Below are 115,343 nucleotides of genomic sequence, written 5' to 3' on the forward strand. Positions count from 1 at the left end.
AACCGTCGGTCAGGGCAAGGGTCAGACAGCCGGGTGACCGCTCCTACATCCTCACTGTCAGGGCAGTACGCGGACGGCCAGCGTGCAGGTGTCGTCCTCCGGGCTGGGCCGGTGCAGCGCCTCGCGCAGCCGTGGCAGGGTCCGCTCCCCGGGCTCGCGGGAGAGGTCCGACAGCGTCCGCATCACCGGGCCGAGCAGGTCCACCGCGTCGCCGACCCGCCGTTCCACCAGCCCGTCGGTGTAGAACAGCAGCAGGTCGTCGCCGCGCAGCCGCGCGACGACGGCGGGATAGGCCGCGGCGGTGTCGGCGCCCAGCAGCATTCCCGCGGGCCGGTCTAGCTCGGCGGTCGTCCCCGCGCGGGCCAGCAGCGGGGCCATGTGGCCCGCGCGGGCCCAGCACAGCGAGCGGGTCGCCGGCTCGTAGACGGCGATCACCGCGGTCGCGGTGATCGCGAGCTGCGCGCAGAGCCGGTTCATGTGCCCGAGCAGCTCTCCCGGGTCCCGGATGCCGATCGACAGCCACGCGACCAGGGCGAAGCGCAGGTGCGCCATGCCGCTGGCCGCCTCCAGGCCGTGCCCGGCGACGTCACCGACCGCGAGGACGACCAGGCCGTCCGGCATCGTCTGCGCGTGGTACCAGTCGCCGCCGACCTGCACCGCGCTCTCCGCTGGCAGGTACCCGACCAGCACCTCGAGGCCGGTCAGCCGGAAGGGCTCGCGGGGCACCGGCTGGATCAGGTTCTGCAACTGCCCGGCGAGGCGGTGCTCCGCCAGCGCGGTCATCTCCCGGGTGTGCAGCTGGTCGCTGAGCCGTTCGATGGCGGTACGCGAGTCCACCCGCGCGGTCACGTCCTGCACCACGGCGTAGATCTTCACCGGGGCGCCGTCGGAGTCCCGGGCGACCTCGGAGAGGATGCGCAGGTACTTCACCGAGGGGCCGGTCCGGAACCGCACCGTGACGTCCGAGGTCGCCCCGCTGTCCAGGGTCTGCCAGGCGGCCTCCCGCAACCCGTGGTCCTCAGCGACGATGGCCGCGGACTGCTCGGCCCGGGACAGCGGCCCCAGCGCCGGGTCGCGGTCGAAGATCCGGTACATGCCGGGCGACCACTCGCTGCGGCCGGTGATCAGGTCGTACTCGGCCCAGCCGAGGCTGCCCAGCAGCTCGGTGCGCTCCAGCCGCCGCTGGTGCTCGTCCAGCCGCTGCCACCACACCAGCAGGCCGCCGAGCACCCGGTGCACGCTGATGTCGAACAGCGCGTCGGCCACCACGCCGGCCTGCTTGCCCTCGTAGCGGAAGTCCGGCAACCGGATCGGCGCACCGGTGCCGAGCACCTGGTGGTACGCCTGCCACAGCGGGCCGCCGACCATGCTGGGATAGAGGACGCTGAGCAGCCCGCCCACCCGGCCGGTCCCCCGCCCGTAGACGTCGCGGCCCTGGTCGCTGGTGGCGGCGACGCGGAAGTCCACGACGTCACCGTCCTGCATGACGGGCAGCAGCCAGGTGCACCCGGCCGGGATCTCCGCCAGCACCTGCCGCACCGCCGACACGACGAGGTCGTCCGTCTCGGCATGCGCGGCCCGCATGCCCTCGTCTGCCATGCGAGCAGCCTAACGATCCCTCGTCGCGGGCAGCAGTGCCCGACGGTCCCGCGGACCACGACATCCCGGCATGCATCCCCGTCAACCCGCCACCCCTTGTTGCCAATCTTTTGCAACAAGGGGCGAAGAACCCTCGACTCCGACCGACCCGGTAACTATCGTCTCGGGCATGACTCCTTACGTTATTGAGGCCGAGGCGTGGCAGGAGAGCTGGGACCGGCAGCAGGAGGCGTACCTGCCGGACCGGGAACACCGCTTCGCCGCGCTGCTCGACGCCGCCGACGCCGTGACCGGTGACGGGCCGCTGCGACTGCTGGACCTGGCCGGCGGCACCGGCTCGATCAGCCTGCGCGCCCTGGCCCGGCGCCCCGGGGCGCAGGTCACCCTGGTCGACCTGGACCCGGTCCTGCTCACCCTCGCCGAGGCGTCCCTGTCCGGCCGGGCCACCATCGTCGCCACCGACCTCAACCGCCCCGAGTGGACCGCCGCACTTCCCCACCGCGAGTACGACGCGGTGCTCACCGCGACCGCCCTGCACTGGCTCGACGGCCCCCGCCTCGCCGAGCTGTACCGCGAGATCCACGACTGTCTGCGACCCGGCGGGGTGTTCGTCAACGCCGACCACATGCCCGACGACGCCCTGCCGGCCCTCACCGCGCAATTGACCGCGCGCGCCCGGCAGCGACGTACGGCCCGGCACGCCGCCGGCGCCGCCGCGTCCTGGGCCGGCTGGTGGGAGCAGGCCGCCGCCGATCCGACCCTCGGACCCCTGGTGGAGAAGCGGCGGCAGGTCTACCCCACCGGCCACAGTCCCGAGTGGACCCCGGCGACGCAGTGGCACCTGGACGGGCTGCGCGCCGCCGGCTTCCGCGAGGCCGGGGTGCTCTGGCGCAACGGGGCCGACGCCGCCGTGGCCGCCATCGCCTGAGCGGGCCCGGGAGACCGCCGGGGTGCGCGGCCTACCGCTTTCGGGCGGGCTCCGACGCACCTCCGGCGGCCCGGCTCTTCCGGGCGGCGTAGGCGCGCTTCATCTTGATGTGGTTGCCGCAGCCCGCCATGGAGCACCACCGGCGGGCCTGGTTGCGGGAGGCGTCGTAGAACGCCCAGCGACACGTGTCCCGGGCGCACACCTTGAGCCGGGTCCAGGTCTGCTCCTCCGCGCAGCTCCGAACGGCGTCGAGCAGCCGGGCCAGCGCCTCGTCGAGGGGGGCGTCGCGGGTCGCGGCGAGCCGGTGGCCGTCGTCGGCGAAGCTCAGCCGGACGGGAAACTCCGCCAGGACCCGGTTGAGGCCCTCCCGCGCGTCCGGGTCGACGGGGTGGCCGGCGTGGCCCTCGAGCACCGCGCGCAGACCTTCCCGGACCGTCGTCGCCACCCGCAGATCCGTCGCCGTCAGCCGCGCGTCCGCCGGCACGAGCCGCCGCTCGACGAGCCAGTCGCGGAGCCGGTCGGGCGTGCTCAGCGACTCCTCGTCGATCTGCGGCTCGAAGGTGTTGACGAAGTCCCGCACGAGCCGGACGGCGGGAGGCACGGCTGCGTCGTCGCTCACGGGGACCTCCTGAAGTTCACACCAGCGTACTTCCTTGACAGGTGTGACTGGTTCTGCGAGGGTGCGAAGTACACCACCGAAACCCGTTGGCCGGTGTAGGAGGCGTCGTGGTCGCCACGCTCAAGGACGTCGCGGAGTTCGCCGGGGTGTCGGTGAAGTCGGTCTCGAACGTCGTCAACGGCTACCCGTACGTCAGCGACGAGCTGCGCCGCCGCGTCCAGGCGGCCGTCGACGAACTCGGCTACCGCCCGAACCTGGCCGCGCGGAACCTGCGCGCCGGTCGCACCGGCCTGCTCGCGCTCGTCGTACCCGGGTTCGACGTCCCGCGTTTCGACGAGCTGGCCCGTGAGGTCGTGGCCAGCGCCGAGCGCCGGGGCTACCGCGTCGTCATCGAGCACAGCCGCCGCGTCGCGGCGGGCGACGCCCGCCCGGTGCCGGTGGACGGCGTCCTGCTGGCCGCCGACGTCGCCCCACCCGGGCTGATCGACGGGCAGTCGACGGGTCCGCCTCTGGTCCTGCTCGGCGGGGCTCCCGGCGGGCGCTGCGACCGCGTCGCCATCGACCACGCCCGGGCCGCGGAGGACGCGTCCGCGCACCTGCTGCACACCGGGCGGCGGCGCATCGCGGCGATCGGCGTCCGCCCGCGGCGCTCCCCCGCCGCTGCCCAGCGGTACACCATCGGCTACCGGCGCGCCCTGCGCCGGGCGGGGCTGGCACCGCCGTCCGGCTACCTCCAACCCGCGCTGCCCCACCGGCGCGCGGAGGGCTACCAGGCCGCCCGCACCCTGCTGGCGCACGAGCAACGGCCGGACGCCCTGCTCTGCTACTCGGACCTGTTGGCGATCGGGGCCCTGCGCGCCGCCGTCGACGCCGGGCTGCGCGTGCCGCAGGACGTCGCGGTCATCGGCATCGGCGACAGCGAGGAGGGCCGCTACGCCCGGCCCACCCTGAGCACGGTCTCCGCCGACACCGCCTTCATCGCCCGCGAGGCGGTGGACCGGATCATCTCCCGGATCGCCCGGCGGGACGCCGGGCCCGCGAGGGTGGTCGCGCCGCACACCGTGGTGCCCCGGGAGAGCACCGCGCCCGCCGGCTGAACCTCCGGCCACCCGCCGCGGTGCGTGGCCGGCTCAGCGAGCGGCGGGAGTGGAACCGATGGTCACCACCCGCGCCCACCCGGGCGGCGAGGTCGGCACGTAGTCGGGGTCGTCCTCGTCCCACGAGCCGACCCGGGGAAAGAGCCCCACCACCGTCCGGCACGGCGGCCGCGAGGCGGGCCAGGGCGTCTGCCCGTCGGTCAGCACCACGACGACGTCCGGTCGGGGCCGGGCCCGCAGCGCCCGGGTGAAGCCCGTCCGCAGGTCGGTTCCGCCGCCGCCGAGCAGCGGGATGTCCTCGGCCCGGCACAGCGGATGCACGACCCGGGCCGCCGCGTCGCACGGCAGCACGCTGACGAGGTCGCGACGCCCGCCCACGGCCCGCGAGATCGCGGCGACCTCCAGCAGCGCGCTGCCCAGCTCGGCGTCGCTGACCGAGCCGGACGTGTCGATCACCACGCAGACCCGAGGGGGCGTACGGCGCAGGCTCGGCAGGACGGCACCGGGCACCGCGGCGGAGCGCCGCGACGGCCGCCCGTAGGTGTAATTCTCCCCCACCCCGGGTGCGGAGGCCGCCGAGCGCACCGCCGCGCCCAGCAGCTCCCGCCACGGCTGCGGTGGGTGGAAGGCCTCCTGCGCCCACCGTCGCCAACCCGCCGGCGTGCTTCCCGGTCGGGCGGTGATGCCCTCGGCCACCCGGAACCGCACCGCGTCCTGTTCCTGCGCGCTGAGCCCGTGCGCGCCGTCCGGCCCCAGGTCCCACGCCCGCTCCAGCCCGTCGGCGCCGCTGCCGCAGTCCAACCAGGCCAACGCCTGGGTACGGGGACCGAGCCGGAACTGGCGCAGGTAGTCCTCCATCAGCTCCCCCTCGCGCAGCCCCAGGTGCCCCGGCTCGACGGCGCCCTCGGGCCGGGCCAGCCCGTCACCGAACACGTCGTCGTTGATCTCGAGGTCCGCGGCGATGTTCATCCGCAGCCGTTCGCCCGGCCCGGTCAGGCCCCGCTCCCGCGCCACCCGGTCGCTGCGCCCGTGGTGGTCGCGCAGCAGGTGCGAGACCTCGTGGACCCACACCCCGGCGAGCTCCTCCACCGGGGTGCGGTCCACGAAGGCCGGTGCGGCGTAGCAGCGCCAGTGCGCGTCCACGGCCATCGTCGGCACCCGCCTCGACGCCACCACGTGCAGGGCGAACAACGCCGTGGCCAGGTAGGGCCGGACCCGGGCGGCGTGCAGCCGGGCGGCGAAGAGCTTGTCGAGGTCCAGCGCCCCGGTGCGGCCGGCGCTCACCGGCCGGTCCCCGCGGCGGCGGCCACCCGCGCCGCCGCCTCGTCGGCGCGCCGGGACAGCGACACCGCGCCGGCGAGCCGCTCGATCGACGCCGGGACGTCCCAGTCCTCCTCGCGCAGGGCGGCGAGGGTGGACGCGGGGACGACCACCAGGTCCGGAGCGCCGGTGTCCAGGGCCCGCACCAGCACTGCCCACGCGGCGTCCCAGCGGGAACGCTCCGGGCGCCGACGGACCGCCTCCACCACGGCGTCCAGCACGGCCTGGCGCAGATCACCCCGCTCGGGCAGCACCGCGGTCGCCGGGTCGGCCAGCAGCACCTCCGGGTCCGGCAGGTCCATCCGGTCCATGCAGGCCAGCAGCTCCAGCCCCGGGCCGTCCCCCACCGCGCCGCGAACCAGCATCGACAGCACGTCCCGCGAGGTGTCGGCCGCGGTCGCGAAGGCGATCAGGCGCAGGGTCATCTCCCAGCTGCGGGGCGACGGCCAGGGTCCGCCCCGGCGGCCCTCGGTGCTGGGCAGCCGGTGTACGAGCGCCGGGCGGGCGGACAGCAGCCCGCACACCGCGCGGCGGGCGAGGCCGACGGCCGCCGACAGCCGCTCCGGGTCCAGCCGGGGCAGGGCGGCCCGGGGCCAGGTCCCACCCAGGCCGCGCACGACGACCTCGTGGTCGTGGGTCCACTGGAGATGGACGAAGCGGTTGGCCAGGGGCGGGCTCAGCTCCCAGCCGTCCGCGGCCGAGGAGCGCGGATTGGCGGCGGCCACGATCCGGACCCCGGGCGGCAGTCGCAGGGCGCCGATCCGCCGTTCGAGCACCAGCCGGAGCAGGGCGGCCTGCACCGCCGGCGGCGCGGTGGACAGCTCGTCGAGGAAGAGCAGTCCCCGGCCGGCCCGGACCAGGCGGACCGCCCAGTCCGGCGGGGCCATCGGTACGCCCTGTACGGCGGGGTCGTCCCCGACGACCGGCAACCCGGAGAAGTCGGACGGCTCGTGGACGCTGGCGATCACCGTGGTCAGCGGCAGGTCCAGCGCCTCGGCGAGCTGGGTCAGGGCGGCCGTCTTGCCGATGCCCGGCTCACCCCACAGCAGTACGGGCAGGTCGGCGGCGACGGCCAGGGTCAGGGCTTCCAACTGCGGGTCGGGGCGCGGTTCGGTGGTGGTGTCGCCCAGCAGGGCGAGCAGTTCGGCGGCGACGTCGAGCGCCGGGGTGTGGGCGGGTGCGACGGAGGTACCGGTCGACAGGGGCATGCGTGATCACCTTTCGGAGGTTCGGCGGGAAGCGGGTGGGGGCGCTGTTCAGCGCGGAAGGGCGTGGCGTGGGCGCGAGCGACGGTCACGGGTACGGCGACGGTCCGAGGCGGCGGGGCCGGGGCCGCGTCCGGCCAGTCCCGCCCGGAACAGTCCGTACGTGACCCGTCGCTGCGCGGCCGTCTCCAGCTCCTCGCGCAGCGCACCGGCCCGCAGCAGCGCGTCGGGGCCGAGCAGGCCCTCGACGGTGGCCAGCGCCCCGGCCGTGTCGCCGTGGTCCAGGCGGGCCCGGACGTCGTCGAGGCACTCCGGCCGGCGGTGCGCCTCGTCGATCGCCCGCAGGCAGGGCAGCGGGGTACCGCTCAACGCGACCAGCAGCTCCTCGCGGCGGATCTCGGCCGGGTCGTGGTCCAGCGCGGCGAGCACCCCGTCGACCAGGCCGATCCGGTGCCGGGCACCCCGGCACTGCACCAGGCGCGGCTGCCCTCGCCCGTCTGGCACCGGTGCCGGCCCGGCCGCCCGGTCCCCGGTCACCAGCGCCGACGCCACCAGCGGGTGCAGCCGGTCGACGTCGATCAGCCCGTCGCGGAGCAGTTCCAGGTCGGGTGGCACCCAGGTCGCGGCGTCCGGCAGCACCGGCAGCGCGGCGGCACGGCCCCGGCCGGCTGCCGATTCGACCCGCAGGCCCGCACCGCCCGCCAGCCCGTGCAGGACCAGCCGGCGGCGGCCCCCGAGTCGGACGGTGACGGCACCGTCGGTCCGCCCCTCGGCGCGGAGCAGGATCGCGGCCTCGGCCGCCCACCTGTCCACCGCGCAGCCGAGCTCCCGCGGCACTGCGCCCAACGGGTCGGTCGCGGGGCCGGCGTCGGCGGGCTGGCGGTCCGCCCCCGACCGGATCCTCAGCTCACCCGCCCGGCCCGCGTCCCACAGGTGGCGGTGCAGGTCGAGCCGGAATCGGCGGTCGGGATGGGGGTGCGGATGGCGGCGGTCCCCCGATCCGGGCCACAGCGCGAGGCCGAACCGTTGACCCGCATCGGCCCAGGCCGGCGGGGTGCGGGCCACCAGGTGCACGGCGGCGCCGGCCACCTCGTACCGGGCCAGCGCGACGGTCAGGCCGGGGCGCAGCAGCCCGTCCGGGGCGATCCTCGGCAGGTGCCAGCGCAACAGGTCGGGCGCCAGCTGCCGGAGGTCGGACCGGACCCGTGCCGCGAGTTCCCGGCCGTGGGTACGGGCCAGGGACCGCAGGTCGAGGTCGACGTCGACGCCCGCGGCCGCACACGCGCCGGCCCAGTCCCCGGCGCGGCGACGAGCGGTCGCAGACTCGATCATGGAGGGCGGCACGGCGAACTCGCGCACGCGACGCCAGAGGGAAAGACGGGATTCCGCGTTCGCGGCTCGGGAGCGCATCAGCACTCACCTTGCGCGGACGGGACCCCCAATCTGCCACGAGAGGTCATCATCGCCGCGGAGCCTACCGCTGTGCCCACCAGGATCGCGAGGGATTTCACCGGCCCGGACCGGGTGGGAGTGGACGGCCGGGGGTCCGACGGGCGACGCCGCCCGCATACGGCCGACTTTTATTGCGCTGTAATATTGACGGCCCCTGATCGAATTGGGAAGGATTCCTTACGGGACGAGGGCGGTCCGGACCGGGAGGGTACGGGCGCCCGACTCCCGTAGGGAGGCACCCACATGAGTCCATGTTGGCGCAGCCGCGCCGCACTCGCCGGCACCGTCGTCCTGGCCGCATCGCTGCTGCCGGCCTCGTCCGCGTCGGCCACGACCACCCGGACCGTCACCGTCGCCGCGGACCGGTCGGTCCACACCGTCGCGGAGGGCGGTCGGGCACGGATCACCGTCTCGGTGACGACGTCCGACGGGCAGCCGTTGGCCGCCCCGACGACCGTCCGCTACACCACCGGCAGCGGCACCGCCACCGCCGACGCCGACTACACCCCCGTCGCCGGCACGCTGACCTTCCCGGCCGGCAGCCCGTCCGGCACCGCGCGACAGGTCGACCTCACCGTCCACACCGACCCGACGGCCGAGACGGCGGAGACCGTCCCGCTGAACCTCTCCACCACCTCCACCGTCACCGGAAAACCGCTGGTGGTCATCGACGCGCACGGCCTGCCGTACCTCGACCGGAGGTTGCCGGTCGACCGGCGCGTCGCCGACCTCCTCGGCCGGATGACGGTCGAGGAGAAGATCGGCCAGATGACCCAGGCCGAGCGGGCCGCGGTCGCCGCCGACCCCACGTTGGTCGCGCAGTGGCGGCTCGGTTCCGTGCTCTCCGGTGGGGGCTCGACGCCCGCCACCAACACGCCGGCCGCCTGGGTCGACATGGTCAACGAGTTCCAGGCCCAGGCGCTGAGCACCCGACTGCAGATCCCGATGATCTACGGCATCGACGCCGTGCACGGGCACGGCAACGTGTACGGGGCCACGATCTTCCCGCACAACGTCGGCCTCGGGGCCACCCGCGACCCTGCCCTGGTGGAACGGATCGGGCACGCCACCGCGACCGAGGTGCGGGCCACGGGCATCCCGTGGAACTTCGCCCCGTGCGTGTGCGTCTCCCGCGACGAGCGGTGGGGGCGCAGTTACGAGAGCTTCGGCGAGGACCCCGCGCTGGTCATCCCGATGGCACGGATCATCGACGGCCTGCAGGGGCGCCGCGCCGGCCAGCTCGACGACGCCGACCGGGTCCTGGCCACCGCCAAGCACTACGCGGGCGACGGCGACACCGACTACGACGAGGCCGTCGCGGCCGCCAACGAGGGCAAGCCGTGGTGGGAGCAGCGGTACCCCATCGACCAGGGCGTGACGGTGACCGACCGGGCCCACTTCGCCCGGATCGACCTCTCGCCCTACCTCCCCGCCCTGCGGCGACACGACGTCGGCAGCGTGATGCCCTCCTTCTCCAGCGTGGACTGGACCGAGGACGGCCTGGGCAACCCGACCAAGATGCACGCCAGCCGCGAGCTGATCACCGATCTCCTGAAGGGCCGGCTGGGCTTCGACGGGTTCCTGATCTCAGACTGGGAGGGCATCCACCAGATCCCCGACCCGGCCGAGCCGACCAACACCGGCCTGACCGCGTACAAGGTGCGGGTCGGCGTGAACGCCGGCACCGACATGTTCATGGAACCGAACAGCGCCCCGCAGTTCGAGGAGCTGCTCCTGGCCGAGGTGACCGCCGGGCGGGTCAGCCCGGCCCGCCTCGACGACGCGGTACGGCGCATCCTGCGCAAGAAGTTCGAGCTCGGGCTCTTCGAGCAGCCGTACGCCTCGGCGGCGAACGTCGACCAGGTCGGTAGCGCCGCGCACCGGGCGACCGCCCGGGACGCGGTGGCGAAGTCGCAGGTGCTGCTGAAGAACGCCGGGCGGGCGCTGCCGCTGCGCCGCGACGCCAACCTGTACGTCGCCGGCCGCAACGCCGACGACATCGGCAACCAGGCCGGCGGCTGGACGATCACCTGGCAGGGCCAGTCGGGCGACCTGATCCCCGGCACCACCATCCTGGAGGGCATCCGGCAGGTGGCGCCGCAGGCGCGGGTCACCTACAGCGCGGACGCCTCGGCGCCCACGGCGGGCGCCGACGTCGGCGTGGTCGTGGTCGGGGAGACGCCGTACGCCGAGGGGTACGGCGACGTCGGCGGCCCGGAGTGCGGCTGGTGCTCGACGCCCCAGCAGGAGGAGAAGTCACTGCGCCTCCAGCCCGCCGACCAGGCGGTGATCGACAAGGTCTGCGCCGAGATCGAGACCTGCGTCGTCCTGGTGGTCTCCGGACGGCCGCAGATCGTGACGGACCAGCTCGGCCGGATCGACGCGCTGGTGGCGTCGTGGCTGCCGGGCAGCGAGGGCGCCGGCGTCGCCGATGTCCTGTTCGGCCGGCGGCCCTTCACCGGCCGCCTCCCGGTGACCTGGCCGCGCAGCGAGGCGCAGGTGCCGATCAACGTCGGTGACCGGGACTACCGACCGCTGTACCCGTTCGGCTGGGGACTGCGGACCGACCACGGCCGGTCCGCGCTGTCAGCCGTGGCCGACGAACAGCCGGAGCTGCGTACGGCGCTGGCCCCGGGCAACTGGGACGCCGACGGCTCGCTGCGGAACGCCCCCGAGGTGCTGCGGCCGCTCGGCCGGCAGCTCGCCGCGGGTGGGGGCTCCGCCGCGCGCAACGACGCGATCCTCGCGGTGGCCCGTGAGGCCGCCCAGTCCGCGGTCGTCCGGGGAAGCGCCCCGCCGGACTGGGCCGCCCTGCTCGCCGAGGCCGAGCGCGCCCAGCTCACCGACGATCCGGTCCGGGCGTTCACGCTGTTCCTCCGCGTCGCCACCTGACCCGGCCGACCGCGCCGGTGACCCGCCCGGCCGGGCCCCGGGTGCCGCCCCACGCGGCACCCGGGGCCCGCGTCGGCTTCCGCCGCCACTGTCGCCGTCGCCGGCCGCGCCGGTGACGGCGGTCCGGCCCTGTTCAGGTCCCGCAGCTCAGGGACCCGGATCGCCGGGGTCGCCCGCCGCGCCGTGGGTACGACGAGCCTTGCGCCCGGCCTCGTACGCGGCCCGGGCGGTGCGCGCCTGCGCGGTGGTGGAGACCTCGGCGACCGGCACGTCCCACCAGGCCCCGCCGTCCGGGCCCGCCTCGAACGGGTCGGTCTCGACGTGCACGACCGTGGTGCGTTCCGCCGCCCGGGCGGTCGCCAGCGCGGCCCGCAACTGCGCCGTGGTGGTCACCCGGATCAGGTCCGCGCCGAGGCTCGCCGCGTTGGCGCCCAGGTCGACCGGGAGCCGGCCGCCGGTCCGGTCGCGGTAGGCGGTGCCGAGCCGCTGCGCGCCGACGCTCTCGGAGAGCCGGCCGATCGAGGCGAAACCCTGGTTGTCCACCAGCACGACGACCAGCTTCACCCCTTCGGCCACCGCGGTGGCCAGCTCGGTCGGCAGCATGAGGTAGGAGCCGTCGCCGACCAGGACGAAGACCTCGCGGTCCGGGGCGGCCAGCTTGACCCCGATCCCGCCGGGGATCTCATAGCCCATGCACGAGTAGCCGTACTCGACGTGGTAGCTCTTCGGGTCGGCGCTGCGCCACAGCCGGTGCAGGTCGCCGGGCATGGACCCGGCGGCGCAGACCACCACGTCGCGCGGCCCGGCGGCGTCGTTGACGGCGCCGATCACGGCGGTCTGCGTGGGCCGGGCGTCGGGGTCGGCGTGCCGGGCCCGGTTGGCCACGGCCGTCCAGCGCTGGGTCAGCTCCGCCACCGACGCCCGGTACGCCGGCGCGGTGCCCCAGCCCGCGCAGGCCGCGTCGAGCGCCGCCAGGCTCTCCCGGGCGTCCCCGACGACCTGCAGGCCGGAGAGCTTCGCGGCGTCGAAGCCGGTGACGTTGAGGTTGACGAACCGGGCGTCCGCGCCGAAGAGGGTGCCGGAGGCGGTGGTGAAGTCGCTGTAGCGGGTGCCCACCCCGATCACCAGGTCGGCGCCGGCGGCGATCTCGTTGGCGGCGGTGGTGCCGGTGACCCCGACGGCGCCGAGCGCGAGCGGGTGGCCGTGCGGCAGGGCGCCGGTGCCGGCCTGCGTCTCGGCGACCGGCACCCCGTGTTCCTCGGCGAAGCGGCGCAGCGCGTCGCACGCCCCGCTGTAGATCACCCCGCCGCCGGCCACCACCAGCGGCCGCCGCGCCGCCGTGACGGCCCGGGCGGCCCGGGCGACGGCCGAGGAGTCCGGGCGGGGCCGGGGCACGTGCCAGGTTCGTTCGGTGAACAGCTCCGCCGGCCAGTCGTACGCCTCGGCCTGCACGTCCTGCGGCAGGGCGAGGGTGACCGCGCCGGTCTCCGCCGGGTCGGTCAGCACCCGCATCGCGGCCAGCAGCGCCGCCGGCAACTGCTCCGGGCGGTTGATCCGGTCCCAGTAGCGGGAGACCGGCCGCAGCGCGTCGGTGACGCTGACGTCGTACGAGCGGGGGTCCTCCAGCTCCTGGAGCACCGGGTTGGCCACCCGGGTGGCGAAGATGTCGCCGGGGAGCAGCAGCACCGGCAGCCGGTTGACGGTGGCGCCGGCCGCGCCGGTGACCAGGTTCGTCGCGCCCGGGCCGATCGAGGTGGTGCAGGCCAGGGTGCTGAGCCGGTCGGTCATCCGGGCGTACGCGGCGGCGGTGTGCACCATGCCCTGCTCGGTGCGGCACAGGTGGTACGGCAGCTCCGCGCCGGCCGGCCCGGCCAGGGCCTCCCCGATCCCGGCGACGTTGCCGTGGCCGAAGATGCCGAAGCACGCCGGGATCAGCCGCCGCCGCACCCCGTCGCGTTCCGACCACTGCCGGGCCAGGAAGGTCACCAGCGCCTGCGCCACCGTCAGTCGGGGCATCACGCCTCCCGCGTCGTCGGGCCGGTCAGCGGCAGCCGCGGGTCGACCGGCTGCTCCGCCCAGCTCCCCCGGATCCAGTGGTGCCGGGGATCGTCCACACAGGCCATCGTCCGCTTCGGGGCGGGACCGGCCAGCACGTTGAGGTAGTAGAGGTGGTAGCCGGGCGCGGCCATCGACGGGCCGTGGTAGCCGTACGGGACGAGCACCACGTCGCCGCCGCGCACCTCGGCGAGCACGTCGATCGGCCGTCGGGCGGTGCCGTAGACGCGCTGGTAGCCGACCGGGCCGCCGGCGTCTCCGGGCGCCCCACCGGCCACCTCGAAGTAGTAGATCTCCTCCAGCTCCGCCTCGACCCGCCCGCCGTCGTGGGTCCGGTCCTCCTCGTGCTTGTGCGGCGGGTAGGACGACCAGTTGCCGCCGGGGGTGAGCACCTCGACGGCGACCAGCCGGTCGCAGTCGAAGGCCTCCGGGGCGCAGAAGTTGTTGACCTGGCGGCTGGCCGGTCCCGCACCGCGCAGCTCGACCGGCACGTCCCGGGCGGCGGCGTAGCGGGGTGAGAGCCGGCGGGTGGCGCGGGCCGACGGCAGGGCGAAGCGGCCCTCGCCCCGCACCGTCACCGTGGCGTCGCGGGGCAGGTAGGCGAAGTCGGTGACCGCGGCGAAGACCGACGGACGGCCGGTCAGGGTGAGCCGTACCCCGTCGCAGTGCACGGTCGCGGCGCCGGCCAGCGGCAGGACCAGCATCTCCTCGTCGCCGGTGTCGAAGGTGACCGCGCCGCCGGCGGGCAGGGTGAGCACCCGCAGGCCGGCGTAGCGCCAGCCGGCCCGCTCGGGGGTGACCTCCAGCGCCCAGGGTGCCCGGGCGGTCGTACCCCAGGGCAGGTGCGCCTCGGGGGCGCTCACGCCCCCTGCCCGGCGGGCAGCAGCGACCCGGCCAGGTCCACGGCGGCGGCCACGTCGTCGTCCGGTGGGTAGAGCAGCGCCCGGCCGACCACCAGGCCGCGCACGCCGGGCAGCCGCAGCGCCCGGGCCCACCGCGCGTACACCGCGTCCGGTGCCTCCACCGGGTCGCCGCCGAGCAGCAGGACCGGCAGCGTGGTCGCGGCGACGACCCGCTCCATCTCGTCGATCGCCGGCAGCTTCAACCAGGTGTACGCGGAGGTGGCGCCGAGCGCCTGGCCGACGCTGACGCCCTTGATGACGGCTTCGGGGCGCAGGTCGGCGTGCACCCGGCCGTCGGTGCGGGCCACCCAGAGCGGCTCGACGAGGGCGACCGTCCGGTGGGCCGCCAGCGCGGTGACCGCCCGGGCGCAGGCCTGCAGGGTGGGGGCGGTGGCCGGGTCGTCCGGGTCGATGCGGCAGAGCATCTTGCCGCCGTCGTAGCGCATCGCGGCGATGCTGTCGGCGTCGTACGCGGTGAACCGGTCGTCGAGTTCGAAGGTGGCGCCGGAGAGGCCGCCGCGGTTCATCGAGCCGATGGCCAGGCGGTCCTCCAGGGCGCCGAGCAGCAGCAGGTCCTCCAGGATGTCCGGGGTGCCGAGCACCCCGTCGACGCCGGGCCGGGACAGCGCCAGGCGCAGCCGGTCGAGCAGGTCGACGCGTCCGGCCATGGCCATCGGCCGGTCCCGGACGCCGAGGGCACCGCGGGCGGGGTGGTCGGCGGCGATGATGAACAGCGGTCGCCCGTGGTCGGGCCAGGGTCGGCGGGTCCGCTGTGCGGCGGCCTCGGCGATCGCCTGTGGCCGGTGGGCCCGGGTGAGGGTCAGCGCGTCGTACTCGGTGCTCACCGGTCTTCTCCTCCCACGGCGGCGGTCGACGACGCCGGTTCCGACTGGGCGGCTCGGGCCAGCGCCTCGGTCTCGGCGTGATCGGGCATGGCGGCGGAACAGGCCAGGCGGGAGGCGACGATGGCGCCGGCGGCGTTGGCGAAGCGCAGCGTCCGCTCCAGCGGCCAGTCGCGCAGCAGCCCCAGACAGAGCGCGCCGCCGAACGCGTCGCCGGCGCCGAGCCCGTTCACCACCGTCACCGGCACCGGCGGCACCCGGACGGTCTCGGTGCGGGTCCGGGCCAGTACCCCGGCCGGGCCGAGCTTCACCACCGCCAGCTCGGGCCCACGGTCGAGCAGCAGCCCGGCGGCTCGTTCGGGGTCGCGGGTGCCGACGGCGATCTCCACCTCGTCGAGGTTGCCGACGGTGACGGTGACCTGCGGCAGCGCCTCGGCGACCGCGGCGGTGGCCGCCGCCGGGTCGGCCCAGAACATCGGCCGGTAGTCCAGGTCGAGCACGGTGTGCGGGCGCCCGGCGCGGACGGCCAGCGCGGCGGCGTGGGCGTCCCGGCTCGGCTGCTGGCACAGGCCGGTGCCGGTGAGCCAGAAGACCCGGGCCGCGGCGATCGCGTCGGCGTCGAGCTCCTCGGGGCGGATCTGCAGGTCGGGGGCGGTCGGCGTGCGGTAGAACCAGAGCGGGAAGTCGTCCGGCGGGAAGATCTCGCAGAAGGTCACCGGGGTGGGCAGATTGTCGACCGGGTGGACCTGACTGTCGTCGACGCCGAAGTCGCGCAGCGCCCGGTGGACGTACGCGCCGAACGCGTCGGCGCCGGTGCGGGTGATCACGCCCGCGCGCAGCCCCTGCCGGCTCGCGGCGACGGCCACGTTGGTGGGACTGCCGCCGAGGAACTTGCCGAACGTCTCGACGTCGGCCAGCGGCGTGCCGATCTGCAACGGATAGATGTCCACCCCGACCCGGCCGATGGTGAGCACATCGAGCATGCGGCGTCCTCCCCCGCCGGCGACGCCGTGCCCGCCGGCCTGTCCCTGATTGGTAACAGCGTTCTACGAGTTGTGTCAATGTGTTGTCATGACATCCGCCCTCTGCGGTCGGTGACCGCTTCGGTACAGTGACGGCCATCATCGTGCCCCGAGATCCCGCGCGTGCCCAGCGAGGAGGTGCCGTGACCCGCCCCGAGATCGCGGTCGACCGGAGCAGCCCGGTCCCGCTCTACTTCCAGGTCGCGGAGCAGTTCGCCGCGGCGATCCAGCGCGGCGACCTGGCGCCCGGCGACCGCCTCGACAGCGAGTTGCAGCTCGCCGACCGGCTCGGGCTGTCCCGCCCGACCGTGCGACAGGCGATCCAGCACCTGGTCGACAAGGGACTGATCGTGCGCCGTCGCGGGGTGGGCACCCAGGTGGTGCGGGGCGAGGTCCGCCGGGCGGTGGAGCTGACCAGCCTCCACGACGACCTGCTCCGCGCCGGCCAGGCGCCCTCCACCTCGGTGCTGGAACTGGCCACCGTGCCCTGCCCGCCCGAGGTCGCCACGGCGCTCGGCGTACCGGCCGGCGGCGAGGTGCAGCACCTGCGCCGGCTGCGGTTCTCCGACGGCGAACCCCTCGCGGTGATGGAGAACTGGCTCCCGCCCGACCTGGTGCGGCTGAGCATGGACGCGCTGCAGGCCAAGGGCCTGTACGCGATCCTGCGCGCCGCCGGCATGCGCATCCGCGGCGCCCAGCAGCGGATCGGCGCGCGGGCAGCGACCGCCGCCGAGGCGCAGATGCTCGGCGAGCGGCGGGGCGCGCCGCTGCTGACCATGACCCGCACCGCGTACGACGACCAGGGCCGGTACGTGGAGCACGGCGCGCACATCTACCGGGCCAGCCGTTACTCGCTCGAGGTGACCGTCGCCGAGCGGTGACGGTGGATGTTTCGCGCTCATTTCAGTGACAGGTATTTACGTCGTCAAGCTGTCATGACATTGTGGCCGCAAACACCGCCGGCGGCGGACGTGCGGCCGGCGGGCGACCCGCGAGTCTCTTCGAAGTCTCCTTGCGAAGGGAAGCAGCCCATGACATCCAAGCCGAGACACGCAGCGGGCGTGCTCGCCGCGTTCACCGCAATCGCCCTCGCCGTCACGGCCTGTGGCGACTCGTCCGAGCCCGCCGGCAAGGACGCCAAGAACATCACCCTCACCATCTCCGCCAACTCCATCGTGGGCGGCAAGAACTCCGCCGGTGCGGAGTGGATCGAGAAGTGGGTCATCCCCCGGTTCGTCGAGGCGCAGAAGGCCAAGGGCGTCACCGCCAAGGTGACGTTCGTGCCCAGCGGCGTCGACGACGAGCAGTACAAGACCAAGCTGGCCCTGGACCTGCGCTCCAAGGGCGGCGCCGACGTCGTCGCCGTGGACGGCATCTGGGTGGGCGAGTTCGTCCAGGCTGGCTACCTCAGGCCACTGTCCGAGGTGGCCGGTGACCAGGCCGACTCCTGGGAGGGCTGGTCGCAGATCCCGGAGACCGTGCAGGGCCTCGGCAGCTTCGAGGAGAAGCGCTACGGGATCCCGCTCGGCACCGACGGTCGGGTCCTCTACTACAACAAGAAGCTCTTCGCCCAGGCCGGCCTGCCCGCCGACTGGCAGCCGAAGAGCTGGCAGGAGATCCTCGACGCCGGCGCCAAGCTCAAGGCGCTGCCCGGGGTGACCCCGATCCAGATCAACGCCGGCACCGCGATGGGCGAGGCGACCTCCATGCAGGGCGCGCTGCCGCTGCTGGCCGGCGCGGGCGGGGAGATCTACAAGGACGGCAAGTGGGCCGGAGCCAGCCAGCCGGTCAAGGACGTGCTCGACTTCTACACCAAGGTCTACGGCGGCGGCCTGGGCGACCCCAAGCTGCAACAGGAGGCGAAGGGGCGCGACAAGTCCTTCGCGGAGTTCGCCGCCGGCAAGATCGGCATCCTGGCCGAGGGCGACTACTTCTGGCGCAGCGTCATCAACCCGAGCACCGGCATCGCCAAGATGGCCGACCGGAACACCACCGTCGGGTTCGCGATGATCCCCGCCAAGCAGCCCGGCGCCGGCATCCGCGGGCAGGACTTCGTCAGCATGTCCGGCGGCGGGGTGCGGGTGCTCAACCCGAACTCCAAGTTCCCGTCCCAGGCCTGGGAGCTGCTCTCCTTCATGCACTCGGCGGAGGCGGTCAAGGCCGAACTCGCCGGCGAGGCACGGATCACCGCGCGGATGGACGTCAACAAGGAGGTCCTCGCGGGCGACCCGATGCTGAGCTTCGTCACCGAGAAGGTCCTGCCGGTCACCGCGTACCGGCCGCCGCTGGCGGTGTACCCGCAGGTGTCCGTGGCCCTGCAGGAGGCGACCGCCGCCGCCGCGTCGGGCCAGAGCGCCGACGAGGCGGCCGGCGCGTACCAGAAGAAGGTCGAAGGGATCGTCGGTGGCCCGGGTAACGTCACCTCCTGACCAGGTGGTGGAGGGGAGGCGCCCGGAGACGGGCGCCTCCCCGGCCCCCGACGCCGCCGGCCTGGGCCGGGCCCGGGCCACCGGGTTCCTGGTGCCCAGCATGGTGCTGATCCTGCTCTTCCTGGTGGTGCCGGCCGCCTGGACGATCTACCTGGGCGTCACCAACTACCGGCTGACCGGCCTGGCCGCCGCCAACCCGGAGATCGTCGGCCTGGACAACTACACCCGCGCCCTGGGCGACGAGCGGTTCACCAACTCGCTGCTGCTGACCCTGCAGTTCGTGCTCGGCTCGGCGGTCATCGGCCAGGCCGGGCTCGGGTTCGCCATCGCCTTCGCGCTGCGCGACCGCCACGGCCCGCTGCGCCGGGTCGTCGAGGCGTTCGTCCTGCTCTCCTGGATCCTGCCCAGCTCGGTGGTGGCCTTCCTCTGGATCGCCCTGCTCGACCGCGACGGCGGCACCCTGAACACGCTGCTCGGCATCCCGGGCACCGCCTGGCTGCTCGACCACCCGATGTTGTCGATCATCATCTTCAACACCTGGCGCGGCACGGCGTTCTCGATGATGCTCTACGCCGCCGCCCTGGAGAACGTGCCCCGCTCCCACCTGGAGACCGCCCGGCTGGCCGGCGCGTCCACCTGGCAGCAGCTGCGCGACGTGGTCTTCCCCCGCATCCGCGGGCACGTGCTGACCAACCTGCTGCTGATCAGCCTCTGGACGTTCAACGACTTCGCGCCGTTCCTCATCACCGCCGGCGGCCCGGAGCAACGCTCGGAGATCCTGCCGGTCTACGTCTACAAGGTGGCGCTCTCCGGCGGCGAGCTGGGCTTCGGCGCCGCGATCTCGTTCATCATGCTGCTGATCAACCTGGTCATCGCGCTGATCTACCTGCGCATGCTGGGCCGGCGGAAGGAGGCGGCGTGAGCAGCGCGACCACCACGGCACCGGCGCCCCCGCGCGACCCGGCGCACGACGCGGGGACCAGCGCGGTACGCCACCTGCTCGCCCGGACCGGGCGCTACGTCTTCCTCTGCACCGTCCTCGCGTTCTTCGCGCTGCCGCTGCTCTGGCTGGCGACCGCCCCGTTCGACGACACCCCGACCATCACCGCGTCGCTGCCGCAGTTCACGCTCGACAACTTCCGCACCCTGCTGAACAACCCGTACGCGCTGACCTCACTGCTCAACTCCGTGTACCTGGCCGGCGGCACCGCGGCGCTGGTGGTGACGTTCGGGGCGCTGGCCGCGTACGCGCTGAGCCGGGTCCGGGTGCCCGGCCGCGATGCGCTGCTCTACGGGCTGCTGCTGCTCTCGTCGATCGTGACCGGCACGGCCACCATGGTGCCGCTGTTCGAGCTGGCGTTCCGGCTCAACCTGATCGACTCCCGGCTCGGGGTGATCCTGATCCTCACCGGCGGGCTGCTGCCCGCGGCGATCTTCATCCTCAAGGACTTCATGGACGCCACCCCGACGTCCTACGAGGAGTCCGCGCGGGTCTTCGGCGCCAGCCCGCTGCAGATCATGCGGCACATCGTGGTGCCGGTGGTCCGGCCCGGCCTGGCCACCGTCGGGGTGTGGGCGGTCGCCAACGTCTGGGGCAACTTCCTGGTGCCGTTCCTGCTGCTGCGCGGGCCGGAGAAGGCCCCCGCCGCCGTGATCATGTACACCCTCTACACCGAGGGCGGCCAGGCCGACCTGCGGCTGCTCTCCACGTTCTCGCTGCTCTACTCGCTGCCGGTGGCGCTCATGTTCGTCTTCGTCAGCAGCCGGTACGGATTCCGCTTCCACGGAGGGATCAAGCGCTGATGTCCGCCATCACCATGCGCGACCTGACCAAGGTCTACCCCAACGGGGTGCGGGCCCTGGACGCCCTCGACCTGGAGATCGCCGACGGCGAGTTCTTCGCGCTGCTCGGCCCCTCCGGCTGCGGCAAGACCACCCTGCTGCGCACCATCGCCGGGCTGGAGGTGGCCTCCGGCGGCAGCGTACGCATCGGCGAGCGCACCGTCACCGACCTGCCGCCCGGAAAGCGGGACGTGGCGATGGTGTTCCAGGACTACGCGCTCTTCCCGCACATGACCGTGCAGGAGAACATCGCGTACCCGCTGCGGATCAAGAAGGTGGACCGCCGGGGCCGGGCGGAGAAGGCGGCGGAGACCGCCGACGAGCTGGGCCTGTCCGCGCTGCTGCAACGCCGCCCGGGACAGCTCTCCGGCGGTCAGCAGCAGCGGGTCGCGCTGGCCCGGGCGATGGCCTGCCACCCGCAGGTCTTCCTCCTCGACGAGCCGCTGTCCAACCTCGACGCCCGGCTGCGGCTGGAGGCGCGCACCTTCCTCAAGCGGCTGCAACGCGAACTCGGCGTCACCACCGTCTTCGTCACCCACGACCAGGCCGAGGCGCTCGCCCTCGCCGACCGGATCGCCGTGATGGAGGGCGGCCGGATCCGGCAGGTCGGCACGCCGACCGAGGTGTTCCGCCGCCCCGCCAACACCTTCGTCGCCGGGTTCATCGGCTCCACCCCGATGAACCTGGTCGACGCCGAGGTGCACGACGGCGAACTGGCCGTCGCCGGGGCGCGGCTGCCGGTGCCGGAGGACGTCCGGGACCGGGTCGACGCCGGCGAGAAGCTCGTCTACGGGGTACGCCCCGAGTACCTGGACTACTCGGCCGAGCCGGTGCCGGGGGCGCTGAGCGGACAGGTGGTCGTGGTGGAGAACCTGGGCAGCTTCTCGCTGGTCTCCCTCGACGTGGCCGGCGGAGGCGCCGCCGCGGTCTCGGGAACCAGCGTCCAGGTCGTCGTGCCGGAGGGGCGCGAACCCGAACCCGGCGACACCGGCTGGGTGGTGCCCCGGCCCGGCCGGTCGCTGCTCTACCGGGACGGCGAGCTGGTCAGCGGCGCGGCGGCGGCCGTGCCCGCGGCGCGTACCGGCGCGGAGCGGTGAGGCATGGCGGTGCACCGGGGCAGGTGGACGCTGGCGGACCGCGCCGAGAACGTGCTGCGGACCCTGCCGGTCACCGTGCCGCCGGGCACCGCCGCGCTCACCGTACGACTCGACTACCCCCGGCAGGCCGGGGTGCTCGACCTCGGCTGCGTCGGGCCGGCCGGTTTCCGGGGCTGGTCGGGCGGCGCCCGCGACGGCTACACGGTGGCCGCCGACTGGGCCACCCCCGGCTACCTGCCGGGCGAGCTGGAACCCGGTGAGTGGCAGGTCCTGCTCCGCCTGCACCGGATTCCGCCCGAGGGCCTCGACTACGAGGTCACCGCCAGCACCAGCACCACCGGTCCGGACGCCCCGACGCCGTCGCCGGCGCCACCGCGTCCAGACCGTCCGCCGCGCCGCGCATTGCCCGAGGTGGACGGCCGGCGCTGGATCGCCGGGGACCTGCACGCGCACACCGTGCACAGCGACGGCGCGTCCACCATCGACGAACTGGCCGCCCTGGCCGCCGCCCGGGGCCTGGACTTCCTCGCCGTCACCGACCACAACACCGTCAGCCACCACCCGTGGCTGCCGGCCGCCTCGGCCCGGTACGGCCTCACCCTGCTGCCCGGGCAGGAGGTGACCACCGACCGGGGACACGCCAACGTGTTCGGCCCGGTCGGCTGGGTCGACTTCCGGCAGCCACCCGACGAATGGCTGGCCACCGCGGAGCGGGCCGGCGGCGTGATGTCGGTCAACCACCCCCTCGGCGGTGACTGCGCGTGGCGGCAGCCGCTGACCAGGCGTACCCGGCTGGCCGAGGTGTGGCACTCCGGCTGGTGGGACCGGACCTGGGGTGCCCCACTGGCCTGGGCGCGGGCCTGGCGGCCGGACGTGGTGCCGGTCGGCGGCAGCGACTTCCACCGCCCCGGCGACGACGCACCCCCCGGCTCCCCCACCACCTGGCTGCTGGTCGACGCCGACCGTGATCCGACGGACGCCGTGCTCGACGCGCTGCGGGCCGGGCGTACCGCCGTCTCCGCCGGTCCCGACGCGCCGCTGCTGCTCCGCCTCGGCGACGAGCTGCTCGCCGTCGACGCCGACGGCCTGCTGCTCGGCGGTCCCGACGGCAGCCACCGCGTCGTCCACGGCGACCGGTGCCTCCTGCCGGCCGGCGACGGCCTGCACGTCCTGGAGTCCCACCGCATGGAGGTGATCGCACTGTGCAGCTGAGCGGACGCACCCGGGTGGCCGGCGCACCGGTCAACCACGGCATCTACCGGCACGACGACAGACTCCTCGGCCCGGACGACCTGCTGGCGGCCCTGTCCCGCGACGGGTACGACGGGGTCGACTCCGGGCCGATCGGCTACCTCGGCACCGGCGAGGCGCTGGCCGGCCGGCTCGCGGCGACCGGCATCGGGCTCGCCGGTGGCTGGGTCGACCTGCGCTACACCGACCCCGACGGCTTCGGCGCGGACCTGGTCCAGCTCGACGCGGCGCTCGACGCGTTCACCGCCGTACCGGTCGACGACCCCCGGTTCGCGCCCCGGCCCACCCTGGCCTGCCCCGGCAATCCCGGCCGGATGGCCCGGCCCGGCACCCCGCCCGACCTGACCTCGGCGCTGCCGGCCACCGGCTGGCCGGAGTTCGCGGCCCGGGTGCAGCAGGCCGCCGACCGCTGCCGGGACCGGGGCCTGGAACCGGTGTTCCACTACCACCTCGGCACCGACGTGGAGACCGAGGCCGAGGCCGACCGGCTGCTCGAACTGACCGACATCGCGGTCTGCCTGGACACCGGGCACCTGCTGCTGGCCGGCGGCGACCCGGTCGCGGCGGTCCGCCGGTGGGCCGGCCGGATCGGGCAGGTGCACCTGAAGGACGCCGACCTGGCCGTCCACGAGCGGGTCCGGGCGGCCGGCGGCGGCCTCGCCGACGTGGTCGCCGCCGGCGGCTTCTGCACCCTGGGCACCGGTGACGTCGACTTCGCCGGGGTGCTGGCGAACCTCGACGCGATCGGCTACACCGGCTGGCTGGTGATCGAACAGGACGCGCCGGCAGACGGGCGGGACCTCGACCGGACGCTGGCCGACCAGCACGCCAACCGGCGCTGGCTCGAGGAGGCGCTGCGATGACCGAACCCGGCAAGCGGATCCGGATCGCGGTCGCCGGGCTGGGCGTCATCGCCCGCACGGTGCACCTGCCGCTGCTGCAACGCCGCGCGGACCTGTTCGAGATCGTCGCGCTCGGCGACCTCTCCCCCACCCGGGTCGCCGAGCTGGGCGGCCGGTACGGCGTCGAGCCGGGCCGCCGGTACACCGACGCCGCCGCGATGCTGACCGACGGCGGGTACGACGCGCTGCTGCTGGCGACCTCCGGCTCGCACGGTGACCTGGCCGCGTCGGCGCTGCGCGCGGGCGTGCCGGTGCTCTGCGAGAAGCCGCTGGCCTACACCCTCGCGGAGGCGGACCGCCTCACCGAGCTGAGCGGCGGCGCCCCGGCGCTGATGGTCGGCTACATGAAGCAGTACGACCCGGCGGTGGCCGAGGCCGCCCGCCTGCTCGACGAGTGGGGCGGGGCCGAGCGGGTCCACGCGGTGGAGGTGACCGTGCTGCACGCCGGCGGCGACGGGCAGCTCGCCTTCGCCAACCTGCCGCCCGCCCCCACCGACGTGCCGGCCGGGGAGGTGGCCCGGCTGCGCGCCGCCGACGCCGCGCTGCTCGACGCCGCGGTCGGCGCCGACGCCGCCGCGCGCACCCTCTACCAGATCCTGATCAACAGCATCTCCCACGACCTGTCGCTGCTGCGGCTCTTCACCGGGGCACCGGCCACCGTGGAACACGTGGCGACCTGGCCGCTGACGCCCGACGGGCCGGCGGAGCCGTCGGTGGAGATCAGCGGGCGGCTGCCGGGCGGCGCCCGTTACGGCATCCGCTGGCTCAACCTGCCCGACTACCCGGCCTACCGGGAGACGGTGACCCTGCACCACGCCCGGGGCTCGCTGGAACTGGTCTTCCCGTCGCCGTACCTGCTCAACGCGCCCACCACGCTGACCCTGGTGGAGTCGCACGGGGGCGGCGAGCGGCGGGCGGCGTACCGGTCGGTGACCGAGGCGTTCGAGCAGGAACTGGTCGCCTTCCACGCGATGGTCACCGGGGGCGCGCCACCGCTGACCGGGATCGCCGAGGGCGCGACCGACGTACGGACCAGCCAACAGGTGGTACGCCGCTTCGGTGAGCTGACCGGAACGGCGATCGGCGGAGAGGCGGCGGACTCATGACACGACCGACCGACATCATCGTGGTGCCGCACACCCACTGGGACCGGGAGTGGTACGAGCCGTTCCAGCGGTTCCGGCTGCGGCTGGTGGCGCTGCTCGACGACGTGTTCGACCGGATGGAACGCGACGAGCGGCAGCGGTTCACCCTCGACGGGCAGCTCGCCGCGGTGGACGACTACCTGGAGGTCCGACCGGAACGGCGCGAACAGGTGATCGCCCTGGTGCGCGCCGGACGGCTGGCGGTCGGGCCGTGGCAGATCCTGCTCGACGAGTTCCTCTGCTCCGGGGAGAACATCATCCGCAACCTGGAACGCGGGCTGACCCGCAGCGCCGAGCTGGGCGGCGCCATGCCGGTCGGCTACCTGCCCGACATGTTCGGCCACATCGCCCAGATGCCGCAGCTCCTGGCCGGGGCCGGGCTGTCCCACGCCTGCGTGTTCCGCGGCGTACCCGATCGGGTCCGCACCCACGCGTTCGCCTGGCAGGCGCCGGACGGCACCACCGTGCGCACCGAGTACCTGCCCGGCGGGTACGGCAACGCGGCCGGGCTGCTGGACGGCGCCGCGCTGGTCACCCGACGCGCCGCCGACCTGGCCGTCCGGCTCGGCGGCTGGCGCCCCGAGGGCGCCACCACCCCGGTCCTCGCCATGTACGGCACCGACCACGCGGCCCCGGCCCCGGACGCCCCCGACCTGCTGGCCGCCGCCGACGTCGACGGCACCCGGCTGCGGCTCGGCACCCTCGCCGAGTACTTCGCCACCCAACCCACCACGGTGGACGGGCTGCCCACCGTACGCGGGGAGCTGCGCTCGCACGCCCGGGCGAACATCCTGCCCGGCGTGATCTCCGTACGGGCCCACCTGAAGCAGGCGATGGGTCGCGCCGAGCGCCGGGTCGAGCGGTACGCCGAACCCCTCGCCGCGCTCTGGCACGACCCGTCGGTGCAGCGCTTCCTGGACATGGCGTGGACCCGGCTGATCGACGCGAGCTGCCACGACTCGGTGACCGGGTGCGGCTGCGACGAGACCGCCGAGCAGGTGGCCGCGCGGCTGGCCGAGGCCGACCAGCTCGGCCGGGCGGTGTGCGACCTGGTGGGTGCCCGGCTGGCCGCCGCCGTGCCGCGCGACGGGTACCTGGTGTTCAACCCCAGCCCGACCGCCCGGACCGCGCTGGTGCGCCTCGACGTCGAGGCGCCCGACGGCGCGGCGGTCGGGTTGGCCGGCGCGGACGGCGGGACGCGGGCCGCGCAGGTCCTCGACCGGGCCCGGACGCTGCTCGCCGACGACCTGGTGCCGGCCGCCGACCTGCCCGCCGTGCTCACCCGGGTACACGGCCGGGAGCTGTACGGCCAGGAGGTCACCCGGTGGTCGGTGTCGCCGGCCGACGCCACCCTCACCTTCGAGGTGGCCCGGCACGGCGACCCCGCCTTCGACGTGGAGGACGTCAAGCTGGCGCTGGCCGACGCCGGCCGGCCGGACCACTGGCGGGTCCGCATCGTCGCCGCGCCCCGGCTGAGCGTCGCCGCGCTGGTCGACGTCCCCGCGCTCGGCCACACCGCGATCCGCCCGGTGCCGCTGCCGGCGAGCGAGGCGCCCGGCCCCGACGCGGCCGCTCCAGCGCCGGCCGGCGGGGTAGCTCCGGTGCCGGCCGGCCCGGCCGCGCTGCCCGGACCGGTCAGCGTCGCGGACCGGAGCCTGGACAACGGGCTGCTCCGCGTCGACGTCGCCGAGGACGGCACGCTGCGGCTCACCACCCCGGACGGCGTGGCGGTGGACGGGGTGGGCCGGATCGTCGACGGCGGCGACGTGGGCGACAGCTACAACTACGCCCCGCCGGCCGCCGACGAGCTGATCGAGAAGCCTCGCGCGGTACAGACGGTGGTGCGGCACACCGGCCCGCTGGTCGCCGTCGTCGACGTGCTGCGCGAGTACCGCTGGCCGGTGGCGGCCGACGTGGATGCCGGCTGTCGCGTGGTGGACTGGGAGCCGGTGGTGGTCACCACCCGGGTCGAGCTGCGCGCCGGCGAGCGGTTCGCCCGGCTCCGCGTCGCGTTCGACAACCGCTGCGACGACCACCGGGTCCGGCTGCACCTGCCGCTGCCGTCCCCGGCCCGCGCGTCGTACGCCGAGGGTCAGTTCGCGGTGGTGGAGCGCGGCCTGACCGCGGAGGGCGGCGGCGGTGAGGTGCCGCTGCCGACCTTCCCGGCGTCCGGGTTCGTGGCCGCCGGCGGGCCGGACGGGTCGCTGGCGGTGCTGCTGACCCAGCCCACCGAGTACGAGCTGACCGACGCCGGGCGCGAGCTGGCGGTGACGGTGCTGCGGTCGATCGGGATGCTGTCGCGCAACCGGCACGCCCTGCGCGACGAGCCGGCCGGCCCGCAGCTGCCCACCCCGATGGCCCAGTGCCGGGGCGAGCGGACCGTCGAGCTGGCGGTGCTGCCGTTCCGGGGCGAGTGGCACGCGGCGGGGGTGACCGAGGCGGCCGAGGAGTACCGGCACGAGCTGCTGGCCTTCGCCGGCACGGGGCAACTGTCCACCGCGCTGCCGGCCCCGGCCACCGGACTGTCCGTGGCCGGCCCGGGGGTGGCGCTCACCAGCGTCCGGGACCGGCAGGGTCGGGTCGAGGTCCGGGTGGTGGCCGAGATTCCCACCGACACCAGCGCGGTGATCGGGGCGGGGCGGGCTGTCCGGGGGGCCTGGCGGGCCGACCTGCTCGGCCGGCCGGGTGACCGGCTGGCCGTCGGCGCGGACGGGCTGGTCCGGCTGCCGTTGCGCGCCTGGGAGATCGCCACGGTGCAGCTCGACCTGGCCTGAGCGACGACGGGACGGGTGCCCCGGGCGGGGCACCCGTCACCGCTCGCTGCGCCGCGTCACGACCCGGCGGGCGACGGCCAGCAGGTACTCCTTGCGGTCGGTGGGGTTGTGGTCCGAGCGGGGGCGGGTGGGCGGCTCGCCGCGCACCGGGCGGTGGTGGTCGAAGGTGGACTCGAAGATTCCCTCACCGCGGGTCAGCTCCGGCAGCCGCCGCTCCACCGCGTGCACCCGCCGCGCCGGAACGTCGCCCTCGATCACGTACGACGAGCCGTGCGCCAGCGTCGTGTGCGGCACGGCGTCCAGCCTGGCCAGCGCGGGCAGGACGACGCTGAGCACGTCGCCCGGCGTCTCCAGCCGGAACCGGTGCATCGGCTCCTCCACCCGGGTGCCGGCGCGTCTCAGCGCCTCCATGAGCACCAGCGGGGTGAGGTTGCGGAAGTCCCCGGCCGTGCTGGACATGCTCTTGTCGAAGGTGCCGTGCGAGTGGCTCTGCCGGGCCCAGTACCCGGCGTGGGTCATCGTGACCTCGCAGTCGAGGACCTGCCAGCCGTGCGGTCCCTGGCGCAGCGTCTCGCGGACCGTCTCCTCGACGGCGGTGAAGAAGGCCGGTGGCATCGAGCCGAGTTCGACGCCGAGCCGGAAGCGGAACCCGCTGCCGGTCGGCCTGGGCGCCACCCGCAGACCCACGGTGGCCAGGAACGGGTTGGGCGCCACGCCGATCAGCTCGACCGCCGCCCCGGTGCCGATCAGCCGTTCCACGAAGACCGTCGTCGTCTCCCGGAAGCCGACCGCCACGCCGTACTCCTCGGCGAGGGTCGCCTGGATGACCTCCTTCTGTACCTCGCCGTAGAGCGAGACGGTGATCTCCCGCCGGATCGGGTCCACCCGGACGTCGATCAGCGGGTCCTGCTCGGCGAGCTCGCCGAGCGCGGTGTGCAGGGCGGCCCGGTCCGCCTCCCGCTCGGGCACCACGACGGTTTCCAGGCTGGGCAGGGCGAAGTGCCGGCTGCCGGTGGGCCGCGCCGCGCCGACCGGGTCGCCGATCCGGACCTCCCCGAGCCCGCGGAGCAGGGCGATCCGGCCGGCGGTGACCGCGTCGGCGCGGACGGTTCCGCCCCGGTCGAAGACCTCGATCCCGGTGACCGTGGCGACCCGCCCCGCGCCGACGGGCAGCCGGTCGCGCACCCGTACGGTGCCGGCGAAGAGCCGGACATAGGCGATCCGCTCGCCGGAGGTGCCCCGCGCCACCTTGAAGACGGTGCCGGCGGCCGGGCCGTCGGCGCCGTCCTCGGCCACCGGCAACAGCTCGGTCAGGCCGGCGATCAGCGGTGCCACGCCCGCGCCGGTGATGGCGGAGCCGGCGAAGACCGGATGGACCAGCGCCTGGCGGGTCTGCCCGGCGAGCGCCTGGCGCAGCCGCCGCCCGGTCAGCCGCCGCTCGTCCTCGACGTACTCGGCCAGCAGCGCGTCGTCGCGGGCGGTGAGCAGGTCGAGCAGCCGTCGGGTGAAGCCGGGGTCGGTGTCGGGGTGGGGCACGCAGCGGGCCGCCGCCGTGCCGGCCGCGTGCACGACGCCGGTCGCCAGCACCGCGGGGGTCAGCCGGGCGGCGATGTCGCGCAGCACCCGTTCGGGGTCGGCGCCGGCCCGGTCGACCTTGTTGACGAAGATCAGGGTCGGCAGGCGCAGCCGCTGGAGCGTCCGCATCAGCACCCGGGTCTGCGCCTGCACGCCCTCGACGGCGGAGACCACGAGCACCGCGCCGTCGAGCAGGCCGAGGACCCGTTCCACCTCGGCGATGAAGTCCGGGTGGCCGGGCGTGTCGATGAGGTTGACCGTGACGCCGTCGACGACGAAGGAGACCACCGCGGAGCGGATGGTGATGCCGCGTTGCCGCTCCAGGGCCATCGAATCGGTGCGGGTGGTGCCGTCGTCCACGCTGCCCAGGTCGTCGACGACGCCGACGGCGTGCAGCAGGCGTTCGGTCAGGCTGGTCTTGCCGGCGTCAACATGCGCGAGGATGCCGATGTTCAAGGTCTTCACGAAGCGTCATGTCCTTCGTGTGAATGATCATTCACAGGCGGTTGGACATGAACGCAGCGCGCATCGTCAGGCCTCTCCGGTCGGTTGCGGTGACCCACCCAGTCGACCAGCGCCTCCGCCGGCGGGCAACCGAATAAAAGGGGTCATGTCAGGCGCTGCCGCGGCGAGCCAAATCTCTCCTTTCGGAGCTAAAGGTGCGCATCGCTCCTCGGCGCGTGTCCTGCCTCGACGGCCGTGGTTGTACTCGATGTGACGCCACAATCACGCAACACCATGACGGATCGGGCAACGGCGCCCCGATGGCGGCTCACCTGGGCGCGACGCGAGAACGCGCGCCGCCGGCGCGCGTTCGACAGCGGCAACGCCGCCTGGCAGCGGGACAACGACCACCTGCTGCGGCTGCGGATCGAGGCCGCCGGCTTCCACGGGTACGCGCAGCCGCGCGACACCCTGCCGGTGGAGCTGGGCGACGACGAGGTCGTCTACCGGGTGCTGCCGGCGGCGGAACTGGTCGAGGCCGGGGCGCGGCACATCGCCGGACTGCCCATGCCGGAGCTGACCGTCACGCCCCCCGATCTCCAGCCGTCCGATCGCGGGCTGCCGACCGGCCTGCGGGTCGTCGACGCGGGCATGGCCGTGGTGACCAACCACCGGGTCGCCTTCTCCGGGCACCTTGGCCGGCGCGAGTGGACGTACGAAGACCTGGTGGGCCCGGCCCACCACCCCGACGTCACCCTCACCCTGCTCCACACCGCCGACGGAGGTCCACTCGCCGGGCTGCGCGTGCCGGCCAGCGCCACGGTGAACTTCCGCTTCTACCTGACCCTCGCGGTCGCCACCGCCACCGGGCAACGTGCCGCCATCGCCGCGCAGGTGGACGCCCTGCTGGCCGGCCACCAGGACAGGCGGCCGACGCCACCGGCACCGGCCGACCCGGAGCAGGCCCCGCTGACCGCGTTGCGCCACGATCGGGTGGCGGTCGCCGCCGCCGTCGTCGGGGTGGCGCTCGCGACGCTGACCGCCGGGGCGTCCTCGACCGAGCAGGTCGGCCCGCCGTACCGGGCGACCCTGGGCGGCGGGAGCGGCACGGCCACCACCGACGCGCCGACCATCGTGGACGGCGCCGACCCGAGCACCCCCGCCACACCCGCAGCCCCGGACAGCGGCACGGCCACCTTGCCGACCGGCCCGGCGTCGACCGCGCCCACGGGCGGCGGCACGCCCCCGGCGGACGAACGGACGTCGCGCCGGCCCAGGACGATCGTGGCCGCCGCGGCACCGGCGGACCCGGCTCCGAGTCGGGCCGCCCGTTCCGGCCCGACCACCGGACCGGCCCCGGCCACGACGCCGCCCCCGACCACCGCGCCCAGCCCGAGCACCGTGCCCAGCCCGACCACCGTGGCACCGACGCCGGAGTCCCCCACCCTCAGCCTCTGCCTGGAGCCGCTGCGGCTGCCACTGGCCGAGCGACTGCTCTGTCCCCCGACCAGTCGCTGAGGAGGCGGTCACCGCACCCGCATCGCCCGCCGGAACCGAGGGGCCGCAACGCCGGCCGTGATCACCCGCCTCGCACCGGCGATCGCGGAGGCTTACAGTGTGCGAATGTGGGAGTCGTTCGCCGCGCCGGTGGTGGGCCTGCTGGCCGCCCTGGCCGCGGCTCCGTCGTCGTCGCCGTCACCTCCTGTGGACGCCGCGCCGGTGCTGGCGTCGACACCGTTCGGTGCGCTGCCCGGACAGCAGGTGACCCACACCGTCACGCTCTCCGGCAGCGGCACCCTCACCACGACGCGGGTCACCTTCACCACGACGGTCGACCTCGACGGTGTCACCGCCCGGGCCGAGCCGGGCCGGTGTGCGGCGTCCCCGCGTACCGTCGTCTGTGACCTCGGTGACCTGCGCCTGAGCCCCACCGCGGCGTCGCCGCGGATCACCATCTCCGGGCGGGTCCGCCCGGGTGCGCCGCCGGGCACGGTGGTCCGCAACCGGGTCGACGTCACCTCGCTGGAGTCCACCGCGACGGGTGCCCGGACCGCCAGCAACGCGTACCTGCTCCCGGGATCGCCGGCCGCGCCCACCGCTGCGCCGCCGGCGTCGCCGGCCATGGCGGGCGAGGTCCCGCCGCCCGGCCGCTCGCCGCGGCTGCCGGCCGTCGCGGCGGTCGGGGCGGCCATCGCGGCGGCGGTCGTGGCGGCTGCGCTGCTGATGCGTCGGCGGCTGCGGCGACGGCACAACTCACCGCCGCCCGATCGGCTGTAACGACCAGGCACCGCGATCCGATGTAGCAGAGGGACAACGGGCTCGGCGGCGGGAGTACGGCATGGAGCAACGGTGGCGGCGAACCATCCTGGCGACCGGTGCCGGGGCGGCCACGCTGATGACGGCGACCTTCTGCCTGACCGTCCCGACGGCGACCGCCGCCCCACCGAGCGCGGCGCAGGGACCGGTGCCCCTGCCGACCCTGCCGAGCCCGTCGCTGTCGCTGCCGCCGATCGAACCGCCGAAGGTGACGCTGCCACCTCTCCCACCACCCCCGGTCAGGCCGCCGACCCGCCCGTCGGCCACCCCGTCGACCGGACAGCCGCCGCCCGCCACCACCCCGCCGACCGGCGGCAAGCCACTACCGGGCGGCGCACCGGCGGAGCCGGGCGACGACGGGTCGATGGTGCAGCCCGGATCGGCCCCCGCGCTGATCACCGGCGACCCCGGCGCCGACCTCTATCCGCAGCCGCCGGTGGACGCCGCCGTCACGCCACCGGCCCGCCAGGTCGCCGCGCTCAACGACGTCCAGCACCGAATCCAGTACCTGGAAAACATCCTCGCCCGCACCCGCGACGACCTCGCCCGAGTGCACCGCGCACCGGACCCCGTACTGCACCTGCTGACCACCCTGACCGCCGGCGGGGACGCGGACACGGCAGCGCCCTTCGCCGTGGCGGACTCCGCCGACGTCGTGGACACCCCCACCGGCCGCGCGGTCGCCCTCTCCGGCGCGATCACCTCCGGCCAGGCCGAACTGGTCCGCCGCCGGCAAGAGGAGGCGCGGCTGCGGCAGGAGATCGACCGTCGGGTACGCGCCCTACGCGCCGTGCCCGCCGTGGCGGCACCGGCCCGCACCGACGCCACGGCCGATCGGGCCCGGCTGCGCCATCCGCTGTCGGGCCGGCTGACCAGCCGGTTCGGCACCCGGTTCGACCCGTACTACAAGGTGTGGCAGCTGCACGCCGGGGTGGACCTCGCCGCCCCGACGGGCACCCCGATCCTCGCCGCCGCCGACGGCCGCGTCTCCCGTGCCGGCTGGTCCGGCGGCTACGGCAGATACACCTGCATCGACCACGGCCGGGCGGACGGCCAGCGACTGTCCACCTGCTACGCCCACCAGTCCAGGCTGCTGGTGGCGCCCGGTCAGCGGGTCCGCGCCGGCCAGGTGATCGGACTGGTCGGATCGACCGGCGCATCCACCGGTCCCCACCTGCACTTCGAGGTACGCCTCGGCGGCCGCCCGGTCGACCCACTGCCCTGGATCTGAACCGCACCGCGCGGGTCGGCGCGGAAAACCCGTTCGCCGGTACCGGGTCCGGCTCCTACCATCGGCGGTCATGAACGACATGAGCTGGGCGGACGGCGTGACCCGGGTGGCCGTCCTCACCGGCGCGGGCATCTCGACCGACTCCGGCATCCCCGACTACCGGGGCCCGTCCGGGGTGTGGACCCGCGACCCGGCCCTGGTCGAGGCGTTCACCCGCGACTCGTTCCGGTCCGACCCGGCGGTGCGGACGAGGTTCTGGCGCACCTACCTCGGCCACGCCGCGTGGCGGGCCGAGCCCAACGCGGCGCACCGGGCGCTCGCCGAGCTGGAGCGGGCCGGGGTGGCGGTCCGCATCCTCACCCAGAACGTCGACGGGCTGCACCAGAAGGCCGGGTCCAGCCCGCGCAAGGTGCTGGAAATGCACGGCACCATGCACGAGGTGCGCTGCACCGGTTGCGGCGCGCGTACCCCCAGCGACGCGACCCTGGCCCGGGTGGCGGCCGGCGACGCGGACCCCCGGTGCCTCGACTGCGGCGGCATCCTCCAGCTGGCCGTGGTGCTCTTCGGGCAGCACCTGGACGCGGACACGGTCAGCCACGCCGAGCGGATCGCCGCGCACAGCCAACTCATGCTGGCGGTCGGCACTTCGCTGCAGGTCGAGCCGGTTGCCTCGCTCTGCGCGGTGGCGGTGAACGCGGGCAACCGCCTGGTGATCGTCAACCGCGACCCGACCCCGTACGACGACCTCGCCGTCGAGGTGATCCGCGAACCGATCGGCACGGCACTGCCCCGGATCTGCGCGGCGCTCGCCACGCGGGCCGCCTCCGCCGTGCGTTGAAGTCACCGTAGCCGGCCGGTGGTGGCGACAGGCACACCGGCCGGTCAGTGGCCGCGGTAGAGGGCCTCGACGTCGGCGGCGTAGCGGGCCAGGACCGCCTCGCGTTTGATCTTCAGGGTGGGGGTGAGTTCTCCGTCGGCCTCGGTGAAGTCCCGCGGCAGGATGCGGAACGTCTTGACCTGCTCGGCCTTGGACACCGTCCGGTTCGCGTGGTCGACCGCGGTCTGGATCTCCGCGCGCAGCTCGGCGTCGTCGCGTAGCTCCGCCACCTCCGCGTCCGGGTGGCCGTGGCCGACCCGCCACCGCTGCCACGCGTGGGGGTCGATGGTGACCAGCGCGGCCACGTAGGGGCGGTCGTCGCCGACGAGCATGCACTGGCTCACCAGCCCGTGCGCGCGGATCTGCTCCTCGGTCGGCGCGGGGGCGATGTTCTTCCCCGCCGCCGTCACGATGATCTCCTTGGCGCGGCCGGTGATGCGCAGGTAGCCGTCGTCGTCGAGGCTGCCCAGGTCACCGGTGCGCAGCCAGCCGTCGTCGGTGAAGGTCGCCCGGGTGGCGTCGGGGTTGTTCCAGTAGCCGGGGAACACCATCTCCCCGCGGACGTGGATCTCGCCGTCGTCGGCGATGCGGACCTGGGCGCCCGGCAGCGGACGGCCGACGGTGCCGATGCGCATCGCCGAGGGCAGGTTCGCGGTCACCGCCGGGGACGTCTCGGTCAGCCCGTACCCCTCCAGGGCGGTGATGCCGGCGCCGCGGAAGAAGTGCCCCAGCCGGTGCTCCAGCGGCGCGCCGCCGACGATCGCCAACCGGCACCGCCCGCCGAGGGCGGCGCGCAGCGTCCGGTACACCAGCAGGTCGCACCCGGCGCGCGCCAGCCGCAGCAGCACTCCCGGGCCGCGCGGGGTGTCCATGGCCCGGCTGTACCGCACGGCGACGGCGTCCGCGATGGCGAACGCCCGCCCGAGGTGCCGGTCGTCGGCGCGCTGCCGGGCCCGGGCGTACATCTTCTCCAACACCCGCGGCACCGCGAGGATGAAGGTCGGGCGGTACTTCCGCAGCTGCCGCAACACGCCGGCGACGTCGGCGTTGTGCACCATCGTCGTGCGGGTGTGCACCACACCCACCTGGATCAGTCGGGCGAACGCGTGCGCCAGCGGCAGGAACAGCAGCGTCGACGCGCCCGGGTGCAACAGCTCCGTCAGCACCCCGGTCGCGCTGCGCACGTCGATCTGGATGTTGCGGTGGGTCAGCGTGCAGCCCTTCGGCCGGCCCGTGGTGCCGCTGGTGTACACGATCGTGGCGATGTCGTCGCCCGACACGGCCCGCCGCCGCGCCTCGACCTGGCCGTCGTCGACGGTGCGGCCCTGCCCCGCCAGGGCGATCAGACCCCCGGCGTCGATCTGCCAGGTCTGGCGCAGCGCCGGTAGGTCGCCGCGCAGGCCGGCGAGCATCGCGTCGTGTTCGGCGGTCTCCACCACGCATCCCACCGCGTCCGCGTCCGCCAGCATCCACCCCAACTGCTCGGCGCTGGAGGTCTCGTAGGCGGGGACCGTGACCGCGCCGATCGACCAGAGCGCGTAGTCGACGAGGGTCCACTCGTAGCGGGTGCGGCTCACCAACGCCACCCGGTCGCCGTGCCCGATGCCGGCGGCGATGAACCCCCGCGCGAGGGTGAGCACGTCGTCGCGGAACTGCTCGCAGGTCACCGGCAGCGCTCCGCCGTGCACCGACCGGGGAGCCGGCCACGACCGGGGGGCCGGCTCCGGACGGACGAACTGCACCAGGTCAGGGGACTCTCGCGCGTTGTCCCAGACCATCTCGGCCAGGCCCGGCACCGGCGTGCCGGTATGCGCCGCCTCGACCGTCACGTCCTGCACGACCGCTCCTCCGCTCGCCGCACCGCCGCCCAGCGGGGCACCTGGTCATCATGACCAGACCAGCGGCTCACGCGGCCCGGAACGGGAGAACTCGCGGCAGCGGACCGGGCGACGCTCAAGATTCGGCGGACCGGCCGCAGGGTACCGGGTACGGGTGTCTCCCACCGGTTACAACGACAACGCTGCCGCCGTACCCCGGCCGGCAGCCACCCCGGCGGCCCCGAAGCGGCGGCGCCGGCGCGTCCTGATCGTCCTGGCCGTGCTGGCGCTGCTCGCCGGCACCGGGCTCACCGCCGGGACGTACTACGTCGACAGCGTGCCCACGCCCACCGACCTGGAGCTGCCGGAGTCGACCACGGTCTACTTCTCCGACGGTCGCACCCCGATGGCGAAGCTGGGCGCGGAGAACCGGACGATCGTGCCGTACGAGGAGATGAACGACGCCGCCAAGCAGGCGATCGTGGCGACCGAGGACCGCACGTTCTGGAGCAACGAGGGCATCGACTTCACCGGCGTGCTGCGCGCCGCTTGGTCGAACGTCACCGGCGGCCAGCGCCAGGGTGCCTCCACGATCACCCAGCAGTACGCCCGGGTGGCCGCCGACCTCAAGGGCGTCTCCTACTCCCGCAAACTGCGCGAGGCGGTCATCGCCTGGAAGCTCGACGACAAGTACAGCAAGGAGGAGATCCTCGGCTTCTACCTGAACACCGTGCCGTTCGGGCGGGGCTCCTACGGCATCGAGGCGGCCGCCCAGGCGTACTTCGGCAAGTCGGTACGCCGCGACGCGCCGGCGGCGAAACAGCTGACCACGGCGGAGGCGATGGTGCTCTGTGCCATGGTGAAGCAGCCGGAGGCCGACCCGGACGACCCCGAGGGCCAGCCCGGCTACGATCCGGCGCGCAGCCCGCTGGCCCGGCAGAACTCGATCGACCGGTGGAACTACATCCGCGACGGCATGGTGGAGCTGGGCTACCTGTCGGCGGACGAGGCGGCCAACCTGGCGTACCCGGACTCGGTGAAGCCGATCGACCCGGCCGCCGGCCGGTCCGGCCTCGACCGGCCGACCGGCCTGGTGGTCAACCACGTGCTCAGCGAGCTGCGGCAGACCGAACCGTTCAAGGGCAAGCCCGCCGACTACATCCGCAACGGTGGTTTCAAGATCGTCACCACGATCGACAAGCGGGTCCAGGACGCCGCCGAGGCGGCCGCCGACATCCGGCGCGACACCGCGCCGGAGGCGGTGCGGGGGCAGCCGAAGAACTGGCAGGCCGCGCTGGTGGCGGTGGAACCGGGCACCGGCCGGGTGCTCGGTTACCACGGCGGCAGCGACGGCGCCGGCGCCGACTACGCGGGGTGGTACTACGACGAGACCGGCACCGCGCGCGGCTTCGGCCAGCACCCGCCGGGGTCGTCGTTCAAGGTGTACGACCTGGCCACGGCGGTCCAGGAGAAGATCTCGGTGAAGCAGCGGTTCCACTCCCCCGAGACCAAGGAGTTCCCCGCTTCCGGCCGGACGAAGGGCAGCCCCGCCGGGCCGATCCGCAACGCCGAACGGGCACCCTGCCAGCCGGACTGCGCGCTGTGGGAGGCCACCGTCGCGTCGCTCAACGTCACCTACTTCGCGCTCACCGAGCAGCTCGGCACGGCCAAGGTGATCGACCTGGCCACCCGGGCCGGGGTCGACTCGATGTGGGCCAACGAGAAGGGCAACCCGCAGCCGAAGCGGATCGAGCTGCGCGGACACTCCGGCCAGGAGCTGGCGCGGCACTTCTCCACCGAGGTGGGCATCGGCCAGTACGGCATCACCGTGCAGGACCACGCCAACGGGATGGCGACCTTCGCGGCCGGCGGGAAGCGGGCCGACGCGCACTTCGTCCGCTCGGTCACCAAGGGCGACGAGAAGGTCCTCGACGAACAGCTGGTGCAGACCGACATCGGGCTCGACCAGGAGGCGGTCAACCAGCTCAACTGGACGCTGAGCCGGGTGAAGGCGGCCAAGCTGGACAACGGCTGGGACTCCGCCGGCAAGACCGGCACCTGGCAGGCCGGGCAGAGCACCACCCAGAACGTGCACACCTGGATGGTCGGCTACACCGGCGCGCTGGCCGCCGCGGTCTGGCTCGGCACCGTCGACGGCAAGCCGCTGAAGACCTCCGACGGCAGCTACGAGGTCTACGGATCCACCGGCCCGGGGCCGATCTGGCGGCAGTTCATGGAGCAGGCCACGGCCGCACTCAAGCTCGACCCGGACAAGTACCGGTTCCAGGAGCCGACGTTCCCGCAGGAGGAACCGCCGCCGCCCACCGCCGCGGCGACGCCGAAGCCGACCACGGCCCAGCCGACGCCGACCGTGACCCGGCCGACCGTCACCGCCAGCCCGACCCGGCAGGCGACGCCGACACCGACGCCGACCCGCTCCCCCAAGCCCAGTCCGTCGCGGACCCCGAAGCCGTCGCGGAGCGCGGAGCCCTCCCTCACCCCGCCACCCCGGTGACCGCCCCCGGGCTTGCGGAGGGTGAAGCCGTCGATGCGCGCGGGAGACGGCGCGGCTACGGATAGGGTCGGGGTTCTATGCGCACGAAGCAGGAGCTGACCGAAGCCATCCGGCGGGACCGGAAGGCCGCGCTGGTCATCAACGTCGGCTCCCGCCGGGGCCGGGAACAGTGCGAACTTGCCCGGGCCCGGCTGATCGACGCCGGCTTCGACCTGCTCGGCACCTACCCGGTCGACCGGCCCGGGCAGCTCGAAAAGAGCGTCGCCACGGCGGCCGACCTGGCACCGGACGTCCTGGTCGTGGGCGGCGGCGACGGTACGCTCAGCACCGCCGCGCGGCTGCTCGCCCACCGCGACATCGCGCTCGGCCTGCTGCCGCTCGGCACCACCAACAACTTCGCCCGCACCCTGAGCGTCCCGCTGGACCTGGACGACGCCGTCGCGGTGCTCACCCAGGGCAAGGTCATCGACGTCGACCTCGGGATCGCCGGCGGGAGGCGGTTCACCAACCAGCTCGGCGTCGGCCTCTCCACCGACATCATGCTCCGCACGCCGCCCCGCCTGAAGCGGGTCTCCGGCCGGCTCGCGTACCCGCTGACCGCCCTGGCGCTGCTGGGCGGGCACCGGCCGCTGCGCGCCACCGTCCGCGCGGGCGACACGAAGTACGAGTTCGTCACCCACCAGCTCTACGTGGCCAACGGCGGCTTCCACGCCGGGCGGCCGATCGCCGCCGACGCCGACGCCGACGACCGGCTGCTGGTCGCGTACCCGGTCGGCGGGGCGACCCGCCGGGACCTGGTCCGCGCCACCCTCCGCAACGCCGCTACCGGGCATCGGCGGACGTTGCACGACGAGCCTTTCATCGCGGTGGACGAGCTGTGGCTGGAGACGGACCGGCCGGCGCGGATCGAGGTGGACGGGGAGCTGTGCGGGACGACGCCGATCCGGGTCGCGGTCGATCCGAACGCACTGCGGGTGATGGCGCCGGTGGACAGCCTGGACCGCTGACGCCGGGCTCAGGCCCACTCGCCGGAGAAGAGCGGAGCCACCGGGCGCTCCCGGCGACTGATCCGCAGATCCCCGAAGATGGTGCTCCGTTCCGCTCGTTCGACCTCCGCGTCCAGGTCGATGTGCAGTTCCTCGGACGCGTCGTGGGCGGCGCCGATGAGCACGAGTTCAGTCCCGGCGTGATCGAGGAAGCCGGGCGGGTCGAGCGGGGCGAAGCGGCGACCGTGGAACTTCTCCTGCAGCGCCGCGGGCAGCGTGACCTTGCGGGATCCGCGGAGGCCGACCCCGGGCGGGGAGGGCGCCTGCGGGTTCTTCACCGTGACGACGTAGCTCGGCTCCGGCTCGATGCTGAGCTCGTGCTGTGCCTCGCCGAGGCGCAGCGGAAGCTCGAGTTCGTACGCGAGGTGGGTGTGGTCGTCGTGCCGGGCGATCACGTACGCGCCCTCCGCCACGGGCCGGGCCGGCGGCTGGTTCCGCCGGTCGCGGGTCCTCGTCCGGTACGTGCGCGCCTGCAGGGCCTCGTGCAGCTGCTCGGGCCGGTCCACCACCGCGTCGACGAAGGCCCAGAAGCGGTCGTGCTCGTCGATGTCGGGCAGGCGTTTACGCCCCACCACCAGCAGCCGCAGATGCCGCCCCCGCCACGGGTGCATCACCACCAGCAGCCGCTGCACCTCGTCGAGGGAGTCGACGTGCTCCTCCTCGATCCGGGGACGGTAGAGGAAGTAGATGTCGCCGTCCTCGAGCAGCTCCGCCATCCGCCCCGGGTACCCGAAACCACCGGCGAGGAACGGGCGAGCCGGCCCGGGCAGTTGGATCTCCGCGAACCCGCCCTCGCCGTGTCCGGGCTAACCCCCGGCCATCGCGCCGAGGATGATGAACGGTTCCTCGCCGGCGATGACCCGCTCCGGCAGTGGTGCGTCCGGCGAGTCGTTGGAGAGGTCCTCCTCGCAGGCGTAGAAGCGGACGAACGCGCGGCGCTTGCCGCTGTGGCGGTCGCGGATGGTGCCGAGCAGCATGGGGTATCGCGCCTCGAGGGTGTCCAACACCAGGCGCTGGGTGACCCGGCCGGCACCCGGGACCTCGAGACGCACCTCGCCGGTGACGTGAGCCAGGTTCTTCAGGTGGGCCGGGAGGACGACCCGGATCACGGCAGCACCTGGGCTTCCACGGAGAGCACGGCCGGCAGGTCCCGGACGATCGGCGACCAGCTGCCGCCTCCGTCCGCCGAGTGGTAGACCTGACCGCCGGTGGTGCCGAAGTAGATCCCGCACGGGTCGAGCGTGTCGACCGCCATCGCGTCGCGGTACACGTTGACATAGCAGTCGGACTGGGGCAGTCCCCTGGTCAACGGCTCCCAGTCGTTGCCACCGGTGCGGCTGCGGTAGACGCGCAGCTTGCCCTCCGGCGGGAAGTGCTCGGAGTCGCTCTTGATCGGCACGACGTAGATCGTCTCCGGCTCGTGCGCGTGCACCGCGATCGGGAACCCGAAGTCCGACGGCAGGTTTCCGCTGACCTCGCGCCAGTTCGCGCCTGCGTCGTCGCTGCGCATGACGTCCCAGTGCTTCTGCATGAACAGGGTGTCCGGCCGGGTCGGGTGCTGGGTGATGTGGTGCACGCAGTGGCCGACCTCGGCGTCCTCGTCGGGGATCTCCCCGGAACGCAGACCCTTGTTGATCGGCAGCCAACTGGCGCCGGCGTCGTCGCTGCGGAACGCGCCCGCCGCCGAGATCGCGACGTAGATCCGGTCCTTGTTCGCCGGGTCCAGGATGATCGTGTGCAGACACATGCCGCCGGCACCGGGCTGCCATGTCGGCCCGGTCGGGTGCGTACGGAGGGCGGTGAGCTCCTTCCACTTCAGACCGCCGTCGGTGGAGACGTAGAGGGCGGCATCCTCCGCACCGGCGTACACGGTGTCGGGGTCGTCGCGGGACGGCTCCAGGTGCCAGATGCGCTTGAACTCCCACGGGCGCGGGGTGCCGTCGTACCACAGGTGCTCACCGACCTCACCGGAGTAGGCAAAGTCGTTGCCGACCGTGTTCCAGGTCCTGCCGCCGTCGTCGGAGCGCTGGATCAGCTGCCCGAACCAGCCGCCGGACTGGGACGCGTAGAGCCGGTTCGGGTCGACCGGAGACCCGTTCAGGTGGTAGATCTCCCAGCCGCCGAAATGAGGTCCGTCGACCGTCCAGTCGCCGCGCCTGCCGTCCGACGTCAACGTGAACGCGCCCTTGCGCGTGCCCACCAGCACCCGTACACCGCTCATGTCCTCATCCTTCCCACTGCGTCTCCTTGGGTAGACCGTCCACCGAGCCGAAAATCGTCGGTCTGGCGTCAGTCGTACTCCCCGGCTACGACGAATCGACGTCTCCGGCCTGTCGGAGGGGCGGGCTAGCGTCGCGCACATGACTGGCCCTGGGGACGTCCCACCCGAGATCCTCCACCGGCTCCGGCCCGTCTGCCGCGGGCTGCCGGAGACCTACGAGGAGCCGGCGTGGGTGGGCACGCGCTGGCGGATCCGCAAACGCACGTTCGCCCACGTGCTCACGGTCGACCCCGACCACCAGGCGGCCTACGCCCGAGCTGCCGCGACCGACCAGCCGATCTGCGTGCTGACGTTCCGGTCGCCCGGCGACGAGATCGCCGGGCTGATCGCCGGCGGCCCCCCGTTCTTCAAGCCGGGCTGGGGCGCCGACGTCGTCGGCATGGTGCTCGACGACCGGGTCGACTGGGACGAGGTCGCCGAACTGCTCACGGAAAGCTACTGCGTCCTGGCGCCGAAGCGGCTGGCCGCCCTGGTCGACCGGCCGATCGATCTCGAGTAGCCGAACTGCGGGCGTCCGACGCCCACGAGTCGCCGGCATCATCGATCACCGCCGTAGGCTCACCGCGTCACGCCACGCCGTCGACAACGATGCTGGGCCTCACGCTAGCCTTCGGCGTAGACGAGGTCCATGGTGTCGGCGCGTCCCGACCAGCGGAGTTCGAGGTGCCAGCAACCGGCCCGCGGCAGGTCGATGATCGACGGGCCGGGACCGCCGGCGACCTCCCGGGTCACCCGCGTGTCGGTTCCGTCCAGCGTCGCGGTGATCGCCAGGGTGGCAGCAGACGCCGGGTCGGACGACGTCGCCGCAGGCGCGGCGACCCAGAGGATCTTGTTGGTGGGCCCCTCGCCCCGGCCCAGCGCCAGCGGGTGCCCGAACAGCACCGCGACGATCTCGCCCTTCGCGCCGACGACGTGCGGGATCCGGGCCTCCCCACTGAACCCGGCGTCCGCCCAGTCCGGCAGGACACCCGTCTCGACCCGTGAGCCGCAGCCCGACGCGGCGCTCGCCGGAGGATTCGCCGGGGCCGTGGTGGCCGGAGCGCCGACCGGCGTGGCTGACCGCCCCGTGGTCGTGCATGCCGCCAGCAGGACCGCCGACCCCAGCAACACCCTGCCCCATGAACCCATCTCGCACCCTCCGGACAAACGTCGTACCCGCTGGCCCCGTTCGTGCCTCCCACCATTCAGGACACCGCTCGGGCCCTCGGGGTTCCCCACCCGATCTGCCGGCTCGACCGTCACCACGACAGCGACCGCCGTCCCTCGCTCAATCCAGTGAGTTGGCGATCTCGATCGCCTCGCCCTTGGTCAGGTCGCCTTCGAGCCGGTAGCTCACGCCGGCCTCCTCCCAGATCAGGGTCGAGGCGGCGAGCCGCGCGCTCTCCACACGGACAGTGCCCGCACGATCCACGTAGGCCAGCGCGTGTGGGCCGCCGATCCAGACCGCGAAGCCAGCGTCGAGCTGGACCCATTCCACTCCTGGCCCGGCGGCCTGCTTCTGGAAGACCGGGTCGAGGCGACCGTCGAAGGCATCGACGCGCAACGCGCCCCCGCGGTAGAGCAGGGTGACCACCCGGTAGGAGCCGGTGCCGTCGACGTCGGCGACCAGCACCTGCTCGGGCGGACCCAGCTTCGTCGGCGGGCGGATCGGGAAGCGGAGCTTCCCCTGCGCCTCGTGGAGGGAGGCGGGCCGCTGCGACGGCAGCGGCGACGGACTGCCGGTGGGCGAGATCGGCGCCGACGACGTGCCGATGATGATTCCGGAGAAGCGCAGCAGCCCCGCCACGGCGTCGGCGAGAGCGGCCCGCCCCGGCGGCAGCACCGCGACGAGCAGGGCGACGAGCGCCACGGCGAGGTAGTAGCGCCACCGGCGGCGCCTTCGCGCGGGCGCGGCCAGTCGGGCGCGTACGCGGTCGGCCACGTCGGGCGCGGCGGGTGTGTCCAGCCACTCGGTGAGGCCACGCAACTCCCGTTCGAGTTCATCCATGGCGCACCTCCTCGCGGTCGAGCAGGGCGCGGAGCTTCGCCAGCGCTCGGGACGTCCGCGACTTCACCGTGCCTCGAGGCCAGCCCAGCATCGTCACCGTCTCCTCCTCGCTGAGGTCGAGGAGGAACCGGCACACGATCACCTCACGGTCCTTCACCGGCAGCAGCCGCAGGGCCCGCACCAGCGTGGCCCGGCGCTCGGCGGCGAGGACGCCGCCCACCGCGCCGTCCTCGGCGATCTGCGACTCCGGGTTCGCCGCCGCGGCCCGCAGGACGAGTCCGTCCCGCCGGCTGCGTGAGCGGTGCATGTTGCGGGTCTCGTTGGCGACGATCGCGAGAAGCCATGCGCGAAAGGACGACTCTCCCCGATAGCGGGACAGCTTGCGGTATGCCTTCACGAACGCCTCCTGGATGACGTCCTCCGCGTCCGAACCCGCGCCGAGCAGGACCGCCGTCCGGTAGGCGGACGCGGTGTGCCGGGCGACCAGGAGGTCGTACGCCCCCAGGTCACCTGCCCGAGCGCCGGTGACGAGCTCGTCGTCGTCCAGTGGAACCTCCAGTTGGATCACCCTCATGACACCGCCCGCACCGGATGGGTTCCAGAGACGGGGGTGGAACCTCGGCGGGTGTGGCGGTGCGATGGGCGTACTGCATCGACCTGCCACATCCGTTCGGTGAGGCGGCCGCGATCGGCCACGCCATGACGATCAGCCCCGACGGCGGTCGGCTCTTCGTCGCCGACGTCACGTCGGGCACCATCGCCGAGATCGACACCGAGGAGCTGAGCGTACGCCGGACAGACACGCAGCCCAGGGGTGTCGGGACCGCACACGCCGCCGCCGACAGCGACCGCCTCTTCATCGGCGCCGGCACGCTGGTACGGACGATGGATCTCACGGGCCCCGGCCGCGCGGCTGACTGGTGGGTCGGCGAACCCGTTTGCGGCCTCGTGCTGAGCCGCGACGGCAGACGCCTCTACGTGGGCCAGAACGATGGCGTGAGCTGGCACGATCCCTGCACGGGCACCGCACTGGGCCGCGTCACTGTCCCCCGCTTCGCCGGCGTGCGCGGTCTGGCCGGACCCGCCTGACCGTGAGGATGTAGTGGGCTCGCGGTGCGAGGAGCCGGGATCCACGCATCTGCCGGAGGCGCGGGCGGCGGTGACCTCGCCGGTTGTCAGCCGGCGCGGTTCAAGGCACGCCTGTTGGTGCGCGCACGCCCGTGCTCGGGGACGCGGTAACCGTCGTCGCCGAGCATCCGGCGCGCCGCGTCGAGTCCGGTCAGCGCCGCCCCGTAGGCGGTCACCTCCCGCTGGAAGTGCTCGACCTTGGCGTACCAGAACTTCAGCTCCGGGTTCATCCCCTTCGCGTTGAGGTAGTTGACGATGTCTTCCTCGGGGGTGATGCCGTGGCGGGCGTAGCAGCGATCGAAGCGGGCCTTCGTCCGCTCGTACTTCTCGCTCATCGCGGTCAGGCTGGCTTCGGCCTCCAGCAGCCTGGCCTGCAGGTACTCCACGTAACCGCGAGGCACCGACAGGCCGGTGCGCGCCGGCCGGGGCACGGACACAGCGGGCATGGCGATCACCCGACCCGGCGGACGACACGTCCGCGCCACATGCGGGAACCGGCCGGCGCGAACGGCCGCCAGCTCCGGGCGCCGGGGCTGGGCAGCCGCCCGGCCGGCGCCTGCGATCGACGAACGGATCCATTCTGGAACGACATGGTGGGCCGCCCTCCTTGAAACGCGATGATGGGGTCGTCTCGCACCGCCGACGGGTCAGGCGGCAGCTCAGCGGCATCGCCGAGGGCCGGGGTACCAACCGGCACGAATCGACGCGGGAAACCGCTCGGGGCAGGCCGCCCCTGACACGCTGCAATGCGTGACGTCCTTTTACCCGCACTCACGGCTGACTATGCATACCCGTCACTTGATGTAGCAGTCGACGACACTGCGGCGTACACACCTTGCCGCCAAGGATTGAATGCTGGTTCAATCCTTGCGTGGCCTACCGGAGCACCGACCGCGTGAGGGCTCGGCTGACCGCTTCCCGGGAACGGATCATCGCCGCAGCCCTGGGAATCATGGCCGAGCACGGGTATGCCGGCTGCTCCGTCGCCGCCGTCGCCGAGCGGGCCGGCCTGGCGACGGGCAGCGTCTACCGCCACTTCCCGACCAAGGCCGACCTGTTCGCCGAGGTGTTCCGCACGGCCTCGCAGCGTGAGGTCGACGCGGTCGCGCGCGCCGCGGCGCTGGAGGCCACCGCCGCCGAGCAGATGTCCGCCGTGGTGCAGACGTTCGCCGGGCGCGCGCTGCAGTCCCCGCGGTTGGCGTACGCCCTGCTCGCCGAGCCGGTCGATCCGGCGGTCGACGCCCAGCGGCTCGTCTTCCGTCGGGCGTACGCCGAACTGATCGCCGGCCACGTCGCGGCCGGTGTGGCGAACGGTGAACTGCCCCCACAGAACCCCGACCTGACCGCGACCGCGCTGGTCGGCGCCCTGGCCGAAGCCATGGTCGGTCCGCTGGCGGCCGGGGTCGCCGGCCCGGACACCATCCCCGCCCTGATCGCCTTCATCCACCGCGCGCTGGGAGTATCGCCGTGACGACGCACGAGGTCTTCAACCAGGTCCCACCGCTGGCCGGCTACGATGCAGCGGACGACCCGGCACTGCTCGACGGGCTCGAGCGGGAGGGCGCCGGCTGGGCCGCCGCCGAGCTGCACGAGCTCGGCCGGCTGGGCGGCAGCGAGCAGGCCATCGAGTACGGGCGGCTGGCCAACGAGCATCCGCCGACCCTGCGCACCCACGACCGCTACGGCCATCGGATCGACGAGGTCGAGTTCCACCCCGCCTGGCACGAGCTGATGCGCACCGCGGTCACGCACGGCCTGCACGCCGCGCCGTGGGCGGACGACCGACCGGGCGCACACGTGGCCCGGGCCGCCAAGTTCTACGCGTGGCGCCCCGACGCCGGCCACGGCTGCCCGATCTCGATGACCTACGCGGCCGTGCCGGCGCTGCGGCACAACCCGGAGCTGGCCGCGCAGTACGAGCGGCTGCTTACCGCCACGACGTACGACTTCGGGCTGCGCTCGCCGCTGACGAAGCGAGGGCTGCTGGCGGGCATGTCGATGACGGAGAAGCAGGGCGGCTCAGACGTCCGCGCCAACACCACCACCGCCCGCCCGGCGCCGGACGGCACCTACCGGCTCGTCGGGCACAAGTGGTTCACCTCCGCACCGATGTGCGATGTCTTCCTCACCCTCGCCCAGGCGCCGGGCGGGCTCACCTGCTTCCTGGTCCCACGCGTCCTTCCCGACGGCACCCGCAACCCGATGCGCCTGATGCGCCTGAAGGACAAGCTCGGCAACCGATCCAACGCCTCGTCCGAGGTCGAATACGAGCACGCGGTCGCCTGGCGCGTCGGCGACGAGGGGCGTGGCGTCCGCACGATCATCGACATGGTCAATCTGACCCGCCTCGACTGCGTCATCGGCGCGGCGGCCGGGATGCGCCAGGGGGTGATCACCGCCGCCCATCACGTCACCCACCGGCAGGCCTTCGGCCGGTACCTCGTCGACCAGCCGCTGATGCGCAACGTGCTGGCGGACCTCGCGGTCGAGTCCGAGGCCGCCACCATTCTCATGATGCGCCTCGCCGGAGCGACCGACCGATCCGCGCGCGGCGACGCCGGCGAGACCGCGTTCAAGCGGCTCGCCCTCGCGGTCGGCAAGTACTGGGTCTGCAAGCGCTGGCCGGCACACGCCGCCGAGGCCCTCGAGTGCCTGGGCGGCAACGGCTACGTCGAGGAGTCGGGCATGCCGCGGCTGTTCCGCGAGTCGCCGCTGAACTCGATCTGGGAGGGCTCCGGCAACGTCGCCGCACTGGACGTACTGCGCGCTCTCGTCAAGGAACAGCAGGTCATGGAGGCGTTCCAGGCCGAGGTGAGCGCCGCGGCCGGCACCGACGCACGGCTCGACGCCGCAGTCCGCCAGGTGCAGGCCGACCTGTCCTGCCGCGACGACCTCGAACTGCGGGCCCGGCGCGTCGTCGAGCGGCTCGCCCTGGTGCTGCAGGGCTCGCTGCTGGTGCGGCACGGTCACCCCGCCGTCGCCGACGCCTTCTGCGCGTCCCGGCTCGGCGGCGATCACGGCCAGGCGTACGGCACCCTGCCGACCGGCGTCGACTTCGCCGCGATCATCTCCCGCGCCACCCCGAAGGTGAGCTGACCGGAAGTGCGCCGGTGGCCGGCACCGTCCAGACCGGTGTCGGCCGTACCAGACGCGGTAAGGTGCGGCTGGTCAGCCGGACGTCCGCCGCCGGCCCTCGGGACCCGGCGTCAGGTCGCCGGTCGAACGATGGCAAGGAACAGGGCCAGGGCGACGGCCTGGATGCCGGCCACGGTGACGATCACCGCGGTGATCGAGTAGTCGTAGAGGGCGCCGGTGAGCAGCCCGCCGACCAGCGTCGCCGCGCCCAACCCGGCGGCGAAGATGCCGTACGCCGTGCCCCGCCGCGCGGCGGGGACGATGTCGGCGATGGTCGCCCGCATGGTGGATTCCTGGATGCCGAGCACCGCGCCCCAGGCCAGGACCCCGGCGATCACGATCGCCGGGGTCGTGGTGAAGGCAGCCAGCGGGATCAGGGCGGTCAGCACGGGCACCGCGGCCAGTACCCGGACGCCGGCCCGGTCGTACAGCCATCCGGAGGCCAGCGCGGCGAGCGCGTCGACGCCCATCGCGGCGGCGTACACGACCGGGATCACCGCCAGCGGTACGACGTGCCGCGTGGCGAGGTGGAAGCTGAGCACCCCGAAGGTGGCGAAGCCGGCCGTGGTCACCGCCGTGAACGCCAGATAGGTCCAGAACACGCGGGGCAGCCGGCCGCCCGGCGCAGCGGGCGCCGCGCCGGGTCGAGGGCCCGGTTCGAAGCGACGCGGGTCGGGCACGCCGGCGCGTAGCCACAGCAGCAGGAGCATCGCCGCCACGGCGGGTACGGCCAGGGCGAGGAACGCGGGCCGGTAGTTGTGGGCGGTCGCGGCCAGTACGGCGGCGACCAGCAGCGGCCCCGCCACGCCGCCGGCCTGGTCGAGCGCCTCATGGACGGCGAAGCCCTTGCCGCGGCCGACTGCCGCAGCGGCGTGCGAGAGCATGACGTCCCTCGCCGGGCCGCGGATCGCCTTGCCTGCGCGCTCCGCGACGAACAGCGCCGCAGCCAGCCACAGCGCGGTGGCCAGCCCGAGAGCGGGCACGGCGACCATGGTCACGGCATAGCCGACCAGGAGGAGCGGCCAGTAGGCGCGGGTCCGGTCCGCGAGGGGGCCGGTGGCCAGCCGCCCGGCCAGGGCGGTCGCCTCGCCGGCGCCGGTGACCAGCCCGACGACGGTCGCGGACGCGCCGAAGGTGGCCAGATAGGGGCCGATGACCGACCGGGCGCCCTCGTACACCACGTCCGACAGCAGGCTGACCACGCCGAAGGCGGTCACGAACCGCCACGGCGTCCACCTGATGGTGAGCGCGGTGACTCTCACCCGTGCAGTCTGGCGGACCGGCAAGCCGGCCGGGCGTGGATCGGCCCAGCGGCCCCAGTCTGCCGACGAGCTGCTCAGCTGTTCTGTGGGAAGCCGAGGTTCACGCCGCCGTGGGACGGATCGAGCCACCTGCTGGTGACCACCTTGGCCCTGGTGAAGAAGTGCACGCCGTGCGGCCCGTACGCGTGCGAGTCACCGAACAGTGAGTCCTTCCAACCCCCGAACGAGTAGTACGAGACCGGAACCGGGATCGCCACATTGACGCCGACCATGCCGACCTCGATCTCATGCTGGTACCGCCGCGCGGCGCCGCCGTCGTTGGTGAAGATGGCGGTGCCGTTCCCGTACGGGTTGGCGTTCACCACTTCGACCGCCGCGTCGTAGCTGGGGACCCGTACCACCGAAAGCACCGGACCGAAGATCTCGTCCGTGTAGATGGACATGTCCACGTCGACGTGGTCGAAGAGGGTCGGCCCCAGCCAGAAGCCGGCGTCGTCACCGTCGATCGCATGACCGCGTCCGTCGACCACCAGCTTCGCGCCCGCGGTCCGGCCGGCGTCGAGATACGACCGCACCCGGTCGCGGTGCGCCCCGGTGACCAACGGTCCCATCTCGCAGCCCGGGCGGCGACCGTCGCCGACATGCAGTCCGGCGATCCGCTCGCTGATCTTGCCGACCAGCTCATCGCCGACCGGATCCACCGCCACGACGACGGAGATCGCCATGCAGCGCTCACCGGCCGAGCCGAAACCGGCCGAGACGGCGGCGTCCGCGGCGAGGTCGAGGTCGGCGTCGGGCAGCACGACCATGTGGTTCTTCGCGCCGCCGAGCGCCTGCACCCGCTTGCCGTTGCGCGTACCGGTCTCGTAGACGTACCGGGCGATCGGCGTCGACCCGACGAACGAGACCGCCTTGATCTCCGGATGCTCGAGGATCCGGTCGACCGCCTCCTTGTCGCCGTGCACGACGTTGAACACGCCATCCGGCAGCCCGGCCTCGGCGAAGAGCTCCGCCAGGAAATTCGCCGCGGAGGGGTCCTTCTCGCTCGGCTTCAGCACCACGGTGTTGCCGCAGGCGACGGCGTTGGGCACGAACCACAGCGGCACCATCGCCGGGAAGTTGAACGGGGAGATCACCCCGACCACGCCGAGCGGCTGCTGGATCGAGTACACGTCCACCTGGGTCGAGGCGTTCTCGCTGAACCCGCCCTTGAGCAACTGCGGGATGCCGCAGGCGAACTCCACCGCCTCCAGCGCACGCTGTATCTCGCCCGCCGCGTCGGAGAGCACCTTCCCGTGCTCGGCGGTGATGATCTCGGCGAGGTCGGACTTCCGGGCGTTGAGCAGTTCGCGGAACGAGAACATCACGTTCGCCCGTTGGGCGAGGGAGGCGTTGCGCCACCGGGAGAAGGCTTCGCGGGCGGCGTTGACCGCCTCGTCGACGTCCGAGGCGCTGGCGAAATCGACCTGCCCGCCGACCTGACCCGTCGCAGGGTCGTACACGTCACCCATGCGCTGGGCGATGCCGGTCCATGCCTTGCCGCCGATCCGGTGCGTGATCCTCATGCCGACACCGCCTCAACTGCCTCGGCGAGGATGCCCAGCGCCTCGTCGGCCTCGTCCTCGGTGAGCGTCATCGGCGGCGCCAGCCGGATCACGTTGCCGTGCAGGCCGCCCTTGCCGACCAGCAGTCCGCGACTGCGCGTCTCCTCCAACAGGGCGGTCGCGGCCGCGGGGTGGGGTTCGCCGGCCGGGCCGACGAGCTCGAGGGCGAGCATCAGGCCCTTGCCGCGTACGTCGCCGACCACCGGATGCGTCGCGGCGACCGAGCGAAGGCCATGGAGCAGGCGGTTTCCCAGCTTCGCGGCGTTCGCCTGCAGGTCGTGGTCGATCAGGTAGTTGAGGGTGGCGAGGGCCCCCGCGGTGGAGATCGGGTTGCCACCGAAGGTGGAGATCGAATTGGCCTGCAGGCAGTCCATGAGTTCCGCGCGCGCGACGACACCGCCGATCGCCAGACCGTTGCCGAGTCCCTTGGCGAAGGTCATCGCGTCCGGCACGACGTCGTGCGCCTGGATGCCCCAGAAGTGCTCGCCGGTACGGCCCCAACCGGTCTGGACCTCGTCGGAGAGGAGCAGGATGCCGTACTCGTCGAGCACCTTCCTGAACTCGCGGAACAGGCCGTCGGGCGGGGAGGCGAAGCCGCCCACGCCCTGGATCGGCTCGACGATCATGCACGCCACGTCGCCGGCGGTCGCGGTCTCGATCACCTCGCGCAGGTCGGCGACGCACGCCTTGACGTAATCGGCGTCCGACAGGTCCTTGAAGGGGCTGCGGTACCGGTAGCCACCGTGCACCCAGCTCACCCTGATCGGGCTGAGCTCACTGGCCGACCAGCCGCGGATGCCGGTGATCGCGACGGTGGCGAACGCCCGCCCGTGGTACGAGTTGCGCAGCGCGAGCACCTGCCCGCTGCGCCGGTACTGCGTGGCGAGCATCAACGCGGTCTCATTGGCCTCCGTACCCGAGTTCGTGAAGAACACCTTCGCGTCCGGGATCCCGGACAGCTGCGCGATCTTCTCGGCGAGCTCGACCTGCGACTCGATCAGGTACAGCGTCGAGGAGTGCAGCACGCCGGTGTCGATCTGCGAGCGGACCGCGTCGCTGATCTCGGCCACGTCGTAGCCGACCGAGTTGGTGAGGATGCCGCCGAAGAAGTCGAGGTACGTGCGGCCCTCGCGATCGGTCACCCGGCGACCGTGCGCGCCGGCGATCTCGATCGGCTCCTCGTAGTAGAGGGCCAGCCACTTCGGCAGCACGGACCGGTGTCGATGCAGCAACTCCCGATGCGCCATCGCGTCCTCCGTATCTCGTACCTCAGCCGAGTGTCCCGAGACTCCAGGGTTCGCCGCCACCGACAACCTGTACGGGTCGGCATCGATGGCGCTACGTTGTGTGCATCCGTCGCAGGGGAGGCGGCATGTACCCGACGGTCGCAGAAGCGGTGGCGCTGCCCGTGATCCGGCGCGGTCGGCCACTCGTCGTCGCGGGGTCCGCCGGCATGCAGCGGCCCGTCCGCTGGGTCCATGCGGCGGAGGTCGCCGACATCGCTCATCTGCTGCGCGGCGGCGAGCTCGTGCTGACCACCGGCATCGCGCTGCCGGACGAGGACACGGCACTGACGGCGTACGTGGACGACCTGGCCGCGGTCGGCGCGGCGGGGCTCGTGGTGGAGCTGGTCCGGCGCTGGAGCGACCACGTGCCCGACGCGCTGGTGGCGGCTGCGGACCGACACGGGCTGCCGTTGATCACGCTGGCGCGGGAGACCCAGTTCGTGTCCGTCACGGAGGCGGTCGTGGCGTTGATCGTGGACGCGCAGCTCGCCGAACTGCGGGCGGCTGAGCAGGTGCACGAGACGTTCACCACGCTCACGGTCGCCGGGGCGGAGCCGGCCGAGGTGTTGCGCGAGGTCGCGAGGATCTCCGGGCTGCCGGTCGTCCTGGAGACGCTGGGGCACGACGTGCTCGCGTACGACGCGGCTGGGCAGGACCCGATTGAGCTGCTGACCGACTGGGGGCAGCGATCCCGGTCCGTGGCGGTGTCCCAACGGACCGCCTACGACGAGGAAGCCGGCTGGCTGATCACCGCGGTCGGCGCGCAGGGCGCCGACTGGGGCCGGCTGGTGCTGCTCTCGCCGGCCCCTCCCCCGCACCGTCACGTGGTGGTCGCGGAGCGGGCCGCGTCGGCACTGGCGGTGCACCGGCTCGTGGCGCGGGATCGGGAGAGCCTGGAGCGGCAGACGCACCGGATGCTGCTCGCGCAACTGCTCGGCCAGGCCCTGCCCCCTGCTGATCTGACGACCCGGGCGGCCGCGTTGGGCGTTGCGCTGGAGCGGCGGAAGCTGGTCGGGGTGGCGATCCGCCCGGGAAGCATCACCCCGCGCGCACCCGCACTGGCCACGCAGGAGGTGTTGCGCGACCTCGCGGAGGCCACCGCGTTGGCCGCGCGGCGGGTGAGCGTGCCGGCGTTGGTGGGCGTCGTGGACGACACCAGTGTGCGCGCGTTGTTGTCGTTGCCGGCGCAGGCGGAGGTCGACGCGATCCTGCGGCGGTTGGCCAGGGAAGTGCACCGCTCGGCGGCCGGTGCCGTGGTGGTGGCCGTCGGCACGACGGTGTCGCAGGTGTCCGATGTGCGGCGCAGTCTCGGTGAGGCCGCGCACGTCGCCGGTGCCGCCCTCCGCTCCCGCGGCGCCCAGCTCTACCACCGGCTGGACGACGTGCGACTGCGCGGCCTGCTGCACCTGCTGCGCGAGGACGAGCGCGTCCGGGCCTTCGCTCACCGGGAGCTCGGACCCCTGTTGGCGCGCGATGACAGCCAGGGCAGCCGGCTGCTGGAGCTGCTGCGCTGCTTCTGCGAGCAGGGCGGGAACAAGTCGGCGGCGGCCGCCGGGGCGCACCTGTCACGTACGGCCTACTACCAGCAGCTGTCGCGGATCGCGCAGGTGCTCGGGGTGTCGCTGGAGGACCCGGAGTCGATGTTGTCGTTGTACGTGGCGCTGCTGGTGCACGAACTCGACGAGGCGTGACGGGTCAAGGGTCCGGCAGGAGGCCGAATCCATCCACCGCGGCGATTGACACCTCCGTGCGGGCGTGCCCGTGGACAGAGTGTGCCCCGATCATGGCAAGCGTGGACACTTTGCCGCTGCCCGTGGCGGGTCCGGGACACCCACCATTCCGATAACGATCGTGCTGATCCGCCCACACCCGCAACACGCGCCGGTTGGACGGCCGCTGTTGCGGCAGCGTGACAGGGAGGTGACCGATGGCCGTTGAACCCCTGCCCCCCGCCGAGACCGCCGCGGCCGAGCCGGGCACACAGATCACCCATCCGGATGGCCGAGTCGAGCTGCGTGACTTCTCGACGATCGCCGGCAGCCGCTACTTCAACGACGAACTCGCCCCGGTCCCCATCGAGAAGCGCACCTGGAACACGTACAACTTCGCGGCGCTGTGGATCGGCATGGCGCACAACATCCCCACCTATCTGCTCGCCGCCGGGCTCATCCAGCTCGGCATGAACTGGGTGCAGGCATTCCTCACGATCACGCTGGGCAATCTGCTCGTCCTGATCCCGATGCTGTTGAACAGCCACGCGGGCACGAAGTACGGGATCCCCTTCCCGGTCTTCGCCCGCGCGTTCTACGGAGTCCGCGGCGCGAACCTCCCGGCCCTGCTCCGCGCCTTCATCGCCTGCGGCTGGTTCGGCATCCAGACCTGGATCGGTGGCGAGGCGATCTACGCGATCGCCGGCAAGCTGCTGGGCACCTGGTGGGTCGACGCGGCGACGGTGATGGACTACCCGTGGACGCTGTGGGCCTCGTTCTTCCTGTTCTGGGCGATCGAGATGGCGATCATCTGGCGGGGCATGGACACCCTGCGGCGCTTCGAGAACTGGGCCGCACCGTTCGTCATCGTGGTCGCCGTCGCCCTGCTGATCTGGGTGCTGGTCGAAGCGGGCGGGCTCGGCCCGATCCTGTCCGAGCCGTCGAAGCTGGGCTGGGGCGCCGACTTCTGGAAGCTGTTCGCGCCGTCACTGATGGGGATGATCGCCTTCTGGGCGACGCTGTCGCTGAACATCCCCGACTTCACCCGGTTCGGCGGCAGTCAGCGGCAGCAGGCGTACGGCCAGATCCTCGGCCTGCCGACCACGATGTCGTTCTTCGCCATCCTGTCGATCATGATCACCTCGGGCACGGCCGTCATCTACGGTGAGGCGATCTGGGACCCCATCCAGCTCGCGGCCAAGTTCGAGAACCCGTTGGTCGTCGCGCTCGGCCTGTTCACCGTCGTGGTCGCCACGCTGTCGGTGAACGTCGCGGCGAACACCGTCAGCCCGGCGTACGACTTCTCCAACGCCGCGCCCCGACTGGTGAGCTTCCGGACCGGGGGCCTGATCACCGGCGTGCTCGGCATCCTGATCCAGCCGTGGCGCCTCGTGCAGGACCCCAACATCTACATCTTCGTCTGGCTCGGGTTCTACGGCGGCCTGCTCGGCGCGGTCGCCGGCGTACTCATCGCCGGGTACTGGATCCGCTACCGCACCAGCCTCCAACTGCCGGCCCTCTACCGCCCCGAGGGCAGGTACTGGTTCTCCGGCGGGTGGAACTGGGCCGCCATCGTCGCCACCGTCGTCGGCGCGGTCCTCGCGGTGGGTGGCGCCTACTCCGCACCCGGCAAGGGGCCGTTCCCGTCCGACGGGCTCATCCCGTTCCTCAAGCCGCTCTACGACTACAGCTGGGTGGTCGGTCTGATCGCCGGGTTCCTCGTCTACCTGGCGCTGTCGATGCCGCGCACCGCGCACGCGAAGGAGGAGAAATGAGCAACATCATCCGAGCCGGGCTGGTGCAGCAGAAGTGGACCGGCGACAAGGAGTCGATGATCGCAGGAGCGGTCGAGGCCATCCGCAGCGCCGCCTCGCAGGGCGCACAGGTGGTCTGCCTGCAGGAGTTGTTCTACGGCCCGTACTTCTGCCAGATCCAGGACGCGGACTACTACTCGTACACGGAGGCCATCCCGGACGGGCCGACGACCGCGCTGATGCGCGAGGTCGCCGAGCAGCACGGCGTGGTGCTGATCGTGCCGATGTACGAGCAGGAGCAGCCCGGGGTCTACTACAACACCGCCGCGGTCATCGACGCCGACGGCACCTACCTCGGCAAGCACCGGAAGAACCACATTCCGCAGGTGAAGGGGTTCTGGGAGAAGTTCTACTTCCGGCCGGGAAACCTCGGCTATCCGGTGTTCGACACCGCCGTGGGGCGCATCGGCGTCTACATCTGTTACGAGCGGCACTTCCCCGAGGGCTGGCGGGCGCTCGGCCTGGCCGGTGCGAAGATCGTTTTCAACCCGTCGGCGACCAGCCGCGGCCTGTCGGAGTACCTGTGGCGGCTGGAGCAGCCGGCGGCGGCGGTGGCGAACGAGTACTACGTCGGCACCATCAACCGGGTCGGTGTGGAGCCGCTGGGCGACAACGACTTCTACGGCCAGTCCTACTTCGTCGACCCGCGGGGCCAGCTGGTCGGCGACGCCGCCTCGGACACCGAGGAGGAGGTCGTCGTCCGCGACCTCGACATGGACAAGCTGGCCGAGGTCCGCGACCTGTGGGCCTTCTACCGCGACCGCCGTCCCGACACGTACGGATCGCTGGTGACGCCGTGAGCATCGTCATCCGCAACGGAACGATCGTCAACGCCACCGGGGCGTACCCGGCGGACGTGCTGGTCGAGGGCGAGCGGATAGCGGCGCTCGCCGCGCCCGACTCGGGTCTGGCCGAGCAGTGGGCGTCCGGTGCCGAGCGCGTGATCGACGCCGCCGGGAAGTACGTGGTGCCGGGCGGCATCGACGGCCACACCCACATGGAGATGCCGTTCGGCGGCACGTTCTCGGCGGACAATTTCGAGACCGGGACGATCGCCGCAGCCTGGGGCGGCACGACGACCATCGTCGACTTCGCCGTACAGGGCAAGGGCACGTCCCTGCTGTCCGCGCTGGACAAGTGGCACAGCAAGGCCGACGGCAACTGCGCGATCGACTACGCCTTCCACATGATCGTGTCGGACGTCAACGACACGTCGCTGAAGGAGATGGAGGCCTGCATCGGCGCGGGCGTCAACACGTTCAAGATGTTCATGGCCTATCCGGGGGTCTTCTACGCCACCGACGGGGAGATCCTGCGGGCGATGCAGAAGGCCCGGGACACCGGCTCGATGATCATGATGCACGCGGAGAACGGCATCGCCATCGACCAGCTCATCCTCCAGGCGCTGGCCAACGGTCAGACGGACCCGGTGCAGCACGGGCTGACCCGGCCGCCCGAGCTGGAGGGCGAGGCCACCTCGCGGGCCATCGCGCTGGCCAAGGTCACCGGCTCGCCGCTGTACATCGTGCACCTGTCCGCCGCGCACGCCCTGGACGCGGTCACCCAGGCGCGTGACACCGGGCAGAACGTGTTCGCCGAGACCTGCCCGCAGTACCTGTTCCTGTCGCTGGAGGATCTGGCCAGGCCCGGCTTCGAGGGCGCGAAGTACGTCGCCTCTCCCCCGCTGCGCCCCAAGGAGCACCAGGCGGAACTGTGGCGGGGCCTGCGCACCAACGACCTGTCGCTGGTCTCCACCGACCACTGCCCCTTCTGCTTCAAGGAGCAGAAGGAGCTAGGCCGGGGAGACTTCTCCAAGATCCCGAACGGGATGCCCGGCGTCGAGCACCGGATGGACCTGCTCTATCAGGGCGTCGTGAAAGGCGAGATCACCCTGCCGCGCTGGGTGGAGACCAGCTCGACCACGCCCGCCCGGATGTTCGGCCTCTACCCGCGTAAGGGCGTCATCGCGCCGGGCGCCGACGCGGACATCACGGTGTACGACCCCACGGCCCGGCACACCATATCGGCCAGCACGCACCACATGAACGTCGACTATTCCGCGTACGAGGGCATGGAGCTGACCGGAAAGGTCTCCACCGTGCTGTCCCGTGGTCGAGTCGTGGTCGACGACAACGCCTTCCACGGCGCCGCCGGGCACGGCAGGTTCCTGAAGCGCGATCTCAGTCAGTACCTGGCCTGAAAGGAGAAGCGGTGGACTTCGGTGTCGTACTGCAGACCGACCCGCCGGCTCGCGACGTCGTGGCCGGCCTCACCGCCGCCGAGGACAACGGGTTCCGCTACGGGTGGACGTTCGACTCCTGCGTGCTGTGGCAGGAGCCGTTCGTCATCTACTCGCAGGTCCTCGCCGCGACCAAGCACCTGATGGTCGGGCCGATGGTGACCAACCCGAGCACCCGCGACTGGTCGGTCACCGCGTCGCTCTTCGCCACGCTCAACGACATGTTCGGCAACCGGACGGTGTGCGGGATCGGCCGCGGCGACTCGGCCCGGCGGGTCATCGGCCAGCCGCCGGCGAGCCTGGCCACGCTGAAAGAAGCGATGCACGTGATCAAAGAGCTGGCCGAAGGCAACGAGGTCGAACACCACGGCACGCCGGTGCGCATCCCGTGGGTGCGCGACGGCAGGCTGGAGATCTGGATGGCCGCGTACGGCCCGAAAGCGCTGCGGCTGGTCGGCGAGCAGGCCGACGGCTTCATCCTGCAGACGGCCGATCCCGACATCGCCCGCTGGACGATCGGCTCGGTACGCGATTCGGCCACCGCCGCAGGTCGAGATCCCGACTCGATCACGATGTGCGTGGCCGCCCCGGCCTACGTGGGCACGAACCTCGCGCACCAACGGGATCAGCTGCGCTGGTTCGGCGGCATGGTCGGCAACCACGTGGCCGACCTGGTCGCCCGCTACGGCGACTCCGGGGTCGTACCCAAGGCGCTCACCGACTACATCAAGGGCCGCGCGGGCTACGACTACGCCCACCACGGCCGCGCCGGCAATCCGTCCACCGACTTCGTCCCCGACGAGATCGTCGACCGGTTCTGCCTGCTCGGACCCGAGGCGGCACACGTCGACCGGCTGCAGGAGCTCAAGGAGATCGGGGTGCACAACTTCGCCCTCTACCTCATGCACGACGACAAGGAGAAGACCCTCTCCTCGTACGGCAAGAACGTGATCACGCAGGTCTGACGCGCCGGCCGTGCCGCCGCACGTGTCAGCGGCACGGACCAGACCGTCATGGTCCCTGGCTGGCCGTGGTCGATGGTCGTGGCGTTGGAGTCGGGCCCTGGTTCGTGGGCCGCGCCGTTTGGAGGCTGTGCGGTTGGCGCCGGGTGATGACGCGGCGGCAGTCACCGCCGGGCACTGCGGGACATCGTGGGGCGGCTGATCGGCCGGCCAGTGGCAGGCGGGTGATTCGAACATCCCAGGTCCGCCGCTGGGACTCCTGGCACCGCCACGCCACCCTCGCCCTGGCCGCCCTCGCCGTCCTGGCGATCTGCGCCGCTGACGCCGCCACCGACGGAGCCGACGATCCCACCGACACCAAATTGATCAAGCTGACCGTCAACGAAGTCCGCCGTCTGATCAACACCTTCATCATCCAGCCGATCCGCGACCTCGCTCACCGTCTGCGCTGGTCACAGTGGCGCCACCAAGTCGACAACCAACACATGCTCGCGGTCGAACAGAGCCGGCAACAACTCAGGCTTCCGCCGGCAGCATCTGATCCTGCTGCCGGCCCCGGTAGGTCTCCAGCAGCCTCAGCCAGACCTCACTGATCGTCGGGAACGCGGGCACGGCATGCCAGAGCCGTTCCACCGGCACTTCGCCTGCAACCGTGACGGTGGCCGAGTGCAGCAGTTCTCCAACGCCGGGCCCGACGAAGGTGACTCCCGCCACCGTGCCGCGGTCCACATCCACCAGCATGCGGGCCTGGCCGCGATAGCCCTCGCCGTACTGGTGCGCGCCCGCGACGCGTGCGATGTCGTAGTCGACCACCTCGACCCGGCGTCCGGCCCGATCCGCCTCGCGCGTGGTCAGGCCGACGGACGCGACCTCCGGATCGGTGAAGACGACCTGCGGCACCGCCGCGCCGTCGGCGGTCGTGGCGTGCGCGCCCCACCTGGCGTCGTCGACCGGCTCTCCCTTGGCGCGGGCGCCGATGGCGGCACCGACGATCCGGGCCTGGTACTTCCCCTGATGGGTCAGCAGTGCCCGGTGGTTGACATCGCCGGCGGCGTAGAGCCAGCCGTCGGCGACGGCGGTCACCCGGCCGGTGTCGTCCACGGTCAGCCAGTCGCCCGCGGTGAGACCGACGGTCTCCAGGCCGAGGTCCGCCGTCCGCGGGGCTCGGCCCGTGGCGAACAGGATCTCGTCGGCGACCAGTTCTGCGCCGTCGGCCAGCGTCATCCGCACCTCGCCGTCCTCGCGGGCCACGGCTGTCAACGAGGCCCCGAACCGGATGTCAACGCCGGCTTCGCGAAGCCCGTCCGCGACCAACTCGCCGGCGAACGGCTCCATCCTCGGCAGCAGTCCGGCGGCGCCGCGGACCAGCATGGTCACCTGGGCGCCGAGCGCCTGCCAGGCGGTTGCCATCTCGACAGCCACGACGCCGCCGCCGACGATCGCGAGACGGCCTGGTACGTGGTCGGCGCTGGTGGCCTCACGGCTGGTCCAGGGTCGTACGGTGTCGAGTCCGGGTGTGTCGGGCAGGGCCGCGCTGGTGCCGGTGCAGATGGCGACGGCGTGCCGTGCGTTCAGCCGGACGGTGTCGCCGTCAGGGGTCTGCACCACCACCTGGCGGGGGCCGTCGAGCCGGCCGTGGCCGCGTATCAGGTCGACGGAAACCGCGTCCAGCCACTCGACCTGGTTCTCGTCGTTCCAATACGCGGACATCTTGTCACGGTGCGCGAGGACCGCCTCGACGTCCAGCGGCCCGGCCACCGCCTGGCGCAGCCCGGGGACGCGGCGGGCGTCGGCGCGGGCCAGCACCGGCCGCAGCAGCGCCTTGCTGGGCTCGCAGGCCCAGTACGAGCACTCGCCGCCGAGCAGTTCGCGCTCCACGATCACGGTGCTGAGCCCGGCGGCGCTGGCCCGGTCGGCGACGTTCTCGCCGACCGGGCCAGCGCCGATGACGACCACGTCGTAGGTGCGGGGTGCCTCGTTCGTCACTGCCACCTCCATCACTGCGTCTGAAACTCCATGCAACTCGCGGCTCCCGCCAGAAGCGGGGCTACCGGGCCGAGGCGCCCTGGTCGTGTCTGCGGTACGCCGGCTCGCCGCCGAAGCGCCCGCTGACGCTGTTGCATGCCGGCGATGGTGCCCGAGGTCGCGCCTCGGGTCGCCGAGGAGGGCCGTGAGCCTGGCCTGGATCTCGGCTGAACGCCGTTGTGCCCTGGTCCCCGGTCGGCCCAGCCGCGCCACCGTACGGCGTATGGCTGTGGTCACGCTCAGGCCGCGGAGGGCGCCCCGGCGGCAGCCGCCTCTCGGTGCCTGGTCCTGCCCTGCGACGCACTGGTCCTTCATATCGGGGAGCTGCGCGGCGACGCGGCCGACGAGGCCCAATGCGCATCGAGGGCGGAGCGGGCCGGCCGCCACGTAGGCTGGTCCGGTCCCGTCGTGCCCTCGGCGACTGAGGTGGTGTCAGCGACCGGGGGCCCGCTTCTTGACCTCCTGGAGTACCCAGCCGTTGCCGTCCGGGTCGCTGAAGGTGGCGAAGGAGCCGTAGTCGGCACGGGCGGGTTGCGGGCCGGCGATCCGCGCCTGGCCGGCGGCGCGGTGGACGATGTCTCCGCCGTCGTGGCCGTGGTACATCAGTCCGCCGGCATCGTGGAACACCTCGCTCACCCCGCCGCCTCGTAGCAAGCCTTGGCCCGATCGACGTCGGATACCGGCAGCATGATGAGTTCGAGCTTCAGATCCACGGGATGTCCTTCCATCGCCTCGGTCACATAGCGGACCGTCAGGGCACCTCTGCGGTCGCGGAGTTGAAGCATATCGTCCTAGATGTACACCTATTGGCGAATCGCCAGGCGGTCCGGACTGAGCCCCCTTCACGCATGGGAGCAGTTGCTCCTACTCCGGGTTGGGGAAGCCTGGAGGGCCACGATGAGTACTGCGGTGACGAGAGTCATCGACCCGTGCAACAACCTGGCGCTGCGCAAGGCGGCCCCTCGGCGCGATCCAAGACAAGGCGCTGGCCTCGTCCGGTCTTCGTGCGACGCAGTTCAGCACCCGGCAGAAGCTCGGTGCTCACGGAGACATGACATCGGCAGCCTCGCTGACATGATCGCCATGGACCGCACGACGATGGCCTCGGACCTCAAGCCGCTCGCGAGGGAAACCTTGACCGACGGCGTACGCGCCGGGAGTCCTCGCCCCGGACGATCAGCCGGTCAGCGCGGCGGGGGCGACGCGGAGCCGAAACCGGTGTCGAGGTCCGGCTGGCCCGGCATCGGTGGGGGTTCCTGCCCGCCGTGGGCGAGGCGACTGCGACGACGGCCGTAGAGGAAGTAGACGACGATCCCGACCGCCATCCAGGCGAAGAATCGCAGCCAGGTCTCGACGGTGAGGAACAGCATCAGCACGACGCAGGCGACCACCGCCAGAACCGGAATCACCGGTCCCCAGGGCACCCGGAAGCCGCGCGGCAGGTCCGGCCGGGTACGGCGCAGGATGATGACCGCCGCCGCGACGAGGACGAACGCGAACAGGGTGCCGATGTTGACCAGTTCCGCGAGTTCCGCCAGCGGGATGAACCCGGCGAGCACGGCGACCACCACACCCACGATGATGGTGATGCGGTGCGGGGTGCCGAAGCGCGGATGCACCCGCCCCAGCCAGCGCGGCAGCAACCCGTCACGGCTCATGGCGAACGCGACCCGGCTCTGCCCGAGCATCAGGATCATGACCACCGTGGTCAGCCCGGCGAGCGCGCCGAGGGTGATCAGGTTGGCGATGAACGGCTGCCCGACGGCCTTGAACGCCGCAGCCAGCGGCGCCTCCGTGTCAAGCTCGGCGTAGTTCTGCATGCCCACCACCACCAGTGAGACGGCGACGTAGAGCGTGGTGCAGATCGCCAGCGAACCGAGGATCCCGCGCGGCACGTCGCGATGCGGCACCCGGGTCTCCTCGGCCGCGGTGGCCACGATGTCGAAGCCGATGAACGCGAAGAACACCAGCGCACCCGCGGCGAAGATGCCGCTGATCCCGAAGTTGGCGGGGGCCTGCCCGAAGACGGCCTCCAGCAGGGTCGCACCGGCGCCGGCACCGGCCGCCGCCGGCTCGGCCGGCGGGACGAACGGCGTGTAGTTCTCGCCCTTGACGAAGAAGAGGCCGGCGACGATCACGAAGAGGACCACCGCCACCTTGATGGTGACCACCACGGCATTCAGCCGCGACGAGATCTTGATGCCGACGACCAGGACCCCGGTGAGGATCAACACGATCAACGCGGCGGGCAGGTTGAACGCGCCGCCCTCGCCCCCGGTGATGGCGGGCGGCAGCGTCACCCCGAGCGTCTCCAGGAGCAACGCGAGGTACTGCGACCAGCCCACGGCCACCACCGCGGCGGCGAGGACGAACTCCAGGATGAGGTCCCAGCCGATGATCCACGCGATCAGCTCGCCGAGCGTCGCGTACGAATAGGTGTAGGCGCTGCCGGCGACCGGCACGGTGGACGCGAACTCCGCGTAGCAGAGCGCCGCCAGCGCGCAGGCGATACCGGCCACGACGAAGGAGAGCGCGACCGCCGGCCCGGCGGTCTGGTTCGCGGCCACCCCGGTCAGCACGAAGATACCGGTACCGATGATGACCCCGATGCCGAACACGGTCAGATCCAGGCCGGAGAGGTCCTTGCGAAGCCGGTGCTCCGGCTGCTCCGTGTCGCGCATCGACTGCTCGACCGATTTCCTGCGCAAGAGGCTCACAACAGTCACCTCACCGTCTCCCCGACCTGATGTCGCCCACGAATGACCCGAATCAGGACGAACAAACCTCGCGCGTCGTGTCTGCCGTGCCTTCTTGCGCAATCCGGGCGGGAAAGGACCCGCGAGGGGCTGCGGACCGGCCGCCGACTGCGACGGCAACGGGATCATCAGCGTCCGGAAGGCACCATGCCTGTCACGCCGTACGCAGCCAGCCGAGGGTCTTCATGGTGGCGAGGCTGGTCGCCTTGAGGCCGGCGTCGGAGACGGTCCAGAGGACGCCGTCGACCACCAGTGACCGGCGGATCGGCGTCAGTTCCTCGGGACGGCCCGTGGCCGGCGTGTGGTCGATCGTGCCGACCTCGGTGAACCCGCCGTCGCCGACTCGCAGAGCCAGCGCCACGTTGCTCGGCAGGCCCGTGCCGTGGACGGTCAGTGGGACCACGACCAGGCGGTCGGCCGGCCAGTAGAGGAACGCGTGCGGGTCGAACTCCGCCTCGGAGTGCCCCTGCTTGACGTGGTACTGGGCCATCCGGGTCGGCTTGGCCGGATCGACGACGTCGAAGAGCGAGAGCTGGGTGCCCTGGACGCGGCCCTGGTCGGACGCCTCCTGCCCGACACCGAGCAGCCGTCCGTCGCCGGCCGGGTGCAGGTACGCCGAGTACCCGTTGATCTTCAGTTCGCCGCTCACCTTCGGCGCCTTCGGATCACGCAGGTCGACGGTGTAGAGCGGGTCGGTCTGCCGGAAGGTGACGACGTACCCGGTGCCGCCGACGAACCGCACCGCGTAGATCCGTTCCCCCTTGCCCAGACCGGCGACCTTGCCGACCTGGGTCAGCGCGGTGCCGTCGGTGCGCAGGACGTACACGCTCGACGTCGAGTTCGGCCTGTCGCCCCAGGTACGGCCACTGGTGGTGGCGACTCTCAAGTGCCCGTCCCACTCGGACATGGCGTACTGGTTGACGAGCCAGCCCGGTACGGACGCGGCGGCGACGTACCGCGGGGTACCCGCGCCCGAGATGTCGAACTGGTAGATCTCGGTGGTCTCGTCCCTGGGGTCGGGTGCGATGTTCCGCGCGGTCAGCATCGGCAGCACCCGCCAGCGCTGGTCGTTGGCGACGTACAGCCGGGGTCCGTTGCTGTAGACGGTGTCGCCGTCGGCGATCACGGTGACCGGGTCGCCGGCGCCGAGCGCGGCCGCGCCGAGGTCGAAGCTGAGCACGGTCACCAGCGACGTGCCGGAGTAGGTGGCCGGCCGGCTCACCCGCTCGCAGCCGACCCGTCCCGCGCTGGTGCGCCCGCCGGAGGTGACCTCGTACCGGGGCAGCCAGTCGTCGGCGGTGGCGTTGTCGATGATCTCGCGGTTGGCGGCGGTGCGCTGCCCATCGGTGGCCCGTTCCCGGTACGGGAAGTTCAGGCGGGGTGCGGAGCGGACCACGACCCGGACCGTCGTGCCCACCTGGCGGGCGTCCACCAGATCACCGTCGATCCGGTATTCGCCGATGATCTTCGGCACGCCGGACAGGTCGACCATGATCAGTCGGGGGCCGACGATGCCGTCCGGCATCGGAGCGTCCGTCGGAACGGCCGGTTTCGCCGTCCCGGCCCACCCGTCGCGGCGCAGCACCAGCGCCCGGTCACCGTGCAGCAGCAGGGCGTCTTCGGCCCCGCCTGACCCCTCGGCACCCGGTGCCAGTTCCAGCTCTCCGGTCAGCCGGCGGGTGGCCGGGTCGACCACGTACAGCTTGCCGTGGCTCACGGTGACGATCCGCTTGCCGTCGGTCTTGACCAGGTCCGGTTCATCGACCCCGACCTCGTGCGTGTTGGTGCCCGAGTAGCCCTTGGCCGCCGCATCCGCCCGGCCCGCTGCGGCGGGCGCCGCAGCCGCTTCGGCGCCGCCGAAGGTACGGATGTCCCCGTGCGACCCGAACCCCCAGGGCCCTACGTAGGCCTTGGCAGCCGTCTTCAGCTGCGTCAGCGCCTCCGCGCAGGAGTCGAACGCGACGAGCCGGAACCCGCCGGCCGGCACTCCCCGGTCACGTGGCGGCACGGGGACCGGCTCCGCCGTACAGCCGGTGACCAGCGCCAGGCCGGCGACCAGGGCCAGTCCCATGACGCGAGCGGGGGTCGTGACTCGGGGGACGCCGGTGGCGGCCGTCGGATGGGGTACGTGGGCGCTGCTACCCGTCATGCCCCCTACGACGTGGCTGTCCCGGGCTGGGTTCCCCGCACGCGGACCCCCGCGCGGAATGGGTGCGGGTGTCGGTCGCTCAGGCGGAGGCGGCGCGACCCATCTCGGCGAGGATCCCGGTGCCCTGACCCAGCTCGATCAGGTAGCCGTCCGGGTCGCGCAGGTAGCACCGGATCTCGCCGCCGTGGTCCTTCGGCTCGGTCAGGAACTCGCCGCCCCGTGACCGCCACTGCTCGTAGACGGCGCGGACGTCGGTGACGCGGATGTTCATCGCGCCGCTGAGCGTGCACGAATCCGGCGGCGCCTGTGCCTGCACCCCCGGCTTGTCGTCGGTCGGACCGCCCTCGCTGTTGATCACGATGTAGCTGTTGTGGAACCGCAGGATCGCCGGCTGGCGTTCGCGTACCACCGTCGCTTCCAGCACCCGCTGGTAGAAGTCCCGGGAACGGTCGACGTCCCGCACGATCAGCAGGTGGGTGAGCACCACCCCGCCCTCGGGCTGGAAGTAGTCGGGTGCCTCGCCGGCCATCACGCCTCCCCCGGGTCCGATCGGCAGGGCGTACCCGCCTGCGGCGCCGGCACACCCCCTCGGCCACAACGAGTCACCGTGACCGGTGTCGGCTGTTACCGTCGGGCCGTGCCCGCCGACGAGATCCGGCATCGGGTCGGGTCGGCCCGGGTGGCCCGGCTGACCACCGTCGGAGCGGATGGTCGCCCCCACCTGGTGCCCGTGTGCTTCGTGCTGCTCGGCGAGGTCGTCTACCACGCGGTGGACGAGAAGCCCAAGCGCCACCGGCGGCTGCGCCGGCTGGAGAACATCCAGGCGACGGGGCACGCCTGCCTGCTGGTCGACGAGTACGACGAGGACTGGTCGCGGTTGTGGTGGGTCCGGCTGGACGGGCACGGCCGGCTGGTGGAGGACCGCGCGGAGGAGGCCGCGGCCCGCGCGGCGCTGGCCGACAAGTACCCGCAGTACGTTCAGCGGCCGCCGGCTGGGCCGGTGATCGCGATCCGGGTGACCGGCTGGTCGGCGTGGTCCGCGGCGGACGCGGCAGCCGGCCCGCCCGGGTGAGCGCCGCCAGGGGATGTCAGCGGGTCGGGGCGAGGGCGTCGAGCACCTCGTCGGCCCGTCGCAGCGACGCCTGCGCGTCGGCGCGGGGTGAGCCGATCTCCGGATCGAAGTTGAGGTCGACGAACAGCTCCGTGATGCCGGCTTCGGCAAGTCTGCCGAGATCCGACCGGATCTGCTCGAGCGTGCCGGTGAGCGGCTCGCGCTCGGGCGGGCCCGGCGGGCGTACGCGGACCGCGCCCCGGCAGATGAATCGCAGGGTGCGGGGATCGCGGCTGGCCTCCGCAGCGGCGGCCTTGACGGTCGCGACCGCCTCGCCGATTCCCGTCAAGTCCGCCTGGCTGCCACTGATCCAGCCGTCGGCGAGCCGGCCGGCCCGGCGCAGCGCGGCGGGTGCCTGGCCGCCGAGCAGAATCGGCGGGTGCGGGCGCTGCACGGGCTTCGGCTCCAGGCGCGTCGGCGGGACCTGGTAGAACTCGCCGCGATGCGCGGCGACGTCGTCCTGCCAGAGGGCGCGGAGAACGGCGAGAAACTCCTCGGCCCGATGGCCGCGCCGATGCTTGCTCACCCCCGTCGCCTGGTACTCCTCGTCCGCCCAGCCGAGGCCGAGTCCGACGTCGAGCCGTCCGCCGGCGAGGATGTCGAGGGTCGCGGTCTGCTTGGCCAGCAGCACCGGGGAGATGAACGGCATGTTGAGCACCGCGACGCCGAGCCGGACCCGCGTGGTGTGGGCCGCCAGGAACGCCAGCGTGGTCACCGGGTCCTGGACGCTGTGGTAGGTCTCGCTCCAGCCGAGGTCGGCGGGGACCAGGAGCCGCTGGAACGTCCAGAGCGAGTGGTATCCGAGCTGCTCGGCGCGGCGGGCTACGTGGATCATGTTCTCCGGGGTGGCCCACGAGCCGGAGACGGGCGGGGCGAATCCAACCTCCACCCGCGCACCGTACCCGGATCGGGTCAGGACGTCGCTCGGTTCAGCCCCCGATGCCGCGGTCCAGCGGATGAAGCAGCCGCCGGATGTCCTTCGGCAGCTCGGATTCCAGGCCCTTGAGGTCTTCGTCGCTTACCGCCTCGCGCAGGGTCGTCAACACGGCGCGGGCGCCCTCGGCGCTCCGATCGCCATCCGTTCCCGCGCGGGCCCCTACCTCATTGAGGAACTCCACGAGGTCGAGCTGTTCGGCGAAGTCCACTTCCTTGCGCAGGTACCCCCGCAACTCCTCGGGAAGCTGGGTGGCCAGGTGCCGCGCCTCTTCGCCGCTGACCCGTTCCGCCAAGGTCGTCAGCGTGGCGCCGACGACGGTCGTCGCCTCCGCCGCCGGCACTCCGGCCCGCTTCCCCACCGCTTCGAGAAACTCGGCGTAGTTCACAGGTTCTCCTTCCGCACCAGCCGGGGGTGCGTCGCGGCGTCCGTGACCGGCGTCGAGAGTCGTTGTCTCTCGTGCGTCCACCTGCGGGCGCCGTCCCGCGCCCCGACCGGCTCGCGTACGTCCCAGAACTCATCTGGGGCCGCGCCGGCATGGCATCGAGCGCCTCGCTGGTGGCCTCCTGTTCCGGCCTCAACTGTGCGTGCTATGCGCTGGGGCGCTGCCTGCCACCGGCACCCACCGGTTCGATCACCTGCCGGAACTCCTTCTGAAGCTGGGCCATCGCGTCCTCGAACTGGTCACGGGAAACGGCCTCACGCAGCGTGGTGAGCACCGCGCTGACCCCGGCACCGGCGAGCGCACGGTCGATGGCCGGGCGGTCCGCCACCCGCCGCACGAACTCTTCCAGCCCGAACGACTCGGCCGGTTCCTTCCTTCTGTGCGGGGGCGGTTGGCGCAGGTGATCGTCAAGCCCTTCGGGAAGCTGATAGGCAAGGTTCTCAGCCTGGCCGGCGCTGATCCGATCTGCCAATGTCTGCAACGTGGCGCGGGTGAGCGTCGCCGCCTGGTCGGTCGACACCTTTGCCCGCGTGGCCACTGCGTTGATGAAATCCTGGTGTTCCACCTGAATTCTCCTCTCCGGCCCGATCGCCGTCGAACCGCCAGTTACGAGCCCCTGACCTCAATGCGCCGCGATCGCACACTTCACCTCTCGGGTGCCGAGCGAACTGGTACCTCGACAGCCTCCTGGGACGGGGGGTGAGCCCGCCTCATCCCCATCGGGCGAATCACCAAGGCGCGCTACGGCGACATCTTTGACGTTCCGATGGACCGGCACGGCGGGGCGAGCTGTTGGCGAAGCTGCGCCAGAGCGGCTACGAGGTCAACCCGCGACGGCGAAATCATCCAGGTCGGTCGTGGAGCAGGTCGTCAAGGCGACCTCGCCAGATGCCGGCCTCAACCGCCACTGAGCAGCGCCGATCATGGTCCCCTGGCATCGGGCCCGCCGGCGGGTTCAGCGGGGTCGACTCAGCCGCTGCCAGGCGCGGCGCAGGTCCGCCTGCACCGGGTTGTGAGCCGCTTGCTCAACCACCGCGGCCGGCGGGTCCTCGCCCGGCTCGTGCATCTCGGCACCGGGTACCGACAGCACGACCCCCCGCTCGTACAGGTCGGCGATCTGCTCCCGGTGGGCGAAGCGGTGGGACTGGTCCGGCCCCGGCGTTGCCACGATGATGCCGTGGAAGATGTCCTTCGGTTCGTCGGTCAGCACGTGCTCGACCACGCCGACGGGTGCCGAGTCGACGTCGTAGACCCGGGTGCCGACGGGGAGCGCGAAATACGAGACCTTCGCGCCGAGATCCTCCACGACGTTCACCGTACCCGCCGCCTGATCACCATGGGCCCGATCACGATGGCTGGTCTGGCCATGACCAGGGCTGCCGGCGCGCGGATCGTCAGGCTCAGGCGGAGGCTGCTCGACTCATCTCGGCGAGGATCCCGGTGGCCTGACCAAGCGCGATCAGGTGGCCGTTCGGGTCCCGGAGGTAGCAGCGGGTCTCGACGGCATGGTCCTTCGGCTCGGTGAGGAACTGCCCACTCCTTGAGCGGGTCGTGGCAGAACGACTTGATCTTTTTCGAAAGTCGAGCGTTCATCGTCGTGTCCCACCCCACGGGGCCCGTGACGCGTTCCTCCTCCTGGCCATCGTCGCCGTAAAGAGCGCCCTCGGTGATGGGCGGCCGGAAAGGAATATCGGATGCCATCTGATTATCACCTAGCGATTTGACCGAGGCCGTTGATACGACCCATGACCGACGCGCGCGGGAACGCCTGGCACTCGTGGTGGGCGCGCGCTCGGATGCCAGGACTGCCGTGCCCCCTGCCGTTACCGGGCACGCAGCAGCCGACCACGGCCGCCGACGGTTCCCGCGTAGAAGTAGCCACCCCGCCACCAACTTTGAGATTCGGAGCCTCCTGGTGAGCATCGAAGCCGTCTCATGGGCGCTCAACGACGCCCCCGACGTTCCCCCGCAATGCCTGGCCGTGCTGATCGGCCTGGCCAACCACGCCGGCGCCGACGGCCGCGGCGCGTACCCGTCACAGGAACGCCTCGCGCTTTACGCCCGCAAGTCCGTGCGGTCGGTACAACGCGACCTGACCGAACTGTCCCGCCGCGGCCTGATCCGGCGCGGCGACCAACGCCACGTCGCGTTCATGCCGCCCGACCGACGCCCGGTGGTCTGGGACCTCGCCCTGGAACGCCGCCGCGAACACCCCGCCTCCCTGGATCCGTTTGCCGAGCCGCGCTCCGGCCGCCCGCATCAGCTCGCCGAACCTGCGTCCGGCCGCCACCACGACGCCAACATTGACCGCGACGCCGAGCGGGGTGACGCACAAGACCGAACGAGGCGACGTACACGGCGCAACGACACGACGTCCACGTCGTGCAAACCGTCCTTGAACCATCAACAACCAACGCGGGCGCGGACAACGATGTCCCGGCGCGCTGGCGCTTCCTGCGGCCGCCACCGCGGCTGCCCCGCACACAACTGCGGGCCATGCCGAGCCGAACGCCTCGGCGGAACCAGATGAAATCGGCGGAAACCCACCACGTGACGGGCTTCGCGCGAATACCCCGTGCTCGCACCGCCAACGCTCAGCGACGAGGGCGGCAAGGTCCGCGGCGAGCGACAACGCCGCTGGCCCGGACGACCGGACGGGGAAGTCGCCGTTGCGGGCCAATTCGTATGCCAGGAGCGGGCGAGGCCGAAGATCCGGCCTGCCGTGGGCAAACCGGTGACCGCCCCGAGGCGGGCTGGGTCGCTCAAGACAGGGTGCCGGGCCGAGGTGAAGGTGGGAGCCTATGGCCGGCTTGCGGAGGCTGTTCGTCGGCTCGTGGAGCAGCGGTAGTGATGGCCAGACGAGGCTTAGGTGAGGGGTTTGATTGGTCGGGCGTCGGCGAGGATGGCCGATGGTGGCGGTTCGCGTAGCTGTCGCCGCAGGTCGATGCTGCGGCGGGAGTCGGTCGCGATGGTCGCGGCGATGACGGCGGTCAGGATGGTCAGCGCCCACGGTGGGGGCAGGGCGCTGGTGAGGGGTGCTAGGGCGGCTATGAGCAGGATTCCGGCAAGCCGTAACCGGCGGACGTTGTGCCGGATGCGCCACCAGAATGCCTGGTTGGCGAGGAGATAGACGAGGACTCCGGCGAAGACCGTTGCGTGTGCGAGCTGCGGGTGCGCTGGTGCTGACGGGTGCGCGATCAGTTCGAGGAGGTGCTGCAGGCCGAAGGCGAGCAGCATCAGCCCGACGATCATGGGTAGGTGCAGGTAGGTGTAGGCGTCGCGGGCCAGCGCCCGGCGCTGTCTGCTGGGCGTGGCTTGCATGGTTCGGTGGCCGACGATGGCGTCGGTGTCGAAGTATGCCCACCAGAGGCTGGACAACAGAATCATGTTGACCGCGACGGCCGCGACGATTGGCCAGGAGATGGGGCGGTCGAATACGGCCGTGCCGGTTGAGATGATCGCTTGGCCCAGTGCGATAAGGATGATCAATTCGTGGCGGTCGATCCAGTGCTTGGCCGAACTCACGTGCCAGATTCGCAATCCGAGGAGGTAACCGCTGGCGAGTTCGGCGGCGGCGGCTGCGAGCCAGAGCCCTGCGGCGAGCCGGTCCGTGCCGGGGTTGGGTGGTCGTGAGGTGGCCAGCGCCGCGAGCAGCAGCAGGATCATCGCCGCCATGATCGGGACGATGGCCCGCCGCACGGCGCGCCGGGCCACATCGTGATGGGCGACCCGCCAGAAGCCGGCCAGGTGCAGCAGACGGAGCGTGATGAAGCAGGTGACAACGATCATGGGGCCTGGCAGGCCGCCCGGCACGTGCTCGAGCGCCTGCGGGATGGCTATGCCGATTATCAGGGTCAGCGCCACGATCAGCAGGACTGTCAGCCGGGCGAGGAGGGATTCGCTGCGCAGGGTGTTGCCGAACAACGTGTTGACGCACCAGGTGCCCCACAGCAGGGTGAGCACCGCTAGCCCTTGGGCGACGCCGACCGCGGAGGGGTGCCGGGCCATCAGGACGGTGACCTGGATGAACGCGTAGACGACCACCAGGTCAAGGAAGAGTTCCTTCGGTGTGACGCCGGTGCCGGCGGCGCGGGCCGCGACCGGCGCGACCAGCTCGTGCAGTTCGCGGTGGCGCCGGCGAAAAAGGGTGAGGTCGGCCAGCACCATGCTGACGAGCACGGCGGCGAGCAGTCCCACCGTGGCCGTTGCCGGCAGGTGGACCGCAACCGGCACCAGGGCGATGATCAGGACCATCCCCAAGATCGGGCTGCGACCCAGCAGGCCGATGGCGCGGCGCTCGAGGGCCGCCAGACTCAACAGGTAAAGGAGTGCACCTCCAAAAAGGACGAATACGCTCAGCCGGTCCCAGCGGTGTGCGGTCGAGGGCTCGACCGAACTCAACGCGCGTTTCAGCCCGAGTGCGAGCAGAACAAGCCCGACGATCATGGGTGCGTGCAAAAGGCTGTAGGCGCTACGGCCCAGAACCGATCTGCTGCCTGTCGGATCCTGCTCCAGCGCCTGTTCGGCGGCGAGTCCGGTGATGTCGAAGTAGCGCCACCACAGCACCGCCACGACGATCAGGCTCAGGGCCGAGCCGCCCAGGACCGACCAGGTGATGGGTGGGCCCCCGATCAGGCCCCGGCTGGTGCCGATCGAGATGATCGTCTCGCCCAGGGCGATGAGCACGATCAGTCGGTGCCGCTCAGTCCAGTGCGGCACCGATACGATCCGCAGGCTGCCCACGCCGACCGCCCGGACGCCGAGGAAATCGACGACCGCGGCGGCGAAGAACAGGGCCAGACGGATGGACCCGGCGTCCACGTCGGTTGGCAGGTGGCGCGGCAGCAGGGTGCCGCACACCAGGAACACGGCGCTGGCGCAGAACGGCAGCCACGTACCCAGGGCCAAGCCCCGGGTATTCCCGGCACCCCACCTGGCAAAGGTCAGGATCAGCAGCGCAACCAGTCGAGCCAGCACGAAGGCGGTCACGAAGATCAGCGGCCCGAACAGCGCCCCGGGCCGGTCGGTGAAGGCCACCGGCGTGGCGATACCGATCAACAGCATAGTCGCGGCCGCCCCGAACATGACCGGCCGAATGACCCCCCAGCGCAACCGAACGACGTTGCCGACCACCGTGTACGAGGTCCAAGCCCGCCACAGCAGCAGGACCACTGTCACGCCCTGCAGCAGGCCCTCGAGCCGGAACTCGTCCGCCATCAGGTCGGTCACACTTAGAAACGCGTACACGAACACCAGGTCGAGAAACAGTTCCAACCGGGTCACCCCAAAGCCCCCGGCCTTGACCTCGGCCTGCCCGAAAAGCCGCGCCCGACGCTGCCCCGAATCCCCCTGCCGACCGCTCCTGGTCACCTACCCACTCTGCCAATCAAGTGACGGCCAGACAGCGAGTTCGGAAGGCTTGCCTGCGCCGAGCCGTAGGGCTTTGTGCGCCGGGCGGCACAAGTTTGGACGGGGATTCTTCTGGGGTGTCCCCGCCGGCCGGGCCTGACCCGAGCTTGAACCGGCTCCGTGCCCTGAAGTTGACCCGTCGACCCGGCAGGCGGGGGCACCGTTCTCGGCGCATGCACGGGCCGGCGTGGTGACCTGATTAGGAGCTTGGGTTCGTCCCTCATCCCCGTTCTGTCCAGCATTCTCCTCGTGCTCCGCGGTCGAGCTCTGACGTACCAGACAGGAGGCGGAGTGAACGAGGACCTGGCCGTGACGGTAGGGGCCGACATGCACAAGGACGTGCACGTAGCGGCAGTGCTGGATCAGACCGGCAGGCTGTTGGAGACGAGAAGCTTCCCGACGACCATCCGCGGCTACGCGCAGCTGGCGACCTGGGCGGAATCCTTCGGCACGCTCGTGACGGTCGGCATGGAAGGCACCGGCAGTCACGGCGCCGGGTTGCTGCGGTTCCTGACCGAGTACGGACTACCCGTTGTCGAGGTCGACCGCCCGGACCGCTCCACCCGCCGCCGCATCGGCAAGACCGACACCATCGACGCCGAGTCCGCCGCCCGAGCTGTGCTGTCCGGCCGCGCCAGCGGCACCCCGAAGACCCGCGATGGTCACGTTGAGATGATCCGGGCCCTGCGCGTGGCCCGACGCGGAGCGATGAAGGCCCGCATTCAAGCCGGAGGCCAGATCGAGGCCCTCATCATCACGGCACCTGACTCCGTCAGGCAGCTCCTACGCGGGCTGTCCGGCAAGCACCGTGTCCGCGCCTGCGCCGCTTTGCGGCCCGGCCTGGTGACCGATCCGGCCACCGCCACCAAGACTGTCCTGCGCAGCCTCGCCCGCCGCTGGCTCGCCCTTCAAGCCGAGATCGACGACCTCGACAGCCACCTGACCACCCTCGTCACCGCCATAGCCCCCGACCTGGTCGCCCTGCCCGGTGTCGGCGTCGACACCGCCGGGCACTCCTCGTCACCGCCGGCGACAACCCCCACCGACCACGGTCCGAAGCCGCCTTCGCCCGACTCTGCGGCGTCGCCCCTATCCCAGCCAGCTCAGGACGCACCGACCGCCATCGCCTGCACCGCGGCGGCGACCGCGACGCCAACAGCGCCCTCTGGCGCATCACCCTGGTCCGCATGCGCTGCCACCAACCCACCAAGGACTACGTCACCCGCCGCATCAACGAGGGCAAGACCAAGACCGAGATCATGCGCTGCCTGAAGCGCTACATCGCCCGAGACGCCTACCGGCTGCCCACACCGGACCATCCGAATTGAGCGTGCCTGAAGCGCCGGCAAGGACGATCATGTCCAGGTGCACGATCTGACCTGGGATGACGTCGCCCAATGGTTCGACCCCGACGGCTCGTTGCTGGACGCCTACGTCCTCGACGCCAACGTGACCGATTGGCAGCGGGTGATCGACCTCGTGAGGTCCCAGGGATGGCGGTTCGACTACACGGTCGAAGGGCATTCCCTGCCACTACCGCAGCAGGCCGCCGACATTTTCGCCCTCCGCCGCTCCGAGGCGACTGTCACCATGCATATCTGGCCGGCGCCCAACATGCTGGTCAACACGCACTTCTTCAGTGATGACGAGGTCGAGTTCGACTTCGACCGCACGGAGCTACAGGGCCAGCACCAGCTGGACCTCCTGTGTCGCTTCATGCGCAGCCTTGGACGCCAGCTCGGAAAGCCGGTGCGCCTGACACCGGAGAACGGTTCGGAGCACTCCTTGATCATCTACTCGCCCATGGACGATCAGTTCACATCAGCCACTTGACGCAAATAGGAGCGTCCACCTCGCCGGCAGCCGACGGGAACTGCGTGACAGGCCGCCGCCGCATCGCCGAGGGCAAGGCCAAGACCGAGATCATGCGATGCCTCAAGCGCTACATCGCCCGCAAGACCTACTCTTGCCTGATGCTTACGACCACTGCGGGATCAGGGACTACGGGTGCATGATCACGACAAGCTAGCACCGGGGGTCTGGACCTGGCTGCAAGCTTGGTACGCGACTCAGTGCGATGGCGAGTGGGAACACGAATTCGGCATTCAGATCGAGACGGTCGACAACCCCGGCTGGTCGGTCAGCATCGACCTGGGCGATACGGCACTGTCGGGATGCCCTACAAGCGGCAGGAGATCCATCGAAGCGAACACGAGTGGGTCATGACCTGGATTGAGAAAAATCAGTTCCGGGCAGCGTGTGGACCACTGAACCTTGGCGAGGCACTACACCTGTTTCGGCAGTGGACCGAAACTACGACCGGCGAGCCCGGGCCACAGGCTTGACAGAAATAGGAGCGTCAACAACGGCTCGTACCGTGGCCGCAGGATCGGTGTCACGTGAGGACGAGGACCCGAAAGGAACGATGGTGGCAGGAACTGTACGCGCACGAAGCGCGCGGCCGCTGAAGCCTGCATTGTCCCGCGCGGTGACGGTCCTGGCTCAGTTCATCGCCGGCCCGGGTCGTGCGGACGTCGTCCGAGAGCTCTGCTGCAGCTCGTAGGGCCCACCCGGGAGGAACGCGGCAACGTCAGCTACGACGCTCACCAGCTCATGAACAACCCGGCCGCCTCCTACGTGCTCAGCAACTGGGGGGACGAGCAGGCCCTTGACGCGCAGCTAACGAGTGCACACGTGCGGCACTGCCTCGGGAGACTGTCACGCGTGAGATTCGTTGCGCCGTTGGCGGCTGACAGAGCGATGTCATGTCATCCGGCATCGGACATCCTCAGCTGTCAACCGACGATGTCCGGCGTCGGGTGGGCTTCCCCCGGAGGTGTGGACACCCTGAGAGCCCAATCTGCGCATGCAGCGGCCGGTGCCCGGGGGCACCGCCCGCTGCATCCCAGTCGCCACAGAACCCGACAAGGCAGGAGTGCCTTCAGGCGATCCCGTAGCGCTTGCGGGCCTCCTGAACGGTCTCGGGCTTGACATCGCCGCGCCGGGCCAGGGCTGCCAGCGCCGCGACCACGACCGACTGCGGGTCGACGCCGAAGTGGCGGCGGACGGCCGCACGGGTGTCGGAGAGGCCGAAGCCGTCCGTGCCGATCGAGTGCCAGTCCTGCGGCACCCACTGGCTGATCTGGTCCGGAACCGCCCGCATCCAGTCGCTGACGGCGAGCACCGGGCCGGGAGCGCCGTTCAGCACCCGGGTCACGTACGGGATCCGGTCCTCACCCTCAAGCTGCGCCGCGTCACAGTCCATAGCGTCGCGGCGCAGCTCGCTCCAGGAGGTGGCCGACCACACGTCGGCCGCCACACCCCAGTCGCCGGCGAGGAGTCGCTGGGCCTCCAGGGCCCAGTGGATCGCCGTGCCGGAGGCGAGAAGCTGCAGGCGCGGGGCATCGGCCGCCAACTCCGTGGTATTGGCTTCCTGGTACCGGTAGAGGCCCTTGAGGATGCCCTCCTCGATGTCCGCGGCGGACGGCATGGGCGGCTGAACCTTCGCCTCGTTGTAGACGGTGAGGTAGTAGAAGACGTCCTCGGCGTCCGGGCCGTACATCCGGCGCAGCCCGTCGCGGACGATCACGGCGACCTCGTACGCGAAGGCCGGGTCGTAGGCGATCGCCGCCGGGTTGGTGGATGCGATCAGGTGGGAGTGGCCGTCCGCGTGTTGCAGGCCCTCGCCGGTCATCGTCGTACGGCCGGCGGTGGCACCGATGAGGAAGCCACGGCCGAGCTGGTCGGCGAGCGCCCACATCTGGTCGGCCGTCCGCTGCCAGCCGAACATCGAGTAGAAGATGTAGAAGGGGATCATCGGCTCGCCGTGCGTGGCGTACGACGTTGCGGCGGCCGTGAAGTCGGCCATCGAACCGGCCTCGGTGATGCCCTCGTTGAGGATCTGGCCGTTCGTGGCCTCCTTGTAGTACAGGAGCGTGTCGCGGTCGACCGGGTCGTAGGTCTGGCCGTGCGGCGAGTAGATCCCGGCGCTGGGAAAGAGCGACTCCATGCCGAAGGTACGCGCCTCGTCCGGAACGATCGGCACCCAACGCCGGCCGGTCTCCGGGTCCCGCATCAGGTCCTTGACCAGGCGGACGAAGGCCATGGTCGTCGCGATCTCCTGACTACCGGACCCCTTGGCCAACGTGTCGAAGGGCTTGGCGGACGGCGCGGGCAGCACCACCGGGTGGACACGGCGAGCCGGGGCGGGGCCGCCCAGCGCGGCCCTGCGCTCGTGCAGGTAACGGACCTCCGGCGAATCGGCGCCGGGGTGGGCGTACGGCACCACCTCACCGGTGAGCTTGCTGTCGGGGATGGGAAGGTCGAGGAGGTCGCGCAGCGCGCGGAACTCGTCGCCGGTCAGCTTCTTCATCTGGTGGTTGGCGTTGCGCGACTCGAAGGCGGGGCCGAGCGTGTAGCCCTTCACCGTCTGGGCGAGGATCACGGTCGGCGCGCCCCGGTGCTCGACGGCGGCCCGATAGGCGGCGTACACCTTGCGTGGTTCGTGGCCCGCCCGCGAGGCGTGGAAGCACTCGGCAATCTTCGCGTCGGTCAGCACCTTCGCCATCTCGACGAGCGCCGGGTCGGCGCCGAAGAAGTGCTCGCGGATGTAGCCGACATCCCGGGCCGCGTACGTCTGGAACTGCCCGTCGGGGACCTCGCGCAGCCGGCGGACGAGCGCGCCCGTGGTGTCGAGCGCGAACAGGTCGTCCCAGGCCGAGCCCCACAGCGACTTGACGACGTTCCAGCCCGCCGCGCGGAACCGCGCCTCCAACTCCTGAACGATCTTGAAATTGGAACGCACCGGCCCGTCGAGCCGCTGCAGGTTGCAGTTGACCACGAAGGTGAGATTGTCGAGGCCTTCGCGACCGGCGAGAGCGAGCGCGGCGGTCGACTCGGGCTCGTCCATCTCGCCGTCACCGAGGAACGCCCACACCCGCGAGGCGGAGGTGTCCTTGATGCCCCGGTGCTGCAGGTAGCGGTTGAACCGCGCCTGGTAGATCGCCGACAGCGGGCCCAGGCCCATCGACACGGTGGGGAACTCCCACAGCCACGGCAGGCGGCGCGGGTGCGGGTAGGAGGGCAGGCCGTCGCCGCCCGCCTCCTGCCGGAACCGATCGAGCTGGCCCTCGGTGAGCCGACCGTCGAGGAAGGCGCGGGCGTAGATGCCGGGGGCGGCATGGCCCTGGAGGTACAGCTGGTCGCCGGAGCCGTCGGCCTCCTTACCGCGGAAGAAGTGCTGGAAGCCGGTCTCGTAGAGCCAGGCGGCGGAGGCGTAGGTAGCGATGTGACCGCCCAGGCCATAGCGGCTGCCGCGGGTCACCATCGCGGCGGCGTTCCAGCGGTTCCACGCGGTGATCCGCCGTTCCATCTCCTCGTCACCGGGGAACTCCGGCTCGGCGGCGGTCGGGATGGTGTTGATGTATTCGGTCTCGAGCAGCTTCGGCAGCGCAAGGCCGACGCCCTCAGCGTGTTCGAGAGTGCGGCGCAGGAGGTACGAGGCGCGCTGCGGCCCGGCCGCGGTGGTGACGGCGTCGAGAGAGGCCGCCCACTCGGCGGTCTCCTCGGGGTCACGGTCCGGGATCTGATCGAGTGCGCTTGGGTTGTTTCGCCCGATGTCAGTCATGGTGGCCGCCTTCCGACGGTTCCGGACCTCTCGTCCGCAGGGCGGGAGGTCGACACGGTGAGACAGGAAAGCTGCCTGCCGGGATGCTCCGGCCGCAGCTACCAGCGAAGTAACTGGGAAGCAGCAAGGCCCGCAGCCGGCTGAACGACGAACTCACGACACCCTCCGTTTCACCACACCTCGAGGAAACGGCACGGAACCGATGCTTCGTACCGCGCCTTCCGGTTTCGTCGGCGAGCCGCCTCGCCGATCCACCACCAAGGACCAGGTGAGGCAGGGATTCGTGACAACCGACCGCCCGCGCTGACACGGTCAGCGATTCGAATCACGAAACGGGTATGCCGCCACCGGACGCGGCAACCGGCAAGCTGAAATTAGGTGGACAAAGACCTCGGCAACAGCGACAGGCGGCTACCAACGGGGAGGAAAGAGACGGCATGTCCCACCCCGAGGTCCCGATGGATGCCGTGCGGACCTTCGACGCGGTCCGGCCCCGGCTGTTCGGCATCGCCTACCGGATGCTGGGCAGCGTTCACGACGCCGAGGACATCGTCCAAGACACGTGGCTACGGTGGCAGCGCACGGACCGCAGCGCGGTACGGGACCCGACAGCATTCCTCGTCACCGCAACGACCAGGCTCGCGCTGAACGCGGCGACATCGGCGCGCGCCCGGCGAGAGACCTACGTCGGCCCATGGCTGCCCGAGCCGGTCCAGACGTCGGTCGACCCGGCAACCCGAGCCGAGCAGGGCGAAGCTCTCGGACTTGCGTTGCTCCTCCTCCTGCAACGACTGACTCCGCACGAGCGCGCCGTGTACGTGCTACGCGAGGCCTTCGACTACTCCTTCCGGCAGATCGCCGAGGTCCTCGACATCACCGAGGCGAACGCGCGGCAGCTCGGGCGCCGGGCGCGCGCGCACCTCGCCGAGGAACGGCACGCACCGGTCGCCCCCGCCGAGCACGGCCGGCTGCTCCACGCCTTCCTCGCCGCCGCACGCTCCGGTGATCTCGGTCAGCTGGAAAAACTGCTCGCGAACGACGTCGTCTCCTACGCCGACGGCGGCGGCATGGTCAGCGCGGCGCGGGTACCGGTCACCGGCCGGGCCGACGTCGCCCGCTACATCGCCGGCCTCATGAGAAAGTTCGGCGCGGTCGTCTCGCTGGACTTCGTCGAGTCCAACGGGCAGGAAGCCGTCCTCGTCCGCCGGGCGGAATCCGTCGTCGCACTGTGCGCGATCGATGCCTCTCCCGAGGGGATCACCCGAGTGCTGATCACCCTCAACCCGACCAAACTCGCCAGGTTCAATCCACGGGGAACCCACTGATCGGGCGGCGACCCCAGGCGGGTTGATCCGGCGACCCGTCTGGGGCCAAGCCTGACCCGACAGCAGCACCAGCCAGTAGGCAGGCCATCAACTTCCCGAGCCCACCCGACACGCTCTCCCTCAGTTAGGCCGTGATCTACGGGGCATGGCTCTTTCGGGCAGTCGACGCGAGTTCATGAACCCACGGACCTCGGTCGTAGCGCGCCGGCCCGGCTCGGCGCGGGTCGACGAGGACCAGGGCCAGGCCGTCGTCGGAGGTTAGTCGTGAGCGACCAACGACGACCACTGGTGACGACGTCTGCCCAGGTAAAAGACGTGGTTGGCCGAATCACCAAGCCGGCCGGGCCCGCCTTAACCTGCAGTTGGTGAACCGGTGACATTGGCCTTGCTTGCCGTGCAACTGGCGTCCCATGCCGCGAGCCGGGCATCATCCAATCTTTCGAGCGCTTCCCTGTCGATCACGCACCTCCAGCCGACAACCTCGCACGCTCTCGGTACATCCTGCCTGGGCAGCGCCGACCAGCCGTCACATATCGCTATTTCCACGCCGATCAAGGGCGGTGACCTCGGCCGGGCTACGACTTCCATGATCGATCGCCGCCGCCGGTTTGGCTGCTCCCCTACAACAGCTTTATCCGAGAACAGCTACTCGACCGCTTTAGCCACGGCCCCTTCTTGGCTGCCGCCGCATGACGCCGATCCAACGCCGGCCAGGGCCCGATCGGGAGCGCAACTGTCCGTCACGCTATTGGGCGGACCCGGCGCAGGCGCCATCGCCGCCAGTTGGCCCCTGCTGGCACCTGTCCATGCTCCTCAGGCGGCCCCTCCGACACGTTTCTGCGTCCGATGCAGGTAGGTGTAGTCGACGGTCCGAAGACGGCATGCACCGCTCACGGTTCAGCGGGCCGATGCCAATCAGTCGAACCTGGTCGCGAAGCGGCGCATCGGTTCGGACCACGCCTTTGGGTCCAGCCATGGGAAGGTGTGGGCGCCGGCGACCTCGACGTACTCACCCGTAGGCGGTAACGCAGCCAGCTGCCGGCCCCACCGGGAAGTACTGATCACGTCGTCGCGCCCGCGGATGACCAACAGCGGAACCTCGAGACGGGTCACCGGTTCCTCGATCGTGTGATCGAGATGTGCGCGTGCGAGGTGCAGCATGCGGGCAAGCCCTGCCCGCTTCCACTCGGGCCGATGTGACTCGGTCAACCCCGGCGGCTCCCGGCGCCCGTCCAGACGCCAGCGGATGAACAGACGCAGCGGCCCCCGAGCGACCGGATCAACCGTGGGGCTGGCCAGGACGACACCATGCACATCGGGGTGGCCCACCGCGGCCTGCGCGGCAACCTGAGTGCCGCTGGAATGGCCGGCGAGCAGTACCGGACCGAGTCGCTGGGCGGCAAGCCAGTCCGCGACCGTATCGCCGAACTCCGCCACGGTGAGCTCGTGCGGCGGTTCACCGCTGCCGGCAAAGCCGGGTAGTTCGACGAGGTGTGCCCGGGTCCACCTGCCCAGAGCGTTAAGGCCCGGCATGAGGTAGTCGGCAACTCCCATGCCCTGGACGAGCACCAGCTCGGGCACATCGGATCGCGGCTCGCCGACCGCCCGGCTGCGCATCCGACCGAGCGGACCGTCGTGGTACGAGGTCGTCACGTCCGCCGGGAATGGTGGCCCACCCGGCTGGCCCTTCTTCCGCATGGTCCGGGTTACCCGACAGCCGCGGACGGAACCGGGCGTACCGGACGACTTTCGGGGTAGACGCCGGCGGGAGGTGTGATGAAACTACCCCGCGAGGTGGCCGCATTCGACTCCGCTTCCGCGATGGTGGTGGCAACCGCCCGCTTCCTGCACAACCGCGACACTCCACCAATGGGCAGGCCGGCCGGGCGTCTGCTGGGTCCGCTCGCAGTCGCCGCGAATCGGCTTCCGATCCGGCTCAGAGAGACGATCTACAGCCTGGCTAGCGGAGCCGAGGCGCGGCCGGCCGCGCACATGGCGGCTCTCGACATCGAGGACGTCGCCGCCGCGATCGCCGGGCTTTACCCGCGGCGCCGGTATCCGGCGGTCGCCGTCGGCTCGTCCAGTGGGGCACTCGTGCATCTGTGTGCGGCCCTCGGCATGGCGTGGTTGCCCCAGACGCTCCTGCTCCCGCTGCGTCAGCGGCAGGTCCCCCCGGACGATCCCATGCGCGCCGTACACGCCTTCGACGCCACCGCCCAGGCGCTGGTGGCCCGCAACCCTGACTTCGTCCTGCACCATATGCATGATCCGAACCAGGATCGGTTGACGTCGCAGCGGATGGCCTACTTCCGGGTCAAACGCACCCGACTCGGCCCCGCGTACGAGCGGTTCCTGACCCAGACGCTCGATGCCGGCGGCGTGCTCCTGCTCGCCGAGTGCACCCGGCGATGGCCCACCACCCGCGTCGGCCAGCGACACGTCTTCCAGTTCGGTGCCCTGGGCGGGCTGGAGCCGCAGCAGTACCACGAGGGTGATCCCCGAATAGCCGACTATCTACGCCGTTACGGAGTCCAGCGGACACGGTGGCAGGTACCAGCGCCCGACGGCGAAAGCCCTGAGGCGGAGTGGGGGTTCGAACCGGCGCTACGGGACGACGTGATCGCGTTCGCGCGCCGGCACGGCTATCAGGTACGGCGACTGGTCTTCGACGACCCCGACGACCTCAGCCCACTCGTGGCAGATCTGTACCGCTGGTGGTACCGGCGACGCGGCCTGCCGGCCGATCGACTGCTGGTGGAGTCGTTCATGCTCCTCGACCCTTGGTGGGCTCTGCGGACCGGTTGCGTGCCCTACTGGAGCACCTTCCCCGTCGAGGGTTCGGCAGATGCCCTTACGCGCTATCTCGAGCAGTCGGACGCCTACGACTATTTACACCTCATGCTGTTCTGCCATGGGGTGGAATCCGTGGGACTGGCAACCGTCGACCAGTGGAAGGCGGTGCTTGATCATGCACGGGTGGCGGGATCGTTCGCCGGAGTAGATCCGGGCCGTTACCCGCGCGACCTTGCGACTTTCTTCCGCTACCAGTCAGCCTTGCGTGCCCTACCCGATCGGTACCCGATCCCCGAGCCACTTTCGCTGACTGAGTTCGGCAGATTCTTCGCGGAGCATCGCCATCGCTACCCGGCCGTCAGAATAGAGAACTGAGCTACCACACTCACACGGGTGACGGCTCAGCTGCCGTCCGCGATCGCGGCGATACGCCGACCTGTTGACACCGCCCGGCAAGCGGGCGACGAAGAAGGCCTGCTGAGCGGCACTGTCGACGGCCGGCACCGTCCCCGGGTCCCCACCCGTGGGTCGGCAGACCCACGCAGGACGCACCTATCCAGCGCACTTCGGCGTGGTGTCCAAGGATCCCGCGGTAGCGGCAGCCCGCCCAGCGTAGCTCCCCGATGCCGATGAACCGCGCGAGGCGTTGCCTCAGCGCGGATCTGCCGCGCCGGCGCCGTTGCGTCTCGGCTGCTCACCCGCCTCACGTTAGCGCACCTGATCACTGCCACCGCAATCCGCGCGGCTGAGCGTCCTGCAACGGAACTTGGACCAAGGCCGGGAATCGGCGGACTCATGAATGCGCAGCCAAGCAGGCCGGTGTTGCGTTCGAGGACCTTCGTGTGCACCCCCCGGCGACAGGTATCTGCCGCGGGTAGATGCCCGGACGCGGGTGCCGCCTGATCCAGGCGGCGAGCTCCAGCAGCAGCGGCCAGTCGGTGACGGCGGCAAGCACGTCGTTTGGACGGTCGAGCGCTAGTCCCCGAGCAGGCGGACCAAGTAGGTCGGCCCGGGCCAGCGCGTCGGCGAACCGGGCGGCGTCCGCAGCGTGCCGGCGTCCCAGCAGCCGCAGGCCGCCCTGCGACGTTTGCACGATCCCGGCCACTGGCAGCTGCTGTGTGCGCCTCGTCCGCCAACACGCAGTGGCCGGGTTTGCAGCTGCCAGCCTTCCCGCTCGGCGGCGGCCGCCAGCTCCCGCGCCCATACCGACGCCTCGGCGAACCGGGTACCCACTTCTTCGCGGCTAGGGCCGGGTAGCCGTACCCGCAGCGGAAACGACGCTGCCGGGGGCGAGTTGACAACTTCAGCAGGTGACGGCTCGGCGGCCGCCCGGAAGGCCACCGGAGCTGCATGCATGACATCTATCTCTGCCCACGGCCGGGCCATGCGTGTAGTCAGGCCGCAGGCCCAATCACGAACTGCGGCAGCAAGCTCGCGGCCACCGCACCCGGATCGGTGACTCCCTCCGCCCGAAGTGCCTCGAACAGGGCGAGGTGGACGTACATCGGCTCAGGGATGATCTCCGGAGACGCCGGCTCAGCCAACTGGGTCAGGAAGTCTGCCGGTACGCCGCTGCCAGCCTCGTGCGCAGCGAGCAGCGCGGCGACCACCACCTGTTGGTACCGCTGTCGCATCCGGCCCGGATCGCACTGCTCGAGGGCGCCGCCCAAAGCTACGCGGGTCACGCTGACGAGTTCCTGCGGTGCTTCGGCAGCCGCAGCGCGGGCAACGGTACGCCAGGCGGAGATCCGGTCGCCGGGCTGTTGCCACCACTGGTGACGGTTCAGCGGGATCACGCCGGGTCCGTCGGGCCATCCCGTGGCCGCTTGCAGCGCGGCCGCCTGTTCTCCGGTGAGAGGCAGATCGACCACGTACTCGGCGGCCAGGGTCATGACCAGCTCAGCGGTCTTCTCCGCGGGTAGTCCGGTGGCGGCGATGAGCTCGGTCGTGCCGAACGCGGGTACTCCTCGCGCGCGGGCCTGCGCTCGCAGCGCACAGTCGTCCGAGTACATCGCCAGCCCCTCGCGCTCAGCCAACGTGATGACGTCGTCGCCGGGGTTAGGCCCGCCGGGGACCGGATCATGTGGCAGCGCCGCGGCCATGTCTTCGAGCTCGGCGGCCCGCCGGCGTAGCAGGGCCCGGCTCGTCGCCGACACCTCCTCACGCCTGAGCACCCCACCTTCGAGGCGGACGAGGTGGCTGGCGCCGACGGACACCCATATCGCGTCCCGGCTGCGGATCGCGTCGTCGACGGTGCTGGTCGTGGTTCTCAGGTCCGGCAGCCGGTGCCGCAAAAGCTGACCGTCGCGGCCAAGCAGTTGCAGCAGGTGTACGGCGGACAATTCGGCGACCGCGCCCCCCGCCGCCAGTGCCGCTGCCGCTGCCTCGGCACCAGCAGCCTGCAGGCCCGGATGGTCGTCGGCTGCGATGATGGCGCCGAGCGAGCGCTGCAGCAGCAGTTGCCCGTACGAGCGGCCGGCCATGCTGGCGAACGTGGCCAGGGGCATCTCTTTCCGCAGTACCTGGAACTGGGCATCGCGCAGTCGCTCGTCCTGCGCGTCTTCCAACCGGCGGCGGAGTTCCTCGTCGGAGACCTGCTGCGGACCGTGCCCGGCAGCGGTAACGGCGTCGACCACGTGACGGACCCGGTCTACGAGCTCGGACGGCCACGGCACCCGGTCCCGCTCGACGCGGCGCAGCTCACGCATCAGCAGGGCGGCAAACGCCGCGGCCAGAGCGGGGGCGTGCGCGTACTGTTCCGCTAGTTCGGCGGCGATGTCAGCGTCAGCGGGAGTCAAATCGTCGCCGACGTGCCTGCTCGTGAAACCGCCGCGACAACCGACTGGTCCCACGGGTGAATCCGGTTTTCGGTCGGGCGCGTTGGTTGCGCCAGCGGATGTAGTCGCCGATGGCGGCGTCCTGCTCGGCGTGGCTGTGGTGGTCGGTGCCGTTGAGGGCGAAGTAGCGCACGGCGGCGAACTCGGCCTCGATCCAGTTCAGCCAGGACGCGTAGGTCGGTAGGAACACCAGCTCCACCTGGTGAGCGGCGCACCAGGTACGGACCTCGGGGTGCTTGTGCGGGGAGAAGTTGTCCACGATCAGGTAGAGGCGCTGGTCAGGCCAGCGGCGGCGCAGGGTCTTGAGGAAGGACAGGAACTCGCGCCAGCGTTTCCGGTCGCGGATGCGGTAATGCAGCTTCCCGGTGGCCAGGTCGAGGGCGGCGATCATGTGCCGCACGCCCTGATCACGGGTGTAGGTGGCCCGCAGCCGCACCGGCTGGCCCTGCGGGGCGCCAGACGCGACCAGGGCGGGGTTGCAGGTTCAGCGGCCCGAACTCGTCGACGCCGATCACCCGCCCGTTCGCCGGTGGGTGGTCGTAGAGGTCCAGGATCCGGCGCATCTTGGTCGTGAAGTCGGGGTCGGTGCTGGCCTTCCACGTCTTGCTCGCCTGCCAGGACACTCCGCGTTCCTGCAGGATCCGCCGGACGGTCTCGACGCTGATCGCCGCGACGAAGCCGGCCTCGATCAGGTAGTCGCGCAGCTTCGACAGTGACCAGCAGGAGAACGGTCGGCCGAGGAAACGGGGGTCGCACCGGGCGATGACGCAGATCCAGTCACGGGTCTGTTCATCGATCCGTCTCGGTGCGCCCCCGCTCCATTTTGGGTCCAAGGCGTCGAACCCCCGCTCGTTGAACGCGTGAGTCACGTCGCGCACGTAGTCCTCGCTGGTCTTGAGCAGGTGGGCGATGTCCGGCGCCGGCTGCCGCTGGGCGGACATCAGCACCACGATCGCCCGGCGCAGCTTCACCGGGTCCTTCGCCGTGCGGGTGATCCGCTGCAACCGCTGGCCCTCGGCCATCGACACCTGCCGGACGAACACCTCCGGGCGTCTGCCCACCGGCCACCACCTACCACGAAAGGTCAGGAGACAGCCTGCCCGAGACACGGCCGGAACCGGCGGATTACACGATCAACGTTCAAAGACGAGGCACTAGCTGCGGACGTTGACGGCGAACCTGCACAGGTCGGCGAGGTCACCGCTCGGCTGCTGACCACGGCCCATGTGCAGGTGGAGCAGCCTCGGCCGCAGGCCACCGAGAACCGGTCCCCGCAGCGACGGCGTTCAGTTGCGGGGACCTGCTCCAGCCCCACTCGCCGCCGGACTCCGACAGCAGACCCTCCTACCCCAGCTCGGCTTCGGTCACCGCCTCCGTGGATTCCAGGCCGGGATCAGCGCGGGCGTGGGATGTTGCGCGTCAGCGCCCGGCGTGCGGGTGCCGCCGGGTCCGCGACGACGCCGGCCGTCTGGGAGCGGAACCGCCGTTGCCTGCCGGTGTCCAGCCGGGTGGCGACGCGGGCCAGAGCGTTGTCGCCGGGGCGGGCGGCGAGGTGGAAATGTGAGGCCTTCGCCGGGGTCAGGTGACCTCCCCACACGACGGTGCCGGCGCAGTCGGCGAGGATGTCCCGCACGATCGCCTCCTGATGGGGCCACAGCCGTTCGCTGCCACCGAAGGGGTAGGCGGTGGGGTGCAGGACGACGGCAGTACCGGACAGCTGGTTGGACTCGAAGTCGGCGCGGACGGTGCGGCTTATTATGTGGCCGGCTATTCCGCCGCCTTCCCCGGTGTCCAGAGCCGCGATCTCGTAGTGCCAGCGGCGGGCAACATGCAGCAGCACCGCCGCGGCGTCGCCCCGCCGCAGAGCTACCGAGGCCGTCGACCCCCCGATCCGAAAGGTGGCGATGGCGGCAGGTTGGATTGACCAGCCGTTGGCGGACACGTCAGCGGTCCACGTGCCGCTGTTGCTGATCGCTGCGCCGGCCGGGGCGGCCGCCGTGAGGGCGAGCACACCTGCGCCGGCGGCGGCACCGAGGAGGTTGCGTCTGGTGACCATCTGAGGCTCCTCACTAGCTGCTGACGAGGGTGGACACGCCGGGGTCGGCTCCTTGACGCCAGACGTCGTGGTCAAGGCCCCAACCCGGCTGGAACTCGTACTCTCTGATCTGGTTGAACGACCAGTTCTCCGGCAAAGGAAAGCCGAGGTTGCCCGAGAAGCCCCAGGACATGCCGGAGACCAGCGACCAGCGTGCGCCGACCTCGCGCGAGACACGGCTGCAGACGTTGCGGGAGCCGTAGACGCCGAAGCTGTAGCGGTTGCCCAACTCGGTGAGCGAGTGCCTGACGCCCTCGAAGTACGGCTTGATGTTGCTGTCGATCTCGGTGTCCATGGCGTCGTAGTCGACCGCGAAGTAGATGCAGGTGCCCGGAGGGATGCGGTGTTCGACCGCCTTGTGGTGTGCGGCCCGGCCCTGGTCGTATCCCTTGGGGTACATGAAGTTGTCCAGTTGGGTGCCGTTGTACTGGAAGATCGGGAAGAACCTCAGTCCGGCGTCCAGGATGGTCTGCGGTTCGCCGGGCTTGAGGGCCTTGCCGAGGTAGTACGGGTCGTCGGGTGGGAGGTGCTCGTCGAGGTAGCGGCCGACGATCTGGTAACCGGCGTTCCTGAGCTGCCTACCGCGATCCGGGGTGATCTCAGTGATGCAGTCGCAGCCGGCGGCGGGACGGTCCGTGTCGCCGGACGAGACGAGCAGCTGGGCCCAGGTTGTGTAGTCGTTGGTGCCGGTGACGGGTATCTGTGAGAAGCGCTGGAAGGCGCGTAGCCACTCCACGTGGATGCTGGTTTCGGCGTCGGTGTCGATGTCGGCCGGGTTGTACGCCACGGGCGCCTGCCCGTCGCCCATGGGCACCGGTGAGTTGAAGTAGCAGGCAGAGCGGAACAGGTGGCGCAGGTCTCCGGTGAGCCGGCCGGAGCCCCGTCCTCGCAGCCCCGTCTGTGTGCCGGGGCCGAAGTATCCGTTGATGGATTCCAGCGGGATGCCCAGCTCGTACTGGAGGGCCATCATGAACCCCTGCTGAACGTCGCGGGAGTAGTAGCCCTCGCAGGGCACCAGACCCATGGCGGGAATGCCGATGCCGGCGACGTAGCGGGAGTTCAGGCGCTGCTGGATGTGCCGGATGTTGCCGTCGCCACCTGGGACGAGGCGGAACTGGTCCATGCGGAGCAGCGCCCTGGCGACGTGCGGCCACATGTCGTACCGCATCGACGAGTTCGAGTAGGAGAGGCCGGCGTCGCCGTAGAGCGCCTGGAGGGCGTCCTCCGAGTCGCCCGTCCATAGCGTCGGGACAACCGAGGTCCAGTAGCCCTTGCACCACAGGGCGCCGTTGTAAATGCTGATCAGGTCGGAGTTGAATTCGTAGGACGGCAGGGCGCCGCGTCGTCCGACGGCGTCGAAGGTGCCGGGGCCGAAGTTCTGCACCGTTGGGGAGATGCCATGCTCGTGCTGCAGCCCCTGGGTGAGTGACAGGACGGTCGGCCAGCCAGTGCGCCCGTTCTCGGGGCACCTGATGTATCCCGGCGCGCTCGCGTAGGTGGCGTTCACCCACCGCTGGGCGTCGTAGACGTAGATGTCGGCGAGGCCGGTCCACGGCGCGGCGGGGTCGATCGTCGAGCCCTTCTGGGCGTACATCGTCAGCTTGCCCGGGCAGTCCGTGTCGAACTGGTAGGAGTGCGGGAAGATCCGGGTGCCGGCCCGCTTGGGGGCCTCCTCGCGCAGGTGCCTGATGAGCTCTCTGGAGGCGCGCAGCATGTCCTCGGTGGCCGAGTGGTTTGAGCGCATGAGGGCACAGATGGAATAGAACGCCGCGTTGCGGCCCAGGTCGGGGTGGCCGTCGACGTAGCCGGCGGCGTTTGCTTCGCCGCGTTGGTATCCGCGGCCCTCATAGATGTTGCCGTGCCGGCAGATGAGGAAGTTGTAGCCGATGTCGCCGTCGAAGTCCTGTTCGTTTCCCCGGTGACTCTCGTAGATGGCGGCGATGTCCTTCCGGCACGCGGTCTCCGTCTCGTAGTCGTTGCCTATGGGGTTGAAGCCGCCGCGGTGGTGGATGAAGACACCGCCGATGGGGTTCCAGTTGGGGTTGTCGCTACGCTCCGGGCCCGCGGCGGCGTGCTCCCAATGTTCCTCGGTCACGTACGGGGCCCAGGTCGCCCGGTTGTAGATGGTCACGGTCATCGCTCCTCCTTTCAATGTTTGGCGGGGTTGTTGGGCGGCGGACAGGGACGGCTGGACGTCGCCGTGCTCATCGGTCGGAGTCGCCTGTGGGCCGCCGGGTGCCGCCAGGAGCATCGCGCTCCCGGCGGTTCCCCCGGCCGCCGGTCAGCGCCAGGCGGTGCACCCGTCCAGGTGCAGGTCGTCGCCGCTGCGGAAGCAGCCCCGCACCAGGTAGCGGAACGACCACATGTTGGTCCATTTCTGTCCGCCGCTGGGGCCGCCCCACTGCTCGGAGCCTCCGGAGACCTGGAGTGCGGACACGCAGGGCCGCCAGGAGCTGAGACAGTCGCCGCCGGTCGTCCGTACCCAGGCGGCGTCGCAGGCCGGCGAGTACCGCAATTCGAGGAGTGTGTTCTGGAGCCAGGGGCTCGCGCCCTGGTACCAGAAGGACTCGAGGTTCCGGGCGTCGTTGGCGCAGCCCTTTGCCTGCGGGTCCTGCCCGTTGCAGGTGTTCCGGTAGCAGCCGGCGGCGTGGGCCGGTTCCTGCGCTGCGACGGTCACGACCGTCCCCAGCACCAGCGCGGCCAGTGCCGCCGCGACTCGGCGGGTTCCTTGCGAGAGGTTCATGGTGTGCTCCAGCCGTGAGGGTGATGACCGTTGGCACGCCGTTCGAGGCGTGCCGTCAGGATCCGCAACGCTGTCTGGTAGTGGCCGAGGCGTTGCGCACGGTAGTCCGTCGTGCAATAAATGGCCGCGTGGGAGCCGGAGGGAGCACCGCCGGCCGCCGTGGTCGCCCGTATCGGGCGGTTGCCGGACCGGCCGACCGGCCGCGCCTGCCCGCGCACCAGGTGGGCTGGCTGTTGCGCGTCAACCGGCTGTACGGGCCGAGCGAACGGTGGCTGCGGTCGGCTACCTTCGCCGAGGCGTTCCAGGGCAGCTGTTGGGCCGAGCACACCAGCATCTACCAGATCTCCCGCTGGGAGACGGCGGCGGTGCGTGCCCCGTACTTGGCCATCCGCCGGTACGAGGAGCTGCTGGACCTGCCGTCGCACCACCTCGTCGCGCTCGTGGACACCATCCACCGGTACGCGGCGTCCACACAGAACGTGTTGCCGGCACTGGCGCGGGCGCCGGACCGGTTCGCCGCGTCGGATCGCCTCGACGAGCTCGTAGACCGGGCGGCTTCCTCGACGGCCCTGCTGACCGGCGTCGAGTGGGACGAGCTGACGCGACGGTTGGCGGCCGCGCCGGCGGTGGTGATCACGCCGCACCGGGCGTGGGCGGACATCGCCGAGCGGCTGCTCAGCGAGACCATCGTCGCCGACGGGATCGCCTGGATGCAGCGATACGAGGCGCTGAGCCGGCTCCTGGCACATCCCGTCGGTCGGCAGGCGGCGGTCGCCGCGTGCGCAAGTCTCGCGGCGGATCGCACGAACCAGGTGTTCGTCGAGACGGTGAGCGTGCTGGACGCCAGCGACCATCCCGACGCGAACCGGTACGTGCTCCAGCAGCTTGTCCACCCCACCAACGAGCGCGCCCAGTACGGCGCCCTGCTGGCCAGCGTTCGCAAGCTGCGGTTCGGGCACTTCACCGACGCCGAGATGCCCCGTCTGGTGGCGATCATCCAGGAGCTGACCTTCGACTCCACTCGGCGGGACGACATCCAGCCCCTGGCGGCCGAGCTGCTGCGCCGACTGCCGGACACGATCTCGGCGGCGAGCCGCACCAGGCTGCGGGCGCTGGCCGCCGATCCGACCCTGGACCAGGTGCTCCGCGCCGGTCGGCTGGCCGATCAGGAGGCGAGCCAGCGGCTGGTGGCCCGGCTCGCCGGTACGGTGGTGGCGCTGATGCCGCGCGATGTCCCGCACTTCCGGGACGACGTGCTGCCAGTCTTGCTGGACGAGATGTTGTTCAACCCAGTGTTCGACGTCCGGTTGCTGGCGGCCATCACGGTCAGCGGCACCCCTTACCGCCGGCCGCTCGCCGCCGTGCTCGCCGCGGAGCTGGCTGGCCCGGCGGTGCTGGGCGCGTCGGTGGCGCCCGCCATGATCGAGGCGCTGCGGGTGCTCGGCGGGGCAGAGCAACGCGTGGTCATTGAGCGGCTGATCACCGCCAGCGGCGTGCCTGCGCGGGTCACCGTCGCCTCGGCTCAGGCGATCGGGCACGTCGGCGGGCGCAGCGAGGACCGGTTCTGGAGGCAGGCAATCACGTACCACGCGGGGATGTGGCGGCGTACCCGGCGGCCGACCAACGTGGCGGCCCTGAGCGGCCTGACCTACGGCCTGGGCATGACCCGCAACCGGGACGTGCTGCACCGGCTACGGACCGACGACCGGATGCCCGAGCAGGTGCGGGCTGCCGCCACCTGGTGGCTCAATCTGTCGACCGTGGTGTACGAGGGCGCCAACCGTTAGACCTCGCCTCGACCCGGCTGGCGCAGCGGTCGGACCATGACCGGTTGCGGTCGGCCCAGGGCCGGCGGGAGACCTACGTCGGGCCGCGCATTCCCGAGCCGCTCCTGACCAGCACCGACGATGCCGACGAGGTGGCCGCCACGGACGCGGTGTCGATGGCCCTGCTCGTGGTGCTGGAGACGTTGGCCCCGCTGGAAAGGTGGAGAAGCTTCGACCGCAGCTACCGAAGGGTCGCCTGGATCGCGGCAGGAGCGACGCCCGGACCGGACGCGCCCGGAATGACCATTATGGTTACACGGCGAGCAAGTCGTTAGTGACGATTATGAGTGGATGAGTAGCCATTCGGAGTAGTCGGTGTTCGCACGCAACGCAGGAGGAGCCTGTTGGGGTTCGAGTCGCCTCGGGATCCAACACCTCGGAACCGGGCCTGACCTGGAGTGCTGGGTTTGGGTGCGTGTCCCGACGGAGACTTCGGCGCTGGCCTTGGAGAGGAATGGGAGCGCAGCCAGCGACGAGGCGCCGCAGTCCGCGCCCCCGCCTACATGCGCAGGTGGAACGACGTCCGTCGGCTCGAAGCTGCGGTGGACCATATCGCTGGGCTGCCGCCCAAGGCTTGACGGCGGGAAGGCCGGCCACACGCGCGGGCGCGAGCTGGGAGGAGGACAAGGAGGAGGAGGGGGGGAGGTACTTGGTGGATAAACCAAGAGGGTAGGTGCCAAGCGCTGGCGGTGCCCCAGCCAGCCGTTGGCGCTCCCTCCGCTACTGGTTGGCGGTGGTCGTGGCAACGCGATTGGGGTTCGCTCGACGTGGGCGTACGATCAGGCCGCCCGAGTCTTTCCCGTGACTAGGCAAAAGCGGGAAGCGAGACTCCCAGTCCGATGGCGCGCAGAGTTGGTAGACGTCGACCAGGTTGGTTTGTCCGAGGTTCGAGCCGTGGCTGACTCGGTAGATCAAGCCCTCCTCACGTAGCCACTTCAGCGAGGCTCGGACCGTGCTCTTCCCTAGCTGGCACATGGCGGCGAGTCGGGCTTCACCAGGGCGCGCATTCGCACCGGTGCGAGAGTCTGCGAACGAGGCGAGCATCATCGCCACCAGCTTGATCGAGCGCTGATTGGAGGGAAACACCACTCTCCGGATGATCTTTTCCCACTCGAAGCGGCCAGTCGGGATCAATTCAGCCTCAGGCATGGCGACGAGAGTATCCGAGGCGCGGTCAGCTACCTATCCGCCTTGCCTGCTGGACCGTTGCTTCCGCTTCAGACGTTCGCGTCGGTAAGGGATCGGGCCACGGGCAGCCAAGCGCAGGCAGCCATTGAAGTAACCCCCTGAGACCGGACACCTCCTGACTTGGCATTCTGCCGAGGAGGAGGAAACCGCTGTGGCTCGACAGAGCAAATACCCCGAGGAGTTTCGCCGCCAGGCCGCGGCGTTGGTACTCGACTCGGGTCGCACGATCCGTGACTGTGCTTCTGGGCGGACTTCGGCGGCCCCTGGTGTGCCCACGCCTCGACGAGGACGCTCAGGTTCTCGTCTGCCCCGTCGACCTCGACCCGGGACCCGTCCTCCAGCATGAATCGCCGGGGGCTGAGCTCGCAGCCCAGCCGGACGCTGAGCAGCCCGAGCATCACGCTTTCGGCGTGCCGTTGCACCGCGCTGTCGCCGGCGGCCGGTGCCGGCCGGGTCTCCTGCCGCACAATCGGCGCCGACGTGGGTGCCCTCCCACGGGAGTTCGTTCACGATCTTGCCGGCAGGGCCGACGTATCTGCGAAGCCTACGGCTCTGCTCCAACCGGCGGCACACCTGGTTGATCGTCTGCCGCGGTTGCACGTCGAGCCGTCGGGCAAGTTCGTCGTCGTCGAGCGGCGTCCTGGCACGCTGCAGCTCCTGCACGACCTGCTCCGCGATCGTGAGGCCCCTCATTGGCATCTGGTTTCCTTCGCCTGGCTCGCTCACGGGCTGGTCATCTGACTTCCGAAGGCGTCGTCCGGTCCGGACGCCGTCCAGCGCTGGTCCGGCGGGCGCAACGGTGTGCTGCGCGAGTAGGCGGCGATACCGGTCATCAGGTTCGACCAGGTCTCGGCCCGCCACGTGGCACCCGTCCGGGTGACCAGCAGCAGACGTCGCCCGTTCCACCAGCCGTGCACCGCCGGCCCACCCTCCGACGCCACCTGCACGTCGGGGAAGTCGCGCAGGGCGTCGAGGGCGGCGAGGACCGCCTGACGGGTGGTCCGGCCGCCGGTGACGCGGATGACGGAACCACTGTCGAGCCGAGCACCGGTGAGCCGGTCCACCGCGTCGTGCAACGCCGAGCGTCCCAGGATCCAGCCGAGCTCGGCCACGAAGTCGGTCTGCCCGAACAGCACACCGAAGGTGTGTCCGCCCAGGCCGGCCGCGTACCGCCGGACCGTCTCCACCGGCACCGCCGCGAGCCAGTCGGTCCACTCCACATACGCCTGCCGTAGCTCCTCGAACTGCTCGACGAGTTTGCTGTCCGGCTCGGTCCGGCGGTCGAGACCGCTGCGCAGCGCCACGAGCCCGATGGTGGCGAGGGCCGCGTGCTCGTCGTCCAGGCACTCCTCCTGCTCAGTCATCCGCAGTTGCAGCACGACCCGGTAGAGGAGGTCGGACCAGTCGGTCGGATCCAGCCAGAGCCCACCGGCGACCAAGGTCAGCACCAGTCGGCTGACGGCCAGCTTCGCCGGCAGCGACCACCCCTCCGACGCGTCGACCAGTCCTTCGATCTCACGTCGTAAGCGGGTGCGCTGGCCCGGCGTGAGCGCGTCCAACACCGTCGCGACAGTCTCCGCCCGGGCTGGCGGCCCCTCCGCCGTCGTCGTCCGCTCCCCCTGCCCGACCCGCGGCGAAGCGCCGTTGTCCTCATCCGGGTCGTCGAAGATCTCTTCGTCGGCCGGCGTTGGCCGGCTCCGGCCGTCCACGCCGAGCGCGAAACGCAGCAGCGCCGGCCCGACGGCCGCGGTGATCCGGCCTTCCACCTGGCGCCGCCGGTTGGTGCCGGGCGGGGTGGCGATGCGGTCCGGGCGGACCGAGGCCAGGTGGGCGAGCGCCTCGACGAGCGCGGCCAGGTGCGCCTGGTCGGCGATGGCCAGCGGCAGCGACGTGTGTTCCAGGGGGGACGGACGGTCGATGCGCGACAGCGCGGCAGTCACGTCGGTTACCACCACGTCGCGGACCTCGACGCCCATGTCCGTCTCCACGTGCACGGTCGCCCGCCCACCGGATGCGAGGGACCAGTCGGCAGCCGGGACACCGGTGTAGAGGTGGAGTTTGCCGTCGCTGTGGTGGTGGTCGAGCCGCAGCCCGTCGACCATGAGCCATGCCGGGGCCAACTCCGCGTCGGCGAGAACGGTGGCCTCCACCCGCTCGTTGTCGACCCGGACCCCGAGCACGCGCAGGGCCGCCTCCGACGGGACACGTTCGCCGGGCTCCCGTACGTGCAGGCTTGCCGGCTGCGCCAGGTCCACCTCGTGGGCGACTCCGGTGTCGATCAACGGGTCCGTCTCGGTGAGCAGGCCGAGCTCACAGTTACCACCCGTGGCCATGGTCCTGACCAGAGCGGACACACTGCAGTTGGCGCTGCCGGTCAGCGCCCACGACTGGTCGGCCGTTCTCCACTCCACGATCTTCGCGTGGTGGTAACGGCTGCTCTTCGGGGTGGCGACCACGCCCGTCGGCACGCTTTTGACCACTCCGGCGAGGGCTTCCGGGTCGCACTGGACGTCCCGGGTGAGCAGGAGGTGCAGTTCGGCGGGTCCGAAGCGTTCGACCAGCCGGCGCAGCGCCTCCGCCCGCGGGTCGAAGAACGGGGCGGCGACCGCGAGCGACGTGACGGGCGTCTTCGGCATCGGAAGCTGCTCGATGATCGGCCGTGCCGCCGTCGTCACCAGCACCGGCTGGCCGGGCGCCTGCGCCGCCGGACGGGCGGTGAGCAGCGCCGCGACCCGGTCGAGGCGTTCCCGACCGAGGTTCTCCACCCAGACCGCGGCGGGCAGTCGACGCAGCCAGGCAGCGAGATCATGGAACAGCTGCGGCACGGTCTGGCCTGCGCCGCGCAGCAGCGTCCAGACCTCGGCGTTGTGGTGCCAGCCGGACGGGGTGGCGTTGCCGGATCCGATGGCAACCACGGCGTCCGTCTCGGAGGCGATCACCACGAGCTTCGGGTGGAAGGCTCCGCCTCCCTTGCAGACGACCGGCAGGGCCAGGTAGTCGGCCCGGCGGGGTCCCTGGGTGAGCTGGTCGGCGTCATACAGAATGGTGGTGCGGGCGCGGACGGCCTGCGCCTCGCGTAGGCAGACGTCCTCGAAGAAGGACAGGTCACAGGTGTACGTGAGGACGAGGACCTCTTCGGCGTCGGCCAGCGGCCGGCCGCGCAGCAGCGCCGGCGGGGCGGCTCCCCGCAGGTCCTCCCACGACGTCACGACGTCACCTCGGTGGCGTGCGGTCCGGGGCGCCAGGTGCCGCCGTCGTGCGCGACCACACCCAGTTGCTGCATGACGTTGGTGAAGGTCGGCAGCCGGAGGGAGACCGCCCCCCGGCCTTCCCGGCCCTCCAGGCGCCACCGGTCGCCGACGCGGCGCAGCCGAGTGGGCAGGCGCAGTCCGTACCGGGTCCACTGCATCTTCTGCCGGCTCACCGATTCGGCGCGGTGGAATAGCGCGGCCGCGAGGTCGGAGACGGCCTGGGTCAGCGGGCGGTCGGCGTCGCGGTCGAGCCACGCGGCGACGTAGCCGGGTCCCAGGTCGTCGGAGAACGAGCCGACGAAGGCGTCCCGGGTGACCGGGTCGAGATGGTCCAGACGCCGGGCGCCGACGGCGAGCAGCCGCAGCATTCCCAGAACCGTCCAGTCGCCGGCGTCGAGCGCGTCGTCGTACAGGTCATGCTCGACCGGCAACGGGGTGCCGACGTGGTCGACCACTGGAGGGAGGCCGTCGACGAGCGACTCGCGGACGGTTGCGTCCGGAAGATCGTGGACGAACTCGGCGATCGCCTGCTCAAGGGTGCCGGTAGCGGACAACGGCGACACCAGCCGCGCCCAGATCAGCCGCCACGCCCAGACCGACCAGTTGCGCAGCAGCGCACCACGCCAGACGAGGGCATGAGTGTGCAGGTCCTCGCCCACCAACTCCAGCAGCCCCGGCCGGAAGCAGCACCATCGGTCCATGGACATGTCGATCGACTCCGCATCGACCCGCTCGCCGGTGAGCGCCCCAACCAGCAGCGAGGCGCTGCGCCGATGGGTCCTGGCGTGACCGGGGCGGCCCGAGTCGACGAAGTAGGCGTTCCGCACGCACGCGCCGTCGGGGGCGTCGCCGATGGCGCAGACGCACAGGTGTCGCAGGGCTTCGAGGTCCGCCACGGAGAGCGGCTTCTTCCGTTCCGCCACGCTCAGCACCTCGTCGAGGGCGGCGAGTTGGTCGGCGTCGGCTGCCGGCCCGGGCAGGGGAATCCGCCCCCCATCGGTGAGGCCGAGCACCGCCTCAATCCCCGCGTACGTCTGCAGGTAGCCGCCAGGCACTCGGCTGTACGCCTCCGCCACTCGACCAACATCTACGGCACGCTGCCGGTCCAGATCGGGCCGAATCGTGTTCACCCCGTGTACCCCGAAGGATCCCGCCCGTAGGTCGTGGTCGTCGTCCGTCTCGCCGTGCGCGACGGACACCGCGCCCAGCACCACCTCGGCGCGGCGGACCAGCGCGCGGAACCGTTCCAGGTCCGTTCTGTCGGTCCAGCCGCGCCGCTGCGCCTCGACCGCGAGACGGGCGTGCAGGGCCAGGTAACGGGCATGGGGGGTGGTGGTGATAACCCCGGGAATCAGCGCCGCGGCGTGCGTGCCGATCACAGTCTCGACGGCGAGCGGCTGGCGGCCGGTGTCCTCAGGAGTGTCGGGTTTGAGCGTCCACGCCGGACCGAGCACCGGGGTCACCAGCGCTTCCCCACGTTCGTCGGCTGGTCGATGAGGTTCACCGCGCTACGGAAGCAGACCGACCCGACGCGGCCAGCGAAGTGACGGATAGCCGACACGCTCGCGTTGTCAGCGGCGCAAGCGACGGGTGCAAGGGCCGTCGTGGTCGGCGCGGAGCACGCAGCGCCGGCCGCCGGGCATCAGCAGGTCGCAGAAGACCCGATGGCGTACGTTCTGGTGGTCCTCGGCGGAGACGGTGGTCTCCCCCGGGTCGGTCTGCGGCAGCACCGTCAGCCACCGGCCGATCACCCGGGCCAGGCGCTGCGCGGTGGGCAGGTCGGCGGCGACGACCGGCAGGTGGATGACGTACCGCTCGCTCATGCCTCGGGGCTCCGGTCGGCGCGGATGCGGTGCAGCCCGGCTCGGAGGACGGCAGCCTCCCGGCGGCTCGCGGCCAGGGCCGCGTAGACGGCGGCCATGTCGACGGCGACCCGGTCGAGGAAGGCGTACACGTGGTCGGGCTCAAGGCCGCGGCGTCCGAGGCCGACCGGCTTGAAGCGGCGCTCGCGCACCTGCCACGGCAGCAACGGGGTGTACGGCATCGCCGTGCCGCCGTAGGTCGGGCGTTGATTGCGGACGCTCATCTGCTGCCTGCCTCTCCTGTCGGATGGAAGGGGTGGGGCCACTCGCCCTCCCCGCACGCGCGGACCCACCCCGCCCTGTCACCGCAGCTTGCGACCAGCGGTAGGGCACCAGGGCCTTGGTAGTCATCGTGTGACAGTGCGCAGTGGAGAGGCAACGTTCCACAGCAGAATTCTTGACCCGGGCATTGACTTCTTTTACTGCAACCGATATGAGTTACGTGGTCGCGTTACGCAGTGTTGCGGGACGGAATCAGGGAGTGCTCGGGTGACAGAGGACGTGGGATCGACCGTGCCCCGGCGGCAGCTCGGGCGGCTGCTGCGCCAGTTCCGCACCGAAGCCGGGGTGACCCTGGACGCCGCTGCGGAGGCCCTCGAATACAGCCGACAGAAGATCTGGCGGATCGAGAGCGGGCTGGGGCCGGTGCGCGTGCTCGATGTCAAGGCAATGTGCGAGCTGTACCACGTGTCGCCGGAGATGACGGAGGCGATGCGGGGGCTGGCGGCAGAGACCAAGTCCAAGGGGTGGTGGCACGCGTACGGGGACGCGGTTCCGAGCTGGTTCGAGCTGTACGTCGGCCTGGAATCCGCCGCAGCCAAGCTTCGCCGTTACGACGAGTCCCTGATCCCCGGGCTACTTCAGACGCGGCAGTACGCGCAGGCCATCTACCGGCTCGACCGGCCAACATCCAGCGAAGAGGACCGGGAGCGAGCCGTTGAAGTACGGCTGCAAAGGCAGTCCCTCCTGACCCGCCGGCTGCCGGCGGCTCCTCAGGTGGACCAGATCCTCTCCGAGGCAGTCCTTCGTCGGGTCGTTGGCGGACCGAGGGTCATGACCGCTCAGCTCCGACGACTGCTTGAACTAGGCGATCTGGCGAACGTGTCGGTTCGGGTCCTTCCGCTGTCTGCCGGACCGCCGCCGGGTGCGGTCGCCGGATCGTTCGTGGTCCTCGACTTCCCCGCCACCAAGGGCGGTCGGGCAGCACCCGAACCATCCGTCGTCTACAGCGAGTCACTCACCGGAGCGCTTTACCTCGACAAGCCCGACGAGCTGCGGGCCTACGAAGACGCATGGAACGGCGTAGCAGCCCTCGCACTCGATGAGGGAGAATCCAGAGAATTGATCAAAAGGATCGTCGGGGAGATGCAGCATGACTGACCTGGCCGGTGCCATCTGGCGCAAGAGCACCCGGAGCGGCGGCAACGGCGGCGACTGCGTCGAGGTGGCCGACAACCTGCCCGGAGTCGTCGCCGTCCGCGACTCCAAGAACCGGCACGGGGCACATCTCAGTTTCACCCCGTTGTCTTGGATCAGCTTCGTGACGCAGGTCAGCACCACCGGCTTTACAGGCAACAAGCGAGGTTGATGTCGGGCGAGGGCGCCAACCAGAGGACCCTCGCACCACCGTGGTCGACGGCCGGACGGACCACCTATGGGAAAAGCTTCCCTCCTGCGATCGGTGCCGACAGGAGAGGTGAAGGCCGCCAACCAGGCAGCTTCCCAGGCCCGTCGAACGACCAGCGATCGGCCGCTCGGTCAATGTCACTGGCGTTACCTGTCGCCAACATGACAGAAAAGCGGATGTTCGCCACCTCGCCGATACCGTCTACGGGACTGCGGGCGGGACGCCGCGCGAAAAACCTGTGGGGACAGCACATGACCGCTCCCGGCCACCCGAGCCAGAATCAGCCATACTCGGGGCCTCCCAACGGATGGCCCCCGCCGTACGGGCCACCGCCCACAACGGTGTTCCCACCCGTGCCCCCTTCGGGCAAGCGACCGGCCTGGCTCATCCCAACGCTGACTGGCGTTGCTGCCACGGTTGCTCTCTGCTGCGGCATTCCCCTGATCGGCGCGGTGTTCAGCGATCCGAAGCCGGCGAGCGTGTCATCGAGCAAAGGTCCGGCCGCACCTCCGGCCGCCGAGCCGACCCCGGCTGCCTCGGCATCCACGGCACCCGCTCCCGCAACTACGGCCGCCACCCCGTCGAAGCCCAAGCCCAGCCCGCCCGAGTCCGCCGGACCGAAGGTGTACCGCGTCGGTGACAAGGTTCGTGGGGGCGACTTCGAGTTCACGGTCAACGGCATCAAGTGCGGCATCTCCCAGGTCGGTGACTCGTTCCTCAACCGCAAGGCGCAGGGCACCTACTGTCGGATCAACATCACCGTGAAGAACGTGACCAAGTCAGCCCACCTCTTTCACGCCGACGGCACGGTGACGGCGCAGGACGCCTCCGGCCGGGAGTACGACGCCGACGGCGAAGCCGGGATCTACGGCAACAGCAACGGCAGCGGCTTCCTTGATGAGATCAACCCCGGCAACTCCGTGCGAGCAAACGTCTACTTCGACGTGCCCAAGGGCACCAAATTGACGAGCATCACGTTCGATTCAGGGCTGTTCACCCTCGCCCAGGATGCTGTCGTTAGCCTCTGAACGGTCCGCCCTGGGATTGCCGGGGCCCGACCTTGTCAGCATGCTGGCCGGCGCTGAGTCGGCGATCACGCTCCCACTGACGTCGCCGCACGGAGTGTCGAGCCACAACGACAGCTCAGGGGGGCCTGGTGACAACGCCCTCCATATGGGAAGGTGCTCGTTCATCCGTTAGCCCTCCGCGCTGAAGCGCCGGATTCGGAGGTTCGCATGCCGTTCCAGGCGCCCATCACGATCGCCACCGCGCTCGAGCGGATGGCGCGGCACGACTATGTCCTCCCCGCGATCCAACGCGAGTTCGTCTGGGGACCTGACCGGATCTGCAAGCTGTTCGACAGCCTCATGCGTGGCTACCCGATCGGCTCCTTCCTGTTCTGGAAGGTCAACGGGGACAAGGTCAAGTCCTACACGTTCTACGACTTCGTGCGGACCTATCACGCGAAGAACTCGCCGCACTGCCCGACCCTCGACGTCGAGCGGGGCAGGGACGTGACCGCCATCCTCGACGGCCAGCAGCGACTGACGGCGCTCAACATCGGCCTCCGCGGCTCGTACGCCGAGAGGCTGCCGAGGATGAGAGTGAACAACCCCCTCGCCTACCCGACGAAGCGGCTCTACATCAACCTGCTGGCCCGGGGCGACGATGACGAGCTGGAGCTTGCGTACCACTTCCGCTTTCTGACCCCCGATGAGGCCAAGGCCCGCGACGGGGCCACGTTCTGGTTCCCGGTCTCGGAGATCCGGAGCATCAGCGAGGGCGACCAGGTCTTCGACATCACCGCTCACCACGAGCTACCCAACGCCGCCGGACGGGTGCTCTTCAAGCTCTACGAGGTCGTGAAGCGCCAGACGCTGATCAACTACTTCGAGGAGGAGGACCAGAGTCTGGAGAAGGTGCTCAACATCTTCATCCGGGTCAACAGCGGCGCGGTCCCCCTCTCCTTCAGCGACCTGCTGTTGAGCATCGCCACCTCCCAGTGGCGAGAGCGGGACGCGCGGGAGGAGATCCACGCGCTCGTTGACGACCTCAACCGCACGGGGCAGGGCTTCAACATCGACAAGAACAGCGTGTTGAAGAGCGGCCTGGTTCTGTTGGGTAGGAACGACATCCGGTTCAGGGTCGACAACTTCGACCGCCACACGATGCTCGCCATGGAAGAGGGCTGGGACGACATCGAGCGAGCGCTACGACTCGCCGCTCAGCTACTCAGCGATTTTGGCTTCTCCTCCGCCACGCTGCCCGCCAACAGCGTGATCATCCCGCTCGCCCACTACGCACACCTCCGCCGCCTCGACACCGGCTACCTGCGCCGGGCGGCCGACGCACAGGACCGAGCGGAGATCCGCCGATGGCTGCTTCGGGCCGTGATCAAGGGTGGCGTCTGGGGCAGTGGGCTCGACACGCTGCTCGGTGGGCTCCGAGCGGTGCTGGACGCGGAGGCACGCACCGGATTCCCCCGTGAGTCGCTCGAACGGGAGATGTCCCGACAAAGCAAGCCCCTCCGCTTCGATCCACTCGAGATTGACGATCTGCTCGACCTCAAGTACGGAGCGACGAAGACCTTCGCACTGCTGGCGCTGCTCTATCCGGGCATCGACGTACGCAACGCGTTCCACGTCGACCACGTATACCCACGCAGCAGATTCACTGCAGCTCGGCTGCGCGCTGCGGGGATCGATGACCAGGACATCTCCGCCTACCTCGATCGCGTCGACCGGCTGGCGAACCTCCAACTCCTGGAGGGTACGGAAAACGTCGACAAGCGGGCTGCCCTGCCCTGGGAGTGGGCGCAAAGGGCCTACCCCGATCCCGCCGCTCAGTCCGGTTACCTGTACCGCAACGATCTCGGCGAGTTGCCCCCGCTGACCGACTTCCTGGAGTTCTACGACCGGCGGCGAGCGCTGATGCGCGAGCGTCTCCTCGACCTTCTCGGGGTGGATCCGTCCGCGGTCGCCGAGACGCGGGATCAGGGGGACGGCACCACGCGTCACGCCTCGACGGAGGACGCGTCACACATACGCCGGGTCCAGCGCCGCGACATCGGCGCCCACATCATTTCGGCCTTTTCCTCACTAGCACCGGGCGTGTTCCTGACGATCAACGAGATCAGAAACCACCGCAGCGACGAGTACGGCGACGAGTTCCCGTCAGCGGGGGCGATCTCGGCCCGACTCTTTCCCCTCACGGGAAGATGCACCGTGCCCGGTGTCGAGCCAGGCGTAAACGAGCGCGGCGTACGGGGTGCCAGAAAGGCGTAGGTCGGGCGGTAGTCAGCGCTCTATACGCATCGAATCGTCGCCCAGCCGGTTGAGGTGATCCAGCAGCGCCTCCACCTCAGCGGCAGCGGCTGAATGCGATCCGTACTGCCGGCACACGTCCCGCCGGAGGCGCTCGAGCTGGCGACGTGCGTCGGTCACTTCGCCGACACCGGCGGCGAGCATGGCGATCTGCTGCCGTAGCGCGAACAGCTCTGAAGAATCCTGCGACAATACCTGCTGCTGCTCGGCGAGCAACGATCGCAGCTCGGCAAGCGCGGACGTTGCCTCGCCCAGCTCCGCCTGACACACCGCCGCCTGCTGCCGGCACTGCCAGATCAGCTCCTGGTCGGGGACCGGGCGTTCCCCCAGGTCGGGAATGAGTCGTTGGAACTCTGGTAGCGCCTGCCGGAACGCGCCGGCGAGGACGTACAGGCTGGCGAGGTTGAGCCGCAGCTCCAGGATCCTCGGCTGCTTGGCACCGTGCCCGTTTCTGACCGGACGCAGCGCCGTTTCGAGTAGTTCGGCGGCCTGGGTAAACCGCTCATCCTCGGCGAGCTCCCAGGCGCGTTCCTCGACCTCGGTCAACTCGTCGAGGGACAACGGCTCGACAACCTCTGGCGCCGAGCGCGGCCGGACGATGTCCACCCTGGTCGGCGCCAGCGGCGCGCGGGGCGGTAGAGGACCGAACGGATAACGGTGAGGCATGGTGGGATCGACGGACTGCCCGTCCGCGACCGTCACCGCCAAGTCGTCGGCCACGCCGGGCTCGACCACTCCGAGCGGCGCCAGAAGCTCGTACACGTCGGCGGCGGACCCGGGCCGCTCTTGCGGGTCCTTGGCGAGCAGGTGCGCGACGAGCCGCACGAGACCGTCGGGCACACCGGCGCGGTGGTCGGTGACCGACGGAATGGGGTCGTTCATGTGTCGGTGCAGCAGGCCGAGCGCGCTCTCCGCGCGGTACGGCGGCTCGCCGGTCAGCAGCTCGAACAGCACGCAGCCCAGCGCGTAGAGGTCGGCTCGGGGCCCGACGGCGCTGTTGAGCGCCTGTTCCGGCGCCATGTAGGTGGGCGTGCCGAGGGTATGGCTCGTGACGGTCAGCCGGGGCACGTCCGGACCGAGCAGCGCGGCCACCCCGAAGTCGAGGACTTTGACCGATCCGGTCGGAGTGACCATCAGGTTCTGCGGTTTCAGGTCGCGGTGCACCAGGGAGGCGGCATGCGCGACGGCGAGCACCGAGCATATCTGCGCACCGATGGCGGCTGCCCACGGCACGGCGAGCCGACCGCGCTCGGCAATGAGGTCGGAAAGGAGCAGGCCCGGTACGAGCTGCATGACGATGTAGACGTCGTCGCCGTGGTGGCCGACGTCGTGGACGCTTGGCACCCCGGGGTGGTCCAGCCGGGCGGTGACGCGGGCTTCCCGCATGAACCGTTCGACCGCGTTGTCCCGCTCGTTCTCAGGGATGGTCAGCTTACGGAGGAACTTGATCGCGACGGGCCGGTCGAGCTTCTCGTCGAAGCCGCCCCACACCTCCCCCATGCCGCCATGGCCGAGCGGGTACGTCAGCTCGTACCGGTCGGCGACGCGCTCCTGCGCCCGCATCAAGCCCCCACTGTGCGTCGCTGTCAATTGCAGTTGTCGATGCTGTTAATGCTTGCCGCCGTACAAGTCATTCAGCTCGTTATAGGCGTCGAGCACCGCCGTCGTCTCGTCTGCCAGTTGTTCACTGGCACCGGAGGGGCCGGCCATGAGGTCGGTGGACAGCTCGGCAAGCGCCTTCTCGGTCCGCTGCAGGGTGACATCCAGGTCCTGGTCCCGGATGAACCTTTCGCCAGACTCGGCAGCGGCGGTCAGCTGCGCGACAAGCTTCGCGAGGTCGCCGTTGACCTCCTCCCACAGCGCATCTGCCTGCTGCCGCTGGTGCATGAGGTCGCGATGGGCACGGCTCGACTCGTCCGAGGCGTGCGTCTCGTGCCGTCGCAGGTCGTCGCGAACCGCCCGGACGTCCTGCTTGCGAGCGAGGGTCTTGGCACCGTCCCACAGGGCCTGCGCCAGCAGTTCCCCGGCCTCGTTCGGTTCCACCAGCTCGTCGAGCTCAGGAAGCGTGCGACCAACTCGCTCGGCGAGCTTGACCAACGCCCGGAACGTCCGCTGCTCCTGCGGGGTGCTCAGCACCCGGTGGATATCGGGGAAGCTGCGCATGCTCGGCGTCCTGACTCTGCCCGGCTGCTCGGCCCTGACCGAGCCGACGATCGCCACCAGGGAGAGCACGAGCCCGCCCGAAATGAGCAACCCGGCGTACGCCCCGCCGCCGGCCATGCACAGTCCACCGAAGACGACCGCGACCAGCATGATCTGCTGGGCGGCCCTGCGGCTCGCGGCCTCCCGGGTCATGGGGGCTTCGGGGGTGGTGTCGGTGACGCTGCCCCACTCGTGCACGCGGGATCGACCGCTGACTCCCACCTCGGTCAACGCAACCGCGGTGGTCTTCGCGTCACTGGCGATCCACAGGTGGACGTAGTTCTCTGACGACGCCAAGAGGACGTTGCCTTTCTCGAGGGGTCCGGCAGACCACTCCTCAGGTGGTCTGAGCGCTCAGGCAATGCCCTTGCGGCGGCGGATCATCTGGTACGCCTGCCGGCGCGCGAACTGGTTGAGCTGCGAGCGCAGGCCCTCGTCGTCGAGGTAGCGCTGCATCAGCTTGCCGTTGTCGTCGTGCCGGGACAGGATCACGTCCTCGATGCGCTTGTCACAGACCACACCGAAGTTGCTCTCGTCGTTGACCATGGCGGCGGCTTCGAGAGTGCCGTCCTCAGCCAGCGCGACGATCTGCTGTTCGACCCAGACCTTGTCTGACTCGCCCAGCCCGATGCCGAACTTGTCGTTGAACGCGTCGATCAGCTCCGACAGCGCGACCTTGTCCGGGTCGTGCTGCCGGCCCGCTCCCCCGCCCACGAACCCGGGCAGCAGCTGCTCGCCCTCGGGTGACAGCGACGCGTCGTGCTCGCCGGTCTTGCTGACCCGCAGGTGGGTCAACTCCACCTCGCCGATGTCCACCGACGGGTCCTGCCGCCTGGGCAGCCGGTTGAGCAGCGCACGCCCGTAGAGGTAGAGCCGTTCCAGGTCCTCGTCGTGGTATGGCACGACCTGGCTGAGGAACGCGTACATCCGGGTGTAGTCGCGCAGCGCGGACCGGAACGTGTCGGCCGCCTCGGCGTCGTCGGCGGCCAGGGCGTTGTAGCGGTTCACGGCCGGCTCGGTGAAGCGGTAGAGGGCCGCGTGCGCCCGCTGGAGGCCGGTGTCGCTGGTGGCCTTGCCCTCGGCGGCGAGCAGCGCCTCGGCGTACGCCTGCATCTCCGATTCGACCAGCAGGGCGTAGCCCATGACGGCGTGCTGGGCGGTGTAGAGCAGGTTGGGGTCGGTGGGGGTGGTGGCGGCCGTTTCGAAGTACGGCTTGAACTGCTCGGCGATGTCGCCGGCCTCGTTGACGAAATCGAGGACGAAGACGTCACCCTGGGCCTTGAGCGGATGGGTGCGGTTGAGCCGGGAGAGGGTCTGCACGGCGGCGACGCTCTTGAGCAGCTTGTCCACGTACATCGTGGTGAGCAGCGGCTGGTCGAAGCCGGTCTGGTACTTCTCGGCGACGACCAGGAGCCGGTACTCAGTGTCCTGCTTGGCCTTCGGCGTGCCGGCGTACTTGTCGTCGGCGGCGGTGTAGGCGAACCGCTCGGGCAGCTCACCCTCGCTGAACCCGTTGATCCGCGGCTCGGTGTGTTCGACGCCGTCGACGTTCAGGTCGCCGGAGAAGGCGACCAGTGAGTCACAGCCGACGTAGCCCTGCATCTCGACGTACTTCTTGATGGCGGTGTGCAGGCGGACGGCGGCCTCGCGGGAGCCGGTTACCACCAGGGCCTTAGCCCGACCGCCGAGGCGCGGCGCGGTGTGCTTGCGGAAGTGCTCGACGATGATTTCGGCCTTCTGCACCTGCATGGTGGGGTGCAGGCTGGCGAAGCGGGCCAGCTGCGACCCGGCCTTCTTCGGATCGACCTCCGGGTCGTCGGGGTTGGCGTTGGCCAGCTTCCAGTATGACTTGTAGGTCACGTAGTTGCGCAGCACGTCGAGGATGAAGCCCTCGTCGATGGCCTGGCGCATCGAGTAGGTGTGAAACGGCTGCGGGTTGCCGGTGACGGGGTGCGGCGTGCCGAACAGTTCGAGGGTCTTCGGCTTGGGCGTGGCGGTGAACGCGAAGTACGACAGCGTCTCGTGCCGGCCGCGGGCCAGCGCGGACGCGGTGAGCAGGTCACCCGACTCGTCCACGTCGTCGCTACCGAGCTTGAGCAGTACCTTCTTCAGCGCGGCGGCCGAGTCGCCGGACTGCGACGAGTGCGCCTCGTCGACGATGACCGCGAACCGCTTGCCACGCAGCCCCTGCACCTTGTCGAGGATGTACGGGAACTTCTGCATGGTGGTGATCACGACCTTCGCCGTCTCGCCCTGGAGGGCGGCGGCGAGCTGGGCGGAGTCCTTGTCGATCCGCTGCACCACGCCCGGCACATGCTCGAACTGGAAGACCGTGTCCTGCAACTGCCGGTCCAGCACCACCCGGTCGGTGATGATGATGACCTTGTCGAAGACTGGCTCGTTGGGGCGCAGTCCCTTGGCCCGGGCGTCCTCGTCGAGCGCGGACGCGGTGTGCAGGCTGGAGAGCCGGTGGGCCAGCCAGGCAATCGTGTTCGACTTGCCCGACCCGGCCGAGTGCATGACCAGGTAGTTGTGACCGGAGCCGTTGCGGGCGGCGTGGTCGGCGAGGTTGGTCACCGCGTGCCACTGGTGGTAGCGCGGGAAGATCAGGTTGCCGGAGTCCTTGTCGGTGTGCAGGAACCGCCGGACCAGGTCCATCCAGGTGTCCGGGTGCCAGATCTGCTCCCAGAGGTAGGAGCTGCGGTAGCCCTTGTCGCCGGCGGGCGGGTTGCCGGCGCCGCCGGAGACGCCCGGCCCGTCGGAGCCGGTGTTGAAGGGCAGGAACCGGGTCTTGGCGCGGGCCAGCTTGGTCGTGACGAAGACCAGGTCGGGATCGACGGCGAAGTGCACGAGGGTACGCCTCGCGAAGAGCAGTTCCTTCGGGTCGCGCGTCTCGCGGTACTGCTTCTTGGCGTCCTCGACGGTCTGACCGGTAAGCGGGTTCTTCAGCTCTGCGGTGGCGAGTGGGATGCCGTTGACGAAGAGGACCAGGTCGAGGGTGTTGTTGTTCTGCCTCGAGTAGGCGAGCTGGCGGGTGACGGTGAGACGGTTGGCGCGGTAGAGCCTGAGCGCGTCGTCGGTGATGGCGTGAACGGGTTTGAAGTATGCCAGGCGAATCAGGACGCCCTTGTCCTTGACGCCCCGACGGAGGGCGTCGAGGGGACCGCGCTCGTCGATCTGCTTGGCGAGGTACTGGGCGAATTGCCGCTGCGCCTCGTCCGGGTTGTTCCCGTGGTACGCCAGCAACTTCGCCCACTCAACCGGCTGGGTTGCTCCAATGAACGCAAACAGTTCAGCGGTGTCAAGCCCTACCTGCCGGTCGTAGTTGCTGGGCGAACCGCGCAGCCAGCTCGAGCCGAAGAGGCGGTCCTCGATTGCCGCCTCGAACGGCTGCTCTTGATGAACCGGGCTCATACGTCCATCCCCCGCGCCGTCGTCACGTCGATCTGCCCAGTTACGGCGGCAGTAATTATCGCCTGTCGCCGCTCCACAAGCAACTCGTCCTGCTTCTGCATTTCAACTACTGATTTCTCAATCGGTTCGATGGCTCGGTCGATCTCGGACACAATGCGCTTCTGGTCCGCAGGCGACTTTCGCGGTACTGGCATCGCTTTCATAGCAGCAACGTTAAAGTGGGACTGAATACTGCCTACGGCGAACTCTGCGACTCGCCGCTTCGCGTAGCTCGAATTCAGCAGATACTCGGCGAACCTTGGTGCCAGGAACGGCCCCGGTCGAACAATCACTAGATCGATACAGTTGGCGCCATCGAACTCTGGTGTGACGACGGCGGCAGCACCTGCTTGGCCGGTGCGCACGACCACCAGGTCGCCCGCTTTCAGCCGAGACTTACGGTGAACAAGGTGCCCCTCGTGGCTGATTTGCACAAGATCCTTATCGTCAATCCTGCCGGGCTTGACGTTGATCCCGCGTAGCGCGGGCACTCCATCGCTCTCCACATACCAGGCAGCGGGAGTGATGACAATTCCAACGCTGACCGAGTCAACAAGATGCTTGAGCGGAATCAACTGGTGGGCGTTCCGCTGATCGCCGATCAGGTGCTCAATAACTCGCTCGCGCTTCAGCCGAAGGAGTTCTTGCATGCGACTTCGCGCTACACGCACTCGGTCCATGCGGCTGGTCTCTGCGTCGAGGAAGTCGGCGACGCGCCTTTGTTCATCCAATGGCGGCACGTCCAAAACCAAGTTTTGGAATTTGCCAGCACTGAAGTTTTCGATAGTGGACCGTACAGCGCCCGCTTGGATCTGATCCCAATACGGCCTCGACTCTGTCCAATAAGCAACGAATCGCGGGTCTATATCCGAGCGCGGCCGGAAGCGCACGAGGTAACCAGCAAAACAGGCTGGCGAAGAACCGCTGTGCAAGTATGACTTGCCAATGGTTCCGGCCGCACTAAGCAATAGATCCCCATGGCGGAGAGACGCCTTGGCCGCGACCGATGGGGGGAGCGACTTGAAAACATCTGAACGGAGGTTCCGAGCGTCAGCAATGTCAGTCGTCCGCACATATCGAGGCCAGGATGGATCGTCATAGGCGCCGGCTTCGCCGAGGCCGTTGCGAATTGGAACTTCCGCAAGGTATTTGAGTCGGGTGCGCCGCCAGGTCACGTCGTCACCTCGGCGAGCAGGGCTTGAATCTCCGCCTCAATTGCCTTGATCTCAGCGTCGATTTCTGTCAAGGGACGCGGCGCATGATAGACGTAGAAATGGCGGGTGAAGGGGATTTCGTACCCGATCTTCGTTTTGGGTTCGTCGATCCACGCATCTGGGACGTGCGGAAGGACCTCCCGGTTGAGGTACTCATAAATGTCTTCGCCCAGCGGCACGTTCTCGTTATCGCGCAAATCGGCGTCCGCCAGCGGCTTGCCCTTGCGATCGGTCTGCACTTCCCCCTCTGGGTCGCTGACCGAGAACGCCTCCCACACCGCCTTCTCCACCGCCGCCGGCAGCTTCCCCAGCCCGTTTAGCTTCATCGCGAACCCAGCCCGAGTCGCAGACGACGTACCAATCAGCGACTTCGCCGCCGCCAGCAGCGACTCCCGCTCGGCATACTTGAGCACCGGCCGCGCCTCCGCGAGCAGCGCCACCGTCTCCTCGGTGACCTCGAACCGCAGCCGCAGCGGTCGCTCAACAGTGATCCGCTGGTAGCCGAAGTCCGTGGTTTTGAAGACCTTCACCTTGGCATGCTGCGGGTGCTCCGGGTCATGCGCAATGGACAGCGCGTCTACGTACGCCCGGGTCAGCTCGGTGATGTGCTCGTCGGTGAGCATCTTGCGCTTGTCGCCGAGGCTCTTGCGCATCTTGGTCCAGTAGTCGCGGCCGTCGAGCAGCACGACCTTGCGCTCGCGGGCCGGATCCTTGCGGTTGGTGAGGATCCAGAAGTACGTGGAGATGCCGGTGTTGTAGAAGAGCTGGTCGGGCAGCGCGACGATGCCCTCCAGGAGGTCATTCTCCAGAATCCAGCGGCGAACCTCCGACTCCCCCGACCCGGCAGCTCCACTGAACAGCGGCGAGCCGTTGAAGACGATTGCCAGCCGGCTACCGCCGTCCTCCGGGCGCTTCATCTTCGAGATCATGTGCTGGAGGAAGAGCAGCGAGCCGTCATTGATGCGGGGCAGCCCGGCACCGAACCGACCAGCGTGGCCGCGGGCGGCCTCGGCCTTGATGTAGTTCTCGACCTTCTTCCACTCCACGCCGAACGGCGGGTTGGCGAGCATGTAGTCGAAGCGCTCGGTCTCGTGGCCGTCCTGGCTGAACGAGTTGCCGTAGGCGATCTTCGTCGGGTCGCCGCCCTTGAGCATCATGTCAGAGCGGCAGATCGCGTACGTCTCGCCGTTGAGCTCCTGCCCGTACACCTCGACAGTGGCGTGCGGGTTGTGGGCGTGAATGTGGTCCTGGGCCTCGCTGAGCATGCCGCCGGTACCGCAGGCCGGGTCATAGACCTTGCGGACGATGCCCGGGGTGACCAGGTCGTCCTCGTCGGGCGCGAGCAGCAGGTTGACCATCAGCTTGATGACCTCGCGCGGGGTGAAGTGCTCACCGGCGGTCTCGTTGCTGATCTCGGAGAAGCGGCGGATCAGCTCTTCGAAGACGTAGCCCATCTGGTGGTTGGAGACCACGTCGGGGTGCAGGTCGATGTCGGCGAACTTGGCGACCACCTGGTAGAGCAGCCCGGCCTCGGCGAGGCGGCTGATCTGGGTGTCGAAGCCGTACTTGTCCAGCACGTCCACCGCGCCGGGCGAGAAGCCGCCAACGTAGGCCCGCAGGTAGGTCGCGACGTTGTCCTGGTCGCCGAGCAGCTTGCGGAAGGACATCTCGCTGGTGTTGTAGAACGACAGCCCTGCGGTCTTCCGCAGCACCGGGTCCATGTTCTGGACGCCCAGCTCCTTGAGCTGCCTGTGCCGGGCGAGCACCGCGTCCTTCGTCGGCTCCAGCACGCAGTCGAGCCGGCGCAGCACGGTCAGCGGCAGGATCACGCGGCCGTACTCGGACTGCTTGTAGTCACCGCGCAGTAGGTCGGCCACCGACCAGATGAAGTTCGCGAGCTCTTGGTGCTTGTTGCTCACCAGGTTCCTTTCGATAGCAAACAGACAAGGATTATGGCCGCTCGTCTGCATCGTTGTAGTCCCCCACCCGGCGTAGATGAGGGGCCTTATCCGTCAGCGGCGCACGGCCGCCCGTTCGTTACGTCCTTGGCCGCTTTCGGCTGGTTCGCTGGCCGGGTCGGAGTGCGCCGCGAGCCAGGCCATCGGCGGTGAGCTGCACCAACTCCGCGCCCAGCGACGCCGCTTGTCGGATTGCCGACTCAAAGGCGTCGAGGCGCCGGAACGCCTCCCCGTGCGCCCGCTGCTCGTCCAGTGACAGCCGCCGTACCTGCGCCCGCCGAATGTCGAACCGCAGCGTCCCCGACAGGCTCGACGCCTGCTTCTCGTTGGCTGAGGTCCGCAACTGCCCGGCGAGGAACCACGAGTCCAGCGCGGCCGGATTGGGTCGCAGCAGGTAGAGGTTGCGCCCCAGCAGTGCTCCCTCGGCGGTGACCACCCGGGCGGTGAGCTGCCGGGCAATCATCGGCACCACCACGTCCCCGACCGCGAGGGCGATCTTCTGGCCGTACCGGTCGTCGATCCGGCCCGACGCCTCGCTGCCCGCCAGCACGTCCTGCACGGTGAGCACCGACGGTCCTTCAGGTGACGGCTCGGATGAGCCGGCCCGGACCGGCCCGATCAGTTGAAGCGCACCGGCCCGCGCCAGCTCGCCCACCGTGAGGAACTGCCCGTCCGCCTCGTCCGGCGCGGGCGTGACCTGTGGCATCAGCGCCGACAGCTCCCCCACGACGGCGGCCAGCCGCTCCCTGGTCCGTACCAGATGCTCTCCCGACGCCTCGACCCCGACGGCGGGTTGCCGGCGCGCGGGGGTGAGGTCGACCTCCTCGTCGAGCAGTTCGATGACCGGGACCGCCCGCGCGAAGCCGGCCTCCTCGACCTCGACATCGGGCGCGGCGGCGAAGGCCCGCCACGCCGCCAGCACGCGCGAGGCGGTCTCGGCCAGCTCGCCGCCGGCCGCGTCAACCAGCAGCGCCCGCGCCGGTGGCGGCGCGTCGGTGGCGGCGCGCCGCAACACCCACAGGTGCAGCGGTACGCCGTGCGGCGCGGCCACCCCCGGCGGGAGCGCGATCACGGCGCGCAGGTGGCCCCGGCGCAGCAGCTCCCCGCGGATCCGTTTGCCGGCCCGTCGGCTGGCCACCGCGGGCGGCATCAGCAGTACGGCGTGTCCGCCGACCCGCAGGTGCGCGAGGGCGTGCTGCGCCCAGGCCAGCTCCGGCTCGGTACGGGGTGTGGTGCCGACGATCCAGCGTGGGTCGTGACCGAGTTCCTCGTCTCCCCAGTTGGTGGCGCCGAACGGTGGGTGGCAGACGACGGCGTCGACGGCGCGACCGGCGAAGGCGTCGGCCCGCAACGAGTCCCCGGTGCACACCTCCCCGGATACGTCCCGCAGGGCCAGCCACAGCCCGGCGAGCCGGGCCAGGTCCTCGTCGAGTTCCTGCCCGTATGCAGAGGTGCAGCCGGCGCGGACGGCGGCCCGAAGGATGGCGCCGGAGCCGGCGGCCGGGTCGAGGACGGCGCCGCCGCCGACGCCGGCGAGCCCGACCATGAGGTCGGCCAGGTCGTCGGGAGTGGCGAATGAGCGACCGGGGCCGGGTGCGGAGAACCGCTGCCACAGCTGGTCGAACGCGCCCTGTGGGCCGAGTTCGTCGGCGAGGGCGTCGACGTCGGGAAGCAGGGACGCGAGGTGCGGATCGGCGGGTCGGCGGGGGCGTTCGCCGCGTTGGCGGGCCAGCAGCAGGGCGCCGACGGCGGCAAGGCCGGCGGCCGGGGATTCGCTGGCCGCGACGAGACGCTGCCAGAGCCGGTCGGCAGTGGAGAGCTCGGGGAGCTTGCCCTGAGCGCGCAGCCACTGCTCGACCTGGATCAGGTCGAACTCGGGGCTCGCCGGAGTGCCCCCCACGGGGGCGGGGAAGTCGGCGTGCCGTTTGCGCCAGTTGCTGACCGCGGCCCGACCGACTCCGGCGAGCCGGGCGATCTCCGCAGCCGTGATGGTCGGGGTCTCCTGCACCTCCGAAGTGTGTCACACCTGTCAAGCATCATTCGTGTTGACACTGTTCACAGATGATGCTCTTATTGACGCCGCAACGTTCACACCAGGAGGAAAACGATGCGTAGGACCACGACTCTCGCCCTGATCGCCACCGGCCTCGTCGCGCTGGGCTGCGGCTCCGGTGCCACCGAGACGTCCAAGAGCTCCGGCGACGGCGGCAAGGGCGAGGACGCCCCGGCGAAGACGGCGAAGATCGGTCAGCCGGCCCGCGACGGCAAGTTCGAGTTCACGGTGAAGTCCGCCAAGTGCGGCGTCGCCAAGGTCGGCACCGACATGCTCGGCGAGAAGGCGCAGGGCCAGTTCTGCCTGGTCACCGTCAACGTCAAGAACATCGGCAAGGAAGCGCAGATGTTCGACGGCAGCAGCCAGAAGGCGTACGCGGCCGACGGCACCGAGTACTCCGCCGACGGCGGCGCCGCCATCTACGCCAACAAGAACGCCGAGACGTTCCTCAACGACATCAACCCCGGCAACCAGGTCAGCGGCGTCGTCGTCTTCGACATCCCGAAGAACGTCAAGCTCACCAAGCTCGAGCTGCAC

General features: G+C 71.0%; 91 protein-coding genes and 3 pseudogenes (1 of these 94 running past the window's edge). 43 read left to right on the forward strand and 51 right to left on the reverse strand.

Annotated features, from left to right (window positions below; genetic code table 11):
- Nucleotides 1–57: 57 nt before the first annotated feature.
- Complete coding sequence (locus V6U88_RS23395) at nt 58–1,599, reverse strand: PP2C family protein-serine/threonine phosphatase (protein WP_334456174.1); 1,542 nt, start codon at nt 1,597–1,599, stop codon at nt 58–60.
- 169 nt (nt 1,600–1,768) lie between these two features.
- On the opposite strand from V6U88_RS23395, the gene V6U88_RS23400 reads away from it, so the two are divergent.
- Nucleotides 1,769–2,527 carry a class I SAM-dependent methyltransferase gene (locus V6U88_RS23400; protein ID WP_334456175.1) on the forward strand — a complete coding sequence of 253 codons (759 nt, stop codon included), beginning with the start codon at nt 1,769–1,771 and terminating at the stop codon, nt 2,525–2,527.
- Nucleotides 2,528–2,558: 31 nt separating this feature from the next.
- Here the strand turns inward: V6U88_RS23400 and V6U88_RS23405 are convergent, their stop codons facing one another.
- On the reverse strand, nt 2,559–3,146 hold the full coding sequence (locus V6U88_RS23405; RefSeq protein WP_334456176.1) for a CGNR zinc finger domain-containing protein: 588 nt from the start codon (nt 3,144–3,146) through the stop codon (nt 2,559–2,561).
- Nucleotides 3,147–3,253: 107 nt separating this feature from the next.
- On the opposite strand from V6U88_RS23405, the gene V6U88_RS23410 reads away from it, so the two are divergent.
- Nucleotides 3,254–4,243, forward strand: a complete 990-nt coding sequence (locus V6U88_RS23410) for a LacI family DNA-binding transcriptional regulator (RefSeq protein ID WP_334456177.1) — start codon at nt 3,254–3,256, stop codon at nt 4,241–4,243.
- A gap of 33 nt (nt 4,244–4,276) precedes the next feature.
- Here the strand turns inward: V6U88_RS23410 and V6U88_RS23415 are convergent, their stop codons facing one another.
- Genes V6U88_RS23415 through V6U88_RS23425 form a run of 3 tightly spaced genes read right to left on the reverse strand, consistent with a single transcriptional unit; the run spans nt 4,277 to nt 8,178 of the window.
- Complete coding sequence (locus V6U88_RS23415; RefSeq protein WP_334456178.1) at nt 4,277–5,527, reverse strand: vWA domain-containing protein; 1,251 nt, start codon at nt 5,525–5,527, stop codon at nt 4,277–4,279.
- Entirely contained in the window at nt 5,524–6,771 is a 1,248-nt protein-coding gene (locus V6U88_RS23420; RefSeq protein ID WP_334456180.1) for an AAA family ATPase, read from the reverse strand. The genes V6U88_RS23415 and V6U88_RS23420 overlap by 4 nt, the downstream gene beginning before the upstream one ends.
- Before the next feature lie 48 nt (nt 6,772–6,819).
- Nucleotides 6,820–8,178: a hypothetical protein gene (locus V6U88_RS23425; RefSeq protein ID WP_334456182.1), complete on the reverse strand. Its 1,359-nt coding sequence runs from the start codon at nt 8,176–8,178 to the stop codon at nt 6,820–6,822.
- A gap of 285 nt (nt 8,179–8,463) precedes the next feature.
- Between V6U88_RS23425 and V6U88_RS23430 the strand changes: the two genes are divergently transcribed.
- Complete coding sequence (locus V6U88_RS23430; protein ID WP_334456183.1) at nt 8,464–11,112, forward strand: glycoside hydrolase family 3 N-terminal domain-containing protein; 2,649 nt, start codon at nt 8,464–8,466, stop codon at nt 11,110–11,112.
- 147 nt (nt 11,113–11,259) lie between these two features.
- On the opposite strand, the gene iolD is transcribed toward V6U88_RS23430, so the two are convergent.
- From iolD to iolC, 4 genes are read right to left on the reverse strand one after another with little or no spacing between them, the layout of a single operon-like run.
- The gene (gene iolD, locus V6U88_RS23435; RefSeq protein WP_334456185.1) at nt 11,260–13,128 is read right to left on the reverse strand and encodes a 3D-(3,5/4)-trihydroxycyclohexane-1,2-dione acylhydrolase (decyclizing); all 1,869 of its coding nucleotides are present in this window, start codon (nt 13,126–13,128) and stop codon (nt 11,260–11,262) included.
- On the reverse strand, nt 13,128–14,030 hold the full coding sequence (gene iolB, locus V6U88_RS23440; protein ID WP_334456187.1) for a 5-deoxy-glucuronate isomerase: 903 nt from the start codon (nt 14,028–14,030) through the stop codon (nt 13,128–13,130). The genes iolD and iolB overlap by 1 nt, the downstream gene beginning before the upstream one ends.
- A complete protein-coding gene (locus V6U88_RS23445; RefSeq protein ID WP_334456188.1) occupies nt 14,027–14,914 on the reverse strand; it encodes a Cgl0159 family (beta/alpha)8-fold protein in 888 nt (295 codons plus the stop codon). The genes iolB and V6U88_RS23445 overlap by 4 nt, the downstream gene beginning before the upstream one ends.
- Nucleotides 14,911–15,894: a 5-dehydro-2-deoxygluconokinase gene (gene iolC / locus V6U88_RS23450; RefSeq protein WP_334456189.1), complete on the reverse strand. Its 984-nt coding sequence runs from the start codon at nt 15,892–15,894 to the stop codon at nt 14,911–14,913. The genes V6U88_RS23445 and iolC overlap by 4 nt, the downstream gene beginning before the upstream one ends.
- A gap of 182 nt (nt 15,895–16,076) precedes the next feature.
- Here iolC and V6U88_RS23455 point away from each other — a divergent pair, with 182 nt between their 5' ends.
- From V6U88_RS23455 to V6U88_RS23495, 9 genes are all read left to right on the forward strand, one after another.
- Nucleotides 16,077–16,814 (forward strand): GntR family transcriptional regulator, encoded by a 738-nt coding sequence (locus V6U88_RS23455; protein WP_334456191.1) that lies wholly within the window; start codon nt 16,077–16,079, stop codon nt 16,812–16,814.
- 150 nt (nt 16,815–16,964) lie between these two features.
- Nucleotides 16,965–18,362, forward strand: a complete 1,398-nt coding sequence (locus V6U88_RS23460; protein ID WP_334456192.1) for an extracellular solute-binding protein — start codon at nt 16,965–16,967, stop codon at nt 18,360–18,362.
- On the forward strand, nt 18,337–19,284 hold the full coding sequence (locus V6U88_RS23465; protein ID WP_334456193.1) for a carbohydrate ABC transporter permease: 948 nt from the start codon (nt 18,337–18,339) through the stop codon (nt 19,282–19,284). Before V6U88_RS23460 ends, V6U88_RS23465 begins: the two co-directional genes overlap by 26 nt.
- Nucleotides 19,281–20,165 (forward strand): carbohydrate ABC transporter permease, encoded by an 885-nt coding sequence (locus V6U88_RS23470; protein WP_334456194.1) that lies wholly within the window; start codon nt 19,281–19,283, stop codon nt 20,163–20,165. The genes V6U88_RS23465 and V6U88_RS23470 overlap by 4 nt, the downstream gene beginning before the upstream one ends.
- Nucleotides 20,165–21,301, forward strand: a complete 1,137-nt coding sequence (locus V6U88_RS23475; RefSeq protein ID WP_334456195.1) for an ABC transporter ATP-binding protein — start codon at nt 20,165–20,167, stop codon at nt 21,299–21,301. The genes V6U88_RS23470 and V6U88_RS23475 overlap by 1 nt, the downstream gene beginning before the upstream one ends.
- Before the next feature lie 3 nt (nt 21,302–21,304).
- Nucleotides 21,305–22,513 carry a CehA/McbA family metallohydrolase gene (locus V6U88_RS23480; protein WP_334456197.1) on the forward strand — a complete coding sequence of 403 codons (1,209 nt, stop codon included), beginning with the start codon at nt 21,305–21,307 and terminating at the stop codon, nt 22,511–22,513.
- Entirely contained in the window at nt 22,504–23,415 is a 912-nt protein-coding gene (locus V6U88_RS23485) for a sugar phosphate isomerase/epimerase family protein (protein WP_334456199.1), read from the forward strand. The genes V6U88_RS23480 and V6U88_RS23485 overlap by 10 nt, the downstream gene beginning before the upstream one ends.
- Nucleotides 23,412–24,560: a Gfo/Idh/MocA family protein gene (locus V6U88_RS23490; protein WP_334456200.1), complete on the forward strand. Its 1,149-nt coding sequence runs from the start codon at nt 23,412–23,414 to the stop codon at nt 24,558–24,560. Before V6U88_RS23485 ends, V6U88_RS23490 begins: the two co-directional genes overlap by 4 nt.
- A complete protein-coding gene (locus V6U88_RS23495) occupies nt 24,557–27,373 on the forward strand; it encodes a hypothetical protein (RefSeq protein WP_334456201.1) in 2,817 nt (938 codons plus the stop codon). Before V6U88_RS23490 ends, V6U88_RS23495 begins: the two co-directional genes overlap by 4 nt.
- Before the next feature lie 36 nt (nt 27,374–27,409).
- Here the strand turns inward: V6U88_RS23495 and V6U88_RS23500 are convergent, their stop codons facing one another.
- Nucleotides 27,410–29,413 (reverse strand): translation factor GTPase family protein, encoded by a 2,004-nt coding sequence (locus V6U88_RS23500; protein ID WP_334456202.1) that lies wholly within the window; start codon nt 29,411–29,413, stop codon nt 27,410–27,412.
- Nucleotides 29,414–29,686: 273 nt separating this feature from the next.
- Here V6U88_RS23500 and V6U88_RS23505 point away from each other — a divergent pair, with 273 nt between their 5' ends.
- From V6U88_RS23505 to V6U88_RS23520, 4 genes are all read left to right on the forward strand, one after another.
- Nucleotides 29,687–30,910, forward strand: a complete 1,224-nt coding sequence (locus tag V6U88_RS23505; RefSeq protein WP_334456204.1) for a hypothetical protein — start codon at nt 29,687–29,689, stop codon at nt 30,908–30,910.
- A 105-nt stretch (nt 30,911–31,015) separates the two neighbouring features.
- On the forward strand, nt 31,016–31,669 hold the full coding sequence (locus tag V6U88_RS23510) for a hypothetical protein (protein ID WP_334456205.1): 654 nt from the start codon (nt 31,016–31,018) through the stop codon (nt 31,667–31,669).
- A 61-nt stretch (nt 31,670–31,730) separates the two neighbouring features.
- Nucleotides 31,731–32,939: a M23 family metallopeptidase gene (locus tag V6U88_RS23515; RefSeq protein WP_334456207.1), complete on the forward strand. Its 1,209-nt coding sequence runs from the start codon at nt 31,731–31,733 to the stop codon at nt 32,937–32,939.
- Between the two features lie 70 nt (nt 32,940–33,009).
- A complete protein-coding gene (locus V6U88_RS23520) occupies nt 33,010–33,777 on the forward strand; it encodes an SIR2 family NAD-dependent protein deacylase (RefSeq protein ID WP_334456208.1) in 768 nt (255 codons plus the stop codon).
- A gap of 44 nt (nt 33,778–33,821) precedes the next feature.
- Here V6U88_RS23520 and V6U88_RS23525 read toward each other — a convergent pair whose 3' ends face one another.
- Nucleotides 33,822–35,654: an AMP-dependent synthetase/ligase gene (locus tag V6U88_RS23525; RefSeq protein ID WP_442934680.1), complete on the reverse strand. Its 1,833-nt coding sequence runs from the start codon at nt 35,652–35,654 to the stop codon at nt 33,822–33,824.
- Between the two features lie 154 nt (nt 35,655–35,808).
- Between V6U88_RS23525 and V6U88_RS23530 the strand changes: the two genes are divergently transcribed.
- Nucleotides 35,809–38,148, forward strand: a complete 2,340-nt coding sequence (locus tag V6U88_RS23530) for a transglycosylase domain-containing protein (protein WP_334456209.1) — start codon at nt 35,809–35,811, stop codon at nt 38,146–38,148.
- A 77-nt stretch (nt 38,149–38,225) separates the two neighbouring features.
- Nucleotides 38,226–39,155 carry a diacylglycerol/lipid kinase family protein gene (locus V6U88_RS23535; protein WP_334456210.1) on the forward strand — a complete coding sequence of 310 codons (930 nt, stop codon included), beginning with the start codon at nt 38,226–38,228 and terminating at the stop codon, nt 39,153–39,155.
- An 8-nt stretch (nt 39,156–39,163) separates the two neighbouring features.
- Here V6U88_RS23535 and V6U88_RS23540 read toward each other — a convergent pair whose 3' ends face one another.
- From V6U88_RS23540 to V6U88_RS23550, 3 genes are all read right to left on the reverse strand, one after another.
- On the reverse strand, nt 39,164–39,910 hold the full coding sequence (locus V6U88_RS23540) for a hypothetical protein (protein WP_334456211.1): 747 nt from the start codon (nt 39,908–39,910) through the stop codon (nt 39,164–39,166).
- A gap of 90 nt (nt 39,911–40,000) precedes the next feature.
- Entirely contained in the window at nt 40,001–40,303 is a 303-nt protein-coding gene (locus tag V6U88_RS23545) for a MoaD/ThiS family protein (protein ID WP_334456212.1), read from the reverse strand.
- Complete coding sequence (locus V6U88_RS23550; RefSeq protein ID WP_334456213.1) at nt 40,300–41,415, reverse strand: WD40/YVTN/BNR-like repeat-containing protein; 1,116 nt, start codon at nt 41,413–41,415, stop codon at nt 40,300–40,302. The genes V6U88_RS23545 and V6U88_RS23550 overlap by 4 nt, the downstream gene beginning before the upstream one ends.
- 139 nt (nt 41,416–41,554) lie before the next feature.
- On the opposite strand from V6U88_RS23550, the gene V6U88_RS23555 reads away from it, so the two are divergent.
- A complete protein-coding gene (locus V6U88_RS23555; protein WP_334456214.1) occupies nt 41,555–41,974 on the forward strand; it encodes an MmcQ/YjbR family DNA-binding protein in 420 nt (139 codons plus the stop codon).
- A 104-nt stretch (nt 41,975–42,078) separates the two neighbouring features.
- Here the strand turns inward: V6U88_RS23555 and V6U88_RS23560 are convergent, their stop codons facing one another.
- The 3 genes from V6U88_RS23560 to V6U88_RS23570 form a co-directional block, all read right to left on the reverse strand.
- A complete protein-coding gene (locus V6U88_RS23560; RefSeq protein ID WP_334456215.1) occupies nt 42,079–42,585 on the reverse strand; it encodes a hypothetical protein in 507 nt (168 codons plus the stop codon).
- 157 nt (nt 42,586–42,742) lie between these two features.
- A complete protein-coding gene (locus V6U88_RS23565; protein ID WP_334456216.1) occupies nt 42,743–43,462 on the reverse strand; it encodes a hypothetical protein in 720 nt (239 codons plus the stop codon).
- Nucleotides 43,455–44,036 carry an RNA polymerase sigma factor gene (locus V6U88_RS23570; protein WP_334456217.1) on the reverse strand — a complete coding sequence of 194 codons (582 nt, stop codon included), beginning with the start codon at nt 44,034–44,036 and terminating at the stop codon, nt 43,455–43,457. Before V6U88_RS23570 ends, V6U88_RS23565 begins: the two co-directional genes overlap by 8 nt.
- Nucleotides 44,037–44,095: 59 nt before the next feature.
- Between V6U88_RS23570 and V6U88_RS23575 the strand changes: the two genes are divergently transcribed.
- Entirely contained in the window at nt 44,096–44,551 is a 456-nt protein-coding gene (locus tag V6U88_RS23575) for a YncE family protein (protein ID WP_334456218.1), read from the forward strand.
- Between the two features lie 86 nt (nt 44,552–44,637).
- Here the strand turns inward: V6U88_RS23575 and V6U88_RS23580 are convergent, their stop codons facing one another.
- A complete protein-coding gene (locus V6U88_RS23580) occupies nt 44,638–45,036 on the reverse strand; it encodes a hypothetical protein (protein WP_334456219.1) in 399 nt (132 codons plus the stop codon).
- Between the two features lie 449 nt (nt 45,037–45,485).
- Between V6U88_RS23580 and V6U88_RS23585 the strand changes: the two genes are divergently transcribed.
- Together V6U88_RS23585 and V6U88_RS23590 are read left to right on the forward strand one after the other, a co-directional pair.
- Nucleotides 45,486–46,061 carry a TetR/AcrR family transcriptional regulator gene (locus V6U88_RS23585; protein WP_334456220.1) on the forward strand — a complete coding sequence of 192 codons (576 nt, stop codon included), beginning with the start codon at nt 45,486–45,488 and terminating at the stop codon, nt 46,059–46,061.
- Complete coding sequence (locus V6U88_RS23590; RefSeq protein WP_334456221.1) at nt 46,058–47,686, forward strand: isovaleryl-CoA dehydrogenase; 1,629 nt, start codon at nt 46,058–46,060, stop codon at nt 47,684–47,686. Before V6U88_RS23585 ends, V6U88_RS23590 begins: the two co-directional genes overlap by 4 nt.
- 110 nt (nt 47,687–47,796) lie before the next feature.
- On the opposite strand, the gene V6U88_RS23595 is transcribed toward V6U88_RS23590, so the two are convergent.
- The 3 genes from V6U88_RS23595 to V6U88_RS23605 all read right to left on the reverse strand — a co-directional run bounded on the left by V6U88_RS23595 (nt 47,797) and on the right by V6U88_RS23605 (nt 51,838).
- Nucleotides 47,797–48,987, reverse strand: coding sequence for an MFS transporter (locus tag V6U88_RS23595; protein ID WP_334456222.1), 1,191 nt, complete (start codon nt 48,985–48,987; stop codon nt 47,797–47,799).
- Nucleotides 48,988–49,061: 74 nt separating this feature from the next.
- A complete protein-coding gene (locus V6U88_RS23600; RefSeq protein ID WP_334456223.1) occupies nt 49,062–50,552 on the reverse strand; it encodes a CoA-acylating methylmalonate-semialdehyde dehydrogenase in 1,491 nt (496 codons plus the stop codon).
- Nucleotides 50,549–51,838 carry an aspartate aminotransferase family protein gene (locus V6U88_RS23605; RefSeq protein WP_334456224.1) on the reverse strand — a complete coding sequence of 430 codons (1,290 nt, stop codon included), beginning with the start codon at nt 51,836–51,838 and terminating at the stop codon, nt 50,549–50,551. The genes V6U88_RS23600 and V6U88_RS23605 overlap by 4 nt, the downstream gene beginning before the upstream one ends.
- A gap of 125 nt (nt 51,839–51,963) precedes the next feature.
- Between V6U88_RS23605 and V6U88_RS23610 the strand changes: the two genes are divergently transcribed.
- From V6U88_RS23610 to V6U88_RS30335, 6 genes and pseudogenes are all read left to right on the forward strand, one after another.
- Nucleotides 51,964–53,568: a PucR family transcriptional regulator gene (locus V6U88_RS23610; RefSeq protein ID WP_334456225.1), complete on the forward strand. Its 1,605-nt coding sequence runs from the start codon at nt 51,964–51,966 to the stop codon at nt 53,566–53,568.
- A gap of 236 nt (nt 53,569–53,804) precedes the next feature.
- Nucleotides 53,805–55,361: an NCS1 family nucleobase:cation symporter-1 gene (locus V6U88_RS23615; RefSeq protein ID WP_334456226.1), complete on the forward strand. Its 1,557-nt coding sequence runs from the start codon at nt 53,805–53,807 to the stop codon at nt 55,359–55,361.
- Nucleotides 55,358–56,200 carry a nitrilase-related carbon-nitrogen hydrolase gene (locus V6U88_RS23620; protein WP_334456227.1) on the forward strand — a complete coding sequence of 281 codons (843 nt, stop codon included), beginning with the start codon at nt 55,358–55,360 and terminating at the stop codon, nt 56,198–56,200. The genes V6U88_RS23615 and V6U88_RS23620 overlap by 4 nt, the downstream gene beginning before the upstream one ends.
- Nucleotides 56,197–57,600, forward strand: coding sequence for a dihydropyrimidinase (hydA, locus tag V6U88_RS23625; protein ID WP_334456229.1), 1,404 nt, complete (start codon nt 56,197–56,199; stop codon nt 57,598–57,600). The genes V6U88_RS23620 and hydA overlap by 4 nt, the downstream gene beginning before the upstream one ends.
- Before the next feature lie 11 nt (nt 57,601–57,611).
- On the forward strand, nt 57,612–58,604 hold the full coding sequence (locus tag V6U88_RS23630; protein WP_334456231.1) for a TIGR03842 family LLM class F420-dependent oxidoreductase: 993 nt from the start codon (nt 57,612–57,614) through the stop codon (nt 58,602–58,604).
- A 30-nt stretch (nt 58,605–58,634) separates the two neighbouring features.
- Nucleotides 58,635–58,839: pseudogene (locus V6U88_RS30335) on the forward strand (transposase); the annotation flags it as partial.
- 278 nt (nt 58,840–59,117) lie between these two features.
- Here the strand turns inward: V6U88_RS30335 and V6U88_RS23635 are convergent.
- From V6U88_RS23635 to V6U88_RS23655, 5 genes are all read right to left on the reverse strand, one after another.
- Nucleotides 59,118–60,587, reverse strand: coding sequence for a dihydrolipoyl dehydrogenase family protein (locus tag V6U88_RS23635; protein WP_334456233.1), 1,470 nt, complete (start codon nt 60,585–60,587; stop codon nt 59,118–59,120).
- A gap of 471 nt (nt 60,588–61,058) precedes the next feature.
- Nucleotides 61,059–61,262, reverse strand: coding sequence for a hypothetical protein (locus V6U88_RS23640; RefSeq protein WP_334456235.1), 204 nt, complete (start codon nt 61,260–61,262; stop codon nt 61,059–61,061).
- A gap of 548 nt (nt 61,263–61,810) precedes the next feature.
- Entirely contained in the window at nt 61,811–63,343 is a 1,533-nt protein-coding gene (locus V6U88_RS23645; protein WP_334456237.1) for an amino acid permease, read from the reverse strand.
- A gap of 193 nt (nt 63,344–63,536) precedes the next feature.
- Entirely contained in the window at nt 63,537–65,453 is a 1,917-nt protein-coding gene (locus tag V6U88_RS23650; RefSeq protein ID WP_334456239.1) for a beta-propeller domain-containing protein, read from the reverse strand.
- Between the two features lie 157 nt (nt 65,454–65,610).
- Nucleotides 65,611–66,060, reverse strand: coding sequence for a VOC family protein (locus tag V6U88_RS23655; RefSeq protein ID WP_334456241.1), 450 nt, complete (start codon nt 66,058–66,060; stop codon nt 65,611–65,613).
- Between the two features lie 108 nt (nt 66,061–66,168).
- On the opposite strand from V6U88_RS23655, the gene V6U88_RS23660 reads away from it, so the two are divergent.
- The gene (locus V6U88_RS23660; RefSeq protein WP_334456242.1) at nt 66,169–66,603 is read left to right on the forward strand and encodes a TIGR03668 family PPOX class F420-dependent oxidoreductase; all 435 of its coding nucleotides are present in this window, start codon (nt 66,169–66,171) and stop codon (nt 66,601–66,603) included.
- Between the two features lie 16 nt (nt 66,604–66,619).
- Here V6U88_RS23660 and V6U88_RS23665 read toward each other — a convergent pair whose 3' ends face one another.
- The 4 genes from V6U88_RS23665 to V6U88_RS23680 all read right to left on the reverse strand — a co-directional run bounded on the left by V6U88_RS23665 (nt 66,620) and on the right by V6U88_RS23680 (nt 69,327).
- Complete coding sequence (locus tag V6U88_RS23665) at nt 66,620–67,531, reverse strand: TIGR03619 family F420-dependent LLM class oxidoreductase (protein WP_334456244.1); 912 nt, start codon at nt 67,529–67,531, stop codon at nt 66,620–66,622.
- A gap of 40 nt (nt 67,532–67,571) precedes the next feature.
- Nucleotides 67,572–67,964: a DUF2267 domain-containing protein gene (locus tag V6U88_RS23670; protein WP_334456246.1), complete on the reverse strand. Its 393-nt coding sequence runs from the start codon at nt 67,962–67,964 to the stop codon at nt 67,572–67,574.
- Between the two features lie 202 nt (nt 67,965–68,166).
- Nucleotides 68,167–68,586: a DUF2267 domain-containing protein gene (locus V6U88_RS23675; RefSeq protein WP_334456248.1), complete on the reverse strand. Its 420-nt coding sequence runs from the start codon at nt 68,584–68,586 to the stop codon at nt 68,167–68,169.
- A gap of 390 nt (nt 68,587–68,976) precedes the next feature.
- A complete protein-coding gene (locus V6U88_RS23680; protein ID WP_334456249.1) occupies nt 68,977–69,327 on the reverse strand; it encodes a PRC-barrel domain-containing protein in 351 nt (116 codons plus the stop codon).
- Between the two features lie 609 nt (nt 69,328–69,936).
- Between V6U88_RS23680 and V6U88_RS23685 the strand changes: the two genes are divergently transcribed.
- Nucleotides 69,937–70,551, forward strand: coding sequence for a helix-turn-helix domain-containing protein (locus V6U88_RS23685; RefSeq protein ID WP_334456250.1), 615 nt, complete (start codon nt 69,937–69,939; stop codon nt 70,549–70,551).
- A 335-nt stretch (nt 70,552–70,886) separates the two neighbouring features.
- Here V6U88_RS23685 and V6U88_RS23690 read toward each other — a convergent pair whose 3' ends face one another.
- Nucleotides 70,887–73,295 carry a low temperature requirement protein A gene (locus tag V6U88_RS23690; protein WP_334456251.1) on the reverse strand — a complete coding sequence of 803 codons (2,409 nt, stop codon included), beginning with the start codon at nt 73,293–73,295 and terminating at the stop codon, nt 70,887–70,889.
- Between the two features lie 462 nt (nt 73,296–73,757).
- On the opposite strand from V6U88_RS23690, the pseudogene V6U88_RS23695 reads away from it, so the two are divergent.
- From V6U88_RS23695 to V6U88_RS30340, 4 genes and pseudogenes are all read left to right on the forward strand, one after another.
- Nucleotides 73,758–74,758: pseudogene (locus tag V6U88_RS23695) on the forward strand (IS110 family transposase).
- A 37-nt stretch (nt 74,759–74,795) separates the two neighbouring features.
- Nucleotides 74,796–75,263, forward strand: a complete 468-nt coding sequence (locus V6U88_RS23700) for a hypothetical protein (protein WP_334456252.1) — start codon at nt 74,796–74,798, stop codon at nt 75,261–75,263.
- 174 nt (nt 75,264–75,437) lie between these two features.
- Nucleotides 75,438–75,775 (forward strand): annotated as a pseudogene (locus tag V6U88_RS23705) (immunity 53 family protein).
- Between the two features lie 205 nt (nt 75,776–75,980).
- On the forward strand, nt 75,981–76,421 hold the full coding sequence (locus V6U88_RS30340; protein ID WP_442934684.1) for a putative quinol monooxygenase: 441 nt from the start codon (nt 75,981–75,983) through the stop codon (nt 76,419–76,421).
- On the opposite strand, the gene aceE is transcribed toward V6U88_RS30340, so the two are convergent.
- The gene (gene aceE, locus V6U88_RS23710) at nt 76,372–79,056 is read right to left on the reverse strand and encodes a pyruvate dehydrogenase (acetyl-transferring), homodimeric type (RefSeq protein WP_334456253.1); all 2,685 of its coding nucleotides are present in this window, start codon (nt 79,054–79,056) and stop codon (nt 76,372–76,374) included. The genes V6U88_RS30340 and aceE overlap by 50 nt on opposite strands.
- A gap of 437 nt (nt 79,057–79,493) precedes the next feature.
- Here aceE and V6U88_RS23715 point away from each other — a divergent pair, with 437 nt between their 5' ends.
- Nucleotides 79,494–80,381, forward strand: coding sequence for an RNA polymerase sigma-70 factor (locus V6U88_RS23715; protein WP_334456254.1), 888 nt, complete (start codon nt 79,494–79,496; stop codon nt 80,379–80,381).
- Between the two features lie 915 nt (nt 80,382–81,296).
- Here the strand turns inward: V6U88_RS23715 and V6U88_RS23720 are convergent.
- Nucleotides 81,297–81,998, reverse strand: a complete 702-nt coding sequence (locus V6U88_RS23720; protein ID WP_334456255.1) for an alpha/beta fold hydrolase — start codon at nt 81,996–81,998, stop codon at nt 81,297–81,299.
- Between the two features lie 159 nt (nt 81,999–82,157).
- Here V6U88_RS23720 and V6U88_RS23725 point away from each other — a divergent pair, with 159 nt between their 5' ends.
- A complete protein-coding gene (locus V6U88_RS23725) occupies nt 82,158–83,549 on the forward strand; it encodes a hypothetical protein (RefSeq protein ID WP_334456256.1) in 1,392 nt (463 codons plus the stop codon).
- Nucleotides 83,550–83,967: 418 nt separating this feature from the next.
- On the opposite strand, the gene V6U88_RS30345 is transcribed toward V6U88_RS23725, so the two are convergent.
- From V6U88_RS30345 to V6U88_RS23755, 7 genes are all read right to left on the reverse strand, one after another.
- Nucleotides 83,968–84,378 carry a DUF3322 domain-containing protein gene (locus V6U88_RS30345; protein ID WP_442934681.1) on the reverse strand — a complete coding sequence of 137 codons (411 nt, stop codon included), beginning with the start codon at nt 84,376–84,378 and terminating at the stop codon, nt 83,968–83,970.
- A 190-nt stretch (nt 84,379–84,568) separates the two neighbouring features.
- Complete coding sequence (locus tag V6U88_RS23730) at nt 84,569–85,882, reverse strand: hypothetical protein (RefSeq protein ID WP_334456257.1); 1,314 nt, start codon at nt 85,880–85,882, stop codon at nt 84,569–84,571.
- A 76-nt stretch (nt 85,883–85,958) separates the two neighbouring features.
- Nucleotides 85,959–86,447, reverse strand: coding sequence for a transposase (locus V6U88_RS23735; protein ID WP_334456259.1), 489 nt, complete (start codon nt 86,445–86,447; stop codon nt 85,959–85,961).
- The gene (locus V6U88_RS23740; protein WP_334456260.1) at nt 86,419–87,072 is read right to left on the reverse strand and encodes a helix-turn-helix domain-containing protein; all 654 of its coding nucleotides are present in this window, start codon (nt 87,070–87,072) and stop codon (nt 86,419–86,421) included. Before V6U88_RS23740 ends, V6U88_RS23735 begins: the two co-directional genes overlap by 29 nt.
- Nucleotides 87,073–87,404: 332 nt before the next feature.
- The gene (locus V6U88_RS23745; protein WP_334456262.1) at nt 87,405–88,067 is read right to left on the reverse strand and encodes a hypothetical protein; all 663 of its coding nucleotides are present in this window, start codon (nt 88,065–88,067) and stop codon (nt 87,405–87,407) included.
- Nucleotides 88,068–88,080: 13 nt separating this feature from the next.
- Entirely contained in the window at nt 88,081–90,243 is a 2,163-nt protein-coding gene (locus V6U88_RS23750) for a glycoside hydrolase domain-containing protein (protein ID WP_334456263.1), read from the reverse strand.
- A 144-nt stretch (nt 90,244–90,387) separates the two neighbouring features.
- Entirely contained in the window at nt 90,388–90,849 is a 462-nt protein-coding gene (locus V6U88_RS23755) for a DUF2690 domain-containing protein (protein WP_334456265.1), read from the reverse strand.
- Nucleotides 90,850–91,082: 233 nt separating this feature from the next.
- On the opposite strand from V6U88_RS23755, the gene V6U88_RS23760 reads away from it, so the two are divergent.
- Nucleotides 91,083–92,636 carry a hypothetical protein gene (locus V6U88_RS23760; protein WP_334456267.1) on the forward strand — a complete coding sequence of 518 codons (1,554 nt, stop codon included), beginning with the start codon at nt 91,083–91,085 and terminating at the stop codon, nt 92,634–92,636.
- A gap of 44 nt (nt 92,637–92,680) precedes the next feature.
- Nucleotides 92,681–92,950, forward strand: coding sequence for a hypothetical protein (locus V6U88_RS30350; protein ID WP_442934682.1), 270 nt, complete (start codon nt 92,681–92,683; stop codon nt 92,948–92,950).
- A gap of 445 nt (nt 92,951–93,395) precedes the next feature.
- On the opposite strand, the gene V6U88_RS23770 is transcribed toward V6U88_RS30350, so the two are convergent.
- The 5 genes from V6U88_RS23770 to V6U88_RS23790 form a co-directional block, all read right to left on the reverse strand.
- A complete protein-coding gene (locus V6U88_RS23770) occupies nt 93,396–93,824 on the reverse strand; it encodes a hypothetical protein (protein WP_334456269.1) in 429 nt (142 codons plus the stop codon).
- Nucleotides 93,825–94,585: 761 nt separating this feature from the next.
- Complete coding sequence (locus tag V6U88_RS23775; protein ID WP_334456270.1) at nt 94,586–97,072, reverse strand: hypothetical protein; 2,487 nt, start codon at nt 97,070–97,072, stop codon at nt 94,586–94,588.
- Complete coding sequence (locus V6U88_RS23780) at nt 97,069–98,577, reverse strand: hypothetical protein (RefSeq protein WP_334456272.1); 1,509 nt, start codon at nt 98,575–98,577, stop codon at nt 97,069–97,071. Before V6U88_RS23780 ends, V6U88_RS23775 begins: the two co-directional genes overlap by 4 nt.
- A 108-nt stretch (nt 98,578–98,685) precedes the next feature.
- Nucleotides 98,686–98,937, reverse strand: a complete 252-nt coding sequence (locus V6U88_RS23785; RefSeq protein ID WP_334456274.1) for a hypothetical protein — start codon at nt 98,935–98,937, stop codon at nt 98,686–98,688.
- A complete protein-coding gene (locus V6U88_RS23790) occupies nt 98,934–99,200 on the reverse strand; it encodes a DivIVA domain-containing protein (protein ID WP_334456275.1) in 267 nt (88 codons plus the stop codon). Before V6U88_RS23790 ends, V6U88_RS23785 begins: the two co-directional genes overlap by 4 nt.
- Before the next feature lie 265 nt (nt 99,201–99,465).
- On the opposite strand from V6U88_RS23790, the gene V6U88_RS23795 reads away from it, so the two are divergent.
- From V6U88_RS23795 to V6U88_RS23810, 4 genes are all read left to right on the forward strand, one after another.
- Nucleotides 99,466–100,356, forward strand: a complete 891-nt coding sequence (locus V6U88_RS23795; RefSeq protein WP_334456276.1) for a helix-turn-helix domain-containing protein — start codon at nt 99,466–99,468, stop codon at nt 100,354–100,356.
- Complete coding sequence (locus V6U88_RS23800; RefSeq protein ID WP_334456278.1) at nt 100,349–100,564, forward strand: DUF397 domain-containing protein; 216 nt, start codon at nt 100,349–100,351, stop codon at nt 100,562–100,564. The genes V6U88_RS23795 and V6U88_RS23800 overlap by 8 nt, the downstream gene beginning before the upstream one ends.
- Nucleotides 100,565–100,944: 380 nt before the next feature.
- Entirely contained in the window at nt 100,945–101,631 is a 687-nt protein-coding gene (locus V6U88_RS23805) for a DUF4352 domain-containing protein (RefSeq protein ID WP_334456280.1), read from the forward strand.
- 207 nt (nt 101,632–101,838) lie between these two features.
- Nucleotides 101,839–103,887: a DUF262 domain-containing protein gene (locus V6U88_RS23810; RefSeq protein WP_334456281.1), complete on the forward strand. Its 2,049-nt coding sequence runs from the start codon at nt 101,839–101,841 to the stop codon at nt 103,885–103,887.
- A 12-nt stretch (nt 103,888–103,899) separates the two neighbouring features.
- On the opposite strand, the gene V6U88_RS23815 is transcribed toward V6U88_RS23810, so the two are convergent.
- From V6U88_RS23815 to V6U88_RS23840, 6 genes are all read right to left on the reverse strand, one after another.
- Nucleotides 103,900–105,489, reverse strand: coding sequence for a serine/threonine-protein kinase (locus tag V6U88_RS23815; RefSeq protein WP_334456283.1), 1,590 nt, complete (start codon nt 105,487–105,489; stop codon nt 103,900–103,902).
- 45 nt (nt 105,490–105,534) lie between these two features.
- Nucleotides 105,535–106,425 carry a hypothetical protein gene (locus tag V6U88_RS23820; RefSeq protein ID WP_334456284.1) on the reverse strand — a complete coding sequence of 297 codons (891 nt, stop codon included), beginning with the start codon at nt 106,423–106,425 and terminating at the stop codon, nt 105,535–105,537.
- A 57-nt stretch (nt 106,426–106,482) separates the two neighbouring features.
- Nucleotides 106,483–109,542 (reverse strand): type I restriction endonuclease subunit R, encoded by a 3,060-nt coding sequence (locus V6U88_RS23825; protein ID WP_334456285.1) that lies wholly within the window; start codon nt 109,540–109,542, stop codon nt 106,483–106,485.
- Nucleotides 109,539–110,756 carry a restriction endonuclease subunit S gene (locus tag V6U88_RS23830; RefSeq protein ID WP_334456287.1) on the reverse strand — a complete coding sequence of 406 codons (1,218 nt, stop codon included), beginning with the start codon at nt 110,754–110,756 and terminating at the stop codon, nt 109,539–109,541. Before V6U88_RS23830 ends, V6U88_RS23825 begins: the two co-directional genes overlap by 4 nt.
- Nucleotides 110,753–112,714: a type I restriction-modification system subunit M gene (locus V6U88_RS23835; protein WP_334456288.1), complete on the reverse strand. Its 1,962-nt coding sequence runs from the start codon at nt 112,712–112,714 to the stop codon at nt 110,753–110,755. The genes V6U88_RS23830 and V6U88_RS23835 overlap by 4 nt, the downstream gene beginning before the upstream one ends.
- A gap of 118 nt (nt 112,715–112,832) precedes the next feature.
- Nucleotides 112,833–114,761 (reverse strand): N-6 DNA methylase, encoded by a 1,929-nt coding sequence (locus tag V6U88_RS23840; protein ID WP_334456289.1) that lies wholly within the window; start codon nt 114,759–114,761, stop codon nt 112,833–112,835.
- Between the two features lie 99 nt (nt 114,762–114,860).
- Between V6U88_RS23840 and V6U88_RS23845 the strand changes: the two genes are divergently transcribed.
- Nucleotides 114,861–115,343 carry the 5' portion of a DUF4352 domain-containing protein gene (locus tag V6U88_RS23845; protein WP_334456290.1) on the forward strand. 42 nt of this gene lie beyond the right edge of the window, so only the first 483 of its 525 coding nucleotides appear in the window; it begins with the start codon at nt 114,861–114,863; its stop codon lies beyond the right edge, outside the window.

It is taken from the genome of Micromonospora sp. CPCC 205739 (genome assembly GCF_036906795.1).
Classification (GTDB): Bacteria; Actinomycetota; Actinomycetes; order Mycobacteriales; family Micromonosporaceae; genus Micromonospora.

Coding starts and splice junctions, on each gene's coding strand:
- V6U88_RS23555 (WP_334456214.1), top strand. CDS start 41,555: ATGACTGGCCCTGGGGACGTCCCACCCGAGATCCTCCACCGGCTCCGG.
- V6U88_RS23580 (WP_334456219.1), bottom strand. CDS start 45,036: ATGCCCGCTGTGTCCGTGCCCCGGCCGGCGCGCACCGGCCTGTCGGTG.
- V6U88_RS23550 (WP_334456213.1), bottom strand. CDS start 41,415: ATGAGCGGTGTACGGGTGCTGGTGGGCACGCGCAAGGGCGCGTTCACG.
- V6U88_RS23655 (WP_334456241.1), bottom strand. CDS start 66,060: ATGGCCGGCGAGGCACCCGACTACTTCCAGCCCGAGGGCGGGGTGGTG.
- V6U88_RS23420 (WP_334456180.1), bottom strand. CDS start 6,771: ATGCCCCTGTCGACCGGTACCTCCGTCGCACCCGCCCACACCCCGGCG.
- V6U88_RS23475 (WP_334456195.1), top strand. CDS start 20,165: ATGTCCGCCATCACCATGCGCGACCTGACCAAGGTCTACCCCAACGGG.
- V6U88_RS23600 (WP_334456223.1), bottom strand. CDS start 50,552: ATGAGGATCACGCACCGGATCGGCGGCAAGGCATGGACCGGCATCGCC.
- V6U88_RS23650 (WP_334456239.1), bottom strand. CDS start 65,453: ATGGGACTGGCCCTGGTCGCCGGCCTGGCGCTGGTCACCGGCTGTACG.
- V6U88_RS23815 (WP_334456283.1), bottom strand. CDS start 105,489: ATGCGGGCGCAGGAGCGCGTCGCCGACCGGTACGAGCTGACGTACCCG.
- V6U88_RS23825 (WP_334456285.1), bottom strand. CDS start 109,542: ATGAGCCCGGTTCATCAAGAGCAGCCGTTCGAGGCGGCAATCGAGGAC.
- V6U88_RS23720 (WP_334456255.1), bottom strand. CDS start 81,998: ATGCGCAGCCGGGCGGTCGGCGAGCCGCGATCCGATGTGCCCGAGCTG.
- V6U88_RS23515 (WP_334456207.1), top strand. CDS start 31,731: ATGGAGCAACGGTGGCGGCGAACCATCCTGGCGACCGGTGCCGGGGCG.
- V6U88_RS23520 (WP_334456208.1), top strand. CDS start 33,010: ATGAACGACATGAGCTGGGCGGACGGCGTGACCCGGGTGGCCGTCCTC.
- V6U88_RS23565 (WP_334456216.1), bottom strand. CDS start 43,462: ATGGATGAACTCGAACGGGAGTTGCGTGGCCTCACCGAGTGGCTGGAC.
- V6U88_RS23605 (WP_334456224.1), bottom strand. CDS start 51,838: ATGGCGCATCGGGAGTTGCTGCATCGACACCGGTCCGTGCTGCCGAAG.
- V6U88_RS23800 (WP_334456278.1), top strand. CDS start 100,349: ATGACTGACCTGGCCGGTGCCATCTGGCGCAAGAGCACCCGGAGCGGC.
- V6U88_RS23425 (WP_334456182.1), bottom strand. CDS start 8,178: ATGCGCTCCCGAGCCGCGAACGCGGAATCCCGTCTTTCCCTCTGGCGT.
- V6U88_RS23730 (WP_334456257.1), bottom strand. CDS start 85,882: ATGCGTGAGCTGCGCCGCGTCGAGCGGGACCGGGTGCCGTGGCCGTCC.
- V6U88_RS23430 (WP_334456183.1), top strand. CDS start 8,464: ATGAGTCCATGTTGGCGCAGCCGCGCCGCACTCGCCGGCACCGTCGTC.
- V6U88_RS23755 (WP_334456265.1), bottom strand. CDS start 90,849: ATGAACCTCTCGCAAGGAACCCGCCGAGTCGCGGCGGCACTGGCCGCG.
- V6U88_RS23505 (WP_334456204.1), top strand. CDS start 29,687: ATGACGGATCGGGCAACGGCGCCCCGATGGCGGCTCACCTGGGCGCGA.
- V6U88_RS23495 (WP_334456201.1), top strand. CDS start 24,557: ATGACACGACCGACCGACATCATCGTGGTGCCGCACACCCACTGGGAC.
- V6U88_RS30345 (WP_442934681.1), bottom strand. CDS start 84,378: ATGGGCGCGGGAGCTGGCGGCCGCCGCCGAGCGGGAAGGCTGGCAGCT.
- V6U88_RS23770 (WP_334456269.1), bottom strand. CDS start 93,824: ATGCCTGAGGCTGAATTGATCCCGACTGGCCGCTTCGAGTGGGAAAAG.
- V6U88_RS23400 (WP_334456175.1), top strand. CDS start 1,769: ATGACTCCTTACGTTATTGAGGCCGAGGCGTGGCAGGAGAGCTGGGAC.
- V6U88_RS23785 (WP_334456274.1), bottom strand. CDS start 98,937: ATGAGCGAGCGGTACGTCATCCACCTGCCGGTCGTCGCCGCCGACCTG.
- V6U88_RS23725 (WP_334456256.1), top strand. CDS start 82,158: ATGAAACTACCCCGCGAGGTGGCCGCATTCGACTCCGCTTCCGCGATG.
- V6U88_RS23790 (WP_334456275.1), bottom strand. CDS start 99,200: ATGAGCGTCCGCAATCAACGCCCGACCTACGGCGGCACGGCGATGCCG.
- iolD (WP_334456185.1), bottom strand. CDS start 13,128: ATGCCCCGACTGACGGTGGCGCAGGCGCTGGTGACCTTCCTGGCCCGG.
- V6U88_RS23715 (WP_334456254.1), top strand. CDS start 79,494: ATGTCCCACCCCGAGGTCCCGATGGATGCCGTGCGGACCTTCGACGCG.
- V6U88_RS23810 (WP_334456281.1), top strand. CDS start 101,839: ATGCCGTTCCAGGCGCCCATCACGATCGCCACCGCGCTCGAGCGGATG.
- V6U88_RS23610 (WP_334456225.1), top strand. CDS start 51,964: ATGTACCCGACGGTCGCAGAAGCGGTGGCGCTGCCCGTGATCCGGCGC.
- V6U88_RS23460 (WP_334456192.1), top strand. CDS start 16,965: ATGACATCCAAGCCGAGACACGCAGCGGGCGTGCTCGCCGCGTTCACC.
- V6U88_RS23750 (WP_334456263.1), bottom strand. CDS start 90,243: ATGACCGTGACCATCTACAACCGGGCGACCTGGGCCCCGTACGTGACC.
- V6U88_RS23395 (WP_334456174.1), bottom strand. CDS start 1,599: ATGGCAGACGAGGGCATGCGGGCCGCGCATGCCGAGACGGACGACCTC.
- V6U88_RS23535 (WP_334456210.1), top strand. CDS start 38,226: ATGCGCACGAAGCAGGAGCTGACCGAAGCCATCCGGCGGGACCGGAAG.
- iolC (WP_334456189.1), bottom strand. CDS start 15,894: ATGCTCGATGTGCTCACCATCGGCCGGGTCGGGGTGGACATCTATCCG.
- V6U88_RS23540 (WP_334456211.1), bottom strand. CDS start 39,910: ATGGCGGAGCTGCTCGAGGACGGCGACATCTACTTCCTCTACCGTCCC.
- V6U88_RS23570 (WP_334456217.1), bottom strand. CDS start 44,036: ATGAGGGTGATCCAACTGGAGGTTCCACTGGACGACGACGAGCTCGTC.
- V6U88_RS23745 (WP_334456262.1), bottom strand. CDS start 88,067: ATGGTCACCAGACGCAACCTCCTCGGTGCCGCCGCCGGCGCAGGTGTG.
- V6U88_RS23490 (WP_334456200.1), top strand. CDS start 23,412: ATGACCGAACCCGGCAAGCGGATCCGGATCGCGGTCGCCGGGCTGGGC.
- V6U88_RS23510 (WP_334456205.1), top strand. CDS start 31,016: ATGTGGGAGTCGTTCGCCGCGCCGGTGGTGGGCCTGCTGGCCGCCCTG.
- V6U88_RS23615 (WP_334456226.1), top strand. CDS start 53,805: ATGGCCGTTGAACCCCTGCCCCCCGCCGAGACCGCCGCGGCCGAGCCG.
- aceE (WP_334456253.1), bottom strand. CDS start 79,056: ATGACTGACATCGGGCGAAACAACCCAAGCGCACTCGATCAGATCCCG.
- V6U88_RS23620 (WP_334456227.1), top strand. CDS start 55,358: ATGAGCAACATCATCCGAGCCGGGCTGGTGCAGCAGAAGTGGACCGGC.
- V6U88_RS23480 (WP_334456197.1), top strand. CDS start 21,305: ATGGCGGTGCACCGGGGCAGGTGGACGCTGGCGGACCGCGCCGAGAAC.